The sequence below is a fragment of the Streptomyces sp. NBC_01390 genome, assembly GCF_045040105.1.
Lineage (GTDB): Bacteria > Actinomycetota > Actinomycetes > Streptomycetales > Streptomycetaceae > Streptomyces.
The window spans coordinates 11,076,993-11,192,335 of the sequence record NZ_CP109551.1 but is presented as its reverse complement, the minus strand read 5'-3'; the positions used below and the strand labels follow the sequence as shown (position 1 = coordinate 11,192,335).

The 115,343-nt window shown below is 69.6% G+C and carries 105 protein-coding genes and 2 pseudogenes (2 of these 107 cut by a window edge); 45 read left to right on the top strand and 62 right to left on the bottom strand.

The genetic code is table 11. The features are described from left to right. The 3 genes from OG241_RS49915 to OG241_RS49905 form a co-directional block, all read left to right on the top strand. Positions 1–207 carry the 3' end of an ATP-binding protein gene (locus tag OG241_RS49915; RefSeq protein ID WP_405825870.1) on the top strand. 2,289 nt of this gene lie to the left of the window's left edge, so 207 of the gene's 2,496 nt are visible here — the last part of the coding sequence; its start codon lies beyond the left edge, outside the window; its stop codon occupies positions 205–207. Positions 208–274: 67 nt separating this feature from the next. Then, the gene (locus tag OG241_RS49910; protein WP_405825869.1) at positions 275–547 is read left to right on the top strand and encodes a DUF4242 domain-containing protein; all 273 of its coding nucleotides are present in this window, start codon (positions 275–277) and stop codon (positions 545–547) included. A gap of 58 nt (positions 548–605) precedes the next feature. Then, entirely contained in the window at positions 606–1,142 is a 537-nt protein-coding gene (locus OG241_RS49905; RefSeq protein WP_405825867.1) for an RICIN domain-containing protein, read from the top strand. A 113-nt stretch (positions 1,143–1,255) separates the two neighbouring features. Here the strand turns inward: OG241_RS49905 and OG241_RS49900 are convergent, their stop codons facing one another. Then, positions 1,256–2,107, bottom strand: coding sequence for a helix-turn-helix domain-containing protein (locus OG241_RS49900; protein WP_405825865.1), 852 nt, complete (start codon positions 2,105–2,107; stop codon positions 1,256–1,258). 99 nt (positions 2,108–2,206) lie between these two features. On the opposite strand from OG241_RS49900, the gene OG241_RS49895 reads away from it, so the two are divergent. Beyond that, the gene (locus OG241_RS49895) at positions 2,207–3,223 is read left to right on the top strand and encodes a zinc-dependent alcohol dehydrogenase family protein (protein ID WP_405825863.1); all 1,017 of its coding nucleotides are present in this window, start codon (positions 2,207–2,209) and stop codon (positions 3,221–3,223) included. 389 nt (positions 3,224–3,612) lie between these two features. Here the strand turns inward: OG241_RS49895 and OG241_RS49890 are convergent. The 6 genes and pseudogenes from OG241_RS49890 to OG241_RS49865 all read right to left on the bottom strand — a co-directional run bounded on the left by OG241_RS49890 (position 3,613) and on the right by OG241_RS49865 (position 8,888). Continuing rightward, positions 3,613–4,402: pseudogene (locus OG241_RS49890) on the bottom strand (SMP-30/gluconolactonase/LRE family protein). Between the two features lie 114 nt (positions 4,403–4,516). Then, a complete protein-coding gene (locus tag OG241_RS49885) occupies positions 4,517–5,437 on the bottom strand; it encodes a sugar kinase (RefSeq protein ID WP_405826870.1) in 921 nt (306 codons plus the stop codon). A gap of 50 nt (positions 5,438–5,487) precedes the next feature. Beyond that, positions 5,488–6,108 carry a bifunctional 4-hydroxy-2-oxoglutarate aldolase/2-dehydro-3-deoxy-phosphogluconate aldolase gene (locus tag OG241_RS49880; protein ID WP_405825861.1) on the bottom strand — a complete coding sequence of 207 codons (621 nt, stop codon included), beginning with the start codon at positions 6,106–6,108 and terminating at the stop codon, positions 5,488–5,490. Between the two features lie 68 nt (positions 6,109–6,176). Next, on the bottom strand, positions 6,177–7,322 hold the full coding sequence (gene dgoD / locus OG241_RS49875; protein WP_405825859.1) for a galactonate dehydratase: 1,146 nt from the start codon (positions 7,320–7,322) through the stop codon (positions 6,177–6,179). Next, a complete protein-coding gene (locus tag OG241_RS49870; RefSeq protein ID WP_405825857.1) occupies positions 7,319–8,074 on the bottom strand; it encodes a FadR/GntR family transcriptional regulator in 756 nt (251 codons plus the stop codon). The genes dgoD and OG241_RS49870 overlap by 4 nt, the downstream gene beginning before the upstream one ends. Positions 8,075–8,144: 70 nt before the next feature. After that, positions 8,145–8,888, bottom strand: a complete 744-nt coding sequence (locus OG241_RS49865; RefSeq protein ID WP_405825855.1) for an SDR family NAD(P)-dependent oxidoreductase — start codon at positions 8,886–8,888, stop codon at positions 8,145–8,147. 152 nt (positions 8,889–9,040) lie between these two features. Here OG241_RS49865 and OG241_RS49860 point away from each other — a divergent pair, with 152 nt between their 5' ends. Genes OG241_RS49860 through OG241_RS49850 form a run of 3 tightly spaced genes read left to right on the top strand, consistent with a single transcriptional unit; the run spans position 9,041 to position 12,251 of the window. Further along, positions 9,041–10,393, top strand: a complete 1,353-nt coding sequence (locus OG241_RS49860; protein ID WP_405825853.1) for an ABC transporter substrate-binding protein — start codon at positions 9,041–9,043, stop codon at positions 10,391–10,393. Further along, the gene (locus OG241_RS49855; RefSeq protein WP_405825851.1) at positions 10,390–11,322 is read left to right on the top strand and encodes a carbohydrate ABC transporter permease; all 933 of its coding nucleotides are present in this window, start codon (positions 10,390–10,392) and stop codon (positions 11,320–11,322) included. Before OG241_RS49860 ends, OG241_RS49855 begins: the two co-directional genes overlap by 4 nt. Positions 11,323–11,351: 29 nt before the next feature. Continuing rightward, complete coding sequence (locus tag OG241_RS49850) at positions 11,352–12,251, top strand: carbohydrate ABC transporter permease (protein WP_405826868.1); 900 nt, start codon at positions 11,352–11,354, stop codon at positions 12,249–12,251. Between the two features lie 60 nt (positions 12,252–12,311). On the opposite strand, the gene OG241_RS49845 is transcribed toward OG241_RS49850, so the two are convergent. Beyond that, positions 12,312–14,339: a glycoside hydrolase family 2 protein gene (locus OG241_RS49845; protein WP_405825849.1), complete on the bottom strand. Its 2,028-nt coding sequence runs from the start codon at positions 14,337–14,339 to the stop codon at positions 12,312–12,314. 122 nt (positions 14,340–14,461) lie between these two features. Here OG241_RS49845 and OG241_RS49840 point away from each other — a divergent pair, with 122 nt between their 5' ends. Next, positions 14,462–15,781 (top strand): cellulase-like family protein, encoded by a 1,320-nt coding sequence (locus OG241_RS49840; protein WP_405825847.1) that lies wholly within the window; start codon positions 14,462–14,464, stop codon positions 15,779–15,781. On the opposite strand, the gene OG241_RS49835 is transcribed toward OG241_RS49840, so the two are convergent. Further along, positions 15,735–16,148 carry an alpha-L-rhamnosidase C-terminal domain-containing protein gene (locus tag OG241_RS49835; protein ID WP_405825845.1) on the bottom strand — a complete coding sequence of 138 codons (414 nt, stop codon included), beginning with the start codon at positions 16,146–16,148 and terminating at the stop codon, positions 15,735–15,737. The two genes, OG241_RS49840 and OG241_RS49835, sit on opposite strands and share 47 nt — an antisense overlap. 305 nt (positions 16,149–16,453) lie before the next feature. On the opposite strand from OG241_RS49835, the gene OG241_RS49830 reads away from it, so the two are divergent. Further along, complete coding sequence (locus OG241_RS49830) at positions 16,454–17,593, top strand: ABC transporter substrate-binding protein (RefSeq protein ID WP_405825843.1); 1,140 nt, start codon at positions 16,454–16,456, stop codon at positions 17,591–17,593. Between the two features lie 62 nt (positions 17,594–17,655). Here OG241_RS49830 and OG241_RS49825 read toward each other — a convergent pair whose 3' ends face one another. Beyond that, on the bottom strand, positions 17,656–18,357 hold the full coding sequence (locus OG241_RS49825; protein WP_405825841.1) for an NAD(P)-dependent oxidoreductase: 702 nt from the start codon (positions 18,355–18,357) through the stop codon (positions 17,656–17,658). A 136-nt stretch (positions 18,358–18,493) separates the two neighbouring features. Between OG241_RS49825 and OG241_RS49820 the strand changes: the two genes are divergently transcribed. After that, entirely contained in the window at positions 18,494–19,204 is a 711-nt protein-coding gene (locus OG241_RS49820; RefSeq protein WP_405825839.1) for a TetR/AcrR family transcriptional regulator, read from the top strand. A 285-nt stretch (positions 19,205–19,489) separates the two neighbouring features. On the opposite strand, the gene OG241_RS49815 is transcribed toward OG241_RS49820, so the two are convergent. The 3 genes from OG241_RS49815 to OG241_RS49805 all read right to left on the bottom strand — a co-directional run bounded on the left by OG241_RS49815 (position 19,490) and on the right by OG241_RS49805 (position 22,857). Further along, a complete protein-coding gene (locus tag OG241_RS49815; RefSeq protein ID WP_405825837.1) occupies positions 19,490–20,779 on the bottom strand; it encodes an MFS transporter in 1,290 nt (429 codons plus the stop codon). A 401-nt stretch (positions 20,780–21,180) separates the two neighbouring features. After that, entirely contained in the window at positions 21,181–22,173 is a 993-nt protein-coding gene (locus tag OG241_RS49810) for an aldo/keto reductase (RefSeq protein WP_405825835.1), read from the bottom strand. A 120-nt stretch (positions 22,174–22,293) separates the two neighbouring features. After that, positions 22,294–22,857 carry a GNAT family N-acetyltransferase gene (locus tag OG241_RS49805; RefSeq protein WP_405825833.1) on the bottom strand — a complete coding sequence of 188 codons (564 nt, stop codon included), beginning with the start codon at positions 22,855–22,857 and terminating at the stop codon, positions 22,294–22,296. A 134-nt stretch (positions 22,858–22,991) separates the two neighbouring features. Here OG241_RS49805 and OG241_RS49800 point away from each other — a divergent pair, with 134 nt between their 5' ends. The 5 genes from OG241_RS49800 to OG241_RS49780 all read left to right on the top strand — a co-directional run bounded on the left by OG241_RS49800 (position 22,992) and on the right by OG241_RS49780 (position 27,094). After that, positions 22,992–23,261: a hypothetical protein gene (locus tag OG241_RS49800; protein WP_405826866.1), complete on the top strand. Its 270-nt coding sequence runs from the start codon at positions 22,992–22,994 to the stop codon at positions 23,259–23,261. Between the two features lie 158 nt (positions 23,262–23,419). Beyond that, positions 23,420–24,235 carry a chitosanase gene (locus tag OG241_RS49795; protein ID WP_405825831.1) on the top strand — a complete coding sequence of 272 codons (816 nt, stop codon included), beginning with the start codon at positions 23,420–23,422 and terminating at the stop codon, positions 24,233–24,235. Between the two features lie 267 nt (positions 24,236–24,502). Next, positions 24,503–25,009 (top strand): SigE family RNA polymerase sigma factor, encoded by a 507-nt coding sequence (locus tag OG241_RS49790; protein WP_405825829.1) that lies wholly within the window; start codon positions 24,503–24,505, stop codon positions 25,007–25,009. 10 nt (positions 25,010–25,019) lie between these two features. After that, the gene (locus tag OG241_RS49785; RefSeq protein WP_405825828.1) at positions 25,020–25,397 is read left to right on the top strand and encodes a hypothetical protein; all 378 of its coding nucleotides are present in this window, start codon (positions 25,020–25,022) and stop codon (positions 25,395–25,397) included. 101 nt (positions 25,398–25,498) lie between these two features. After that, complete coding sequence (locus OG241_RS49780; protein ID WP_405826864.1) at positions 25,499–27,094, top strand: dolichyl-phosphate-mannose--protein mannosyltransferase; 1,596 nt, start codon at positions 25,499–25,501, stop codon at positions 27,092–27,094. 24 nt (positions 27,095–27,118) lie between these two features. On the opposite strand, the gene OG241_RS49775 is transcribed toward OG241_RS49780, so the two are convergent. From OG241_RS49775 to OG241_RS49765, 3 genes are all read right to left on the bottom strand, one after another. Next, a complete protein-coding gene (locus tag OG241_RS49775) occupies positions 27,119–28,552 on the bottom strand; it encodes a glycoside hydrolase family 43 protein (RefSeq protein WP_405825827.1) in 1,434 nt (477 codons plus the stop codon). Between the two features lie 556 nt (positions 28,553–29,108). Continuing rightward, entirely contained in the window at positions 29,109–29,609 is a 501-nt protein-coding gene (locus OG241_RS49770; RefSeq protein ID WP_405825826.1) for a peptidylprolyl isomerase, read from the bottom strand. Positions 29,610–29,799: 190 nt separating this feature from the next. Further along, positions 29,800–32,001, bottom strand: a complete 2,202-nt coding sequence (locus tag OG241_RS49765) for a DUF4157 domain-containing protein (RefSeq protein WP_405825824.1) — start codon at positions 31,999–32,001, stop codon at positions 29,800–29,802. 277 nt (positions 32,002–32,278) lie between these two features. Between OG241_RS49765 and OG241_RS49760 the strand changes: the two genes are divergently transcribed. Continuing rightward, positions 32,279–33,403, top strand: coding sequence for a glycoside hydrolase family 5 protein (locus tag OG241_RS49760; protein WP_405825822.1), 1,125 nt, complete (start codon positions 32,279–32,281; stop codon positions 33,401–33,403). Between the two features lie 18 nt (positions 33,404–33,421). On the opposite strand, the gene OG241_RS49755 is transcribed toward OG241_RS49760, so the two are convergent. The 4 genes from OG241_RS49755 to OG241_RS49740 all read right to left on the bottom strand — a co-directional run bounded on the left by OG241_RS49755 (position 33,422) and on the right by OG241_RS49740 (position 36,798). Next, the gene (locus OG241_RS49755; protein ID WP_405825820.1) at positions 33,422–34,381 is read right to left on the bottom strand and encodes a DUF1152 domain-containing protein; all 960 of its coding nucleotides are present in this window, start codon (positions 34,379–34,381) and stop codon (positions 33,422–33,424) included. 128 nt (positions 34,382–34,509) lie between these two features. Beyond that, complete coding sequence (locus tag OG241_RS49750; RefSeq protein ID WP_405825818.1) at positions 34,510–35,352, bottom strand: phosphotransferase family protein; 843 nt, start codon at positions 35,350–35,352, stop codon at positions 34,510–34,512. Between the two features lie 24 nt (positions 35,353–35,376). Continuing rightward, positions 35,377–36,072, bottom strand: a complete 696-nt coding sequence (locus OG241_RS49745; protein WP_405825817.1) for a TetR/AcrR family transcriptional regulator — start codon at positions 36,070–36,072, stop codon at positions 35,377–35,379. Positions 36,073–36,240: 168 nt separating this feature from the next. Then, a complete protein-coding gene (locus OG241_RS49740) occupies positions 36,241–36,798 on the bottom strand; it encodes a hypothetical protein (protein WP_405825815.1) in 558 nt (185 codons plus the stop codon). 333 nt (positions 36,799–37,131) lie between these two features. Between OG241_RS49740 and OG241_RS49735 the strand changes: the two genes are divergently transcribed. After that, positions 37,132–38,904, top strand: a complete 1,773-nt coding sequence (locus OG241_RS49735; protein WP_405825813.1) for a serine/threonine protein kinase — start codon at positions 37,132–37,134, stop codon at positions 38,902–38,904. Positions 38,905–39,070: 166 nt separating this feature from the next. Next, positions 39,071–39,775, top strand: coding sequence for a response regulator (locus OG241_RS49730; protein WP_405825811.1), 705 nt, complete (start codon positions 39,071–39,073; stop codon positions 39,773–39,775). Here the strand turns inward: OG241_RS49730 and OG241_RS49725 are convergent. Together OG241_RS49725 and OG241_RS49720 are read right to left on the bottom strand one after the other, a co-directional pair. After that, on the bottom strand, positions 39,759–41,300 hold the full coding sequence (locus OG241_RS49725; protein ID WP_405825809.1) for an aKG-HExxH-type peptide beta-hydroxylase: 1,542 nt from the start codon (positions 41,298–41,300) through the stop codon (positions 39,759–39,761). The two genes, OG241_RS49730 and OG241_RS49725, sit on opposite strands and share 17 nt — an antisense overlap. A gap of 118 nt (positions 41,301–41,418) precedes the next feature. Continuing rightward, complete coding sequence (locus OG241_RS49720) at positions 41,419–41,553, bottom strand: hypothetical protein (RefSeq protein WP_405825808.1); 135 nt, start codon at positions 41,551–41,553, stop codon at positions 41,419–41,421. A 217-nt stretch (positions 41,554–41,770) separates the two neighbouring features. Between OG241_RS49720 and OG241_RS49715 the strand changes: the two genes are divergently transcribed. From OG241_RS49715 to OG241_RS49705, 3 genes are all read left to right on the top strand, one after another. Next, positions 41,771–43,018: an MFS transporter gene (locus tag OG241_RS49715; protein ID WP_405825806.1), complete on the top strand. Its 1,248-nt coding sequence runs from the start codon at positions 41,771–41,773 to the stop codon at positions 43,016–43,018. A 270-nt stretch (positions 43,019–43,288) separates the two neighbouring features. Beyond that, entirely contained in the window at positions 43,289–44,311 is a 1,023-nt protein-coding gene (locus tag OG241_RS49710; RefSeq protein WP_405825804.1) for a hypothetical protein, read from the top strand. A 3-nt stretch (positions 44,312–44,314) separates the two neighbouring features. Then, a complete protein-coding gene (locus OG241_RS49705) occupies positions 44,315–44,785 on the top strand; it encodes a peptidase inhibitor family I36 protein (RefSeq protein ID WP_405825802.1) in 471 nt (156 codons plus the stop codon). A gap of 108 nt (positions 44,786–44,893) precedes the next feature. Here the strand turns inward: OG241_RS49705 and OG241_RS49700 are convergent, their stop codons facing one another. The 3 genes from OG241_RS49700 to OG241_RS49690 form a co-directional block, all read right to left on the bottom strand. Continuing rightward, on the bottom strand, positions 44,894–45,184 hold the full coding sequence (locus OG241_RS49700) for a hypothetical protein (RefSeq protein WP_405825800.1): 291 nt from the start codon (positions 45,182–45,184) through the stop codon (positions 44,894–44,896). A gap of 186 nt (positions 45,185–45,370) precedes the next feature. Continuing rightward, positions 45,371–45,625 carry a DUF5302 domain-containing protein gene (locus OG241_RS49695; protein WP_405825799.1) on the bottom strand — a complete coding sequence of 85 codons (255 nt, stop codon included), beginning with the start codon at positions 45,623–45,625 and terminating at the stop codon, positions 45,371–45,373. A 104-nt stretch (positions 45,626–45,729) separates the two neighbouring features. Next, positions 45,730–46,425 carry an SDR family NAD(P)-dependent oxidoreductase gene (locus OG241_RS49690; protein ID WP_405825797.1) on the bottom strand — a complete coding sequence of 232 codons (696 nt, stop codon included), beginning with the start codon at positions 46,423–46,425 and terminating at the stop codon, positions 45,730–45,732. A 104-nt stretch (positions 46,426–46,529) separates the two neighbouring features. Here OG241_RS49690 and OG241_RS49685 point away from each other — a divergent pair, with 104 nt between their 5' ends. The 11 genes from OG241_RS49685 (at position 46,530) to OG241_RS49635 (ending at position 67,228) form a co-directional block, all read left to right on the top strand. Continuing rightward, a complete protein-coding gene (locus OG241_RS49685) occupies positions 46,530–47,420 on the top strand; it encodes a helix-turn-helix transcriptional regulator (RefSeq protein ID WP_405825795.1) in 891 nt (296 codons plus the stop codon). A 159-nt stretch (positions 47,421–47,579) separates the two neighbouring features. Further along, on the top strand, positions 47,580–48,371 hold the full coding sequence (locus OG241_RS49680; protein WP_405825793.1) for a DeoR/GlpR family DNA-binding transcription regulator: 792 nt from the start codon (positions 47,580–47,582) through the stop codon (positions 48,369–48,371). Positions 48,372–48,701: 330 nt separating this feature from the next. Then, on the top strand, positions 48,702–51,704 hold the full coding sequence (locus tag OG241_RS49675) for a TIM-barrel domain-containing protein (protein ID WP_405825791.1): 3,003 nt from the start codon (positions 48,702–48,704) through the stop codon (positions 51,702–51,704). Positions 51,705–51,787: 83 nt separating this feature from the next. Then, positions 51,788–53,653, top strand: a complete 1,866-nt coding sequence (locus OG241_RS49670) for a glycoside hydrolase domain-containing protein (RefSeq protein ID WP_405825789.1) — start codon at positions 51,788–51,790, stop codon at positions 53,651–53,653. An 8-nt stretch (positions 53,654–53,661) separates the two neighbouring features. Further along, the gene (locus tag OG241_RS49665; protein ID WP_405825788.1) at positions 53,662–57,318 is read left to right on the top strand and encodes a beta-galactosidase; all 3,657 of its coding nucleotides are present in this window, start codon (positions 53,662–53,664) and stop codon (positions 57,316–57,318) included. Positions 57,319–57,350: 32 nt separating this feature from the next. Next, positions 57,351–58,562 (top strand): SGNH/GDSL hydrolase family protein, encoded by a 1,212-nt coding sequence (locus tag OG241_RS49660; RefSeq protein WP_405825787.1) that lies wholly within the window; start codon positions 57,351–57,353, stop codon positions 58,560–58,562. Between the two features lie 12 nt (positions 58,563–58,574). Then, a complete protein-coding gene (locus OG241_RS49655; RefSeq protein ID WP_405825785.1) occupies positions 58,575–60,716 on the top strand; it encodes a GDSL-type esterase/lipase family protein in 2,142 nt (713 codons plus the stop codon). Between the two features lie 11 nt (positions 60,717–60,727). Beyond that, the gene (locus OG241_RS49650) at positions 60,728–62,161 is read left to right on the top strand and encodes an alpha-L-fucosidase (RefSeq protein WP_405825783.1); all 1,434 of its coding nucleotides are present in this window, start codon (positions 60,728–60,730) and stop codon (positions 62,159–62,161) included. Positions 62,162–62,166: 5 nt separating this feature from the next. Next, a complete protein-coding gene (locus OG241_RS49645; protein WP_405825781.1) occupies positions 62,167–63,108 on the top strand; it encodes a hypothetical protein in 942 nt (313 codons plus the stop codon). Then, positions 63,105–63,998, top strand: coding sequence for a beta-glucosidase (locus OG241_RS49640; RefSeq protein WP_405825780.1), 894 nt, complete (start codon positions 63,105–63,107; stop codon positions 63,996–63,998). The genes OG241_RS49645 and OG241_RS49640 overlap by 4 nt, the downstream gene beginning before the upstream one ends. A gap of 77 nt (positions 63,999–64,075) precedes the next feature. Beyond that, entirely contained in the window at positions 64,076–67,228 is a 3,153-nt protein-coding gene (locus OG241_RS49635) for an alpha-N-acetylglucosaminidase TIM-barrel domain-containing protein (RefSeq protein ID WP_405825778.1), read from the top strand. Positions 67,229–67,293: 65 nt separating this feature from the next. On the opposite strand, the gene OG241_RS49630 is transcribed toward OG241_RS49635, so the two are convergent. From OG241_RS49630 to OG241_RS49600, 7 genes are all read right to left on the bottom strand, one after another. Beyond that, on the bottom strand, positions 67,294–67,968 hold the full coding sequence (locus OG241_RS49630) for a 2-phosphosulfolactate phosphatase (protein ID WP_405825776.1): 675 nt from the start codon (positions 67,966–67,968) through the stop codon (positions 67,294–67,296). 43 nt (positions 67,969–68,011) lie between these two features. Beyond that, the gene (locus tag OG241_RS49625; RefSeq protein ID WP_405825775.1) at positions 68,012–68,401 is read right to left on the bottom strand and encodes a hypothetical protein; all 390 of its coding nucleotides are present in this window, start codon (positions 68,399–68,401) and stop codon (positions 68,012–68,014) included. Between the two features lie 53 nt (positions 68,402–68,454). Then, on the bottom strand, positions 68,455–69,372 hold the full coding sequence (locus OG241_RS49620; RefSeq protein ID WP_405825773.1) for an aminoglycoside phosphotransferase family protein: 918 nt from the start codon (positions 69,370–69,372) through the stop codon (positions 68,455–68,457). 95 nt (positions 69,373–69,467) lie between these two features. Beyond that, positions 69,468–70,280 (bottom strand): acyl carrier protein, encoded by an 813-nt coding sequence (locus OG241_RS49615; RefSeq protein ID WP_405825771.1) that lies wholly within the window; start codon positions 70,278–70,280, stop codon positions 69,468–69,470. 245 nt (positions 70,281–70,525) lie between these two features. Further along, a complete protein-coding gene (locus tag OG241_RS49610; RefSeq protein ID WP_405825769.1) occupies positions 70,526–70,972 on the bottom strand; it encodes an ATP-binding protein in 447 nt (148 codons plus the stop codon). 189 nt (positions 70,973–71,161) lie between these two features. Beyond that, the gene (locus OG241_RS49605; protein ID WP_405825767.1) at positions 71,162–71,839 is read right to left on the bottom strand and encodes a polysaccharide deacetylase family protein; all 678 of its coding nucleotides are present in this window, start codon (positions 71,837–71,839) and stop codon (positions 71,162–71,164) included. Positions 71,840–71,841: 2 nt separating this feature from the next. Next, positions 71,842–72,531, bottom strand: a complete 690-nt coding sequence (locus tag OG241_RS49600; RefSeq protein WP_405825765.1) for a glycoside hydrolase family 11 protein — start codon at positions 72,529–72,531, stop codon at positions 71,842–71,844. A 304-nt stretch (positions 72,532–72,835) separates the two neighbouring features. Here OG241_RS49600 and OG241_RS49595 point away from each other — a divergent pair, with 304 nt between their 5' ends. Next, on the top strand, positions 72,836–73,189 hold the full coding sequence (locus tag OG241_RS49595) for a VOC family protein (RefSeq protein ID WP_405825763.1): 354 nt from the start codon (positions 72,836–72,838) through the stop codon (positions 73,187–73,189). Positions 73,190–73,302: 113 nt separating this feature from the next. Here the strand turns inward: OG241_RS49595 and OG241_RS49590 are convergent, their stop codons facing one another. Then, positions 73,303–73,479 carry a CsbD family protein gene (locus OG241_RS49590; RefSeq protein WP_405826863.1) on the bottom strand — a complete coding sequence of 59 codons (177 nt, stop codon included), beginning with the start codon at positions 73,477–73,479 and terminating at the stop codon, positions 73,303–73,305. Positions 73,480–73,578: 99 nt separating this feature from the next. Beyond that, complete coding sequence (locus OG241_RS49585; protein WP_405825761.1) at positions 73,579–73,749, bottom strand: hypothetical protein; 171 nt, start codon at positions 73,747–73,749, stop codon at positions 73,579–73,581. Positions 73,750–74,030: 281 nt separating this feature from the next. Here OG241_RS49585 and OG241_RS49580 point away from each other — a divergent pair, with 281 nt between their 5' ends. Next, a complete protein-coding gene (locus tag OG241_RS49580) occupies positions 74,031–74,405 on the top strand; it encodes a hypothetical protein (RefSeq protein WP_405825759.1) in 375 nt (124 codons plus the stop codon). Between the two features lie 206 nt (positions 74,406–74,611). Then, the gene (locus OG241_RS49575; protein ID WP_405825757.1) at positions 74,612–74,977 is read left to right on the top strand and encodes an ArsR/SmtB family transcription factor; all 366 of its coding nucleotides are present in this window, start codon (positions 74,612–74,614) and stop codon (positions 74,975–74,977) included. Between the two features lie 69 nt (positions 74,978–75,046). Here the strand turns inward: OG241_RS49575 and OG241_RS49570 are convergent, their stop codons facing one another. The 3 genes from OG241_RS49570 to OG241_RS49560 form a co-directional block, all read right to left on the bottom strand. Further along, positions 75,047–76,681: an alpha/beta hydrolase gene (locus OG241_RS49570; protein ID WP_405825755.1), complete on the bottom strand. Its 1,635-nt coding sequence runs from the start codon at positions 76,679–76,681 to the stop codon at positions 75,047–75,049. A 276-nt stretch (positions 76,682–76,957) separates the two neighbouring features. Further along, positions 76,958–77,920, bottom strand: a complete 963-nt coding sequence (gene ppk2, locus OG241_RS49565; protein WP_405825754.1) for a polyphosphate kinase 2 — start codon at positions 77,918–77,920, stop codon at positions 76,958–76,960. A 16-nt stretch (positions 77,921–77,936) separates the two neighbouring features. Then, positions 77,937–78,179 (bottom strand): DUF6411 family protein, encoded by a 243-nt coding sequence (locus OG241_RS49560; RefSeq protein WP_405825752.1) that lies wholly within the window; start codon positions 78,177–78,179, stop codon positions 77,937–77,939. Positions 78,180–78,339: 160 nt separating this feature from the next. Here OG241_RS49560 and OG241_RS49555 point away from each other — a divergent pair, with 160 nt between their 5' ends. The 3 genes from OG241_RS49555 (at position 78,340) to OG241_RS49545 (ending at position 81,461) form a co-directional block, all read left to right on the top strand. Beyond that, positions 78,340–78,897 carry a hypothetical protein gene (locus tag OG241_RS49555; RefSeq protein WP_405825751.1) on the top strand — a complete coding sequence of 186 codons (558 nt, stop codon included), beginning with the start codon at positions 78,340–78,342 and terminating at the stop codon, positions 78,895–78,897. Positions 78,898–78,960: 63 nt separating this feature from the next. Next, positions 78,961–79,434 carry a hypothetical protein gene (locus OG241_RS49550; protein WP_405825749.1) on the top strand — a complete coding sequence of 158 codons (474 nt, stop codon included), beginning with the start codon at positions 78,961–78,963 and terminating at the stop codon, positions 79,432–79,434. An 89-nt stretch (positions 79,435–79,523) separates the two neighbouring features. After that, positions 79,524–81,461: a glycoside hydrolase family 5 protein gene (locus OG241_RS49545; protein WP_405825747.1), complete on the top strand. Its 1,938-nt coding sequence runs from the start codon at positions 79,524–79,526 to the stop codon at positions 81,459–81,461. Positions 81,462–81,515: 54 nt separating this feature from the next. Here OG241_RS49545 and OG241_RS49540 read toward each other — a convergent pair whose 3' ends face one another. The 7 genes and pseudogenes from OG241_RS49540 to OG241_RS49510 all read right to left on the bottom strand — a co-directional run bounded on the left by OG241_RS49540 (position 81,516) and on the right by OG241_RS49510 (position 88,622). After that, complete coding sequence (locus OG241_RS49540; RefSeq protein ID WP_405826861.1) at positions 81,516–83,081, bottom strand: alpha/beta fold hydrolase; 1,566 nt, start codon at positions 83,079–83,081, stop codon at positions 81,516–81,518. Between the two features lie 66 nt (positions 83,082–83,147). Further along, positions 83,148–83,333 (bottom strand): annotated as a pseudogene (locus OG241_RS49535) (winged helix-turn-helix domain-containing protein); the annotation flags it as partial. A gap of 322 nt (positions 83,334–83,655) precedes the next feature. Continuing rightward, on the bottom strand, positions 83,656–85,068 hold the full coding sequence (locus tag OG241_RS49530; protein WP_405825745.1) for an amidase: 1,413 nt from the start codon (positions 85,066–85,068) through the stop codon (positions 83,656–83,658). A gap of 4 nt (positions 85,069–85,072) precedes the next feature. After that, complete coding sequence (locus OG241_RS49525; RefSeq protein ID WP_405825743.1) at positions 85,073–85,972, bottom strand: HesA/MoeB/ThiF family protein; 900 nt, start codon at positions 85,970–85,972, stop codon at positions 85,073–85,075. Continuing rightward, positions 85,973–86,920, bottom strand: a complete 948-nt coding sequence (locus tag OG241_RS49520; protein WP_405825741.1) for a hypothetical protein — start codon at positions 86,918–86,920, stop codon at positions 85,973–85,975. Continuing rightward, positions 86,917–88,131: an acyl-CoA dehydrogenase family protein gene (locus OG241_RS49515; protein WP_405825739.1), complete on the bottom strand. Its 1,215-nt coding sequence runs from the start codon at positions 88,129–88,131 to the stop codon at positions 86,917–86,919. Before OG241_RS49515 ends, OG241_RS49520 begins: the two co-directional genes overlap by 4 nt. 98 nt (positions 88,132–88,229) lie before the next feature. Next, positions 88,230–88,622, bottom strand: a complete 393-nt coding sequence (locus tag OG241_RS49510) for an SCP2 sterol-binding domain-containing protein (RefSeq protein WP_405825737.1) — start codon at positions 88,620–88,622, stop codon at positions 88,230–88,232. 303 nt (positions 88,623–88,925) lie between these two features. Between OG241_RS49510 and OG241_RS49505 the strand changes: the two genes are divergently transcribed. Further along, positions 88,926–89,318: a BlaI/MecI/CopY family transcriptional regulator gene (locus OG241_RS49505; RefSeq protein ID WP_405825735.1), complete on the top strand. Its 393-nt coding sequence runs from the start codon at positions 88,926–88,928 to the stop codon at positions 89,316–89,318. A 178-nt stretch (positions 89,319–89,496) separates the two neighbouring features. Further along, positions 89,497–91,116, top strand: a complete 1,620-nt coding sequence (locus OG241_RS49500) for an MFS transporter (protein ID WP_405825734.1) — start codon at positions 89,497–89,499, stop codon at positions 91,114–91,116. A 462-nt stretch (positions 91,117–91,578) separates the two neighbouring features. Here OG241_RS49500 and OG241_RS49495 read toward each other — a convergent pair whose 3' ends face one another. From OG241_RS49495 to OG241_RS49475, 5 genes are all read right to left on the bottom strand, one after another. Next, positions 91,579–92,103, bottom strand: coding sequence for a winged helix-turn-helix domain-containing protein (locus tag OG241_RS49495; RefSeq protein WP_405825732.1), 525 nt, complete (start codon positions 92,101–92,103; stop codon positions 91,579–91,581). A 434-nt stretch (positions 92,104–92,537) separates the two neighbouring features. Next, positions 92,538–92,918 (bottom strand): VOC family protein, encoded by a 381-nt coding sequence (locus OG241_RS49490; protein ID WP_405825730.1) that lies wholly within the window; start codon positions 92,916–92,918, stop codon positions 92,538–92,540. Positions 92,919–93,064: 146 nt separating this feature from the next. Further along, positions 93,065–93,835: a class I SAM-dependent methyltransferase gene (locus OG241_RS49485; protein WP_405825728.1), complete on the bottom strand. Its 771-nt coding sequence runs from the start codon at positions 93,833–93,835 to the stop codon at positions 93,065–93,067. A 5-nt stretch (positions 93,836–93,840) separates the two neighbouring features. Further along, positions 93,841–94,701: an LLM class flavin-dependent oxidoreductase gene (locus tag OG241_RS49480; protein ID WP_405825726.1), complete on the bottom strand. Its 861-nt coding sequence runs from the start codon at positions 94,699–94,701 to the stop codon at positions 93,841–93,843. Then, the gene (locus tag OG241_RS49475; RefSeq protein WP_405825725.1) at positions 94,698–95,555 is read right to left on the bottom strand and encodes an alpha/beta fold hydrolase; all 858 of its coding nucleotides are present in this window, start codon (positions 95,553–95,555) and stop codon (positions 94,698–94,700) included. The genes OG241_RS49480 and OG241_RS49475 overlap by 4 nt, the downstream gene beginning before the upstream one ends. A 94-nt stretch (positions 95,556–95,649) precedes the next feature. Here OG241_RS49475 and OG241_RS49470 point away from each other — a divergent pair, with 94 nt between their 5' ends. Continuing rightward, entirely contained in the window at positions 95,650–96,546 is an 897-nt protein-coding gene (locus tag OG241_RS49470; RefSeq protein WP_405825724.1) for a LysR family transcriptional regulator, read from the top strand. Positions 96,547–96,734: 188 nt separating this feature from the next. On the opposite strand, the gene OG241_RS49465 is transcribed toward OG241_RS49470, so the two are convergent. Next, on the bottom strand, positions 96,735–96,905 hold the full coding sequence (locus tag OG241_RS49465; RefSeq protein WP_405825722.1) for a hydrophobic protein: 171 nt from the start codon (positions 96,903–96,905) through the stop codon (positions 96,735–96,737). Between the two features lie 138 nt (positions 96,906–97,043). Here OG241_RS49465 and OG241_RS49460 point away from each other — a divergent pair, with 138 nt between their 5' ends. Then, positions 97,044–97,886, top strand: coding sequence for a YihY/virulence factor BrkB family protein (locus OG241_RS49460; protein ID WP_405825720.1), 843 nt, complete (start codon positions 97,044–97,046; stop codon positions 97,884–97,886). 32 nt (positions 97,887–97,918) lie between these two features. On the opposite strand, the gene OG241_RS49455 is transcribed toward OG241_RS49460, so the two are convergent. The 4 genes from OG241_RS49455 to pgm all read right to left on the bottom strand — a co-directional run bounded on the left by OG241_RS49455 (position 97,919) and on the right by pgm (position 104,122). Further along, positions 97,919–98,761, bottom strand: coding sequence for an RNA polymerase sigma factor SigF (locus tag OG241_RS49455; RefSeq protein WP_405825718.1), 843 nt, complete (start codon positions 98,759–98,761; stop codon positions 97,919–97,921). Positions 98,762–98,888: 127 nt separating this feature from the next. Further along, positions 98,889–100,643 (bottom strand): thiamine pyrophosphate-dependent enzyme, encoded by a 1,755-nt coding sequence (locus tag OG241_RS49450; protein ID WP_405825716.1) that lies wholly within the window; start codon positions 100,641–100,643, stop codon positions 98,889–98,891. A gap of 30 nt (positions 100,644–100,673) precedes the next feature. Further along, a complete protein-coding gene (locus OG241_RS49445) occupies positions 100,674–102,233 on the bottom strand; it encodes an FMN-binding glutamate synthase family protein (protein ID WP_405826859.1) in 1,560 nt (519 codons plus the stop codon). Positions 102,234–102,481: 248 nt separating this feature from the next. Beyond that, entirely contained in the window at positions 102,482–104,122 is a 1,641-nt protein-coding gene (gene pgm, locus OG241_RS49440) for a phosphoglucomutase (alpha-D-glucose-1,6-bisphosphate-dependent) (protein WP_405825714.1), read from the bottom strand. A gap of 113 nt (positions 104,123–104,235) precedes the next feature. On the opposite strand from pgm, the gene OG241_RS49435 reads away from it, so the two are divergent. After that, complete coding sequence (locus OG241_RS49435; protein WP_405825712.1) at positions 104,236–104,910, top strand: class I SAM-dependent methyltransferase; 675 nt, start codon at positions 104,236–104,238, stop codon at positions 104,908–104,910. A 21-nt stretch (positions 104,911–104,931) separates the two neighbouring features. On the opposite strand, the gene OG241_RS49430 is transcribed toward OG241_RS49435, so the two are convergent. The 4 genes from OG241_RS49430 to OG241_RS49415 all read right to left on the bottom strand — a co-directional run bounded on the left by OG241_RS49430 (position 104,932) and on the right by OG241_RS49415 (position 109,050). Further along, positions 104,932–106,074 carry a hypothetical protein gene (locus tag OG241_RS49430; protein WP_405825710.1) on the bottom strand — a complete coding sequence of 381 codons (1,143 nt, stop codon included), beginning with the start codon at positions 106,072–106,074 and terminating at the stop codon, positions 104,932–104,934. 220 nt (positions 106,075–106,294) lie between these two features. Beyond that, on the bottom strand, positions 106,295–106,732 hold the full coding sequence (locus tag OG241_RS49425; protein WP_405825708.1) for a hypothetical protein: 438 nt from the start codon (positions 106,730–106,732) through the stop codon (positions 106,295–106,297). A gap of 132 nt (positions 106,733–106,864) precedes the next feature. Next, positions 106,865–107,701, bottom strand: a complete 837-nt coding sequence (locus OG241_RS49420; protein ID WP_405825706.1) for a DUF1206 domain-containing protein — start codon at positions 107,699–107,701, stop codon at positions 106,865–106,867. A gap of 326 nt (positions 107,702–108,027) precedes the next feature. Further along, a complete protein-coding gene (locus OG241_RS49415) occupies positions 108,028–109,050 on the bottom strand; it encodes a DNA-directed RNA polymerase subunit alpha (protein WP_006373391.1) in 1,023 nt (340 codons plus the stop codon). A 312-nt stretch (positions 109,051–109,362) separates the two neighbouring features. Here OG241_RS49415 and OG241_RS49410 point away from each other — a divergent pair, with 312 nt between their 5' ends. Continuing rightward, entirely contained in the window at positions 109,363–109,932 is a 570-nt protein-coding gene (locus OG241_RS49410) for a TetR/AcrR family transcriptional regulator (protein WP_405825704.1), read from the top strand. Positions 109,933–110,117: 185 nt separating this feature from the next. On the opposite strand, the gene OG241_RS49405 is transcribed toward OG241_RS49410, so the two are convergent. From OG241_RS49405 to OG241_RS49390, 4 genes are all read right to left on the bottom strand, one after another. Continuing rightward, positions 110,118–111,026 (bottom strand): SDR family oxidoreductase, encoded by a 909-nt coding sequence (locus OG241_RS49405; protein WP_405825702.1) that lies wholly within the window; start codon positions 111,024–111,026, stop codon positions 110,118–110,120. Positions 111,027–111,541: 515 nt separating this feature from the next. Next, positions 111,542–112,015, bottom strand: a complete 474-nt coding sequence (locus tag OG241_RS49400) for a MarR family winged helix-turn-helix transcriptional regulator (RefSeq protein ID WP_405825700.1) — start codon at positions 112,013–112,015, stop codon at positions 111,542–111,544. Positions 112,016–112,026: 11 nt separating this feature from the next. Then, the gene (locus OG241_RS49395) at positions 112,027–113,088 is read right to left on the bottom strand and encodes an alkene reductase (protein ID WP_405825698.1); all 1,062 of its coding nucleotides are present in this window, start codon (positions 113,086–113,088) and stop codon (positions 112,027–112,029) included. Between the two features lie 77 nt (positions 113,089–113,165). Continuing rightward, the gene (locus tag OG241_RS49390; RefSeq protein ID WP_405825696.1) at positions 113,166–114,071 is read right to left on the bottom strand and encodes an NADP-dependent oxidoreductase; all 906 of its coding nucleotides are present in this window, start codon (positions 114,069–114,071) and stop codon (positions 113,166–113,168) included. 598 nt (positions 114,072–114,669) lie between these two features. Between OG241_RS49390 and OG241_RS49385 the strand changes: the two genes are divergently transcribed. Next, positions 114,670–115,343, top strand: partial view of a hypothetical protein gene (locus OG241_RS49385; protein WP_405825694.1) — the 5' portion only. The gene runs 4 nt beyond the window's last position; 674 of the gene's 678 nt are visible here — the first part of the coding sequence; the start codon lies at positions 114,670–114,672; its stop codon lies off the right edge, out of view.

Sequence of the window (115,343 nt, the reverse complement as noted above, 5' to 3'; positions counted from 1 at the left end):
ACTCTCGCCCATCCCCACGGGCTCACCGCACGCGAAGCCGATGTCCTGCGCCTGCTCAGAGACGGGCTGCGGAACTCCGAGATCGCCGACCGGCTCCGCATCGCGGAGAAGACGGCCGGGCATCACGTCTCCTCCATCCTGGCCAAGCTCGGCGTGCGGACCCGCCAGGAGGCCGCCAGACATGGGGAGATCGCCGAGCAAACATAGGGAACGGCTCCCGATGTCCGAAGCCCGCTCCCCGTCCGACAGTGGTGGTCGGAAAGGAGCGTGCAACATGCCGCGATATCTCGTGCAACGGACCTTCCCCGAGGGTCTGCACATCCCGGTGAACGACGAGGGCGCCAAGGCCTGTACGAGCGTCATCGAGGGCAACGCCGCGTCGGCGGTCACCTGGGTGCATTCCTACGTGAGCCGTGACAAGAGCGTGACCTACTGCGTCTACGACGGACCGTCTCCGGAGGCCGTGCGTCAGGCCGCACAGACCACGGGCCTGCCCGTCGACCGGATCACCGAGGTCACCGTCCTGGATCCGTACTTCTACCACTGACCCTCGCGGAAATGCCGTCACCGCACAGTCCCAGAAGAAGCGAAGAGGAGACATCAGCATGAAAAGACCTGCTGCCCGGAAGGCCGCTGTCAGGCTCACGGCGATGGCCGCAGCGTCCCTCTCGGTCCTGGCCTTCGCCTCACCGGCGAGCGCGGGCGTCACGACCGTCAAGCCTCGGTCCGTGACCTACTACCAGTTCAAGAACTACTACACCGGCAAGTGCCTGGACGTCGGAGGGCAGGCCAACGGCTCCGTGGTTCAGCAGTACACCTGCAACGGAACCGTCAACCAGCAGTGGGCGCGCAGGACGACAGACAGCGGCTACTTCCAACTGGTCGTCGCAAGCAGTGGCAGATGCATGGAGGTCGTGAATGCGGGCCAGTCAAACAACGCGCTCGTGCAGATAGCCGACTGCAACAGCGGCTACAACCAGCAGTGGACCACGGGGACGACCACCCACACCGGCTGGCCGCAGCTGGTCGCCCGGCACAGCGGCAAGTGCCTGCAGCCCCTCAACGAGAACACCGGCGACCGCATCCAGCAAGCGCAGTTCGACTGCTACACCGCCTGGTCACAGGAGTGGAACCAGTCCTGACCCCGAATCACTAATTCTCCGTACTGGCGGCCCTGGCGGTCCGGGCGAGCTCGCCCGGACCGGCGGGGCGCGTGAGTTGGTGCGGCGTGAGGGACGGCTGCCGTGGGCATCGGTCAGCGGAGAGAGGGAGAGGGCGACATGTTCTGGTCGGCGGCCCAGGAGGCGAGGATGCGCAGCCGTTCATGGGTGGGAGAACCGGGAGCGGCGGTCCACACGGTCAGATGCTGGTCGGGATCGGTGTTGGCGGTGAGGGTGTCCCAGTCGAGGACGAGTTCTCCCACCACCGGATGATTGAGGGCCTTGGTGCCCACGGTGTGGCCGACGACGCGGTGATCGGCCCACCACTGGGCGAACTGCTTGTCCCGTGTGGACAGTTCACCGACCAGTTCGACGAGACGGGGATCCTCGGGATACTTCGCCGCCTCCATCCGCACCTGCGCCACGGCGATCCGCGCCGAGCCCTCCCAGTCGGCGTAGAGGCTGCGCATCGCCGGATCCGTGAAGATGAGCCGGGGGTAGTTGCGGTGCTTCTCCGGGATGCGGGAGAAATCGGTGACCAGGGCCGCCGCGAGCGCGTTCCACGCCAGGATGTCCCCGCGCCGTCCCTGCACGATGGCCGGGGTGGCGGTGAGGTCGTCCAGTACGCGTTGCAGCTGTGCCTGGACCTTCTGCCTGCCGTGGCGCCGGGTGCGGGTGGTGGTCCTGCCCGCGAGCTGGAACAGATAGCCCCGCTCGTCGTCGTCCAGGTGGAGCACACGGGCGACGGAGTCCAGGACGGGAGCGGACGCCTGCATACGGCCCTGCTCCAGCCGGGTGTAGTAGTCGGTGCTGATCGAGGCGAGCTGGGCGACCTCCTCCCGGCGCAGCCCGGCCACCCGTCGGGGCCCGCCCGTCTCCGGCAGCCCGACCGTGCGCGGGCTCAGCTCGGAGCGGCGCTTCTTCGCTCCCCGGATAGATTCCTCCACTTTTCGCTCCCGCCCCCGCGTGCGAGGCTCGATTTCGAGCAGTCGTTCCAGATGATTCCCGGCTGCGGTTCCGGACTTCGTACCGAAGGAAACACCATCATGCGCGGAGCAGTCATTCACGCCCCCGGCGATGTGCGCTTCGAGGAACTCGGAGACCCGAAAATCAGCCGGCCGACCGACGCCGTCATTCGCACCGTCGCGACCTGCGTGTGCGGCTCGGACCTCTGGCCCTACCGCGGCGCGGAGCCGGTGGACGAACCCCACCCCATGGGGCACGAGTACGTCGGCGTCGTCGAGGAGGTGGGCAGCGAGGTCACCAACGTCAAGCCGGGGCAGTTCGTGGTCGGTTCCTTCGCCACCTCGGACAACACCTGCGCGAACTGCCGCAACGGCTACCAGTCCAGTTGTCTGCACCGCGAGTTCATGAGCACCTGTCAGGCCGACTACATCCGCATCCCCAACGCCCACGGCACGCTGGTCGCCACCGACGAGCATCCTGACGGCGCGTTCGTGCCGAGCCTGCTCGCCGTCTCCGACGTGATGGGCACCGGCTGGTACGCGGCCGTCGCCGCCGAGGTCAAGCCCGGGTCCACGGCCGTCGTCGTGGGGGACGGCGCGGTCGGCCTGTGCGGTGTCATCGCCGCCAGGGAGCTGGGCGCCGAGCGCATCATCGCCATGAGCCGGCACGAGTCCCGGCAGCAGCTGGCCCTGGAATTCGGCGCCACCGACATCGTCACCGAACGCGGCGACGAAGGCATCGCCCGCGTCAAGGACCTCACCGGCGGCATCGGCGCCGACTCCGTACTGGAGTGCGTCGGCACCCCCGAGGCCATGCGGCAGGCACTGCACTCCGCCCGGCCCGGCGGCAGCGTGGGCTTCGTCGGCGTCCCGCACGGCGTGGCGATCGACGGCCAGGAGCTGTTCTTCTCCCACGTCGGCCTGCGCGGTGGCCCCGCCCCCGTGCGCCGCTACCTGCCGGACCTGATCGACCGGGTCATGACCGGCCGGATCAACCCGGGCAAGGTCTTCGACCTCACCCTGCCCCTGGACCAGGTCGCCGAGGGCTACCGGGCCATGGACGAACGCCGCGCCATCAAGGCGCTGCTGAAGCCCTGACCCGTACGCCGTTCATCGCGGGCGTCGGGCAGGCCTCCCTGCCCCTCGGACAGCTCCTGGACAAGGACCACCGTGACCACTTTCGCCCTCATCGGAGCCGGACCCGGTCTCGGGCTCGCCACCGCCCGCCGCTTCGGAGACGCCGGCCACAGCGTCGCCCTCATCGCACGGTCATCGCCGTCCTCACCCTGCTCCCGCTCATCGCCCTCGCCGTCCGTGGCATCTCCGGCGGAGGCCGCATCGCGGCTCAGCGCAGGACCCGGGCCCAGCAGTTGGACGACGTACCTGTGCAGACACACTCGCGTCACTGAGTCGGCCTGACCCGTTCCGTCGCCCCGAGGCAGAACGGGCGCCACCAATGCGTCTGGGCGCGCGTGCTCAGGGGCCCCTCAGACCCGGCCCCGCCAGGAGCAGGCCGCCGTCCCCCGGACCCTCACGGGAACCGTGAGCACCGAACCGTCGGCCGGGGTCGGGTTCCTCACCCCGTGCCGGGCCGTGGTGACGAGGAGGTGGTTGTCGGCGGGGTGCAGGCACACCGACGTGGGATGCGGGGCGGGGACGGTCACGGTGCGGAGCAGGTGACCGTCGGGGTGGTAGCGGCGGACCGTGCCGGCGCCCCACAGCGCGACCCACAGGCAGTCCTCCTCGTCGACGGTCATGCCGTCGGGGCTGCCCTCGTCGTCGCGAAGTAGGGCGAAGGTGTCGGGGACGCCGGAGAGGTCGCCCGAGACGGGGTCGACCCGGCAGCGCAGGATGGTGCCGGCGGCTGTGTCGGCGACGTACATGGTCGCGCCGTCGGCGGTGAATGCCGGGCCGTTGGCGATGGTCAGGCCGTCGAGGACGCGGACAACCGTGCCGTCGGGGTCGGTTCGGTAGAGCGAGCCCGCGCCGTGGGTGCCCGTCGTAGGCCATGCTGCCCGCCCAGAAGCGGCCACCGGGGTCGGCGACGCCGTCGTTCATGCGGCTGGGGACCGGCGTACGGTCCTCCGGGCGCTCCAGCCATTCCAGTGCGCCGTCGGCGGTGAGCAGTGCGATGCCGGTGCCGGCGGCGGCGATCCACGCGTCGGGCCTGTCCTGAACCGGTGCGACGGCGCCCAACGGCACGTCGAGTGCGGCCAGTTGACGCGGCGCCACGCTTCCGGTGCCGGCACGCAGCTCGAAGAGCCGGCCGCTGAGGATGTCGACGTACACATACCGGCCGTCGACCCAGCGGCCGCCCTCGGCGAGTTCGTACCCTCCGTCCACGAGGACCGCCGCGGACACTGGCGTTGCTGTCATGTCAGGTCTCCCACGTCAGCGGATGGTCGTTCCGTCGGGCTCGTCGAGCAGCCCGAGTTCGTCCCGCGTCGGAAGGCCTTCCCAGTCGCCCCGGGTGGCGACGGCGAAGGCGGCGGTGGTGACCGCCCGGTGGAGGCGGCCCGTGACGTCGGCGCCGTCGAGGACGCCGGACAGGTATCCGGCGACGAAGGCGTCTCCCGCGCCTACCAGATCGACCGCGTCGACCTGTCGTGCCGCGCGGTCGGTCGCCCCGTCGGCGGTGAAGCTGGTCGCGCCGCGCGCACCGCGCTTGACGACCACCTCGTCGACGCCGGCGGCCAGGATGCCGCGTACAACCTCGGATTCGCGCGCGCCGGATTCTTCCAGCATCAGCGGCAGCTCGTCCTCCGATGCGATGAGCAGGTCGGTACGGTCCAGGAGCGGCCGGAGGGCCGTGCGGGCCTGGTCGGTGGTCCACAGCCGGGAGCGGTGGTTGACGTCGAGGCATACGGTGATGCCGGCGTCGCGAGCTGCCCCGGCGGCGGCCAGCGCGGCCTCCGCCGCCGACGCGCTGAGCGCCGGGGTGATGCCCGTCAGGTGCAGGATGCGGGCCCCGGCGGCCAGCGCGGACAGGGCGTCGGCCGGTGAGACCGCCGAACCCGCCGATCCCGCGCGGTAGTAGCTGACGCGCGTGAGTGTGCCCAGGCGGGGTTCGGTCAGCAGCAGGCCTGTGGGGCGGCCGGCGTCGTCTGTGACGGCGTGGTCGATGTCGACGCCCTCGGCGCGCAGGGTACGCAGGACCAGCGCGCCCAGTTCGTCCGCACCGACCCGGCCGGCCCAGCGCACCCGGTGGCCGAGCCGGGCGAGGCCGATCGCGACATTGGACTCGGCTCCCGCCACGGACAGGCCGAGGCTGCCGCCGAGCCGCAACGCCCCGTGGGCCCGCAGGGCCGCCATCGTCTCGCCGAAGGTCACCACTTCGGGCACGCCCTGGCCGACCGTCGTCGTCACGGCGTCCTCCCTGCGGCCATCTCACGGAACTCGGCGGCCCTGGCGCGGAGTTGGTCGAGGTCGCCGCCGTCGGCAGCGTCCCCGACCAGCGGGGAGCCGACGCCGACGGCGATGGCACCCCGGTCCAGGTAGGCGCGGGCGGCCGTCGCGTCCACTCCGCCGACGGGCACGAAGGGCACCTCGGGGAACGGGTCGCGCAGGGCCTTCAGATAGCCGGGGCCACCGAAGGAACCGGGGAAGAGCTTCACCGCGTCGGCACCCCGGGCGAGAGCCGCTTCGACCTCGCTCGGCGTCAGGGCGCCCATCAGCACGGGCACGCCGAACGACGCCAGACCGTCGACCAGCGCCGGGGTCACGAGGTACGACGCACCCGCGTCCAGAGCACGGGCGGCGTCAGCGGCCGACCGCACCGTGCCGGCGCCGAGGAGCGCGTCGGGGCCCAGTTCGGCGCGCGCCCGCCGGATGACAGCCGGCGCGTCCGTGGTGGTCAGTGACACCTCGACGGCCTCGATCCCCGACTCGGCCAGGACACATACCGTGCGCAGCGCCGCCTCGGGATCCTTGCCCCGGACGATCGCCAGCAGGCGGTGGGCACAAAGCGATTCCACCAGGTTCATGGGATCGGGCTCTCCTCGGTCATGACTAGGTTGCGGGGATCGGGGGCCGGGTCCGGGGCGGGCAAGGGTCACCACTCGGTGAACGCCCCGTCGGGGCCGCGCCATACGGGGTTGCGCCAGCGGTGGCCGCTCTCGGCAGCGTGACGTACCGCCTTTTCGTCGATCTCGACGCCAAGACCCGGGCGGGTGGAGGCGACGGCGTAGCCGTCCCGGAAGCGGAAGGGTTCGGGGTCCATCACGTATTCCAGCAGGTCGGACCCCTGGTTGTAGTGGATGCCCATGCTCTGTTCCTGGATGAGGAAGTTCGGTACGGAGAAGGCGATCTGGAGGCTTGCGGCCAGGGCGATCGGGCCGAGCGGGCAGTGGGGGGCCATGGTGACGTCGTACGTCTCGGCCATGGCGGCGATACGGCGGACCTCGGAGATGCCGCCGGCGTGCGAGAGGTCGGGCTGGGCGACGGCGATGCCGCTGGCGAGGACGTCGCGGAAGTCCCAGCGGGAGTAGAGGCGTTCGCCGGTGGCGAGCGGGATGCTGGTGGACTCCACCAGGCTGCGCAGGTTGGCCGAGTGTTCCGGCGCGACGGGTTCCTCGACGAACAGCGGGTGCAGCGGCTCCAGTTGGGGTAGCAGGCGGCGCGACATGGCGGTGGAGGCGCGGCCGTGGAAGTCGACGGCGATGTCCCGCTCCTCGCCCAGCACCGCACGGACGGCGGCGACGCGTTCGACGACTTCGGCGGTGCGGGCCGGGGTGTCGATCGGGGCGAGCTCGGCCGAGCCGTTCATCTTCACGGCGGTGAAGCCGGCCTTCATCTGTTCCTCGGCCAGTTCCGCGACATCGGCCGGGCGGTCGCCGCCGATCCAGGCGTACATGCGGACGCGGTCGCGTACCGGGCCGCCGAGGAGGCGGTGCACGGGCACGCCGTAGGTCTTGCCGGCGATGTCCCACAGTGCCTGGTCGATGCCGGCGACGGCGCTGGAGAGGATGGGGCCGCCCCGGTAGAAGCCGCCCTTGGTGAGCACCTGCCAGTGGTCCTCGATGCGCAGCGGATCCCTGCCGACGAGGTAGTCGGCGAGTTCGTGGACCGCTGCGCGTACGGTCTCGGCGCGGCCCTCGATGACGGGTTCGCCCCAGCCGGTGACGCCCTCGTCGGTGGCGACGCGCAGGAACAGCCAGCGCGGAGCCACCAGGAACGTCTCAAGTCCGGTTATCTTCAAGGAACTTCCTTCGGCGGCGTGTCGGTCGCGACGTCGGCGGCGCGGTTTTCCCTGTCTTTTCCGGCCTGTACGGCGGCCAGGTCGTCGGAGGCCTGGGCCAGGAGTGAGGCGACGGCCGCCGCGGCGGCGTCCGGGTCGCCCGCTTCCACGGCGTCGACCAGTTCCTGGTGCACGGGGATGGAGTCGGAGAAGTGCTGGGCGCCGTGCACGATCCGGTCGCGGACGCGCAGGCCGGCCTCGATGACGACCTCCATCCGGCTGAGCAGTTCGTTGTGGGCGGAGTCCAGCAGGGCCCGGTGGAAGGCCAGGTCCGCCTCGACCATCGCCGCCGCGTCCGTACCCGCCGCCGCCATCGCGACCAGTGCCTGCCGCATCGCGTCCAGGTCGGCGGCGGTGCGGCGGGTCGCGGCGAGCCGGGCTCCGGCGGGCTCGACGATGGCGCGGACCTCGGCGAGGTCCTCCAGGAAGGCGTCGGTCGGAGCGCTGCTGCCCTGCCAGCGCAGGAGGTCGCTGTCGAGCAGGTTCCAGTCGGCGCGGGGCCGGATGGTCGTACCGCGTTTCTGCCGTGACTCCAGCAGGCCCTTGGAGGCGAGCACGCGCATCGCCTCGCGGACCACGGTCTTGCTGACGCCCAGCTCTGTCTCGAAGTTGGCCGGGTCCACCACGGAGCCCGGAGGGTAGTCGCCGCGGATGATGCGTCGGCCCAGCTCCTCAACCGCCTGGCCGTGCAGCCCCCTACCGGGATGGATCACCGTGTTCTCCGTTTCCGTTCCGGTCCTGTTCGCCCGGGCCGCACACGTCCCACCGCGGGGTGCGCGTCCTTCACGAGGACTCCTTCATGACGCTCCATCCTCCATCAACCACCAGGCTCGCTCCGGTCACGTACGAGGCGTCCGCCGATGCCAGGAAGGCGACGGCGGCGGCCACCTCCTCCGGCTGTCCGAACCGCTTCGCCGCCGTGGCGGCCACGCTGCGTGCCCGGTCGGCCTCCGGGATGCCGTCCCAGGCGGCGGTGAGGATGGGGCCGGGCAGTACGGTGTTGACCCGGATGCCGGGCCCGTACTCGACGGCCAACTGGCGTCCCAGCGAGCAGAGGGCGCCCTTCGCGGCAGCGTAGGCGGCGTGGCCCGGCAGGCCGATGACCGCGTGCACCGAGGAGGTGAGGACGACGGAGCCCGAGGCCTCGCGCAGCATGACCGCGAAGGTCTTCATGGCCCGCCAGGCCGGCTTGAGCAGTACGGCCATCTGACCGTCCCACTCGGCCTCGCTCAGCTCGTGTGCGGGCTTGTTGACCTGCGCGAAGGCGTTGCTGTGCAGTATGTCGAGGCGCCCGTGGCGCTCCTCGACGTGGCGCGCCAGGTGCTCCCAGTCGGCGGCCGAGGTGACGTCGCAGCGTACGTACTCCGCGCGTCCCGCACCGTCCTCGATGTCCGCGGCGAGTGTCCTGCCCGCCGCGTCGTCCACGTCCGTGATCACGACGGTCGCGCCCTCGGCCGCGAGCCTTCGTGCCGTGGCCGCGCCGATGCCGTGCGCGCCGCCGGTGATCACGGCCACGAGTCCGGCCATCCTGTGGCACTCCGTCATCGTTCGCCTCTTCCCTTCGGCTTTCCGCACCCACCATAGCTGTTTCAATTAATTATGAATATATCTTGACTGGGTGGCGGTGCCGTCCCAAGCTGACTGATCGAGCCGCAGACACAGGGATGTAAGGGGCGTACATGAACAGCTCACCACCCTCACGGAGGGCGCTGCTCCGGTGGGGTGCGGGTGCGGCCGGAGCACTGGTCGCCCTTCCGGCGCTCACCGCCTGCGGGCAGACCGTCGGAGCTGCCCGCACGACCCGGCAGGCGGCCACCCGCCCGGGTCAGCAGGTGAATCTCGTCTTCTGGACCTGGGTGCCGATGCAGAAGACCGTCGATCTGTGGAACAGGACGCACCCCGACATCCATGTCGAGTTGCAGGCCGTCCCGGCGAGCACCCAGGGCGGCTATCAGAAGATGTACGCCGCCCTGTCGGCCGGCAACGCGCCGGACCTGGCGCAGGTCGAGTACCAGGAGCTGCCCGCCTTCATGCTCGTCAACGGGCTGACGGACCTGAGCAGTTACGGGGCCGACGAACTGCGTGACAGCTATGTGCCGTGGCAGTGGAACCAGGGCGTCTTCGGCGGGCGGGTGCACACCATTCCGCAGGCGTCCGGCCCGATGGGGCTCTTCTACCGCGAGGACCTCCTCGCGAAGTGGGACATCAAGGCACCGGCCACCTGGGCCGACTTCGAGCAGGCCGCCCGGGTGGTCAAGGCCCGCGGCGACGGCGCCAGGCTGTCCGCGTTCAACCCCAACTCGCCGGCCTGGTTCGCCGCGATGTGCTGGCAGCGCGGGGCCCGCTGGACGGACACCGAGGGCGACACCTGGGTCGTCGGCATGAACGACGACCGCTCCCGCGAGGTCGCCGAGTACTGGCAGAGGCTGGTCCGGGACGACCTCGTCTTCGCCGAACCCGATCTGTCCAGCGGCTGGTACCGGCAGTTGCAGACCGGACAGGTGGTCACCTGGATCGGCCCCCAGTGGGGCGATGCCCTGCTGCGCGGCAACGCGCCCGGCACCAAGGGCAAGTGGCGGGTCGCCCCGCTCCCCCAGTGGAAGGCGGGACAGAACGCCTCCGCCAACTGGGGCGGAGCCTCCACCGCGGTCCTTCAGGGCAGCCGCCACCCGCGTGAGGCGCTGCGGTTCACGCACTGGATCAACTCCGACCCCCAGGCGATCGACCTCAACATCGCCGTCGGCTACGGCTGGCCCGCGGCGACCGGCGTGTTCCAGGGGTCGGCGCTCGACAAGCCCGACCCGTTCTTCGGCGGACAGCGGTACAACGACGTCTTCACCGCCTCCGACCGGGCCATCGACACCTCCTGGAAGTGGTCCCCCACCACGGACGCCGACTTCGCCCACCTGGGTGACGCCTTCGGCGCCGTCATGGCGGGCGAGGGCACCTTCGCCTCGGCTCTGGCCGACGCGCAGAAACGCACCGTGGACGACCTGCTGGCCAAGGGCCTGAAGGCGAGGAGCCGGTCATGAGCAGCACCACCAACCTCGCGGAGGCCGTCCGCCGGCGCGGCGCGCGCCCGGACCGCGCGGCCTGGGGATTCCTCCTCCCCTTCGTCACCCTCTTCCTGTTCGTGTTCGTCCTTCCGCTCGGCTACGCGGTCTACGAGAGTCTGCTGAAGCCGATCCGTTCCGGACCTCTGGGCCTGGGTCCGGCCACCATCGGATTCGCCGGCCTCGACAACTACACCCTCGCGCTGCGGCAGTCGGACTTCCTGGGCAGCTTCGGGCGGGTGCTGCTCTTCGGCATCGTGCAGGTCCCCGTGATGCTGCTGCTCGCCACCGGGCTGGCGCTGGTCCTCGACACGCTCTCCCAGCGCTGGGCGGGCATCCTGCGAGCCGCCTACTTCCTGCCGTACGGCGTCCCCGGCGTCATCGCCTCCATCCTGTGGGGCTTTCTCTACGTACCAGGCGTCAGCCCACTGGTCGACCTGCTCGGGAGGGCCGGTCTCGCGCCCGACTTCCTCGGCTATCACAGCGTGCTGTGGTCCATCGCCAACATCGTGATCTGGGAGTTCACCGGCTACAACATGCTGGTGATCGTCGCCCAACTCAAGTCGATCCCCCAGGAGTTGTACGAGGCCGCGCGCATCGACGGCGCGAGCGCCTGGCAGACGGCGGTGCGGATCAAGCTGCCGCTGGCCCGGCCCGCGCTGGTCCTCACCGGGGTGTTCTCCATCATCGGCACCCTGCAACTGTTCGCCGAACCGCTGGTCATCAAGCCGCTGACCTCGACCGTCACCAGTTCGTACACACCCAACCTGGCCGCCTACAACGAGGCGTTCGCCAACAACAACATCTACCTCGCCGCTGCCGAGTCGGTGATCCTCGCCCTGGTCGCGAGTGTGCTGTCCTTCGGCTTCCTCAGCCTGGTGAACCGCAAGGAAAGGGGTGCACGGTGAGCGTGTCCACACCACAGACGACGAAGTCGGTGGACGTTCCCACTGGCGCCTCGCGGTCCGTCACGGCCGGCCGTGACCGTCGGCCGCGCCGGGGGCCGGAGCCCTCGCGGATCCTGGTGGTCGCCCTTCTCACGGTCGCGGCCCTCTACTTCCTGCTGCCCGTCTACTGGCTGGTGGTGGCCTCCACCAAAAGCAGTGCGGACCTCTTCGGCAGTTTCGGGCTGTGGTTCTCCGACCCGCAGTGGCTGCACAACCTGTCGCGGGTCTTCTCCTACGGTGACGGCGTCTTCTGGAACTGGACGTGGAACAGCTTCCTGTACGCGGGGGTCGGCGGCGCGCTGGCTACCCTGCTGGCGTGCGCCGCCGGGTACGCCCTCGCCGTGTACCGCTTCCGCGGCCGCGAGGCGGTCTTCAAGGTCGTGCTCGCCGGGGTCCTGCTGCCGAGCACCGCCCTCGCACTCCCCCTGTACCTGCTGTTCAGCAAGCTGGGACTGGCCAACACCTACTGGGCGGTCCTGGTCCCCAGCATGGTCAGCCCGTTCGGGGTGTACCTGTGCCGCATCTACGCCGAGGCGGCGATACCCGCGGAGATGCTGGAGGCGGCACGGGTCGACGGCGCCGGCGAGTGGCGGATCTTCAGCACCCTCGTCCTGCGCACGATGACACCGGCGCTGGTGACCGTGTTCCTCTTCCAGTTCGTCGGTATCTGGAACAACTACTTCCTGCCGCTGGTCATGCTCTCCGACGACCACAAGTACCCCCTGACGCTGGGTCTCACCACCTGGCAGTCGCAGGCGCAGCGGTATCCCGAGCTCTACCAGCTCACGGTGGGCGGCGCGTTCCTGTCGATCCTGCCGCTGGCCGCCGCGATGATCGTCCTTCAGCGCTTCTGGCGTTCCGGCCTGACCGAGGGCGCCGTCAAGGGGTGACTGCGTAAAGGGGAGGGGCAGGCCGCCCCTCCCCCGCTCACGGGCCGCCGGCCCCGAGGGTCAGCTGCCCCGCGGACCGGCGGCCTTCCGGTACGCGTCGTAGACGAGCTTGGGCCGCTCCTCGGCGAAGGTGAGCAGGCCCATGACGGAAATGCCGTTGTAGGCCTGGTTGTAGCCGGCCCGCTCCTTGTAGTCCTTGAGGACCCAGTAGGTGAAACCGGCGACGAAATCGCTGCGCGCGGTCACCTGCGCCCAGTGGGCGGTGAAGCTCGCCGCCTGCCACTCCTCCGTGCCCTGGGTGATGGCGGGTCCGTGGGTGCCCGCCACGGACCAGGTGCCGTTCTCGGTGATCAGGATCGGCTTGTCGGGGTACTTCGCGTGCACGGCGTCCAGCGTGGTGCCGAGGTCGGCGTCCTGGCCGTAGAAGTAGCCGAAGTACTCGTTGAACCCGATCACGTCCGCGAGGTCGAAGGCGGGGTCGTTGCTGGTGCTGGAGGCCCAGGTCACCGGTCGGCGGGTGAGGTCGACGGCTTTCACCGCCGCCTTGAGATCGGCGAGCCAGGCCCGGTAGACCGGGGCGCCGGCGGCGTCGATCTCCGACTCGTTCTGGAGTCCCCAGAGGATCACCGAGGGGTGGTTGTGCTGGTTCCACGCCATCGTCAGGGCCAGGGCGCGGGCGAGGCCGTAGCGCTCGGTCTGCAGCTTCTCCTGGGCCGTGTTGAGCCACATGGTGTCGATGTCGTCCATCACCATGACGCCGTGCTCGTCCGCCCAGTCGTAGACGTAGGGGTGGCGGTTGTAGACGCAGTTGCGGATGAAGTCGGCGCCCAGTGCCGTGATGTGGCCCAGTTCCCGGTCGTACTCGGCCGGTGTCATCGCCCTGCCGTGCGCGGCCGTCTCCTCGTGCCAGTTGAGGCCCTTGAGGAAGACAGGCCTGCCGTTCAGCTTCAACTGCGCCTCGCCGACGGCCAGTTCACGCATGCCGTACACGGTGGACAGCGTGTCCACCGGCGGGCCCGAGTGTCTCCCGGCGGCGAGGGTGGCGCGGGCGGTGAGCGTACGCGGCGAGGCCGGACTCCAGTGCGGGGCTCCGGGTATGCGGAGCACGACGCGTACGACGTCCGCCGACCGGGCGGCGATCCGGGCCGCGACCACGGTGGGCCGGCCACCGCTCCCCCGTCCGGGGTCCAGGGTGAGCCGGCCGTCGAAGTCCGAGTCACCGTGGTTCTCGACGACCGCGTGCGCCTCCAGGCGGCCGTCGGCGGCGGCCACGAGCAGTTTGGCGACGGTGACCTGCGGGACCGCCTCGATCCAGGCCGACCGGGTCAGCCCCGCGTAGGGCCAGTGGTCGACGGGCTTGTACGGCAGCTCGTGGTCGTCCGTGACCGGCTGGGGAGCCGAGGCCGTGTAGTCGGTGTAGCTCGCCCGGCGGAAGACCCTTACGGCGATCGTCTGGCGCGTTCCGGGCCGCAGTGCCCCGTCCACCGGGAGCGCGAAGGGCGAGTTGGCGCCTTCGTGCTTGCCCAGGTGCGTGCCGTCGAGCCAGACCTCGGCGCTGTATCCGGCGGCCAGGAAGGCGATGCGCACGTGCCGGGCACGCCAAGACGCTGGTACGTCGACGGTGGTGCGGTACCAGGCGTAGCCGTCGTTGAAAGCCGTGCCCTTGCCGAAGGGTGCGGCCTCCGAGCCGAAGCCGGGGGTGTTCAGCAGGTCCCAGGCCGCCGGGACGTCGATGAGGCCCCAGCCCCGGTCGTCGAGGCGCGGGGACTGCCAGGCCTCACCGAGTCCCCGGTCGGCGGGGTCGAAGCGGAACCGCCACCGCCTGTCCAGGGACAGGTAGTCGCGGGTGGGCTCATGGGTGCGCCAGCCGTCGAAGGCCGGGAGCACCGCGCCGTACTGGAAGACGACGTTGGTGCCGCCGACATCACGCACATGGGTGCCGGAGGGCTCGTTGGCCGGGTGGCTGTCGAGCACCGGGCCGTCCGCCGCTCGTGCCGTCTGTGGCCAGGCCGGCAGGGTGACGAAGCCGGCTGCCACGCCCATTGCCGTGAGGACGGTACGCCGGGACGGGTGGATGAATTCGGTCATGCCCCACAGCGTGGACAACCTCACTACCCCCGTCAAGGATTATTCATAAATAATGAATTGAGCTAGGGTGCTGCCGTCCAGCCGCCGACGGCCCCCTCCGCACACGAACGACGGGTGACCCCATGACCGCACCGCAGCAAGCCACCACGCCCGGGACCACGGGCCAACTGGCCATCACCCTTTGGGACTTCAGCTGGTACACACAGGCAGGCCCCGGTGAGCCGTTCGCCGATCTCGACCGCGCCTTCGCCGAGACGGTGGACCGGGGCTTCAACACCGTGCGCGTCTGCGCCATGCCCTTCCTGCTGTTCTCCGGACGCGTCCCTGCCCCGGAGTCCGTCCAGGTCCGCGGCCTGGGCGAGGAGTTCGGACAGCGCACCCGCTGGTACGACGTCCGCGGCGGCTACCCGCTGGACGGCCGCCGACGGCTCGTCGAGCTGTTCGAAGCGGCGGCCCGGCACGACTGCAAGGTGATCGTGTCCTCCTGGGAGTACCAGCAGTCCCCCAGCTTCGCCGACACCGAAACCTGGCACCGCGCCCTGGCCGACGTGCCCGGCCCTGACCGCGCGGAGGCGGTGGCCGAAGCCCTCGCCGAACTCCTCGACTTCCTCACCGAGCACGGCCTCGCCGACCACGTCGCCTACGTCGAGGTGCACAACGAGGTCGACAACTGCTCCCTGGTACCGCGCGACGGCGCCACCCACTACGCCTATCTGCGCGGCCCCCTCGACCGCGCCGTGAAGCTGCTGCAGGCACGCCACCCCGGCATCCCCGTCACCTACTCACTGGGCGAGCCCTGGCCGAGCGAGATCGACGACCTGCCTCAGGGGGCGCAGATCGCGCACTTCCACTTCTACGTCTACGGCGTGCTCGGCGCGCTCTACGAGACGGTGGGACTCGGCCACGGCACCGAGGCGGCGCCCGAGACGGCCACCTGGCCCACCCCCGAACTGGCCGCCATGCTGCGCCCCGACGCCCCCGCCTTCGCCGACTACCAGCCGGACGAACCGTGGCGACTGGCCGCCACGGGCATCCCGCGCGAACTGTTCTACGCACACGACTGGGTGGACCCCGACCGCTGGGACCTGTGGCTCTACGAGAACTATCCGGCGCACCGGCAGGCCATGCGGGAGACGCTGGCCGGGTGGGTCGACTCCGTCGCCGAGTTCGCCCGCGTGCGCGGCATCCCCGCGGTCCTCGGTGAGGGCGTCGTGGGCTACACCCCGCTCCTGACCCGCTTCGAGGAGGACGCCGTCGGCAAGGACATCGCCGAGTTCGTCGTCGACCGCTGCCTCGCGGCGGGCTTCCAGGGCGTCGTCCTGACCTCCAACGCCGCCCCGCACCACCCCATGTGGCACACCGACGCTGACTGGATGCGCCGGGTCAACGCCCGTATCACCTCCCGGCTTCCCGGGAGCCGGTCAGGGGATCGCGCGCGGTGAACGTGTGCCTCCCCGAGCCGACGGAGTGAGGGGTGCGGTCGTCCGCGGGGAGCAGTACCTGCGCGCTGGTGTTCGCGGGCAGCTCCACGTCGAGCCGGAACGTGCCGTTCCTTCGCGTCCACCGCGCGGACACCACACCGTACGGCGTGCGGTAGCTGCCCTCGGCGCGGGTGAGACCGCCGACCGGGCGGGGGTCGATCACCAGCTCGCGGAAACCGGCCTTCCCGCGCGCCTGCCGGATGCCCACCAGGCCGCTGTGGAACCACTCCTCGATCTGGAGCAGGATCATGTGGTTCTTGGAGTTGCCCATGCCCCACTCCTCGGGAACGGTCGTCAGACCCTGGGGATTGGCGGTGGTGGGCGCCATGAAGAAGCCGTAACTCGGCCGGGTGTCCTCCCGGACACAAACCCCACCGAGCGGGTCATCCTCTCCCCCACCCTCGTGCCGTGCCGGACCACGGGCCGCCCACCGGCGTAGCCCGCCCAAGCCCCCGAACGAGCCGCGAGGAAACGTTCAACCGTTCGGTTGAATGTGAGATTCCACCCGTGGGAAACGTTGCCCAGACGTGGACAGCGGGCAACTATGGAGGCCGCCCGGCGCCCCGTACCAACTCACTCCCGGAGCGACGGACGACTTCGTACACCACCCCCCACCAGAGAGGCTTCCTCAGCATGTCCAGCTTCCTCAGCAGACGACGCGTCCTCACCACCGGAGCGGGCGCCGCCCTCGGCATCGGCGCGGTCGCCGCGAACACCGCCCCGGCCACTGCCGCCCCCGCCGCCTCCCGCGGCACCACCCCGGGCGAGGAGAGAAGGACCCTCGACGAGCTCTACCGAGCCGCGCTCGCCGAGGGCGGCAAACTCGTCGTCTACGCCGGCGGTGACACCCCCACCCAACAGGACGGCACCAAGGCGGCCTTCAAGGCCCGCTTCCCCGACCTCGACCTGACACTGATCGTCGACTACAGCAAGTACCACGACGTCCGCGTCGACAACCAGTTCGCCACCGACACCCTGGTCCCGGACGTCGTACAGTTCCAGACCCTGCAGGACTTCGACCGCTGGAAGCAGCAGGGCCGCCTCCTGCGCTACAAGCCCGCCGGCTTCGCCAAGGTCCACGACAAGTTCAAGGACCCCGAGGGCGCCTGGGTCGCCACCGGAGCCATCGCCTTCAGCTTCCTGTACGACACGGCGGCGGTCGGCACGACCACACCACTCACCCCGCGCGACCTGGTCGACCCGAAGTGGAAGGGCAAGATCGCCTCCGCCTACCCGCACGACGACGACGCCGTCCTCTACCTCTACACCCTGTACGCGCAGAAGTACGGCTGGGACTGGGTCGCCAAGCTCGCCGCCCAGGACGTGCGGTTCTCCCGTGGCAGCAACACGCCCGGCGAAGCCGTCTTCGGCGGGCAGAAGACCATCGGTGTCGGCACCGCCGGGTCCGCGGTCAGCACCACTCCCGTGACGTTCGCCATCGGCGCCGGACACCCCTTCATGGCCTGGGGCCAGCGCACAGCCGTACTCAAGCAGGCGAAGAACACCACCGCCGCCAAGCTCTACCTCAACTGGCAGCTGTCGACGGAGATGCAGAACGGCTCCTTCAACGGCTGGTCCGTCCGCACCGACATCACACCCCCGGCAGGCCTCAAGCCCATCTGGGAGTACCCCAACGCCCACGTCGACGGCTTCCCCCGTTTCATGTCCGACCGTGCCGCCGTCGAACGCTGGAAGCAGACCTTCGCCCTCTACTTCGGCGAGGTCAAGGGCGACCCCACCCCCGGCTCGCTCGGCCTGCACCCAGGGGCCTGACACGCTCCTTGCCCTGAAGGGACGGGAAGCCACGGCTGCGCCGTTGGTCCGCAGCCGTCGGTTCAGTAGCCGATGGTGAAGCGGCGCTGGACGAAACGGGGCAGTTCCGCCTCATCGACGAGGGCGACGGCGGCGTCCTCCACCGAGATGCGGCTGCGCCCGTCCGCGTCGAGTACGGGCTGATCGCCGCCGATCCGGAACCGGCCCGTACGCTCGCCGGGCGCTATGTCCTCCGCGGGGCTGAAGTAGGTCCACAACCGGTTGGAGGTACGCAGGACGTCCAAGGCGTCCCGGTGGCCGCGCACCGCGGCGGTGTACTCCCTCGGCAGGCCGATCGCGTCGAGGGTTTCGTGCAACAGCTCGTCGGAGTCGGCCCGTACGAGTCCGGGCTCGATCTCCAGACTGCCGGCGCCGCCGATGACGATGAGCCGGGTCCGGGGATGGCTCTCCAGCGCCTTCAGGAGTGCTCGCGCGGCTGTGGCGTACACCGTCGGATCGGCGATCGAGCGGGCCACCGTGTCGGCGATGTCCTTGGTGGCATTTCCGGGCTGGAACCCGCTGATCAGGACGTCGAGGCCGGGTATGACGGCGGCGATGGCGTCGGCGTCGAGGACGTCGACGCTCTGCCAGACGACGTTCTTCCGGTCCTCGTCGATCCGCGTGGCGTCGCGGCTGAATGCCCTGACCTGGTGCCCCCGGCCGAGTGCTTCGGCGACGACGCGACTGCCGATGCCGCCCGTCGCCCCGATCACTCCGATGTGCATGACTCTCCCCTGGTTGCTCATGCGTCAGTTGCCCATGCCGTCATCTTCTTTTCACGGCATGCAGAAACTATACGGCGTGAAGTATTGATACGGCACTCGGTATTGTGACGCTGTAGAGTGACTGATCGTGGGAAGCGTGGGAAGCATCAAAGGACGCCGCGAGCGGTTGCGGGCCGAGACGACCGCCGAGATCAAGAAGGTCGCGCTGGAGCTGATGGCCTCGGGAGGACCCGACGCGATCACGCTGCGGGCCATCGCTCGCGAGATGGGGATGACGGCCAACGCCATCTACGGCTACTTCGCCACCCGTGACGACTTGGTCACCACGCTGATCAACAACGTCTACACCGCGCTGGCCGACACGGTGGACGATGCCTGGGACGCCGCCCCCGCCGAGAACCCGGCCGCCCGGATCCAGGCATGGGCCTGTGCCTTCAGGAACTGGGCGCTGGCCAACCCCGAGGGCTTCCGCCTCATCTACGGTGACCCCGTGCCCGGCTACCGGCCCCCCGAGGGCGGCGCCGCCCCGGATGCCGCCCACCGTGTCTGTACCGGCATCACCGCGCTGGCGGCCGCCGCCTGGCCGCACGCCGAACACCGCTACGCGGACAGCGACTTCGAGTGGTCCGACTTCGACGCCGGTCTCCTCGACAAGGTCCGCCCGGCCTTCCCCGACCTGCCCCCGGCCGCCGTGGCCCTCGCCCTGCGCATCTGGAGCCACCTGCACGGCCTGGTGTCACTTGAGATCTACGGCCACCTACAGACCCAGGCTCTCAGCCCGGAAAAGCTCTTTCGTGAAGAACTGGCCCAGCTCATCCGGTCCTTGAGCATCACCTCGCAGGGGTAACGGCCCCACACAAGGGGGGCGCCTGCGAGCTGAGCAGGCTGTGGGGCCGCCGCCTTGTCGCCCGCAGGCACCCAACCAGCGCCGGGGCAGCGATCCCACCAACTTGCGCACCAGGCGGATGGACGTCTCCTGGGAAAGCGCGCGGTGCTCAAGCGCCGATCCCTGAGCGCGCAGCGTTCAGTCGGTGCAGAGAAGCGCCTTCGCCTCCTGCGGCCAGGAGGCGTACATGGAGGGCCACGTCCACGGTCGCCCGGGTACTGGGCCCCAAATGCCACCGCGAGCCGATCAGTCCTTGCTCTCCCCTGCTTGGACTTCTGCGTCGTGCTGTGTCAGGTCAGCTGTCGGGGAATCGAGTCCGTCGGCGGTACAGGCCCTCCGAGTGGGAGAAAACATCAGCACGAGTGCCTGGGCGACTGCTCCGGACAGTCCGATCCACAGGGCGAAGCGATAGCTGACCTGGTCGGCGAGCACTCCGCCAAGTGGTGCACCCACCGCCACCATTCCCCAGTTCATCGAGCGGATCGTCGCGTTCATCCGCCCGCGCAGCCGACCGGGCGTCACCGCCTGGCGGTAGCTCATCTCCACCGGGCTTTCGGCGCCGATGGCCAGGGACACGAGGAAGAAGCCGAGCGACACGGAGGCAAGCGCCCACGGTCCGCGCTCGGCCAGGACCAGGGGCAGCCAGCCGACGGCGGCGAGCAGGCGGAAGGCGATCAGAGTGGCACCGACGTCCAGTCTTCTGGCCACGCGCCCCGAGAGCGCACCGCCGAGTATCACGCCGGCACTCGCGCATGCGTAGGTGACCCCAAGACCGAATTCCCCGATCTTGAGGCTGTGCAGCGCGAAGACCACGAAGACCGTGCTCACCATGCTGTTGAAGAGGAGCATCGCGTGCGAGGTCAGGGCGATGGACGCCAGCGTGCGATGCCGGTAGACCCATGCCACCCCCTCGCGCAGCTCGCTGCCCAGGCTGCGCCGTCCGCCTCGATCAGGGACGGGGTCGGGTGCCTTCACCGAGGCGAGCAGCAGGCCGGACATCAGATAGGTGAGGGAGTCCACCAGCACGGCAAGCGGCGCTCCCATGACTTTGATCAGTACCCCGGCGATCAGAGGGCCGGTCGAGCCGGCCACCGCGCCGGCCTGTTGCACACGGGCGTATCCCGCGTTGAGCAGCTCCTTCGGAACCAGTTGTGGCACATACGACTGGTTCGCCGCCTCGAACAGCAAAGACAGCACCCCGAACACGAAGACGAACATGCACAGCGCGGGGATGCTGAGCCGGTCCAGCGCATACAGCACCGGTATGGCACCGAGCAGGAGTGCCCTTCCGAAGTCCGTGGCGACCATCATCGGCTTGCGCCGCCAACGGTCCACCACGACCCCGGCTATGAGCCCGAAGAGCAGATACGGCACCCAGCGGGCGGCATTGACGATGCCGACCTCCGTGGCGGACGCGCTCAGCGCCACAGCGGTAAGGATCTGCAACGCCAGCCCCGTGACCTGAGACCCGAACGCGGACACAGCCGAGGCGGTCAAGAAACGTACATACCCAGGGACTTCCACCAGGCGCGGCATGACCGGACCGTATCAGCGAAGATCACCGGCCGACTACGGCAGCCATGCGTAGTCGGAAAATCTCAACCCCCTTATCCAATAAGAGACTTGACACCTTTTCGGCTCTCTGGATCCACACTCCTTCCCTCACCTCCCCATCATCTTTCCATGTTCATGACAGAGAAATGGGAAACGTTGCCCACGCAGATCGGTCGTCGCACCGTGCTCATCGCCACGGGTGCCACCGCCTCTGGCCGTGACCGCAGCCCCCCGCATACACAACCCCCACACCCGCCCAGGCCGGTGACACCGCCCCCGTCGCCGCCACAGCCGTCTGCACCCTTACGAGGGAGATGACGGAAGGGCCCTTGGTGGCGGCCGTACCGGGGCCGGGCCCGCTTCGCGGGCCGCGATCGCGACCACTACCAGGCGAAGGCCTCCGGAGACGGTCCCGGTCCCGGGAAGATCTCGTCCAGCCCGGCCAGCAGTTCCTCGCTCAGCTCCAACTCTATTGCGCGCAGGGCGGATTCGAGCTGCTCCGCCGTGCGCGGGCCGACGATCGGGCCGGTCACGCCGGGGCGGGTGAGCAGCCAGGCCAGGGCGGCCTCGCCGGGCTCCAGACCGTGCTTCTCGAGCAGGTCCTCGTACGCCTGGATCTTCGCGTGTACCTCAGGGCCGGACATGCCGCCCGCGGCTCGCCCCTCGCTGCGCCGACCACCCTCGACCTGCTTCTTCAGCACGCCGCCGAGCGCACCGCCGTGCAGCGGCGACCACGGGATGACCCCGAGGCCGTACTCCTGCGCGGCCGGGATGACCTCCATCTCGGCGCGGCGCTCGTAGAGGTTGTAGAGGCACTGCTCACTCACGAGGCCGATGGTGCCGCCGCGACGGGCGGCGATCTCGTTGGCCTGGGCGATCTTGTATCCCGGGAAGTTGCTCGACCCCGCGTAAAGAATCTTCCCCTGCTGGACCAGTACGTCGACGGCCTGCCAGATCTCCTCGAACGGGGTGTCCCGGTCGACATGGTGGAACTGGTAGACGTCGATGTAGTCGGTCTGGAGCCGCTTCAGCGACGCGTCTACGGCGCGCCGGATGTTCACCGCCGACAGCTTGTCGTGGTTGGGCCACGCCTCGCCGTCCGCGCCCATGCTGGCGTACACCTTGGTGGCGAGGACCACCTTGTCGCGCCGCTCGGCGCCCTTCGCGAACCAGTTGCCGATGATGCTCTCGGTATGGCCCTTGTTCTCGCCCCGGCCGTACACGTTGGCCGTGTCGAAGAAGTTGATGCCCGCGTCCAGCGCCGCGTCCATGATCGCGTGGCTGTCGACCTCGCTGGTCTGCGGACCGAAGTTCATGGTGCCGAGGACGAGTCGGCTGACCTTGAGTCCCGTGCGTCCGAGCTGCGTGTACTTCATGGACTGCACGCTAGTAGCGTGGAGTGCGCTCCAGGCAAGAGATCCCGGTCCGGAAGGCCGTCATCAGCCGGGACGGCAGGAACAACCGGACGCGAAGCGCGGCCGCTGATCGCCCAGTTGCTACTGCTGCCGCCACTGCTCCTTGGTGATCTCGTACCGTACGCCTCCATGCTCGGAGCCCTCGACCGTCTCCATGTCGGAAGGAGTGGGGGCGGTGTCCACGAGTGTCATTTCGAGCTTCTCCATGATGTTGCGCGAACCACGGTTCACAGCCATCGTCTCGGCCCAGACCGTGTGCACACCGAGCTCCGTGAACGCCTTGCCCAGCAAGGCCCGCGAGCCCTCCGTGGCGTAGCCCTTGCCCCAAGCCGACTGCCACAGCCGGTAGCCGAGTTCGACTGCGTCCAGCGGCCCCTCCGGTTCGGGACGCAGGATGAACCAGCCGATGAACGTGCCACCGTCCTTCTCCTGCGCGGCGAACAGTCCGAGGTCGCCGCCCCACTTCTCGTAGCCGGCGAGGATGTTCGGGAGGTAGCGATCACGGATGAGCTCCGGCGGGGTCGGACGGCCGCCGGTCAGGTAGCGCATCACCGCGGGGTCGCTGTCCAGCTCGATCAGCAGGTCCGCGTCATCGGCGGTGAAGCGGCGCAGGGCCAGGCGCTCGGTCTCCAGGTAAGTGTCCACAAGTCGATCGTGCCTGAGGCGAGTCGGGCAGCCCAACGGTTTTCCTCGTGGTTGGCGAGTCCACAATGGTGGCCGCAGCAGCGCACGCCGGGGACCTTGTCCCGGACCTTGGAGGAGCCTTGGACTTGCTTGAGGTGCTTGATGAGGCAGTGGCCGCCCTCAAGGCGCCTCTGGGCGAAGTCGACCGGAGCCAGGGCTGGACCGATGATCTCCGACGGGAGATCCAGGAAGAGATCTCGGTCAGTCGTTCGGTGCTGCGTCGCCACGGACCCGGCACTGTGCGGCATCTGCGTCCGCGCCTGGACGAGTGGATGGAGAGTGAGATGGTGCGGCCGGGACGGCTTCGACAGCTGGTGTCGGATGTGCAGCGGCTACTCGTGGACGCTCGCAGCACTGCGCGGTGACACCCCTGCTGACCCCTTCGCCAGGCTGACACTGCCCAACTCCCCCTTCCTTGATGGGTGTACGCCGTTCGGAAAGTCTGGTAGGAAACCTTCCTAACAGTCTGCTCGAACGACCGGGCACCCGACTGAGCGCACGACTCAACCCCTGGAGGGACCCCGTGCACACCCCCCACATACGCACCTCACGCCGCACGCTGCTCACCCTGATCGGAGCCTCCCTGGTGGCGGGCCCCCTCGTCGCGAGTCAGTCCGCGACCGCCGCGGCCGTCGGCCTGGACGATCCGGCGAAGAAGGAGATCGCCATGAAGCTGGTGTCCAGCGCGGAGAACTCGTCGCTGGACTGGAAGGCCCAGTACAAGTACATCGAGGACATCGGCGACGGTCGCGGCTACACCGCCGGGATCATCGGCTTCTGCTCCGGCACCGGCGACATGCTCGACCTCGTGGAGCTCTACACCCGGCGCAAGCCGGGCAACGTCCTGGCCAAGTACCTGCCTGCCCTGCGCGACGTCGACGGCAGCGACTCGCACCAGGGCCTGGACCCCGGCTACCCCGCCGACTGGCGCCGCGCGGCCCAGGACTCGGCGTTCCAACAGGCGCAGAACGACGAGCGCGACCGGGTCTACTTCAACCCGTCGGTCAAGCAGGGCAAGGCCGACGGCATCGGCGTACTCGGGCAGTTCGCGTACTACGACGCGATCGTCATGCACGGCAACGGCGGCGACAGCACCAGCTTCGGCAACATTCGCAAGCGGGCGCTGGCCAAGGCCAAGCCGCCGGCGCAGGGCGGCAACGAGGTGACGTATCTGAACGCCTTCCTCGACGCCCGGGTCTGGGCGATGAAGCAGGAGGAGGCCCACTCGGACACCAGCCGGGTCGACACCGCGCAGCGGGTCTTCCTCCGCAAGGGGAACCTGAACCTGGATCCGCCGCTGGACTGGAAGGTCTACGGGGACAGTTTCCACATCGGCTGACACCGGCTCCCCGATCTCGGGCCCATCCTGTCAATCGGGGTGGGCCCGAGGCACGTCCGGGCCGGACAGGAGCACCGGCAACGCGGCGTGTGAGCCATGCCACATGGTCGGGGTGCATAGCCAGGTGTGGCCCAGTGTCTTAGTGAAGGGTGTAGGAGGTCCGCGGTCGCGCGGCGGCGTATGCGGTCGACGGATGGGTCCGCCGCTCCGCGCCGCACAGACGAGGTAAGGGCCGGCGAGTCCGGCAGGGGGCAAGGGGCGACACCGATGGGGCAGTTGCGGGCCGATGAGTTCGACCGCTTCGTGGCGGCTCGGTGGTCGGTGTTGCTTCACCTGGCGCGGCTGCTGACCGGCGGAGACCGGCACCGCGCCGAGGATCTGCTGCAAGAGGCGCTGGTCAAGCTCTGGTTCGCCTGGCCGAAGGTGGCCGAGCAGGCGCCCGAGGCGTACGTGCGCAAGGTTCTGGCCCGTGCCGCGGCCCGCTCGGCACGGCGCCGCTGGTGGGGCGAACGCCCTGTGGACCAGTTGCCCGATCCGCCCGAGGTGTCCGACGCGACCGCCGCCGTGGACGAACGGACCCGGTTGGAGGCCATGTTGGCGTTGCTGCCGGCGCGGCAGCGCACCGCGGTCGTGTTGCGTTACTACCAGGATCTGCCCGAGCAGCAGGTCGCTGAGGCGCTGGGGTGTCCGGTGGGCACCGCCCGTTCTCTGACGGCACGCGGTGTCGCGCGGTTGCGGCGGCTCATGTCCGACGCGGTCGAACCGGTGGAGTGAAGAAGGAGCCATGGATCACTTCGAGCAGGACCTGGCGCGGATGCTGCGTGACAGCCGGCAGGACACGCCGTACGAAGACCGGCATCGGCTCCGGCTGCGAGTTGCCGTGCGCGCCCGGCAGCGGTTCCGGACGGCATGGATGGCCACCGGTGCCGCGCTGACGATCGCCGGGTGTGGAGTCGGGCTGATGGCTCTGTCGGACACTGTCGCCCACGGCGGTACCACTCCCCGGCCCCGCCCCGTCACCTCCGCCGAGTCGGTCCCAGGGCCGCCGGTGGTCCGCCCCGCGTCGACCGCCGAAGTGCGCTCGAATCCGGCCTCCACGCCGACCGCTCGGCCCCAGTCGTCGCCGTACCGACTCATGACGAGCGGAAAACCCACCACGTGATCCAGAAGAACGCGCCCGTGACCGTCCCCGTGACCGTCCCCGTGACCGTCCCCGTGACCGGGAACGCGGCAGATCCTCCGTCGGTCTCCTGGCAACGGCGAATGCGCGGTTTCGGGTACGTCGGGCACGCGCAGGCGTCCGTGCAGAACCGCCTCATCGCGCCGTTTCCCGCACCACAGCCACGGCGCCGGGCCGGGTGGGGCTGGCCGCTGCTGGTGGCGTTGTTCGCCGGGCTGCCACGTTTCTGGCAGCTGGGCAGCCCCCGGGCGGTGGTGTTCGACGAGACGTACTACGCCAAGGACGGCTGGTCGCTGCTGCGGCTCGGTTACGAGGGCACCTGGCCGGACCGCAAGATCGCCGACCCGCAGATCCTTGCCGACCCGCAGGTGATCCCGCTCTCCGACACCGGCTCCTTCGTCGCGCACCCGCCCACAGGCAAGTGGGTGATAGCCGTGGGCGAGTGGATGTTCGGTCTCACCCCGTTCGGCTGGCGCTTCATGACAGCGGTACTCGGCACACTGTCGGTGTTGATGCTGTGCCGGGCAGGGCGCCGTCTGTTCCGTTCGACACTGCTGGGCTGCCTCGCCGGAGTACTGATGGCGCTGGACGGCCTGCACTACGTGATGAGCCGCACCGCCCTGCTCGACCTCGTCGTCATGTTCTTCGTACTGGCGGCGTTCGCGAGCCTGCTCATCGACCGCGACCACGCGCGCGCCCGGCTCGCGGCGGCGCTGCCGGTCGACGAGGACGGCCGGGTACGCCCCGACGCGCACACCGGCGATCACGCCGGAACGGGAGCGCGGCCCTGGCGGGCTGCAGCGGGCCTCTTCCTGGGGCTGGCGGCATCGACCAAGTGGAACGGTCTGTACTTCCTCGTCTCCTTCGTGGTCCTCACCCTGCTGTGGGATGTCGGCTCACGCCGCGTGGCGGGAGCGCGTCACCCCTACCGTGCGGTGCTGCGCAGGGACCTCGGCAGATCGGTGCTGACCGTAGTTCCGGTCGCCATGCTGACGTATCTGGCGACATGGACCGGCTGGTTCCTGTCCGACGACGGATACGGACGCCACTGGGCGGACGGCCGCGGCGGCGCCTGGTCGTGGATTCCGGCGCCGTTGCGCAGCCTGTGGCACTACGAGTCAGGGGTGTACCGGTTCAACATCGGTCTGCACATCCCGCACAAGTACGAGTCGAATCCCTGGAGTTGGCTGATCCAGAGCCGGCCCGTGCTGTTCCACTACCAGTCACCGAAACCCGGCACCGACGGGTGTCGCACGACGACCGACTGCTCACAGGCGGTCCTCGCCCTGGGCACCCCGCTGCTGTGGTGGGCGGCGTGCTGCGCGCTCGTGTATCTGCTCTACCGGTGGGCGCTGCGCCGCGACTGGCGTGCCGGCGCCATCCTGTGTGCGGTGGGTGCCGGATATCTGCCGTGGTTCCTGTACCAGGACCGCACGATCTTCTCCTTCTACGCGATCGTCTTCGTGCCGTACCTGTGCCTGGCCGTCACCATGATGCTGGCAGCCCTGCTGGGCCCGCCGGGCGCAACCGAAGGGCGCCGGGCGCGTGGCGCGGTGGCCGCAGGTGTACTCGTCCTGCTCATCGCCTGGAACTTCGTCTACTTCTTCCCGATCTACTCCGGGCAGACGATGCCGTACGCCGACTGGCACGCCAGAATGTGGCTCGACACCTGGATCTGAGCCCGGATCAGGACCGCTGGCGGGTCAGCTCGTCACTCGGAAGGTGGCGTCGGCGCGTCCCGTCGCGGTGGTGATCGGGTCGAGCCGCAGCTGGTAGGCGTAGTGGCGGATGTAGTGGTCGGGGTGGTTGTAGGACTGGAACGACGACCAGGTCGGGTCGGCGAGCCCGGCGACCTGGTTGAAGGTGGCGTCCTGGGCGAACTGGCTGGTGCCGTCGTTGTACGCGAGCTGGAAGTCGAAGTCCGAGTGCCGCAGGAAGTACCCGGGGAAGTTCACCGACTCGAAGGAGACGGTCCCGGAGCCCGCGAGGCCCGTCCGCAGCCGGAACCCGGAATCCTCGGCGGGGCTGACGTTCGGGTCGATACGCACGTCGAAGTTGGTGTGCCGGACGTACCGGTCCTGGAAGTTGTACGACTGGAGCCGGTTGACCGCGGTGTTGGGCCAGCGGGCGAGGACACGGTTCTCCTCGGCGGCCGTCAGGTTCAGGATCCAGCCGTGGCGCTTCTTGGTGACACCCATGTTGTAGCTGCTCGACGCCTGCTTCTGGTAGGCGGCGGGATTGGACGGGTCGGTCGTCAGGACCGGCATGTACCCGCCGCTGGAGGCGTACTGGTCGAGGTAGAGGCCCCACTTGTTGGTGCCGTTGAACTTCATCCACATCGGGCCTTCGACCATCGCGCCGGTGAGACCGATGCCGGAGAGGTTGCCGAGGTTGGTCCACGTTCCGAGGATCGAGTTGCTGCCTTCGAGGGTGATCTGGCCGTCGCCGGAGGCCCGTACGTAGCGGTAGTTGCCGACGCCGGACGGCACCTCGATGACCTGGGTGTCGATGATCTCCTGGGCGCCGGGGCGTTCGATGTAGCTCTGCGGGGTGCTGATGGTGCGGAAGTCGCTGGTGTGGGCGTAGAAGATGCGGTGCTTCGTCGCGCCGTTGAAGGGCACGTTCGTCGCCCAGTACAGGATGTAGTCGTTGCTCGCCGGGTCCCAGATCGCCTCCGGCGCCCACGCGTTGCGCCCGTCGGGGATGGCACCGGCGACGTTCAGCAATCGCGGCTGCGACCAGGTGACGAGGTCCGTCGACTCCCACACCACGAGGTTGCGGCTGCCGTCGTTGATGGACTGACTCCAGGTCTGCCCGCAGGAGATGCACAGGTCGGTCGCGACGATCCAGTACTTGCTGCCGTCGGGAGAGCGCACCAGCGCGGGGTCACGCACGCCCTTCGTGCCGACCGTGGAGCGCAGGACCATCCCTCCCCCGTTGAGGTCGTTCCAGTGCACGCCGTCCGTGCTGTGCGAGAGATACATCTGCTGGTTGGTCGACCCCTCGCCCGTGAAGTGCACCATCAGGTAGCCCGGGTCGGCGGCGGCGGCCCGCTGGGGCGTTGTCAGGACCTGGGAGGTGAGGAGCAGGGCGGCGGCGACCAATATCGTCGCCAGCCGGGAGAGAACCGCACGCATGTACATCTCCTGTCGTTCTGGGGATGCCTCGACCCGACGGCACTTCCAAATCCCACAACTTTGGTCGATATATCGAACGACGCACGTTCCGTCGAACCACCCGGCGCCGAAGCTAGGGCCCACCCCATACAGAAGTCAACGCGTCGGTCGTATTCGATTTCCGCGGGTCCCGGTGTAGTGGAACCGGTCGCGAACGATCAGACGACCCGCGCGGCACCGAACACCAGCCGGGTCGCGGCATGTGACGTTCCGTCAACCTGCCTGTATACGCGGGATGTGATGCCGTATGCGGCCGGCCGAGCTCTCGTCGGCTGTCGGCCCCGACCGCCGGCGCCGGCACTCGTGAACGGGCTGGGTGTTCTCCGCGGGATGGACACGCAGGAGACCTCGGCTGTCACGTGGGCGACCCGGGCTGGTGGTGGAAGTCCGAGTCGACGCCACCCGGGACAGGGCCGGGCGCCGACGGCACCCAGCCCGTCCCCCGTCGGTGTCGCGCCCTCCGGCAGCACTGGACACTCGCCGTGTCCAGTGGCCGCAGGCGCATCACAGACGATGATCAGGAGGGGGAAACGACGCCGCTCTCCTCGATGACGAGCTTCTTCTTGGTGGCGCCGGAGCTGTTGCCGAGCCCCTCGATCGTCTTGACGATGTCCGCACCCTCGACGACCTCACCGAAGACGACGTGCTTGCCGTCGAGCCACGGGGTCACCACGGTGGTGATGAAGAACTGCGAGCCGTTGGTGTTCGGACCCGCGTTGGCCATGCTCAGCAGGAACGGCCGGTCGTGCTTGAGCTGGAAGTTCTCGTCGGCGAACTTCTCACCGTAGATGCTCTTGCCGCCCGTGCCGTTGCCGTTGGTGAAGTCACCGCCCTGCAGCATGAAATCGGGGATGACGCGGTGGAAGGGGGCACCCTTGTAGCCGTAACCGTTCTGGCCGGTGGCCAGCTCGCGGAAGTTGCGGGCGGTCTTCGGCACGACATCGTCGAACAGCCGGAAGACGATGCGCCCGAGGTCCTCACCGTTCGCGGAAACCTGGAAGTAGACGTTCTCACTCATGGCACCGATTCTCCACCATGGGCGCGGGCCCGGGGGACCCGGCCCCGCATCCGACACTCCCTGTCACAGGATCGTCACCCAACGGGGCGGGCCCGCCCGCACGTGCGGCGACCCCGGCCGACGTTCACCGCGCCCTGCGGCCATATGCCTGCCCCGCGGCCGGCCCCGCCCGGCCGCAGGGCCGCTGTCGTCAGGACCTCGGCGGCGTCCTGGGTCCGACCAGGCCTTCGTACAGGGCCCGCCGTTGCTTCGAGCCGTCCTCGGTCTCCGCCAGCGCGGCGTCCCACTGCTTCTTGATCTCGTCCAGAAAGGTCCGCCAGTCGCCGCTGGCATGGGCCTTGCCCAGCTCCGCCAGTTCGACCAGGCGTTCGTTCTTGCCCAGCCCGCCCGAGCCGACCTTGTCACCCTTGTGGCCGTGCATGACCGACTCCGGGTTGGCGGTGGCCTCGGTGGAGCGGAAGTCGTGCTCGTAGCCCACCGGACTGGCGGAGTGCGGCGCCAGGGTCTCGATGCCGATCTGCAGTGAACCGTCCTTCTTCGTGGTCGGCCGGTGGTGGACCAGCAGCATGTGGCCGTACGACCCGTTCGGCAGCACCACATCGCCGTTCCAGTCCTTGGAGCCGAGACCGCCTCCGGAGATGTCCTGTCCCCACAGGTCCGGACGATCAGCACCGATGGACACCGCGTTGGTGGCCGACGCCAGGATGCCCCCCTTCTCCTTGAACGCGCCGGGCCTGCCCTCCTTGTTGGCTCCGATGGAGGTCCGGTGCGTGGCGAAGCCGCGATCGACGACGTCCCCTGCGCGAGTGTCCGAGCTGTCGTCCTGGGTCACGCCCAGGAACTCGGGCAGCGAGTAGGCGGGGGCGGCGGCGGAACTCAGCGCGGGGATACGAATGTTCACCCGGCCGCCGTGGGCGAGGGCGCGGATGACGTCCTTCTCGTAGTCGGCCACGTGCGCCCCGGCCTCCGGGTCGTACAGCTTCAGCCCGTGCTGCAGGATGAGCAGCACCTTGGTGAGCATCTCGCGGGCGCGTGCGTCCTTCGCCTCGTGGGGTGACGTCGCGCTCGTGGCTTTGCCCTTGCCCTTGACTGTCGCCGGACTCGCGTCGGGGAGGCCGTCCGGGTGCCGGCGCTCGGGTGCGATCCCGGCCGGGTGCAGGGTGTCGATGGCCGTCTCCCGGATCTGCTGGTCGCGCTCCCGCTCCAGGCTCTCCTTCTCCTTCGGCTCGACACCGGGCGCCTTGGTGAGCATGAAGCGGCCGAGTGTGTAGTCCGGCGAGATGGGGGTGTCCTGGCCCGCCTCGCGCACGGCCGGGTGGTTGGCACGGACGGCGAGGGTGGCCGTGAGGACGCGCTTGCCCGCGGGAAGCGTCAGCCAGTCCTTGAACCCGCCCTCACTGTATTTCTCCGCCTGCTCGTAGGTGCCGATGCCCACCTTCTGGAGCCACTCGGCATTCACCGAGGAGAGGTGCTTGATGTCGTCCAGGTCCTGGTCGTTGAAGGCCTCGCCGCGCATCACCCGCCGGTCGAGGGTCTTCCTGAGCCTGGCCGGCCCTTCGCGCATCCACTGTTCGGGCCACCAGGTGCCCGGCGCGAAAACGTTCTTCTTCATCTTCTTCTGGACCGTGTGCAGTTCGATCGACTGGCTCAGGCGGGCGATGACTTCCGCCCCGTCGGCCTGCTTCCCTGCCCCTTCGGCCGCCGCACTCTGCTCGGCCTGCCCGGGTTCGGCGGGACCCCCGGTCGCGGTGCTCTGCCCCACCCGCTGGACGGACGCCGGACCGGCGTGCGGCTGCGCGTGGCCGTGCTCCGCGTGGTCTGACGGGTGCCCGTGCTCGGCGGGCAGCCGCTGGACGGGGGCGGGGGCGCCCATCACCTGGTCGGCCGTCGCGACCGCCCGGCGTTCGCCTTCGTCGCCCTCGCTCGAGATGCTCAGGCCCGCGCCGTTGTCGGTGCCCGGTACAGGTCCCGCCGCCTGGTCGAGGGTGTGCGCCAGCTCGTGCGCCCAGTCCTTCTTCGACATCCCGCCACCATCGACGATGTGCGCGCCAGTGGTGAACGCCCTGGCCTCGACCGCGGCGGCTGCCCGCTGCGCCGCCGGCCCGTCATGCACCCGCACACCGCTGAAGTCGGCGCCCCCGAACCGCTCCTCCATCTCGCCGAGCAGCGCCGTATCGAGAGGCCGCGACGACGACCGCAGTCCCTCGTCCACCGCGGCCCGCTGCACCTGGGGCAGGCCGGAGGCCTCCGTCGCCCGGCCGGCGCCGCCCGCGGCCACGCGCTGCAGATGACGTATCCACGCACTGCTCATCGCCGTCGGCGCCTTGGTCCGGCGCGTCGCGTCCGATGCCCGCCCGCCGGCCTCGCGGTGCTCCCGATCAATGGAGTGCACAGGTGATCCTCCTTGGTAACTGAGCTGCCCTGTCAACCCGTTGTAGACGAATTCCTCCCCACGACGGAAGGACCTAAGGGGCAACGTCCGGGGTCCCCGGTGCCCGGCGGCGTCGGCCCTCCCCCGCGCCGTCGTGCGGTCACTCCACCCGGGAGGTGGACCGCCTGGAACAATGACCCCGCCAACACCACCCGCTCAGCAACCTCGCACCGCGATTTCCCCGGCGTGCGGCGCATACCGGACGCGCCCCACGCAACACCCCCCATCGGGAGACACGATGAGAGTTCGTCACTTCACTGCTGGAATCCGCTGGACGGCAGGCGTTCTCGCCATGCTGCTCGGCCTGATCGGAGTGCTGCTCGCGCCCGGGCCGGTGTCCGCCGCACAGGCTGCGGGCAGTACGTCCGTCACCGGGCAGGCCGCCTCCGCCTCAGCCCCGGCGTTGCCCACCAGGCTGCGCGGAGTCAACCGTTCCGGCACCGAGTTCATGTGCGTGCAGAACCGGGGCATCTTCGACGGCCCCGCAGACAGCACGTCGATCCAGGCGATCAAGAACTGGCAGGCCAACGTCGTCCGCGTTCCGCTCAACGAGGACTGCTGGCTCGGCATCAACGGCGTCAACTCCGCGTACAGCGGCGCCAATTACCGTAACGCCGTCTCCGACTACGTCTCCCGGCTCCGCCAGGCCGGCTTGTACGTCATTCTCGAACTGCACTGGAGCAGCGGTGTCCACATAGGCTTCGGCTCCAGTTGCTGGACGTACGCCTCGCAGTGCCAGAAGCCCATGCCCAACAGCGACCACACCCCGGACTTCTGGAGGTCTGTGGCCGACACCTTCAAGAGCGACCAGGCCGTCGTCTTCGACCTGTTCAACGAGCCCTTCCCGAACCTGGTGATGTTCGACCACAACGCCTCGTGGAAGTGCTGGCGCGACGGCGGTTCGGCCTGCGTCGGCTTCCTGTACTCCGTGGCCGGTATGCAGACTCTCGTCAATACCGTGCGGTCCACCGGCGCGACCAACTACATCATGGTCGGCGGCATCAACTACTCCAACGATCTGACGGGGTGGCTGACCTACGCGCCCTCCGACCCGGCCGGGAAACTCGTGGCGTCCTGGCACTCGTACAACTTCAACAGCTGCAACACCCAGAGCTGCTGGGACTCCCAGATCGCGCCCGTTGCCGCCCGCTATCCGCTGGTGGTCGGCGAGATCGGCCAGGACGACTGCGCCCACGGTTACGTCGACACCCTCATGAACTGGCTGGACAGCCGAGATCTCGGCTACCTGGGCTGGACCTGGAACACGTGGGACTGCAAGTCCGGCCCGTCGCTCATCACCGACTACAACGGGACCCCGACCGCCTACGGACAAGGACTCAAGAACCGCCTCGCCTCCGGCTGACCGGAGTGCGGGTCACATTCAGTGTGGGAAGCGACGGGGTGGGCGAGTCACTCTGGACTCGCGGAACTCGGCTATCCGCGACTGGACTTGACGCATCAGGTGGGTGTCCTCGATCTGATCCAGGTAGAGGCAGCGGGCGGCCAGGCCCGGGAGGTCGAAGGCGAAGTACAGGGACATCAGTGGGTTCACGAACAACTCGCTCCCCCGGGTTCGCTCAGTGAACCGGACGTCACCGAAGGAGCCGCGTACGGCTGCGGCGATCGATCCGTTCACGATGCTGGGGTGCTCCGGGGTGTGCTGCTGAGCGTGGGCCACCGCGTCGAGGTAGAGAGCACCCTCACGGGTGGCGCGCGGTATCGAGAACGCTCCGAGGTACGCACCGTCGCGCTCCAGCGCGGCGATGTTCTCCAGTACGTGCACGTGGTTGACGCCGTGGTAAGCGTCCACGCCGAAGCCCACTGACACGACGAGCCGGGTCGGTATGCCGTCCAGCGCGGCCAGCGCCGCCACGCTGGCGAGGTCCTCCTCGGGAGTGCCGAGCCCGGCTTCGTCACCGCGCAGCAGAATGTCCGTTCCGCCGTCGACCAGCACCACCGCGTCGATGTCGTGCAGCTCGACCAGTGCCTGGTAGGCGGCACGCAGCGGACGTACCCCGGTCTGGGGGAAGGCGTAGACGGTGGACGGGTAGCCGTGTGCGCGCAGCCACTGGGCGAGGGTCCGCTCCGGGAAGTAGGTCTGGTGCGGGGCGGAGTCGGGAGTGACGGCGGCGAGGTCGGGGGCGGCCCAGTCGTCGAGCGGGAGACCGGCGAGTGCGCTGAAGGACAGGTTGGCGAGATGGACCTGCTTGCCCTGATGCAGGAGGGAGAGGGCCAACGGCAGACCGGAGTAGATGTCGAAACCGCCACCCGCGCCCGCGACGAGGATCCGTTCGGCATCGGCGAGGCGGGTGAAGAGGGGGTTGGCGTGGAGAGACGTCATGACGTCATTGTCCGGGGACCGGCGCCTTCTCCGGACGCCGAAGCGTTCGTAGCGGGCCCGGTTGACTGACCCCACCACAACGGGGCCCACCGCAACGAACGGGAGGGCGTCGGCCCTCTGTCTGCGGCTCAGACCGGTCCGCAGCGGTCGAGCGCGGCACGAACCCGGTCGAGTCCCTCGGCTCGACGGCGGTCCCGGTCGGGCATTTGATCGCTCTGGCGCCAGCGCCAGGCCGAGAACATCGCCCAGTTCAGAGCACGGCACCGGTGAACCAGGTCCTGGTCGGCCCCGGCGTAGTGCTGTCCCACTTCTTCGGGCGCATGGGCGAGGTCGAACTCGATCGGCCCACGGCAGCAGGTGGCGAGATCTACGAAGAGCGGCCCGCTCCTCGTGTTGAGGAGGTTCCCCGGATGCGGCTCTCCGTGCAACAGCTGGTCGTCGGCTTTCGAGCCGCTGATCGCTGCGCTCAGTCCGCTGAGCGTGTCGCTGAGGAACTGCCGGTCGGCGTCGGGCAGTTCGGGGGACCGCTCCCGGTCGTTCACCTCTCTCAGCGCTCCGGCGACTCGCTCGGTGAAGTGCGGCGCATCCAGGTCGACCTTCCGCAGGGCGGCGTGGTGGCGCGTGAAGGCGTCCGCGTAGTCGGCCGGTGCGATCTCTGGTGCCACAGGTTCGTAGTAGGTCCAGAGGGAGATGGCGAAGGCGTCACGCACATGGACACGGGGTTCGACCCGAGGGTCCAGCTCAGCCACCGGGGCGTCCACGTCGGCGAGACGGCGAGCAACCTCCACTTCGAACTCGGAGTCGGCCAGCTGCCCCGCAGGAGCGACCCGGGCCAGCACCCCACAGGGGATCAGGTGCAGCGCGACGCGGTCCGAGTTGTGGATGACGACCACATCGTCGACCTGGAGGCCAAGCGCCGAAGCTGTCGCCCGCCCTGCTTCAACAGCTCGACGAAGTTCATCTGGCTGCATACCGTCTCCTTCTGGTTCCCCGGGTCAGCCGCTCTTGCCCGGCGCCGGCGCGGAGGTGGCCCGGCCGGCTCGGAGCATGGCCTTGTAGAGGGGTTCGTGCCCGGGTGAGTCGGGCAGGGGGCCGCGCGCCGGGGTCTCAAGAGACTGGACGAACAGGGCGACGACGCGTCGCCAGGCGTCCGGGGCCTCGTCGCCGGTGGCGTTGACGACGCCGGCGTTGGCCATGTGGATCAGTACCAGGTCCGAGGGGTCGAAGTCCTCGCGCAGGCGGCCGGTGGCCTTCGCGCGGTCGATGAGGCGCAGCATGGCTTCGTACGCCTGGTTTCGGCGTTGCTCCAGGACCTTGGCGGTGGGGAAAGTCATGGTCAGGACGTCGGCGAAGCCGCTGTCTGCGGCCTGCATGGCGCAGGCGGCCTCGATGTAACCGACAAAGCCGTTCCAGGGGTCGGGGTCGTCCAGGGCGACGGTGACCGCGTCGGCGTAGGCGCCCATGCGGTCGGAGAATACGGCGTCGACCAGCTCCTCCTTGGTGGGGAACCGGCGGAACATGGTGGCGATCCCCACGCCTGCCTCGCGGGCCACGGAGGCCATGGAGGCGTTCAGACCTTCCCGCGCGAACACTGTGCGCGCGGCGACGATGATCCGCTCCCGGTTACGCTCGGCGTCACTGCGCAGCGGCTGTGCGGCGGGGGCGTCGGGGTGCTGGGCGCCAGGGTTCATACCCGCCAGCCTATCTATCGGCATGGCCTATCCCTTTTCGGAGCCGCGTCGGTCGTCTCGGTCGTCTCTCTCGGACGCGGGTCTCCTACGGGCTGACGGAAGCGGTCACGCAGTCCCTGCCGTGGCCGCTTGTCGGGTCAGCGTCGACGCCGGGTAGCCGGGACGCGGCTACCAGGTGTGCGCCACGTCCACCACCAGCCGTCCGGGCAGTACCAGTACCCGGAACGGCAGTTTGGCCCGGACACCGAGTCCGATGTGGGTGGCCGAGTAGTAGTAGTCGCCGAACTTGGCGTCCCTGAAGGTCTGGTAGCCGGTGAAGTCCAGCCCCGGCAGTGGATCACCCAGTTCGACCGGATACTGCGACTGGTTGACCGGTGCGGTGAACTCGATCTCGATGATCGCCCCGCCCTTGACGGGGATCCCGGTCTGGGACGGGACGTGGTTGAAGCCGGGCACGTACTGCACCCAGTACAGGGCCGGATCGGCGGTGGTCATGCCCGGGATGTCGAAGACGATCCGGTCGTAGCAGGTGTGACGGCCGGTCCGGACGTTCGCCAGGGCACCGGTCATCGCGAGCGATCCCGGTTCCGACTTGTTCTGACTCCCCCAGCCCGTCTCGCAGGCGGCAGCGGTCTGCGGTGTGGCAGCGGTGGCGGCGGCCGGAATGGCGCCTCCCCCCGCTAATACCAGCGCCAGCGTTGCCAGCACCGTTGTCAAGCGTTTCATCGGCGAGCAGCCCCCTTCGGCCACCGCGCGGTTCGGTTACCGTGCGGTTTGGTTCCCGTGTGGTGCGATGCCCTGTCAGACAATCGGGACAGTCGGATGGTTGGATGCTTCTATCGTCAGGTTTCGGAAATTCTGCTCCGAACCTCTGAGCGACACCGACGGGCGTGGCCGATGCGAAGGCGTGTCCGAACAGACGTATGCTCACCCTCTTGGCTGATAAGCGCTCCGTGCAACAGCCAGCAGCCAAGGGGCCGTTGAGCGGCTCCCCGGCCGGACAGGTCCCGTGGTGACCGCCGACCGGATCGGCCCCGCAGCAGCCGAAAGGAACCCACGGTGTCCGACGAAGGACGGCTGATCGGCGGCCGATACCGTCTCCTCGACCGGATCGGCCGGGGAGGCATGGGCACGGTCTGGCGCGCCCACGACGATCTCCTCGCGCGCCAGGTCGCCGTCAAGAAACTCCATCCCCAGCCGCAGCTCGACGACCACGACCTGGCCGTCCTCTTCGAGCGCACCCGGCGCGAGGCCCGCAGTGCGGCGCGGATCAGTCACCCCAATGTCATCGTCGTCCATGACGTCGTGGTCGACGAGGGCCTGCCCGCCATCGTCATGGAGTACGTCCCTTCCACCACTCTCGCCGATCTGACCGAAGAGCACGGCCCGGTCCCGCCCGAGGAGGCCGCCAGGATCGGCCGCGAGGTGCTCGCGGCGCTGCGGGCGGCGCACCGGGCCGGGATCATGCACCGGGACGTGAAGCCGGCGAACGTGCTGCTGGCCGAGGACGGCCGGGTGATTCTCACCGACTTCGGCATCGCCCAGGCCGCCGAGACGCCGGCTCTCACCCGTACCGGGCAACTGGTCGGGTCGGTCGACTTCATCGCCCCCGAGCGCCTCGTCGGCGCCCCTCCGGGTCCCGAGGCCGATCTGTGGGGGCTGGGGGCCACCCTCTTCCAGGCGGTGGACGGCCGATCACCGTTCCTGCGGGCCTCGGTGACGGAGACCATGTACGCCATCGCCATGGAGCCGGTCCCCCAGGTCCGGTCCGCCGGGCCGCTGACCCCCTTGATCCAGGGCCTGCTGGCCAGTAAGCCGTCGGAGCGGTTGTCGGCCGAGGACGCCGAGCGCCTGCTGCGCGTGCCGGGAGGAGTCCGTGCGGCGGCCGACGACGCCGCCAATCCGATTCCCCTTCCCATGCCGATTCCGATTCCAGCTCTTGCTTCCGCTTCGGGTCCGGAGCGGAAGGCGGAGCCGGACCCCGGGCTTGGGATGCGCGAGCCGTCCGCTGCCGAAGGGGCCGCCGAACGCCCGGCCGCCGGTACGCCCGATCCGCGCGGGAACGGGTCGGCGGGCCGATGGAAGAAGCCGGTCGTGCTCGCCGCGGCTGCCGCCGTCATGGCGTTGCTGGTGACCTCCGCGTGGTTGGTCCTGGCGACGCCGGAGCAGAACAGCAAGGGCAGCGGCGCCTCGGCGTCGGACGGCCCGTCGGCGGTCGGCGACGCCAACGCGCCGGACACGTCCGTGGCGTCCTCCCCCGTCTCCTCGCCGTCGGGTTCGGCCGGTTCGCCGAGTTCCGGGAGTACCTCGACCACCGCCGGTAGCGCGGGTTCGGGCGGCGCGTCGCCTACGGTGACCGCTCCGTCCGAGCCCACGTCCCAGTCCTCCCAGGAGACCGTCGGCCAGGAGTCCGGCGACGACGCCTCGGCCCCGGCGAGTGGATCCGGCAGCTCGGACGCCCAGTCCGGCCGCCCCTTGGTGGTCGCCGCCTCGGGCAAGTGCCTGAGCGGCGGCACCGGGACCGCGGGCGTCCAGTTGTTCCAGGCCACGTGCGACGGGTCCGCGGCGCAGCGGTGGCGGATCGCTTCGGACGGCACCGTCCGGTCGTCGGGGAAGTGCATGACCGCGGCCGGTGGGGCGACGGCCAGCCGGACCGAGGTCCAGTTGGCCGGCTGCGACGGCCGCGCGAGCCAGGAGTTCCAGCTCGACGGTACGGAACTGAGGGCCGCCCAGGCGCAGCTGTGCGTCGACATCTTCGGCGGCGCGAGCGGTACGGGGGCGGTCCTGTTCGAATGCAACGGAAGGGACAACCAGACCTGGACGCTGGGGTAACCGCCCCGAGAGGTGCCCTGATGTCGCCACGGGGTCCGACCGACACCCAACTTCCTCACCCGTCACGGCCGTTGGCGGACTCGCCGACGAATGCATCGGGGTGCGGCCGGGTAGCGGATAGGCTGCGGCAACGACTCTGGACCGGCTCGGGTACTCAGGTGTGAGGATGGACTCAGGAATGGCCGATGCGGTCCGCGACGCCGGTGCGCGCGTGGTGTTGATCGAGAGCATTCCCCTGGTGCTGCATGGATTACGGGCCGCGCTGGAGGGCGACGGATTCACCGTCCCCGGCGCGACCGGCGATCCGCACACGGGAGTGCGGGCGGTGCTCGAGCAGCGGCCCGACGTGGTCTTCGTCGATCTCGATCTGCCCGGTAGTACAGGAGTCGGGCTGCTCCGGCGGCTGCACCGGCAGAGCCCGACGACACGGATGATCGCCGCGGTGTCCCCGCAGCACGACGACGACAGCCTCCTGCTGGCCGCGCTGACGGCCGGCGCGACGGGCTATCTCCTCAAGGACACGGAGACCGCTGACCTCCTGCGCATCGTGCGGGCCGTGCAACGTGGTTGCGTCACCCTCGGCCCCCGGATCGGCGACAGTCTCTCCGCCCTCCTCATGCGCCTGGCGGGAACCGACGAGATCCCTCGGTTCCCGGCGCTCACCAACCGGGAGCAGGAAGTGCTGCGGCTGGTCTCCCTCGGCTACGGAAACCGCCGGATAGCACGGGAGTTGTTCATCTCGGAGAAGACCGTGCGCAACTACGTCTCGGCCATCCTGCCGAAGATCCACGCCTCCAGCCGTTCGGAGGCCATTCTTTCCGTACGGCTGTCCGGGTCCCCGGCGGACGGAAGCGTCAGCCGAGCCGGGTGACGAGGCCCGCGGCCACGAGTTGCCGCACACTGTCTCCCACATGCCGGTCGACCTCGGCTGAGCCGGGCGTCAGTCGGGCCGCGTCGGCGTACGCGGCGCGCAGCGAGTCGAGGTCCCGCCCGTCGCACAGCGAATAGACCGTCCACGAGCGTGAGTTGAGCCAGTGCATCCGGGCCGAAGCGGCGTCACCGACGAGGAGCTGGCCCAGGCCGGGCAGGGCGCACGCGTCCACTGGCGTGACCCGCTGGTAGGCGCCCGTGAGCGGCGCGGCGGCGGACGGACGGTCCGCCGTTGTCCCGGCACGGTCCTGGGGTGTCGGCGCGTCCTCGTCCACCAGTCGGAGCACGGCGAGGAGCCAGCGCGCGAACCGGTGCCCGTTCTCGGTCAACGCCTCTTCGGGCAGCGCCAGGACACGTTCGGCGAGGTAGCGGGCCCGTTCCGCGCTGGTCCGGTGACTTCCGTGCAGCGCGGCGGGGGTGCCGGGGCTGGGTTCATCGATGACCTCGGCCGCCGGGGGTGGGCCGAACCGCTTGCGGACCGCCTCGTCGGCGGCGGTGGCCGCGGCCTGGAAGACCAGCAGGTGCACGTAGAAGTGGAGGGCGACGAACACCCGGATGACCGTCCAGGACCCGATGCGCCACGGGATCGGAACCCGCTCCGTGGCGTTCCTGACCACGGAGCCGGTCCGCAGCGCGTCGAAGAGCTTGAGATGGGAGCCCTCGTGCAACAGGCTCTCGGCGGCGAGCCACGGGCTCGTGCAGCGTTCGGGGGACAGCAGCACCGACGACGGGAGCGGGTCGCCACCGGACATCGACTGGAGGGGGCCTTCCTGGGTCTCCCGGCGGGTGAAGCCGACCATGGTGATGTGTCCGAGAACGCTCGCTCCCGTCGCCGGCATAAGTGACGCGAGGAGTTCCGCGCCCTCCCGCAGGGTGGCCTGGTCGGCGCTCGTCGGACTGACCGGGGCCTGCGCCCGGGCGGGGCCGTCACCTAGCGCGTCGCGGTACAGCTCCATGAGACGGTCGCCGAGCATCTCGTCCACCGGGTCGCGCGGCTTCAACTCGGTGAGGAGCCAGGCGTTTCCGAGGCCGGGCCAGGCGCGCCGGCGCGGCTGGGTGAGGCCTTCGCAGGGGCCCACCGATGGCGGGTCGGCCACCGGCCGTTCGCCTATGTACCGAGCCAGGTACCGCCCGAGCGCGCTGTGTTCGAGGGTGCCGTTCTCCAGGCGCAGGATGTCGTCCTCGAAGCACTGCCGCAGCACCGGGTCGAACAACAGCGGCCGAAGCCGTTCCTCCGGTTCCGCAGCCGTCGTACGCAGCGTCTGCGCGCAACTGTCGTCCCGGTGGGCCAGCATGGTCAGCCCGAGCCGGAACCGGGCGTAGTTGCGCTCACCGACGGCCGCGGAGTCGCCGAACTGCCGGTCGGCGCAGAGCAGGGAGTCGGCCCGGGCGACCGCGTCGGAGGCACCGAGGTCGGTGGAGGGGAGACCGGTGGACGGAAGTTCGGTGGCGGGAAGCTCGGACAACAACGACGAACCGTCCTTCGATGTCGGGCGGCAGAAGGCAGGGGAGACGGACAGGGGAGCCGGGCAGGGGCGGGCCCACCGGCTGGGAACGCCGCCCCTGCCGGGTGCGCGCCGTGCGTCAGACGGTCAGGGCAGCCTGGTAGGAGGGCAGCCAGGCCCGTTCCGCGGGCGAGTCGGTGGCCACGTCCGGGGCCTCCTCCTCGAGATACGTCCCAGGGGCCAGCTCGGGTACGTCGATGTGGTCGATCAGCATGTCCTGTCCCTTTCGGTCGGTGACGGAGCAGGTGAGGCAGGCGGATCGGCACCGAGGGGCCGGCGCGGGAACGTGACTGCCGGGCCGAAGGCGCCTGTATGCTGCACCATTCTCCGGCATCACACGTCCCAGGATGATGGGGCCACTGTCCCGGATCCTGTCCCGCCCCGGGGCACAACGGTGGACCGGACCACGGCGCCCCCGGCACGCTGTCCCCGTGACGATCACCCCTGATTCGGAGCGGCACGCCACCTACCGGGAAGTGCTGGCCGACCCGCGGTTCCGGCTGCTGTTCGTGACCAGAACCCTGACGGTCACCGCCGACTCACTACGGATCATGACCCTGTCGGTCCTGGTCTTCACGACGACCGGCTCACCGCTCCTGGGCGCCCTGACCTTCGGCGTCGGCTTCCTGCCACAGCTCGCGGGCTCGCTCTTCCTCGGTTCGCTCGCCGACCGGGTCCGCCCGCGCCCGCTCGTCGTCGCGGGCCACGTCCTGTCCTGCGCGACGGCCGCCGCCGCAGGGCTGGTTGTCCTGCCTGTGCCGGTGCTCCTCCTCCTGTTCGCCGCCGTGGCCTGTCTGACCCCGGTCTTCAGCGGCGTCTCCGTACGGCTCGTCGCCGAGACGCTCACCGGCGACGCGTACGTCCTCGGGCGTTCACTGTCCAACATGTCCGCGTCCGGTGCCCAGTTGCTCGGTCTGGCCGGTGGCGGGGTCGCGATCGTGTCGCTGGGGCCACGGAACTCACTGCTGCTCAGCTCGGCCGCGTATCTGATCGCCGCGGTCGCCGTTCGCGTACGACTGCCCGACCTGCCCGCGCCCGGCAAGGCGGCGCGGCCCGGCCCGGGCGCGTCGGTGCTCCGCCACAGCTGGTCGGAGAGCGGCGCGCTGCTCACCGACCGGACCGTACGGACGCTGCTGCTCGCCCAGTGGCTGCCTGCCGCGTTCGTCGCCGGCGCGGAGAGCCTGGTCGTTCCGTTCACGGGCGGTCGGAGCATGTCCCCCGGCTCGACGGGAACCCTGCTCGCCTGTCTGCCGGTCGGCATGCTCGCCGGGGACCTGGTCGTCGGCCGTTTCCTCTCCCCCGCCGCACGGGAACGTCTGGTCCCCGCACTGGTGGTGGTCCTCGGCGCGCCGTTGCTCGTCTTCGCCGTCGATCCGCCGTGGCTGGTCTGCGCGGTGCTCCTGCTGATCACCGGGGCCGGTTTCGCCTACGGACTCGGCCTTCAGCGCCCCTTCCTGGACGCGGTCCCGGAAACAGCACGCGGTCAGGCGTTCGGCCTGCTCTCCGCCGGAATGATGTCGTCGCAGGGTCTGGGCCCCGTCGCGTTCGGGACCATCGCGGAGTTCACCGACGCGGGAACGGCCATGGCTCTGTCCGGCCTGGCGACGCTGGGCATCGCGGTCCAACTGACCCGACGACGACGCCAGGCGTCCGACGTCCGAGGAGCCGGTCCGGGGTGACGCGCGGTCCCCACTGTTGCGGGGGTTGACCATCCCGGCGCGCGCGGCCTCGGGCCTACGGCCTCGACCTGGATCGCGGCGATCCGCACTTCGCCGTCCTCCCCCCATGTCACCGCCTGTACGGCGGCGTCGCGTTTTTCAGAACTTGTTTGTTCGGCACCGGTCGCCCGACAGCGAACAACGCCGGGACCAGTACACCTGGATCGGACGTTCCAGCCAGCGGCTCCGGCGCGATCGGAGCAGCCATGTGCCGTACATCCAGGGGGAGTTGTGCGCTGCTACCGGTTCCACCGACGCACCACACTGATCGCGGTCGCCATCACGGCCACCCTCGCGACGGTCGTCTCCTGCGACGCACCGGCGCCATCGGACGACCAGGACACCAAGGTCACGTCGACAGTCACTGCGCCAGTCGCGTCGACGCGGCTCCTCACCGAACGAGAACAGGATCTGCTGCACGACGCGGAGCAGCGGCTCACGCAGTCCTGCATGGCCGCACGCGGCTTCCGGACCTGGCCGGTACCCCGCCGGCCACTCCCCGAGGACCTCGACTTCCCGTACGTGATCGACGACATCCGCTGGGCCGCACGCCACGGCTACGGCAGCGACCTCGAGGCTCGACGCCTGCAGTTGCGCGCGAACGATCCCAACCAGCGCTACTTCAGGAAGCTGCCCGCAGCCGACCGGCAGCGCGCCGTCGCCGCCTACAACGGCGACCGGTCCGCCGAACGGCTGGAGGTGCGTTCCCCGAACGGTCTGACCGTCGGGCGCGTCAAGGACGGCTGCACCGCTCAGGCGCAGGAGGAGCTCTACGGCGACCTCGCCGCCTGGTTCCGTGCCGATGTCGTCACCGGGGCCCTGCCCGCCCTGCGCCGGCAACAGGTCACCTCGAACGCCGAGTTCAAGCCCGCTGTGCGGAAATGGTCCGCCTGTATGCGGGAGCGGGGCCTGCACTACCCGGACCCGGACCACACGCGGGCGGCGTTCCTCGCCCCCGAAGGGACTGCGCCGACGCCGGCACGCAGGCGACTGGAGAGACGGACAGCGGTGGCCGAGGCCGAGTGCGCCCACACCAGCGGTCTCACCTCCACCACCGGGCGACTCGACCGGCGCTACGACGCCCAGCTGCGGGCCCGGTACCGGAACGAGATACGCGACAGGTCGCGGATGGAACACGCCGCCCTGCCACGAGCCCGCGCCCTTCTGACCACCGACCGAACCAGCACCACCACCCACACCAACACCCACACCCACACCCACACCCACACCCACACCCACACCAACAAGGAGTGATCAGTGATCAGGACCAAATTCACCACCGCTCTCGCCACCGTGGGGCTCGCCGCCCTGGCCCTGTCAGCCCTTCCGGGCGTTGCGCAGGCCTCCGAACCGGGCCCGTCGTCCCGGGATACCGTCGCGGCGGGCCCGGCCGGAGCGACGGCGGACGGGTACTTCTACGCGTACGAACACGCGTACCAGGGCGGCAAATACTGCAGGTGGGTCGGCAACGACGGTGACTGGAGCAGCTGCTCCCCCGGCGGAAACCTCCGCAACCAGGCGAGCTCCCTCTGGAACAACGGGTACGCGGGCGTGTCCGAGGACGTCAACGTCTACTGGGGCCTCAGCTACACCGGAGCCTGGGCCTGCATCGCGAACGGCTACTACTACGCCAACCTCGCCGACTGGTACTTCCCGAACAACGGATCGGGTGGCGGCGAGAACATGAACGACAACATCTCCTCCCACAAGTGGTCCGACGCCTGCTGAGAGACCTTCAGCGCCTCAAGGATCAGCGTGAGCCCGCCGAGCACCTCGCCCGGCGGGCTCACGCACAGGGAAGTTCGACGCTTGACCGGTTGCCACCCTCCCGCACGCTCAGGCGTTGGCCTGACCATGCCACGGAGTCCGCCGCGGAGCGGCGTGGTGCACGGGGCCGCCCCGTGAAGCCTGCCGACGCCACAGCCACACGGACGTCGCCGACAGCAGACCGGTGAAGACCAGCAGGAGGACCACCGACACCCACATCTGCCGGCTTCCGGGGTCGTCCCATCCTCCCAACGCGGCCGAGACCGCCCACAAGACGGCACCGCCGGCATAGAACAGGCGGATTCGGCGCAGTTGGCGCAGGGCTCGTACGGATGCGGAGTGATCAGTTTCCGGTGCCATGCCGACCCAGGTACCCCGATACGCACCATCTACAAGCCGACCGACGAGGCCGTCGCGGTTCAACCAGCGATACGAACGCACACGAGCGGACACGAACAGACCACCCCCACCTTGGGGGCGGTCTGTCACAGCGGGTCACATCGCGGAGTCCGGCCTGGAGGCCGTCCGGAAAGGGTTCGTTCGGGCTCAGCCGCCGCTCTTCCGACGGAACGAACGCTGGCTCGCGGCCGGCCCGTGCGCGCCGTGGATCTTCGACCTGTCGCTGTTCGCAGCGCCGTCGACGGCGTCAGCCTGCTGGCCACGCTTGCGCGCAAGCGCCTCCCGGAACTTTCGCTTCAGGTCGTCCTGACCGTCGTCCTGGCCCTCGTCGTCGGGCGCGAGGGCAGCGCTCTCGCCGTCAACCGGCTCCGAACCTTCGGGTGATGGAGACTCTGCAGCCATGGTGACCTCCTGGGACCGAGCAGTGGAAAGCACAGCTTGTCATGCCGGGGACCGCTCCAAGCCCCCGCGCCCCGCATGACCAGCCGTCATCGCGGGCCCGTGGATCACCAGGCCAGGTCACCATGACGGTCACGGAGGGTTCCGGACGGTCCGTCCGCCCCGATGGTGGCGAGTTCGACGATCGCGTCGGTCCCCTCGGTCACCGTCTGCGGGCCGCTGTGCCCGTTGAAGTCGGTCGCGGTGTAGCCCGGGTCGGCCGCGTTGACCTTCACGTCCGGCCAGGATTTCGCGTACTGGGTGGTGAGCATGGTCACGGCGGCCTTCGACGCCGTGTAGAGCGGAGCGAGGGCTCGGCCCTCGACGCGCTCCACGTCGTGGGTGGCCGCGAACGACCCCATACCGCTCGACACATTGACGATGACCGGGTTCGACGACTTGCGCAGCAGGGGCAGGAACGCGTGCGTCACCCGGACGATCCCCACGACGTTGACCTCGAACACCGCACTGGCGTCGGCGGCCGTCAGCTGGTCGGCGGACTTGTGCGTCCCGAACACACCCGCGTTGTTGATCAGGACGTCGATGCCGCCCTCGCGAGCCCCGATGTCGACGGCGGCCGCGGTCACCGACGCGTCGTCGGTCACATCGATCTGGACGAACCGCGCACCGAGCGCGTCGGCGGCGGCCTGGCCGCGCTCCGGATCACGGGCGCCGACGACGACTGTGTGGCCGGCCTCGATCAGTCGGCGGGCGGTCTCGTACCCGAGGGACTTGTTGGCTCCGGTGATGAACGTTGTTGTCATGCGTTCAATGTCGGCGCCCGTGCCGTGAGGACAACCAGTGCCCGCTGCGACGGTAGGACTGCCAGTACCAGGCACACCGGCTGTCCGGCGGACACAATGGTCGAGTGGACGAGACCCTTGGCACGGCACTGCGCCGCTGGCGCGACCGGCTTTCTCCCCTCGACGTCGGGCGGCCTTCGCGGCCCGGACGGCGTGCCGTGGGGTTGCGACGCGAGGAACTCGCCGACCTCGCAGGGCTGTCGGTCGACTACGTGGTGCGGCTGGAGCAGGGGCGTGCGACGAGCCCTTCGGCGCAGGTCGTGGCGAGCCTGGCCAGGGCGCTGCAGCTGCAACCCGTGGAGCGCGACCACGCCTACCGGCTGGCCGGCCTCCTCCCACCGCAGGAGGGGACGATCTCCACCCATGTGCCGGCGGGGGTCCAGCGGATGCTGGCACGCCTCGGGGAGTTCCCGGTGGGCGTGTTCAGTGCGGACTGGACCCTGCTGTCGTGGACTCCCGGATGGACGGTCCTGATGGGCGACCCCAGCGCACTGAACCACGTCGAGCGGAACCTGGTGCGGACGGTCTTCGCCCCGGGATCCAGACGGCTCGCGGCCTGGCCGGTGATCCATGACGGCGAGGCTCTGAACGCCGCTCTCGTCGCCGATCTGCGTACGGCTCTCGTCAACTACCCTCGCGACCACGGGCTGATCGGCCTTGTCGCGGAACTGCGCTCCGCCAGCGCGGAGTTCACCCGGCTGTGGGACGAGGGCGCCGTCGGTCCGCACGTCTCGGCCCGCAAGACCGTCGTACACCCCCAGGTCGGCGAGGTGATGTGCGACTGTGACGTGCTCACCGTCCCGGGCTGCGACGTCCGTCTCGTCGTGTACACGGTGGCCGCCGGTTCCGTGGACGCCGAGAAACTGGACTTCCTGCGGGTCACGAACGGCGTCCCCGCCGACGGATCCTCCGACATGGCAGGGCCTCCCCGGTCAGGCAGAAGCACGACGGCATGACCCCATTACGCCATAACGCATGACGGAAAACGTGGAAGCTGCTGCAGGACATTGCTGTTTTGGAGACGATAAATTGCTGAAAAACGCGACGGATGTCAGAAAGGTGCTGCCCAGCCGTGGTTTCATGAGCGTCTACCCCACCGACAGGGAGCGACTGAGATGGCGGCACCGCAGGCCAGGTGGAGCGCGCTGCTGGACTTGCTGACGCGCGACGGGCGTATCGAGGTCGAGGCAGCCGCGGCCGAACTCGCGGTGTCCGCCGCGACGATCCGGCGCGATCTCGACGAACTGGCTCGCCAGCAGATGGTCACTCGCACCCACGGTGGCGCGGTGATCAACGCGATCGCGTACGACCTGCCCCTGCGGTACAAGGCGGCACGCCACGCCCCCGAGAAGGAGCGCATCGCGCATGCGGCGGCCGGCCTGGTCAAGGCCGGAGCGGTGGTGGGCCTGAACGGCGGCACGACGACCACCGAGGTCGCGCGGGCGCTGGCGACCAGGAGCGACCTGGGCCCCGAGGGCGGTGCCGAGCCGTCGCTGACGATTGTCACCAACGCCCTGAACATCGCCAACGAGCTGGTCGTACGCCGCCATGTGAAGCTCGTCGTCACCGGCGGAGTGGCCCGCCCGGCCTCGTACGAACTGATCGGGCCGCTGGCCACCGAACTGCTCGCCGAGATCACGCTGGATCACGTCTTCATCGGTGTCGACGCGATCGACTCCGTGCACGGCGCGACCGCGCATCACGAGGGTGAGGCCAGCATCAACCGGGCGTTGGCGCGGCGCGCCCAGCAGGTCGTCGTGGTCGCCGACTCCTCGAAGCTGGGAAAGCGGGCGTTCGCGCGGATCTGCCCGTTGGAGGACGTCCATGTGCTGGTGACCGACAAGGACGCTCCCGCCGGGCTGATCGAGCCGTTCGCCGCCGCCGGAGTGGAGATCATCCGCGCCTGAACAACCGCGCCACGCAAGGGCGTTCGCGACGCCCGTCACCGGCGGACCGTTACCCGGACAACCCTCGCCATCCCACCCGTTCGGTGATTCTCACCCGACGCCGTTCACCCGAATGCAACGGACCTCCGAAGCCGGGCCCGCTGCCCGCGGCTCATGCCGTGAGCAGCGGGCCCGGCTGTCGTCAGCGGCAACTCCGGCCGGCAGGGCCCCGCAGGAATCAGGGAACGCATCGTTGACAGATGAATTTTTCTGCAAGAGTATGTGCGCAAAACTACAAGATCTTGCACAGCTCGTCAGAGACTCCATGCCTCTCCCCGCTGGAGGACACCAGTGCGTGCACAGCCCCGTAGAGTCGGCGCCTCACTCGCCGTCGCCCTGACCCTGACCATCGCCTCGCCGGGCACGGAGGTCCTCGCCCAGTCCGTGCGGGCCGATGTGGCCCCGCGGCCGAGGGTGACCGAAACCGCAAACGGCCTGACACTGGCCGTACCGGCCGCCGGGAAGACCTCCGGCTACACCGTCGACATATCCACCGACGGCAATCTCGCCCTTACCACCGAGCGCGGCGGCACCCCCGTCCTCGCCACCGCGGGCGGTGACACGGGTGCCTTACGGTTCCGCTCGGGCGACGCCTGGCAGCACGCCACCGACGTCACCGCCTGGAGCTGGAAGAACGGCGTCCTGACCCTGACCGCCGACACCACCCTCGACGGGGCCGGCATCGAAGCGCGGGTCACGCCGGCCGCCGACCGCTACCAACTCGACTGGAACGTGGAGGGAGTCGAGCCGGACCGGCTGGGACTCGCCTACGACCTGGCCTCCGCCGGGCACTGGTACGGGCACGGTGAGGCCGAGACCCCGCAGGGCGGTCCCGGCACCGACCAGCCCTGGCCACTGGACAGCGGCGAGGTCGAGCACCCGGGGTTCTCCCCCGCCTCGTACAACATGATCGACCCGTTCTGGTACGCCTCCAGCTCGACCGGGCTCCGCGTCGACACCGGGAATGTCATGGACGTGGCGATCAACGAGGGCAAGGACGGGCTCGGACGCTTCGACGTACGGTCAGCCGACACCTACCGGGCCACCGTCTTCGTCGAGTCGACACCGCTGGAGGTCTACCGCGACTACGTGGGCATCGTCGGGAAACCGGCGAAGAGCGACGCCACGTACGAGCAGTACGCCAAGCCCGTCTGGAACTCCTGGGCGCAGTTCTACACGAACATCGACCAGGAGAAACTCCTCGACTACGCCACCGACCTCAAGGCCGCCGGGCTCGACGGGCACGCCCTGCAGCTCGACGACAAGTGGGAGTCGAACTACGGCAATCTGACCTTCGACGCCAAGGCCTACCCCGACCCGAAGACCATGTCGAAGAAGATCCACGACCTCGGCTTCGACTTCGGCCTCTGGACGACCCTGTGGATCAACCTCGACTCCGACAACTACCGGTTCGCCGTCGACAAGGGCTACCTGCTGGGGGACGCCGCCGACCCCGCCAAGCCGTGCACGGTGACCTGGTGGAACGGCACGGCGGGGATCATCGACCTCGCCAACCCGGACGCCAGGGCCTGGTACACCGGCCGCGTCAAGTCCCTGATGAGCGACTACGACATCGACGGCCTGAAGTTCGACACCCGCTTCTTCGACGACAGGTGCGCCCCGCGCGACGGATACAAGCCGACCGACTACCAGCGGCTCGGCACCGAACTCGCCGACGAGTTCGACCTGCAGGGCGTCGGCATCCGCGTGCACTGGGACTCCACGGCCCACCGGGCGGGGTTCGTCACCCGGCAGGTCGACAAGGGCACCGGCTGGGAATCGGTCCGCGCCGCGGTCACCCAGAACCTCGCGATCTCCACCATCGGCTACCCCTTCGTCACCACCGACATGATCGGCGGATCCGGCGGCCAACCGGCCCCGGACAAGGAGGTGTTGATCCGCTCGGCGCAGGTGGCGTCGCTGATGCCGCTGATGTACTCGTCCACTTCACCCGTCGACACCATCGACGTGACGACCGGCCGGAAGGTCGTCTACGACCAGGAGACCATCGACCTCTACCGGGCGGCGATCAAACGGCACGAACGTCTCGCGCCCTACATCTGGGACCAGGTCCAGCAGACTCTCAGGACCGGTGACCCGATCGTCCGGCCGCTGTTCTTCGACTTCCCGAAGGACAGGGCGAGTTACACCGTCCCGGACGAGTGGATGCTCGGCCCCGCCGTCCTCGCCGCGCCGCAGGTGACCGACAGGGCCACCCGGACCGTGCACCTGCCGCCGGGCACCTGGTACGACGTCAACCAGGGCACCGTGATCCGCGGCCCGAAGGACCTGAAGGGTTACGGCGCTCCCCTCGGAGTCACCCCGGCCTTCGTGAACCTCAAGGCGAAGGGCGCGGACAAGGCGCTGCGTGCTCTCAGGGGCGTCCACGCCCCCGCCGCCTCCGTGCTGCTCGCCCCCGACGCGCCGGAGACCACCAACGGCGAGGCCTTCGAGGTCACCACCACGGCCACCAACTGGGGCTCCCCGCCGCTGACGCGGGTCACGGCCGCGCTGGAGGTGCCGGCCGGCTGGCACACCGAGGCCACCACGGCCGCGACCACCAGGTCGCTCGCCGCCGGCGCCACGCTCACCACCCGGTGGACCGTCACCCCGCCCACCGACGCCGACTGGGGCAGCCACACCCTCACCGGGACGGTGACCTACGACGGCGGTACGAAGGTCTCCGACCACATCCCCGTGAAGGTGAAACCGGAGCCGGGCACGGTGTCGGCTCCGTACCGCACCGCCGACACCACCGGCGGCGCCCAATTCGCCCAGGCAGGCGGCCAGTTCGCCATCTGGGCGGGCGGCCAGGACCTGTCCGGCTGGAAGGACGAGAAAGCCGCCGTCTACGAGAGCGGGGTGGTCGGTGAAAAAGCCACCGTGCGGGCCCGGCTCGTCTCGCAGGAGTCCGCCAGCCCCGTCGGCAAGGCCGGGATCGCCGTCGCCAACGACCTGACCGCGCCCGGGAAGGGCGGCTACGCGATCCTCGTCATGACGGACAAGTACGGCCTGGAGTTCATGACCGACAGCGACGGTGACGGAAGGCTCGACACCTGGGCGGGCGGTGGCCCGACCTACCACCCGGCCTATCTCAGGCTGGTGCGCGACGGTACGGCCTACACCGCGTACGCGAGCAAGGACGGCACCTCCTGGTCCACCGTCGGCTCGGCCACGGTCGCCTCGGCGTCCGGCACCGGGGACGCGGGACTGGTCGCCTCGGCGGCCAACGTCAACTACCCCGGCGAACGCATCCAGGCCGTCTTCGACGGCTTCTCGGTCACCGCGTCCTGACGCCAGCTCCCGGTCAGCGCGGCCCGGAAGCACCCGACAGCCTCGGCAGCACCCGACAACCCTTTGCCGAAAGGGGTTCACCCATGCCCTCCATGCCACGGCCCGCACGCACCCCCGCCCTCGCCGCCGCCTTCCTCGCGGGCGCCCTCGTCGCGACCACCACGACCGTCATCGCGGCCACCGACGACGACCGGCAGAAAGCCACCACCACCTGGCTGACCGTGAAGGTCGCCGACGCGATGGGCACCAGGGACACCCTCACCTGGGTGCCCACGGGATCCTTCGCCAGTTCCGCCGAGGTCCGCGTGCCGCGCTATCCGATGACCGCCATCGAAGGCAAGGACACCAAGGAACTCGCCCTGGACGCCGTACGCGGCGAGCAGGTCTCCGCGCAGCTCGCGATCGCCTCCGGAAAGAGCCTCCACGACGTGAAGGCGAGGGTCGGCGACCTGACCGGGCCGGGCGGCGCGAAGCTCGACGGTGACAGTACGCAGGTGCGGTTCGTGAAGTACGTGCCCGTGCAGCGCTCCAAGAGCGAGGTCGACTGGTCGGCCACCATCGACCAGGTCAGCTCCACGAAGGAGGTTTCCGGCGACCGTAACCCGGACGTCGTGGGCGACCCCCTTGAGGAGCGGGACTCGGTGGACGTACCCGCGTACGCGGCCCAGCCGCTCTGGTTCACCTTCCACATCCCGAAGAACGCCAAGCCCGGCAGGTACAAGGGCACGGTCCGCGTCGAGGTCGACGACGGCACCCAGGCCACGTACCCGCTCACCATCGACGTCGCCGACACCACCGTGCCGCCGCCCGCCGACTACAAGTTCTTTCTCGACGTGTGGGCGCAGCCGGAGACCATCGCCCAGGCGCACAAGGTCGAACTGTGGTCTAAGGAGCACTGGAAGCTCATCGAGGCGTACGACCGTGATCTGGCGTCGCGCGGCCAGAAGGTCATCAACACGACGATCGTCGACAACCCCTGGCACCACCAGTGGTCGCTCGGCACCCGGGAGTCGCAGACCGCGACGCCGTACACCAGCATGGTCGGCTGGAAGTGGAACGGGACCAGGTTCGCCTTCGACTTCGCCCGCTGGGACAAGTACGTCGAGACCGCCAGGAAGGCCGGCCTCGGCCCCGGCATCGGCGCCTTCTCGATGCTGGCCTTCCAGGACCAGGAGCACCTCACCTACACCGACACCCGCACCGGGAAGACCGTCTACGAGAACGTCGATCTGGGCGGGAACCGCTGGCGGCAGGCCTGGGGCGCCTATCTGCCCGCCTTCGAGGCCCATCTGAAGCAGAAGGGATGGCTCCAGGACACCTGGCTGTCCTTCGACGAGCGGCCGATCAGCACCATGACGGTGGTCAAGGACTTCGTGCACGAGGTGGCGCCGGTCTTCGACGACCGTATCTCCGTCGCCGGATCGATCACCACGGAGGGCGTCGCGTCGAACCTGTCGGTGGACTGGGGCAGCATCGACGCGATGACGAAGGAGAAGGCGGCGGAGCGGCGCGCGGCCGGCAGGACCACCACGTTCTACGTGTACGGCGCGCCCGCCCACCCCAACACGCTGTCCTACTCCCCCGCCGTCGAGTCGCGGATGCTGCCGTGGATCTCCGCGCAGCGCGAGCTCGACGGGTTCCTGCGCTGGTCGTACAACAGCTGGACCAGCGACCCCTTCAAACAGCCCGTGCACATCTTCACCCAGGGCGACGAGTACCTCGTCTATCCCGGGAAGAACGGGCCGATGTCCAGCATCCGCTGGGAGCAACTCAAGGAAGGCATCGAGGACTTCGAGCTGATCACGCGGCTCCGCGAGAAGGACGGCGGTGACAGCACCGCTCTCACGGAGGCCCTGACGAAGGCAACTCGGGACCTGGACGGCCGTACGAAGAACGTCACCGACATCGAGACCGCGCGGGCGGCCGTGGTGAAGGGACTGACCTCATGAGAGGGCACATGAGAGGGCGCCTGAGATCGCTGCTGCTCGCCTCGGTGCTGGCCGCCACGTCCCTGGGCGCTCCAGCCGCCACCGCGGCCGCTCCCCCGCCCCAGGCGCAGGCGGCGCCCACGGCGGGGAGACAGCACACGGTCACCTACGACCAGTACGCGGTGCAGGTCGACGGCAAACCCCTGTACATCTGGGGCGCCGAGTTCCACTACTTCCGGCTGCCCAGCCCGGACGCCTGGCGCGACGTGCTCCAGAAGATCAAGGCGGGCGGGTTCAACGCCGTCTCGCTCTACTTCGACTGGGGCTACCACTCCGCCGAGCCGGGCTCGTACGACTTCACCGGCATCCGTGACGTGGAGCGACTGCTCGACGAGGCCGAGCGCGCCGGTCTGTACGTCATCGCGCGGCCCGGCCCCTACATCAACGCCGAGGTCTCCGGCGGTGGCTTCCCGGCGTGGCGCAAGACCCACACGGGCGTGAACCGTACCTCCGAGGAGGGGTATCTGAAGGACGCCCGGGAGTGGATGAGCCGGATCAATCCGATCATCGCGCGTCACCAACTCACGCGCGGCACAGGCTCGGTGATCCTGTATCAGGTCGAGAACGAGTACCAGGGCGGACGCCACGACGCCGACTACATGCAGACGCTCATCGACTGGGCGAAGGAGGACGGCATCGATGTGCCGACCTTCGTCAACGACGGTGGCGCCAACCGGAACTGGGTGAGCGGCAAGGGCGCCCCCGACATCTACGGTTTCGACGCCTACCCGCAGGGCTTCGACTGCAAGGACCCCGACGTCTGGAAGAACCTGCCGGACTATTCCTACGTCAACGACTGGAAGCCCGAGTCGCCGCTGCTCATCCCGGAGGCACAGGGCGGCGCCTTCGACCCGTGGGGCGGCACCGGTTACCAGGACTGTGCGAAGCTCACCGGCACCGACTTCACCCGGGTGTTCAGCAAGATGAACATCGCCGCCGGGGTCTCCGGTCAGTCCTTCTACATGACGTACGGCGGCACCAACTGGGGCTGGCTCGCCGACCCCAACGCCGTCTACACCTCGTACGACTACGGGGCCCCGATCAACGAGTCCCGCCAACTCACCGACAAATACCAGGAGTTCAAGCGCCTGGGGTATTTCGTGAACTCGGTCGGCTCGCTGGCGCGGACCGACAAGGCCGAGGCGCCCACGCCGTCCGACGAGGCGTTGCGCATCGACCGGCGCGTCAACCCCGACGACGGCACCCAGTTCTTCACCGTCCGGCACGCCGACACCCGGGTCAAGGACAGAGACGAGACCACCCTGTCCCTGACCGGCTCGGACGGCGACTATCCGCGCGTGCCGCAGCGGGGCGCGATCACCGTCGACGGCCGGGACGCCAAACTCCTCGTCGCCGGCTACGACCTGGGCGACCAGCGGCTCGTCTACTCCACCTCGGAGATCATGACGCACGCGACGATCGGTGACCGTGAGGTGGCCCTGCTGTACGGGCGTGCGGGCGAAACCGGCGAGACCGTACTGCGGTACGCGAAGCGGCCCCAGGTGAAGGTGCTCGCCGGTGATGTCACCACCACCTGGGACGCCGAACGCGGCGACCTGCGGCTGGACTACACCCACAAGGGGCTGGCCCGGGTGCGGGTGAACGGCATGGAACTGCTGATCGCCGATGTCGCCGAGACCGCCCACTGGTGGCGGCAGGACACCTCCGCCGGCCCGGTCCTGGTACGCGGCCCGTCCCTGGTCCGTACGGCGGAGGTCAAGGGTGGCACCCTGCGGCTGACCGGTGACTCGACCGCCGTCGCCAGGATCGAGGTCATCGCCAACACGCGGAAGGCGACCTGGAACGGCCGCAGGACCAACGTCACCGAGGCACCGCGCCCGGTACGGCTGCCCGCGCAGACGACCTGGAAGTACAAGGAGGAGGCCCCCGAGACCGCCCCGGACTTCGACGACTCCGCCTGGCCCACCGCCGCCCGCCTCACCGCCGCCAACGCCGACCTGAACGGCTCGCTGCCGGTGCTCGCGATGGACGAGTACGGCTTCCACCACGGCGATGTCTGGTACCGGGGCCGGTTCAGGACCACCGGCGCTGCGACCGCACTCGCCCTGAACGCCGACACCGGCCCCACCGGCCAGTACGCGGTCTGGCTCAACGGCCGCTACCTGGGAAGTTCGGGCGACGGCGCACACACCTTCGACATCCCGGCGGGCGCACTCAAGGACGCCGGCGACAACGTGCTCGCCGTCCTCGTCGAGAACGCGGGCCACAACGAGGAATGGGGCCACGACTACTCCAAGGAGCCACGCGGCCTGCTCGGCGCCGAGGTGATCGGCGGTGCCTCCACCCTCACCTGGAAGATCCAGGGCAGCAGGGGCGGCGAGAACCCCGTCGACACCGCACGCGGCCCGTACAACAACGGCGGCCTGTACGGAGAACGGGCCGGCTGGTCGCTGCCCGGCTACCCGGACGGCGACTGGAAGCGCACCTCGCTGTCCGCCCGGTCCGGGGTCACGGAACCTGGTGTGCGCTGGTACCGCACCGGCGCGAAACTCGATCTGCCCAAGGGCCAGGACAACGCGATCGCCCTGGACCTGGCGCAGCCCGAGGGCGGCAGCACGGCGTACCGCGCCCAGATCTTCGTCAACGGCTGGCTGATCGGCCGCTATCTGCCCGACACCGGGCCCCAGACCCGCTTCGTCATCCCCAAGGGCATCCTGCACGAGCAGGGCGACAACACCATCGCCCTGGCCGTGTGGTCCACCGGCGAGGCGGCGGGCCCCGGTTCGGCGAAGCTCGTCGACCTCGGCGCGAGTGCCGGCGGCATCAAGGTGAACACGGTGACCGCACCCTCGTACGACGCGAGGACCTACGCCATGCCCGCCCCGGGTGCGCGGGTCACGGTGGACGCCGAGCCGTTCCTGAGCACCGGCACTGCCGTCAAGGTCCCCGTCACGCTCACCGTGCCGAAGAACGCCCCCACCGCCCGCGACGTCGAGCTGTCACTGACCGTCCCGGACGGCTGGACGGCGACCGCCGACGGAGTCACCGGCTTCGACCGGGTCGGGCCCGGCACGTCGGTGACCGCGCTCTACACCGTGACCCCGCCCGCCGACCCGGTTCTCTACGCCGTGCTGTCCGCGACCGCCGGACTGAAACAGAGCGGCCGGCCGAAGAGCGTCACCGGCGAACGGGCCGTACAGGTGCCGCCGCCGGGGCTCTCCGAGGACACGTACGTCAGCGATCTGACCCTCGTCAAGGCGGTCAACGGCTGGGGCCCGGTCGAGAAGGACCTGTCCAACGGCGAGGCCTCGGCGGGTGACGGACGGACCCTCACCATCGCCGGCGTCCCCTACTACAAGGGCCTCGGCGTCCACGCCGACAGCCGGGTCAGGGTCTATCTCGGCGGCGGCTGCACCCGGTTCACCGCCGTCGCCGGAGTCGACGACGAGGTCGGTGACGGCGGCAGCGTCTCCTTCTCCGTGATCGCCGACGGCCGCACCCTCACCACCACCCCGGTCGTCTCCGGCGCCGACGGCGGAACCACCGTCGACGTGGACGTGTCCGGCGCCCGCTGGCTGGACCTCGGAGTCGACGGCAACGGCGACGTCTCCAGCGACCACGCCGACTGGGCGAACGCCGAACTGACCTGCGCGGGCGGCTCCTGATGCGCGCCGGGGTTCGTTCGACACGCGGCGGGTTGGCCGCCCTGTTGCTGGCGCTCGTCGCCGTCGTGACCGGTCCGGCGACGCCCGCAGGAGCCGGTCAGCAGGCAGGGCCGCGGGTGGGTCGAAGTGGCTGGACCGGGACCTGGGCGACGGCGCCGAGCGAGCACTACGAGGTCTCGGGAATGTCCGAGGTGTCGGTACGGATGCCGGTGCGCACCAGCGTCGGCGGCTCCCGGGTGCGTATCCGGCTGTCCAACGCCTACGCCACCGGGCCCGTGACCATCGGGCACGCGACCGTGGGGCTGCGCGACGGCGGCTCCGCCGTCACCAAGCCCCACGAGCTCCGGTTCGGCGGGAAGCGTCAGGTCACGGTCCCGGCGGGCGGTGAAGCGGCGAGCGACCCGGTCGGTTTCGCCCTGCCCGCCCGGGCCGACCTGGTGGTCAGCCTCTATCTGTCCGGCCAGGTCACGCACATCACCGACCACTGGTGGGCACAGCAGACCGTGTACTGGACGGACTACGGGGCGGGTGACCATACCGCCGACACCGGTGGTGACGCCTTCACCTGGACGACGACGAGCTGGCCGTTCCTCTCCGGCGTCGACGTGACAGCGCCGAGGGCCGGAGCGGTGGTGGCGCTGGGCGACTCGATCACCGACGGGTCCTACTCGACGGCGGACACCAACCAGCGCTGGCCCGACCTGCTCTCCGCGCGGCTGAACGCCTGCCGGCCCGGTGCCGGAGTGCTCAACGCGGGCATCACCAGCAACCGGATCACCGCGGGAACCGAGACCAACCCCTCCGCCCTGGACCGCCTCGACCGGGATGTGCTGTCCCAGCCGGGCGCGAGGTCGCTGATCCTCTTCGAGGGCATCAACGACCTCGGCGGGGCGAGTGCCGAGCAGATCATCGCCGGGATGACGGAGATCGCCGCCCGGGCGCACCAGCGCCGGATGCGGGTCGTCGGCGCCACGATCACGCCGTACAAGGACTTCACCTGGGGTGGCTGGACCGAGGAGACGGAAGCCCGGCGGCAACAGGTCAACGCGTTCGTCCGGCATTCCGGCGGGGTCTTCGACGACTACGCCGACTTCGACCGGGCGGTACGTGACCCGGCGGACCCGCGGCGGCTCGGTCAGGCATACGACTCCGGTGACCATCTGCATCCCGACGACGCCGGCATGAAGGCGTTCGCCGACTCCATCGACCTCAACTCGCTCGGCCTCGGCCGCGGCTGTTCCTGAGGAGGACCCGTAGTGCTCGGACACCGACGACTGGCGGTTCTGGCCGCGGCCATGGGGGCCCTGGTGGCAGGGCTGCTGCTCCCGGCCGCCCCCACCGCCGTGGCGGCACAACAGACACAGAAGTGGACCGGAACCTGGGCGACCGCCCAGCACGCCGCGTACGACCCGGGCACCTCGGAGGTGACCGTACGGATTCCCGTGCGCGTGAGCGCGGGCGGGTCGAGTGTGCGCATCCGGCTGACCAACGGCTTCACCACCGAGCCGGTGACCATCGGACACGCGACCGTCGGACTCGGTGACAGCGGCAACGGCGGCGCGGTCACGAAGCCGCGAAGGCTCGACTTCGGCGGGAAGAGCGAGGTGACGGTTCCGGCCGGCGGGGAGGCGGCGAGCGACCAGGTCCGGCTCTCCGTGCCCGCCCGGAGCAGCGTGGTGGTCAGCCTGTACTTCCCGGGCCGGCTCACCCACATCAGCCAGCACTGGATGGGCCTGCAGACCGTCTACTGGACGCCCGACGGCGGCGGTGACCACGCCGGGGACACCGCCGGAGCCGCCTTCACCCGTACGGACTCCACGTTCCCGTTCCTGACCGGTGTCGATGTACGGGGCGGCAGCGCGGCCGGGGCCGTGGTCACGCTCGGCGACTCGATCACGGACGGGGCGTCCTCCACGTCGAACGCCGACCGGCGTTGGCCCGACTATCTGGCGGCGCGGCTGTCCGCCTGCTCGACCACCGCCGGCGTACTGAACGAGGGCATCAGCGGCAATCGGATCACGGCCGGTACGGACGGCAACCCGTCGGCGCTCGAACGGCTGGAGCGCGATGTGCTGGCCCAGCCGAACGCCCGCACGGTGGTCCTGTTCGAGGGCGTCAACGACCTCAGCTGGGGCGGCGCCACCGGAGACCAGGTGATCGACGGCATGAAGGAGATCGCCCGGCGGGTGCACGAGCGCGGTCTGCGGTTGATCGGCGCGACCGTCGTCCCGTACCGGGGCTGGGGCGACTGGTGGACGGAGGCCAAGGAGGCCGACCGACAGAAGGTCAACTCGTTCGTCCGGGACTCCGGCGGCGTCCTCGACGGGTACGCCGACTTCGACCGGGCGGTACGCGACCCGGACGAACCCACCCGCTACGCCGCCGCGTTCGACTCCGGTGACCACCTGCATCCCAACGACACCGGGATGAAGGCGTTCGCCGACGCCATCGACCTGCCCGGGCTGCGCGTGGCGCGCGACTGTCCCTCGACCCGGGTCCGCCTCACCCCGTACCGGCCGAGTCTGCAGGCGGGCGGGCAGGGCACGAGGATCACGGCGACCCTGACCAACGACGGCCGTACGGCGGCCACCGACGTCCGTACCCGACTGGATCTCCCGGCGGGCTGGTCAGCCGAACCGGCGGGCGGCGCACAGCTGCGTGTCCTCGGCCCCGGGGAAAGCACCACCGTCACCTGGACGGTCACTCCCGGATCCGACACTGCCTGGGGCACCCACTCGTTGGGGGTGCGCAGCTCCTACCGCCAGAGCGGCAAGCGGCGTCTGGACACCGACGAGGTGGACGCCACGGTCGCCCCCGCCCCCTCCGGCGTACAGGCGCCGTACCTGACGACCGCCACCACCGACGACGCCCGGTACGCGCAGAACGGCGGCCAGTTCGCCATCTGGGCGGGCGGCCAGGACCTGTCCGGCTGGAAGGACGAGAAGGCCGCCGTCTATCTTCCCGGCGCCGCACCCTCCTCCGGTTCCGTGACGGCACGGGTCGTCGCGCAGACCGGCAGCGGGCCCTCCGCCAAGGCCGGGATCGCCGTCGCCAACGACCTGACCGCGCCCGACAAGGGCGGCTACGCCGTACTGACCATGTCCGCGCAGTTCGGCCTGGAGTTCATGACCGACAGCGACGGTGACGGGCGCCTGGACACCTGGGCGGGCGGCGGCTCCTCCTACCACCCCGCCTGGCTGAGGCTCGCCCGCGAGGGTGCCGCGTACACGGCCTACGCCAGTGCCGACGGCATCGTCTGGCAGCAGATCGCCGCCGCCACGGTGCCGTCCGCGAGCGGCGGCGAGGGCGACGCGGGGATGGTCGCGAGCGCCGTCAACCTCAACTACCCCGGCCAGACGACCACCGCTGTCTTCGACTCCTTCTCCTCCACCAAGTGAGAGGCACCTCCATGGCAGTCAACCGCAGGCATTTCATGACCACGGCCGCTGCCGTCGGCGGCGCCGTACTCCTCGCCCCGCCCGGCACCGCCCAGGCACTCACCAACGGCACCGGTGTCCCCGACTACCGGCCCACCAAGTCGTCCCTCGACACCCACCCGGTGCCGCGCTGGTACAAGGACGCCAAGTTCGGCATCTTCGTCCACTGGGGCGTCTACTCGGCGATCGGCGGCGCGACGCCGAGGAGCGCCTCCGAGTGGTACCTGTGGTACCAGAGCTTCAAGGACAGCGCCGAGTGGAAGTACCACCGCGACACCTACGGCGAGGACGTCACCTACGACGACTTCATCCCGCAGTTCAAGGCCGAGAAGTACGACCCCGACGCCTGGGTGCGGCTGTTCGAGCAGGCGGGCGCCGAGTACTTCGCGCTGACCAGCAAACACCACGACGGATTCGCCCTCTACCCAAGCAAGTTGACGGACCGTCACTCGGTGGCGTACGGCCCGAAACGGGACCTCGTCGGCGAGTTGATGGCCGCGGCCCGCAGACGCGGCACGGTTCGGCCCGGCCTCTACTACTCGCTCGGCGAGTTCTTCAACCCGTCGATCGGCCGGCCGATGCGCAACTTCTACACCGACCAGGAGATCCCGCTGACCGGCTACAAGCCGGTCGCGGACTACGTCGGCGACTACGAACTCAAGCAGCTCTACGAGATCATCGACCGTTATGACCCGGAACTGCTGTGGGCGGACGGACAGTGGTTCAGGCCCACCGACAACCCGCCGTGGCGCAGCGAAGAACCCATGGCCCACTACTACAACCGGGCCAAGAACCGCAGGCACCCCAAGGGTGTGGTGATCAACGACCGGTTCGACACCCACTTCGACTTCGCGACGTACGAGCAGCGCACCAACCCCACGATGGACCCGCAGAAGTGGGAGTGCTGCATGACCATCGGCTACTCCTGGGGCTACAACAGGCACGAGCCGGACGAGGACTACAAGACGTCCGAGTTCCTGATCCAGCTGCTCGCCGACGTGGTCAGCAAGAACGGCAACCTGCTGCTGAACATCGGCCCCAGGCCGGACGGCACGATCCCCGACGTCATGCAGGAGCGGCTGCGGGACATCGGCGCCTGGCTGAAGACCAACGGCCCCGCGATCTACGGGTCGACGCCCTGGGTACGGGCGGAGGAGGAGGGCAGCCCGCTCGGCATCCGCTACACCGTCTCCCCCGGCAAGTTCAACATCATCGTGCTGGGCGCCCCCAGCGGCACGCTCTCGGTGCCCGGCGACATCCCCGTCAGCGCCACGTCCCGGATCAGGCTGCTGGGCAGGAACGGCAACCTGCGGTGGACCCGCCGTGACGGCAGGATCCACATCACCGTCCCCTCGTCGCTGCCCAGCGACGTCGCCAACGTCTTCACCGTCGACTGGGACCGGTGAGCCGCATGGGAACCCGTACCGGAACCGAGTTCGACACCCAGGGGCCATCGCTCACCGTCACCACGGAACCGGCCGAGCCGGCCAGTGGGGACACAGTGACCGCCACGGCGGTCCTCACCAACGACTGCCCCTTCCCGCTCCGCAACACCGTGCTCCATCTGATCGACCCCGGCGCCCTCACCGCGGCGAAGACCATCGCGCTCGGCGACCTGCGGCGCGGCGCGCGGATCACCCGGCGCTGGCAGACGTCGATGCCGGCCGACGTGGCCGGGAACGTGTCGTTCACCGCTCACCTGGTCTTCGACGTCGACGGGCGCAGCAGCGACTGCGCCCGGTCCTCGAAGACGGTCACTGTGCCCTACGAGCCCAACGGGGTACGGGACCCGTACCGGACGTTCGCCACCACCGACGACGCCCAGTTCGGCCAGTACGGCAGCCAGTTGGTGATCTGGGCGGGCGGCCGGGACCTGTCGGGCGGCACCGACGAGAAGGGGGGCATCCAACTCCCCGGCTCCGCCGCCGAGTCGAGCGTGGTGCAGGTGAAGGCGGTCGGCCTCACCGGCACCGACAACCCCAGCGCGAAGTACGGCATCGCCGTCGCCAACGACCTGACCGCGCCCGACAAGGGCGGTTACGCGGTGCTGACCATGTCGCTGCAGTTCGGCCTGGAGTTCATGACCGACAGCGACGGCGACGGGCACCTCGACACCTGGGCCGGCGGCGGTGGTTCGACGCACCCGTCCTGGCTGCGGCTGGTCCGCTCCGGCACCACGTACACGGCGTACAGCACCACCAACGAGCTGTCCTGGAGCGAGATCGCGCGCGTGACCGTGCCCTCGGCGAGCGGGGCCATGGACGCCGGCGTGGTCGCCAGCGCGGTCAACACCAACTATCCCGGTACGACCGTCCGCGCGGTCTTCGACCGGTTCTCCGTGGAGGAAGCGTGAGCCCCTACCGCCCCGAGGAGGACTTCCTCGCCCCGCCCGTGTCGCTCACCTTGGAGCCGACCGCCCCGGAGCCCGGTCAGACGGTGACGCTGACGGCCCAACTCACCAACACCACACGGATCCTGCTGCACGGCACGGTGCTGTACCTCTCGGTGGCCGGCGGCGGCCAGGCGTCCTCCATCGGCAGGTTGGCACCCGGCGCGTCGGTGACCCGTACCTGGCGGACCCGGCTCTCCGACGACGCCGAGGGCGTGCTCCCGTTCATCGCGCACGCGATCTTCGACGTGCACGAGAACGGCTCCGACTGCACCCGCACGACCTCGTCACTGAGACTGCCGTACCAGTCGTTGGCCGGCGCTTTCGACAACGCCGGCATCGCCTCTGACAACGACGTCACCGCCGCCGACATCGACGGCTCGGGCTCCAGCCTGTCCGCCGAGGCGCTCGCGTCGGCCGGGCTGACCCCTGGGGCCCCGGTCACCTATGACGGGACCACCTTCACCTGGCCGGACACCGAACCGGGAGACCCGGACAACGTGGTGTCCGCCGGCCAGACCGTACGGCTGGCCGGCACGGGCGGGCGGCTGGCCTTCCTCGGCACCTCCACCTGGGGCGCGGGCAAGGGCCCCGGGAAGGTCGTGTACGCGGACGGCACGGAGCAGGACTTCTCCGTCGAGGTGCCCGACTGGTACGGGGCGTACGCCTCCGCCGCGGTGGTGCTGCCGTATCGCAACACTCCTTCCGGGCGGGACGACAACCCCGTCAGCCTCTTCACCTTCGGCGTCGATCTGGCGGACAAGGAGCTGCGCTCCGTCGTGCTGCCGAAGGTCGGCGACGGCCTCGGCAGCGGCGGCCCCGCCCTGCACATCTTCGCGATGACCGTCGCCTGATGTCGCACCTCTGATGCCGAACGCCTCATGTCGAACGCCTGATGTCGGAAGATCCGGAAAGTCCTGGGAGGACGTCCATGACAGGCAATCAACCGCTCAGCCGCAGAGGTCTGTTGACGGGAGCCGCCGCGTTCGGCGGTGTGGTGCTGCTGTCCCCGCCGCAGGGCGCCCACGCGGCCGAAGGGACCGCCGGCCGACCCACGAACCCGTTCGACACGGCCCCCGCGTCGGCCGCGCTGCGACGGCTGCTCCCCGATCACCACCGGCAGCTCACGCTGCGCGCGCTGACCGGCGGCACCAGCGACCGCTTCCGGGTCACCGGTCGGGCTGGGGCGATCACCGTGGAGGGCACCAGCCCGGCCGTCCTGCTCACCGGGCTCAACACCTATCTCGCGCGGGCGGCGAAGGCCGACATCTCCTGGAACGGCGAACAGCTGAACCTGCCCAGGCTGCTGCCCGCCCCCGCCGGTGAGATCACCGGATCGGCGAACGTGCCGCACCGGTTCGCCCTCAACGACACCAACGACGGCTACACCGGCCCCTACCGCGACTGGGACGCGTGGGAACGGGAACTGGACGTCCTCGTGCTGCACGGCATCAACGAGGTCCTCGTCTACACCGGCGCCGACGCCGTCTACTACGACACCTTCCGCCGATTCGGCTACTCCGACGTGGAGTTGAGAGCGTGGATCCCGGCGCCCGCCCATCAGCCGTGGTGGCTGCTGCAGAACATGTCGGGGTTCGGCGGCCCGGTGTCCCGGCGGCTCATCGAGAAGCGCGCCGACCTCGCCGCGAAGATCACCGCCCGGGTGCGCGAGCTGGGCATGACTCCCGTACTGCCGGGCTACTTCGGTACCGTGCCCGACGAGTTCGTCGCGAAGAACGGCGGTGACGCGGCGGTCGTACCGCAGGGTGACTGGGGCGCCTTCAAGCGACCCGACTGGCTCGACCCGCGTACGACCGCGTTCGGCGAGGTCGCCGCCGCCTTCTACCGGGCCCAGTCGGAACGCTTCGGCGACAGCACGATGTACAAGATGGATCTGCTGCACGAGGGCGGCAACCCCGGTGACGTACCCGTGGGACAGGCCGCGAAGGCCGTGGCAGCGGCGCTGCGCAAAGCCCACCCGGGCGCCGTCTGGGCGATCCTCGGCTGGCAGAACAACCCCAGCAAGGACATCCTCGACGCCGTCGACAGGTCCGGGATGTTCGTCGTCGACGGCCTGTCGGACCGCTATACGACGGTCACCGACCGGGAGAGCGACTGGGGCGGCACCCCGTACGCCTTCGGCAGCATCTGGAACTTCGGCGGACACACCCCGATGGGGGCCAACGCCCCGGACTGGGTGGAGCAGTACCCGAAGTGGCGGGACAAGGACGACAGCGCCCTGGCCGGTATCGCCGCCATGCCGGAGGCCGCCGACAACAACCACGCCGCGCTGGCCCTGCTCACCGACCTGGCCTGGACGCCCGGCACGATCGACCTCGACGACTGGTTCGCCTCGTACGCCGTGTCCCGGTACGGCGCCGAGGACCCGCACGCCCTCGCGGCCTGGAGGACCATCGGCAGCACGGCGTACGGCATGACCCGCCGCGACTCCTGGAGCGAGGCGCCCGACGGGCTGTTCGGGGCCCGTCCGAGCCTGGGTGCGAACAAGGCGGCGGCCTGGGGGCCGGAGGCGGACCGCTACGACACCACCGCCTTCGACCTGGCGCTGACCGAACTGCTCCAGGTGGCGCCCGCGTCGCGCGACAGCTCGGCGTACCGCTACGACCTGGCCGATGTGGCCCGGCAGGTACTGTCCAACCGGAGCCGGCTGCTTCTGCCGCAGATCAAGGCTGCCTACGACACGGCCGACCGGGCCCGCTTCGACGAGCTCACCGGCGTCTGGCTCGACTGGATGAAGCTCATGGACAAGGTGCTGGCCACCAGCGGGCAGCACCTGCTCGGGAGGTGGCTGGCCGACGCCCGTTCCTGGGGCGGCACAAGGGCCGAGAAGGACCAACTGGAGTACGACGCCCGGTCGATCATCACCACCTGGGGCGGCCGGCCCAGCAGCGACGAGGGGCTGCACGACTACGCCAACCGGGAGTGGTCGGGCCTGGTCGGCGGCCTCTATCTCACGCGCTGGACGCTGTACTTCCGGGAGCTGTCCCGCGCCCTGCGGCAGAACCGGCCGCCGAAGTCGGTCGACTGGTTCGCGCTGGAGGACGACTGGGCGCACCGGCACGACAGTTACCCGACGAAGACCAGCGGCGACATCCACCGGCTGGCTCGACGGGTGCACGACACCCTGGCCGCCGACACCCACCAGGTCACGCTGACGGCGTCCTCCCCCAGGGGCGCGGTGGTGGAGGGCAGCGCGGTGACGGTCACCGTGGAGTTCACCAACCGCAACGGGTTCGCCCCGGCGACCGGCGTCACGCTGGCCGTCGAGGCGCCGGAGGGGCTGACCGCCCGGCCGGTCGGCGCGGTGACCGCCGCCTCGGTCGCACCGGGCGAGAGGTTCTCGGCGGCCTTCGAGATCACTCTCACCGGTTCCGTCGACGCTCTGGTCACCCGTGTCCGCGCCACCGCCTCGTACCGCGGTGGCGCCTCGAAGGGCTCGGCGGGTTCGGCGGGTACGCCCCGGGGTTCGGCCTCCGCGTCGGTGCGGCTCATGGCCGGTACGGGGGTGCGCGACCCGTACCGGACCGCGAACTTCAACGACGCCGTCTTCGGTCAGTCGGGCGCCGCGCTGGCCATCGAGGGCGGGGGCGCCGACCTGTGGGGCGGCACCAACCAGTTCGGCGCCGTCCATCGCGCGGGCGCGTTCGGATCCGCCTCGACCGCCACGGTGCGGGTCGCCTCGCAGGACAGCACCGGCGGGTGGGCCCGGGCCGGGCTCATCGTCCGCAACGACCTGTCCGCCGACGGCTCCCCCGGGTACGTCAACCTGGCCGTGACGCCGTCCAACGGATGCGTGCTGTCCTGGGACTCCGGCCAGGACGGGACGTTCGACTCGATCGCACTGGCCGGCTCGTTCGCCGCACCGGTGTTCCTGCGCCTGACCCGCGCCGGCTCCGCCTACATGGGCGAGGCCAGCACCGACGGCACGACCTGGACCACCGTCGGTACGGCCACACCCGGTGGCGCCGCCGCCACCCAGGACGTGGGGGTCTTCATGACGGCGGCGAACGGCTGGACCAGCACCCGTGGGATCGCCGAGTTCCAGGACTTCACGGTCACCTGACCCCCGGCCCGGGATCTGCATCTGGATCTGGGCACGGTTTGTTCGGTAGCCGGCCGCTTCGGGTGTCAGTTCGCGTGTGGACGCAGGACCATGAGCGAGTCTTCCGAGGTCGCCACCATGGCAAAGGGGAAGCGGTCGATCTCGAGACAGAGTGCGACGTCGTCAGGGTGGGCTCCTTGACGCAACCCCGCCGCCAGTTCGGCGGCGGCACGCGACTCGGCGGCGCGGCGGAGGAAGTCGGCAGCGTCCGTCTCGGCCTGGGTGGTCCGCCGGGCGATGTACTGGGCGCACGCCAGGTCTTCCTCGGCCTGCCCGTCTTCGCCGGTGACCACGAACGTGACGGCGTCACTGCCGCGGGCCCGCAGGAGCTGAGCCGTCGCCTCCGCCACCACGAAGCCGGCGCACAGCACCAGCGGCGCGTCCTTCACCGCCAGGGCGCCGACCGTACCCGCGGTGGTCTTCTGTACGACGGTCCGTCCGCCCAGGTCCACAGAGCGCAGCAGACCGGGCGAGTTGACCATGTCGAACCCCGGCGCGGGCGCACCGTCCTTGAGCGCCACCCAGTCCGGGTGGCGAGCCTTGAGCGCCAGGGCCTCGTCCAGCGACCCGGCGAGAACGATCTTCTGCGCACCTTGGGCGAAGGCCCAGGCAGCCACGGTGAACGCGCGCATGACGTCGACCACGACCGCCACAGACGGAGTTTCGACCAGATCGGTGATGCCAAGGAAACGAGCGTCCATTCCGCACATGATCGCGCACGCCCGCCCCGAAGCCCATGGGTTTTTACGGCTTCGGGGCCGCCGCACGGAACAGGGCCAGGAGAGTTCGGGCCGGCGGCGCGTCCGCGTCGAAGAACTGCGTGGACAGCTCGGCCGGCACCACCGTGCCGTGCATCCGGACCTCGTGGCACCTGAAGCAGAACGCCGCCTCGAACAACACCAGGTCGAGGCTGTCCTCGTACGCCCGGATGCCCCAGCCCGGCGAGAAGCCGCAGCGGTGCTGTTCACTGCCGGGCAGGGTTTCGATCAAGGCGAGTGCCTCGGCAGCCTCGTTCCCGGCCCAGTGGGCGACGACCTCGCCGACGTACGGGGTGCCTGGTCTGATCGGGATGCCGGACATCCTTACGACCTCGATCAGCGCGGTGGCCGCGACCGCCCGGGTGGGAAGTCGCATGGTCGCAGTCTGCCCTCCGGGTCGAGCGAGGCCCACGGCGTGTCCGGAGCCCATCAGTGGGAGGCCGTCGCGAGGAGGCGTCGCAGCGAGGCCTGGGCGGGCGGGCCCCAGGTGGGCTTGCCCCCGGGTTGGCCGCGGACGCCGGCATCCGCGATGAGGAGGCCGCTGAGGGCGCGCAGCACCGCCCAGCCCCGGGCACGTCGCAAGATCGCGGCGTCCGGGGTCGGCCGGTACGCCCCGTAGAAGCGGTCGACGGCACCGTCCGGCAGGAGTATCCAAGGGGCGGCGAGGTCGCAGGCCGGATCCCCCGCGCAGAGGTCGCCGAAGTCGATCACGCCACAGAAGGTGCCGTCCGTGGTGAGCACGTTGGCCGGATGCAGGTCGCCGTGGAGCCACAGCGCCGGGCCCGTCCACTGGGGCGCGGCGACGGCGTCCTCCCAGACCGCGCGGACGGCGTCCGGGTCGGGGATCAGCCCCAGCTCGGTGGCCGAGGCGAGCTGCCCGGCGAACCCCTCGGCATGGTCGGTCAGCGGCCCCCCGCGGTCACGACCGGCGGGCGCCCCGGTGGGAGCCGGCCGGTGAAGAGCCGTCAGAAAGACGGCCAACGTGTCCGCCGCCTCCGCCGCGCGGGTCACCGGGGTGCGGTCGGCGGGCTCGCCCGGCACCCAGGTGGTGACGATCCAGGGCCGCGGAAACCGCTCGGAGGGCTCACCGAGGCGCTGCGGAACAGGGATTCTCAGCGGAAGGTGTGGGGCGAGGGCGGGCACCCAGGTGTGTTCCTTGCGCAGCAACATGTCCGCGGACCCCGTCGCCCAGGGCAGCCGGACGGCGAGGTCGTCGCCGAGCCGCCACAGTTGGTTGTCCCAGCCGCGCGCGCCGAGCCGTACAGGGTGATCGGCGAGGTCGGGGTGCTGGTCGCGCAGCAGATCGTGGACCAGTTCCGCGGTGATCTCTATGTCGGTGTGGGCCATGCGGAGCAACGGTAGTAGAGCGCAGCCCCAAGGGTCACTCTCCGCTGGTTCGAGAGTGACCCGTCTCCGGGGCCGACGGGCCCCTTTTTGGAGGGTTACCTGCGCGGGAGCGAGGTGTTGGTGATCGGGAGCTTCTGCACCGTGCCCGCCACGTAGAGATCCCTCGGAGCCGTGCGCAGCTTGAACGTGTCGTCGTAGCCCCGCACGCGCACGGACATCACGAAGAAGCCGTCGTCCTCAGTGGTCGTCTGCACACGGGACTCGTTCTCCCAGTAGGTCTGCAGGAAGACCTCTGTGCCCCCGCGCTCGATCCCCTTGGGAAGGGCGACCTTGCCCTGGATGGTGAGGATGGTGCCCTTCTTCACCTTCTTCTTGTTGACCGTGTAGGTGACCGAGCTGGCCTTGGCCTTGGTGGTCACGATGGTGCGCGCGAAGGTGTCGTCCTGCGGGGTGCTGGGGTTGCCGTCCGCGTCGTAGGAGGCCGTGATCTCCACCTTGCGCTGAACGTCGAGCAGGCTGCTGCTGGTCTCGTGGTCGATTTCGACGCGGGGGATGGTGAACTTGCCCTTGGCGTCGGTGACCGGTGTGCCCAGGTCGCGCGGCTCGTAGTCGGTGGGGTCGATCGGGTCGCCCCAGGGGTTCCAGCTGGTGAAGCGGACGACCTCCTGGACGGCGACGGGGATGTTGGGCACCGGGGTGCCGTCGGCCTTGGTGAGGGTACCGGTGACGTCGACGCGGCGGTGGGTGTAGTCGGTGGTGGTCGGATTGGTGCTCACCGTCAGCACATAGGTGCTGACGGGAGCGTCGTCGGACGGCTTCGCCGACGCGGTGGACGTGGACAGGGCGCCTGCGGTGAGCAGGAGCGCGGCCGTGACGACAAGCCGCGTGGACAGGGACTTCCTGGGCACAGTTCAACTCCGAGTTCGGTCGTGACTAGAGGAGTCGCGCCGGGCGGCACCGGTTCCGCCGCGGCGCAGTTGTGCGACACACCGGGTTCGACCGGCGGGGCGGGACGGTAGTTGTACCTGTGCGGCCACTGTTACACGGCTGTGGCAGAGACGGTTTCGACCGGGCGCCGGGGTGCACCTCTGAGGTCAGCTGCGGGCCGCCCTTGCCCTCGGCGGGCCGGAGTTGGGGACGTCGGAGGGGGCGGCTACTCGGCGGGGCCGCGCAGGCGCAGGTGAGCGACGATCTGTTTGCCGGTGCCCAGGGCGGTGGTGTGCAGTTGGTCGCACAGGCTGGTGACCAGCTGCAGGCCGTGCCCACCGACGCTGCGGACGTCGTATGCGCGCAACTCGGGTGGGCGTGGGGAGTTGTCACGCACTGTGATACGCAGCAGGGCGGCGTCGGGCGTCACCTCCAGGGCCAGGCCGCCCGGACCTGGGGCGTGGCGCAGCGCGTTGGTGACCAGCTCACTCACGACCAGCTGGGCGTCCTGGCTGGGCCGGTGGTCAGGGGGGTGGCCGGCATCGGCCAGCAGCGCGCGCACGGCCGCTCGGGCGTCGGCGATCGATGCGTCTGCCGTGTCCCAGGCAGCGCTGTATCGCAGGGCTGCGGGTTCCCGTTCATCCGATGCCCGGTTTTTGATCGGGGTGACCATAGGACTCTTCCCGTGGATCGGTTCTTCGTCGTCTCAGCTTGTTGTCTGTTTCCGTCGCGTGATTTCGCCTACCCACTGTCGTCTCGTTCATGGTTTACGAGACAGACGGTGGCGCGACGGCTGGGGGCCGTCGCGCCACTGGTGGGGAACTGCCGCCTGTCCCTGGTCGGAGGGGTCGGAGGGGGTCGGCTAAGGAGCCACGGCTCGTCCGGTCGCCGGGGAGATCCTTCCCGCGCACAGACCACGGCCGGTCAAGCCCTGCGCGATGCGTGGAACCGCCGCGAGCGTGTTGGCGGACCAGTCGTGCATGAGGATGACCTGCCCGTTGGTGAGCCGGGCGGCGGCCTGCACGATCGCGTCGGTACTGGCCCCGTTCCAGTCCTGCGAGTCGACGTCCCAGATGATCTGGGTCAGACCGTACTTGGCCGCGACCGCCTTCACCGTCGCGTTGGTCTCGCCGTACGGCGGACGGAAGAGCACCGGAGTGCCGCCCCCCGCGTTGGCGACGGCCTGCTGGGTCCGGGCGATCTCCGAGTCGATCTGCGACTGACCGAGCTGGGTCAGATGCGGGTGCGTGTAGCTGTGGTTGCCGACCCACATACCGGCGTTGACCTGGGCACGGACCAGGGCCGGGTTGGCCGCGGCGTACTGGCCCTCGTTGAACATGGTGGCCCGCAGCCCGTTGCGGGTGAGGGCGCCCAGCAGGGCGGTCGTGTTGGTGGACGGGCCGTCGTCGTAGGTGAGCCCGACGTACCCGTTGCAGGTGGCTGCCTGCGCCGGGGCGGCGACGTGGCCGGTGAGGGCGGTGGCGGCCGCCAGAGCGGCGGCGACCAGTAACGGCAGACGCTTTGCTGTCACGAGGGTCATGGCTAGCCCACCGTGATGTTGGAGTTGCCGCTGCTCCGGTAACCCTCGGTGGCGAGGATCATGTAGTAGTTGAAGCTGCCCATCGGCATCCCGGCGCGGGCCCAGGCGTCGAAGTGGTTGCCCGTGGTGATGGTGCCGCCGGTCCGCTTGGACTGTCGGACGCTCCAGTACTGGTTGAAGGTGCGGGTGCCTTCCACGGACGGCGCGTTGTATCGGGTCGTCTGGTAGATGTCGTACGTGCCGCCGTCGCTGTTGACGGTGCCCTTGTAGGTTCCCGTGGGCCGGTAGGTGCCCCAGTTGTCGACGATGTAGTACTCGACCAGCGGGTTGGACGTCCATCCGTACAGCGCCAGGTAGGCGTTGCCGGACGGGTTGAAGCTGCCCGAGTAACTCACGGTCCTGCGTGAGCCGTTGCTCCAGCCTTTGCCGGCCACGAAGTTCCCGGTGTTGCTCCACGAGGTGCTGTAGTTGCCGCCGGAGTTCAGGGTCATGGAGACGGTGCCCGGCGCGTCGGTCCAGAAGGAGTAGTAGTAGCCGTTGTTGGTGCCGGTCTGGTTGGTGGTGACGACCGTGGCGGCCTGAGCGGTGGTCGGCAGGGTCAGTGCGGCCACGGCGACCAGCAGCATGGTGCAGACGCCACTGATGAGCAGCCTGAGCCGTGATGCGGATGCGGATGCGGATGCGTGTTTCATGTGCGTGTTTCCTCCTCGTCCTCGGGGGACCGATGGGGGCTGCGGAACACGCGACAGTGTTGGCCGGGCCACATCAACTGTCAATGGTTCGGTATTTTCTTCGAAACATTCGAAGTGAGTGACGGTTAACCGGGAGTGTTATTCCTGCTGTTCAGCAGCACATTACGTTCCACCGACGGGGTTGGCGATTAGTCACACCCGTACGTCTCTGGATACCAACGTAAATGCTCCAGGACCATTTTCTCGAATGTTTCGAAGCCTTTGGCCGCATTGCGGGACGGAGTCGGCCTGACAGGATGACGGCATGGAACGTGTGCTGGGAATCGGTGGTTACTTCATGCGGGCGGCGGACCCGGCGACCCTGAGCGCGTGGTATCGCGACTGCCTGGGCGTGGATGCCGACGAGCACGGCCTGTGGCATCCGCAGGCCGGGCCGACGGTGTTGGCGACCTTCGAGGCCGAGACCGACTACTTCGGGTCCCGCACCCAGCAGGCCATGCTCAACTTCCGGGTCCGCGACCTGGACGCGATGCTCGCTCAACTGCGCGCCAAGGGAGCTGACGTGGCCGAGCAAACGCAGGACATGGAGGGTGTCGGCCGATTCGGCTGGGTCACTGATCCTGAGGGAAACCGAGTCGAGCTGTGGCAACCCGTCTGACCGTCTGACCCCGTCTTCACCCAGCCGACGGCATCCGGCCTGTGGCATGCCGATCCCGGCAGCCCGTGGAAACGGCTGCCGGGATCAGTGGACGTGAATCAGTGGACCTGCGCCTACTTGGGCTTACCCGCGTCCTTGGCCTTCTCCTTGGCCGCACGCAGGTCTCCCTTGGTCTCCTCGGCCTGGCCCTTCGCCTTCAGGGACTCGTTGCCCACCGCGCCGCCGACCACCTTCTTGACCTTGCCCTTGGCCTGCTCGCCCTTGGCCTTGGCCTTCTCGTCCGCAGCCACAGTCACCCACTCCTGTCTCGCTCGGAAGAACCTTCTTCCCCCCGGGTCGCCTCGGATTCCCCTCTCAAACACGGCCGTTGGTCCCGACGGTTCACCCCGTCAGCGTCTGCGGCCGGACCAGCCGGTTCCGATTCCCGCCACGTGCAGGGCCAGCAGCATCAGGCCGAGCAGCATGACGTTCGTGGACGTGAAGGCGTCGTTCGTCGAGATGTCGGCGGCGTTGATCAGGAACGCGATGAAGAACAGTACTGCCGCGCCTATACCAAGCATGGAGTGTCTCCTCTCGAAGGGTGAGACCCGTGTGCCCCCGTATCCCCCCGATAGGCCTCGGCTGTCATGGGTGACTCGCGGTGAACGACGGCGCCAGTTGTCCGTACCGGTGGTCATTCAGCAGGCATGAGCGGTCATATACGTAGCATCATCCGCCTTTTCTGACGCTCCCTCGGCCAGTACAGAAACAGCAAGGTCAGCGGCCGGCTGCCCTTCATAGGGTCCGTGCAATGGCGAGGAGGCGACGCCCGCCCCTCGCAGGACGCGGAGGAGACGTCGGTATGAGCAATGTGGAGATTTGCCTCAAGGAGATCATGGCCTCGATCGAGGGCTCGCTCGGGACCGCTCTGGTCGACTACACCAGCGGTATGGCGCTGGGCACGCTCGGGGGCAGTAAGGACCTGGACCTGACGGTTGCGGCGGCGGGCAACACCGACGTGATCCGCGCCAAGACCCGCACCATGGAACACCTCGGCCTCAAGGGCGAGATCGAGGACATCCTGATCACACTCGGCACCCAGTACCACATCCTCCGGCCGCTCAAGGGCCGTGGCGGCAACGGCTTGTTCCTCTACCTCGTGCTCGACGCGAAGAAGTCGAACCTCGCGATGGCCCGCCACCAGCTCAAGAGCGTCGAAGGGCAACTGGACGTGTAGCAAGCCGCGTTCTGAGTAGCCTCGCACGCCCACGACTTGAAGATTTCTTCAACTGGGCACATCGGGATCAGATCAATCCGATGGGCGTGCGGGGCCGGATGCACGAGAATCGGTCCGCAGGACCGCCCGTGGTGACACGAACCGGGCCACCGGGCCACCGGGTCGGATGCGGCCCGTCGAATGCGGCAGGGAGCGAGCGATTCACCATGCAGGTGCCCCTCTACCAGGCCAAGGCCGAGTTCTTCCGGATGCTCGGCCACCCGGTACGCATCCGGGTCCTGGAACTGCTTCAGAACGGCCCCGTCCCCGTACGTGACCTGCTCAGCGAGATCGAGATCGAGCCGTCCAACCTCTCCCAGCAACTGGCCGTACTGCGCCGCTCGGGGATCGTGGTGTCCATCCGGGAGGGCTCCACCGTCAGTTATGCCCTGGCCGGCGGCGATGTGGCCGAACTTCTGCGCGCGGCCCGTCGGATCCTGACCGAACTGATCACCGGCCAGAGTGAGTTGCTCGCCGAACTCCAGCAGGCGGACCCTCGGCCGGCCCTCACCCCGGGCGGCCGGCACTCCTGACTCCTGGGTGCGCGATGCCCGGGGCGCCGGTCGTGGCGGACCGGCGCCTCGGGGTCGGAACGGGGAACGTCAGCTCACGGAGCCGATGCGCTCGACGCGCTCGTTGACGCCGTTACGGAGTTCGCTGAGCGTCGTGCCGGGAGGAGCCGTCGTCGGTGTGGACGACGGAGGCTGCGTCTCGTCCGCGCAGGTCGTGCCGGCGGCCGGGACCTTGCGGTTCACCAGGTAGTCGATGACCGCATCCGTCGCACAGGCACTGCGGCCGAACGCCGTGTGGCCCTCGGCCCGGAAGGTGAGGAGCGAGGCGTTGTCGAGCTGCCGGGACAGCGCCACCGCGTCCTGGTACGGGGTGTCAGGGTCGCCGGTGGTGCCGAGGACGAGAATCGGCGCCGAACCCTTCGCCCGGTAGGAGCCGTCGTAGCGGCTGACGTGGCCGCCGGTCCACTGGACGCAGGCGGTGGCGTGCTGGTGGTCGTACGTGGGAGGGCCGTACGCCATCGCCGGGCCGAGCAGCGGCGCGGCCTTCGCGAAGGAGGTGACCTTGCGCTTCAGGAGGCCCAGGTCGCTCGGATAGTCCCGGTCGACGCACTCGACCGCCACGTTCGGGCCCAGGAAGTCGAAGCTGGCCGGGGACGGCGGCCTCAGCAGGAAGGACGTGTTGTCCCGCAGCTGGGCCTTGCGCAGTGCCGCGCCGAACTCGGGCCAGATGACCTTGCCCTCGTTGATGTTGAACATCAGCCGGTAGACCAGCGTGTAGCCGCCTGCCTGGCCGCCGTTGGCGGTCGGCACGGGGTTGGCGTCCAGGTCGGCCTTCAGCTTCTCGAACGCCGCGCGCGGGTCGCCGTCGCCGAACCCGCAGGTGGCCTGGTCCGCGGCGCACCAGTCGAGGAAGCGGCCCATCGCGCCGTCCAGCGCCAGGTACTGCGGCCTGTCGTACGCGTACGGACGGTCGCGGTAGTGGACGGGGTCGTACGCGCCGTCGAGCGCCAGGGCCCGCACCCGCTTGGGGAACATGGCCGCGTAGACGGTTCCGATGTACGACCCGAACGACCGCCCGTAGTAAGTGAGTTGCTGCTCCCCGAGTGCCTCCCGCAGCAGGTCGATGTCCCGGGCGACGTATTCGGTGCCGATGTACGGCAGCAGCTCGCCCGTGTTGTCCACACAGGCCTGGTCGAATTCGGCGGCCTGGCGCAGCGCCGGCTCGAAGGCGTCCGGGCCGGGCACGCCCTTCGCCTCGGTGACGGCTCGCGTGTACCTCGCGTCGTCGAAGCAGGTCAGCGGTGAACTGCGGCCGACGCCACGGACGTCGTAGCCGAAGACGTCGAACGAGTCGCGCAGTGCGGCCGGCAGATCCGCGTAGTTGTTGCGTACGAAGTCGACACCGGAGTTGCCGGGCCCGCCGGGCTGCAGGAACAGGGTGCCTTTGCGCTTCGTCTGGTCCGCGGCCTTCTTCCGCACCACCGCGAGGGTGATGGTCTTGCCGTGCGGCTTGCGGTAGTCGAGCGGAACGTCGGCGTTCGCGCACTCGAAGCCGCCCTGGCAGTCGGTCCAGGCGAGCGACGGTACGGGCGGCTTCTCCGGCGTCTTCGAGGATGCGGCGACCTGGGTGGCCGTCCCCGTCACGGCGGTCATGAGGGCTGTCAGCGCGACTCCGACGGCCGTGATCCGTCCGAAGCGTCTTGGTTTGCTGCGTGGAGCGGTCATTTCTTCCTTCCCCCTGGGTCAAGGTGTGGCCAAGCGCTCACTGTGCACAGTGAGTTCGGCTATCTGAACAGAGGGAAATGAAGCGAGAACGGTGCCACGCCGACCGGCATTCTTCGATCGATCTCGTTGCGCAGACGCGGGGACCCGCTCCACGGACGCGCGCACCCGCCCCACCGGACACCTCTCCCGCCGGTCAACGCCGGTCTGCTGTCACCTCGGGACCGCGCGAGGCCGCGCTGATCACCGCCGCCCACGACGAGAACTGCGACGCCTGCGTCAGGTGGAACCGGAACCGGGGTGCCTGCCGGGACCGCTGGTGCGGTGGGACAGAGGCGTGGGCGAGAGGACGGTGTCCTCCTCGCCGGGCTCCAGGAGGGTGTTGGCGGCGCCGACGATGAGGGGGTCGGGGGTGCCGACAGCCTCAGGGTCCTTGCTGGTGTAGTCGACGCGCGCCAGCAGACTGCGCATGGCCTCCAGCCGGGCACGACGTTTGTCGTTGCTCTTCACGACGGTCCAGGGGGCGCGTTCGGTGTCGGTGGCACGGAACATGTCGACCTTGGCCTCGGTGTAGTCGTCCCACCGGTCCAGCGAGGCCAGGTCGGTGGGCGACAGTTTCCACTGGCGCACCGGGTCGACCTGCCGGATGGCGAAACGGGTGCGCTGCTCGGCGCGGGACACGGAGAACCAGAACTTGACCAGCAGGATGCCGCCGTCGACGAGCATCTGCTCGAAGGCCGGGCACTGCTGGAGGAACAGTTCGTACTGGTCCTTCGAGCAGTAGCCCATCACGCGCTCCACACCGGCCCGGTTGTACCAGGAGCGGTCGAAGAAGACGATCTCTCCCGCCGTCGGCAGATGCGGGACGTACCGCTGGAAGTACCACTGGCCCGCCTCCCGATCGGTGGGCTTGTCCAGAGCCACCACTCGCGCGCCCCGGGGATTGAGCCGCTCGGTCAGACGCTGGATCGTGCCGCCCTTGCCCGCCGCGTCACGCCCCTCGCACACGACGACCACGCGTGCACCGGTGTCCTTCACCCACCGCTGGAGTTTGAGCAGCTCGATCTGCAGGACGCGCTTGGTCCGCTCGTACTCCTTACGGCTGACCTTGTGGTCGTAGGGGTGGTTCTCGCGCCAGGTCCTGAGCGGTCGGCCGGTCCCGTCCAGCAGGATCGGTCGCTCCTGTCGGCTGGTGTCCACGGTCAGCCCGTCCAGCAGCCCGTCGGCCTGGTCAGCCCTCATCCCACCACTCCCGAGGTCAGAACGGCATACGGCCACGGGTACGTCGGCCCGCCGCGCCACTACGGCCCACGGCACGGGAACTCGTGTGGAACGGCTTGCTGAAGATCCTGCCCAGGACGCCGGGCGCCTTGCTGCCGGCCCGCGCACCGGCGCCGAGCGAACGCTGCGTGCCGCGTTCGGGGCGGCGCGACAGGCGCGGAACGAAGAAGGCCAGCACGGCCAGCAGCACACACAGTCCGATGACTCCGGCAATGATCACGAGTCGGCTCCCTCTTGTCCCTCTTGCTCGATCGGTCGGGAGAACCCAAGTGCCCCGTCGCGTCACCTCTATGTTTCGTTCCCGTATCTCCGTTTCAATGACAGAACAACGGTAACTCCAATAAATATGGATAAATAAGGCGCGCCTGAGGAGGTTACCGATGTCAACAGGAACACTCCTGGCGATCATCATTCCCATCGTCGTGGTGATCGCTCTGGCGACTGTGGCGGCCTGGCTGCTCATGCGTCGCCAGATGCTGCGCGAGCGCTTCGGCCCGGAGTACGGACGAACGGTGGAGGACGCCGACAGCCGTATGGCCGCGGAGCGCGAGCTCAGGGCACGTGAGAAGCGGCACGACTCGCTGGACATCAAGCCGCTGGACGGCAGGGTCAGGGACCGTTACGCCCAGGACTGGACCGGCGTGCAGGACGAGTTCGTGGACCGTCCGGAGGACGCCGTGCACGACGCGGACCGCCTGGTGACTTCCTTGATGCACGAGCGCGGCTACCCGACCGAGGACTTCGAGCAACAGCTCAAGGACCTGTCCGTCGAGCACGGTCGTACGCTCGAGCACTACCAGGCCGCCCACGACGTCAACGTACTGAGCACTCGCCACGAGGCGACCACCGAACAGTTGCGGGGCGCCATGGTGCACTACCGGACCCTGTTCGACGAGCTGCTCTCCGACGGCGGCGAACCCCGCCACGCCCGGGCCTGAACGGCTCGGTGACCAGCCCGTCGCCCGATCCGGAAGTCCCTGACGTCCGGGAACGGAGAAGACATGCAACGCGAAGACATGCCGGACAACACCAACACGAGCGGCCTGTCCACCGACGACCTCGCCCACCCCCGTGACACGTACACCGGGGACGGGACGGCGGACACGTCCGCCGAGGTACCGACCTTCCCCGGCGAGAGCACGGCCACGCCGAGCGACCGCGCCGACGACGAGCCCGAGACGGCCGACTCCGGCACACAGGACGAGGCACCCCAACTCCTCACCCCGGAGGACGAGCAAGGGTTCCGTGCGCGCTGGCAGGAGGTGCAGAACGAGTTCGTGGACGACCCGCGCGACGCCGTGCACACCGCCGACGCCCTCGTCGCCGAGGTGATGCAGACACTTGCCGCCACGTTCGCCGACCACAAACAGGAACTGGAAGGACAGTGGAACCGGGGCGAACAGGCGGACACCGAGGACCTGCGGCTGGCACTGCGCCACTACCGCTCGTTCTTCAACCGCCTGTTGGTCACCTGACACCTGACACGTCGCGCCAGGACTGGACCAATCCCGCACAGCCCCCCATGATGACGATGCCATGACAACGTCGTCTCGGGAGGCCGACCGTGCCGGGAACCTTCGCCAGGGCCAGGGCCGCGCTGGCCGCCGTACTCCTCCTGGTGGCCCTGGCGCCCACGGCCGAGGCGGCGGCCGGACAGGAAGCCGCCTCCGTGGCCGCCGCCCGGCCCGAAGTCGCCGCACCGGCGGCGGCCTGGACGCCGCCACTCAGCACCCGGGGGCGTTGGATCGTCGACGCGAACGGCGACCGCTTCAAGCTGCGGTCCGGCAACTGGCACGGCGCCAGTGGCACCTGGAACGGCTCGGGGAGCCCGGACAACGACGCCGACCACCATGCCGGGGAGAACTCCGGCAGGATGCCGCTCGGCCTTGACCGGGCCCCCATGGCCGAGATCATCGCCGGCTTCCGGGAGATCGGCATCAACAGCATCCGGCTGCCCTTCTCCAACGAGATGATCCACGACAGCCGTCCCGTCACCGACGACTCCGTGGCCGCCAATCCCGCCCTGCGCGGCAGGACCCCGCTTCAGGTGTACGACGTGGTGGTACGGGAACTCACCGCCGCCGGGCTCGCGGTGATCCTCAACAACCACACCAACACCACCCGCTGGTGCTGCGGAGTCGACGGCAACGAACGCTGGAACGCGAGCCAGTCCACCGAAACCTGGGAGAACGACTGGCTCTTCATGGCCCGCCGCTACCGGGACAACAAGCGCGTCGTCGGCGCCGACCTCTACAACGAGGTGCGCCGCAACGTCCTGGACGACCCCAACTGGGGGTCCGGCGACGACCACGACTGGTTCGCCGCCTCGCAGCGCGTCGGTGACCGCATCCTCACGGAGGCCGACCCCGACCTCCTGATCATCGTCGAGGGCATCAACTGGACCGGCGTCCCCGTCGACGGTCTCCCCCACGAGCGCCCCACCCTGGAACCCGTACGCCGCCTCTCGCACACCCTCGTCGACTCCGGCAAGCTCGTGTACTCCGCCCACTTCTACGACTACACCGGCCCGAACCACAGCGGCGCCACCGGCACCGGCGAGACCAGCGATCCCCGCTACCGCGACCTGAGCCCGGCCGAACTGATCAGGGTTCTGGACCGCCAGGCCTTCTTCGTGACCGCGGAGACGGACCAGCACTTCACCGCGCCCCTGTGGATCAGCGAGTTCGGTGTCGGCGGCCGGGACGAGACCGGGAGCAAGCCGCGAGCGTGGTTCGAGAACTTCGTCGACCAACTGATCCGCACCGACGCCGACTTCGCGTACTGGCCGCTCGTGGGCTGGCACGAGAACCGCAAGGGCAACGGCTGGGCCCTCCTGCACTGGGACAGCGAAGGCCACCGTATGGGCGTCTACGACGGCGACGACTGGCGGGCCGCCGCCTGGACCCGGCTCATCGAGGCCCCGGGTCGCACCGGCCCGGTGGGCCGGGTGACGGACTGGTCGATGCTCAGCCCCGATCACGGAGACTTCGTCCAGTCGCGGCGGATGCGGGCACTGCCCGACTGGGACTCCGGCGCCCGCAAGGCGGCGTGCCCCGACGGACAGCGGCTGCTCGGCCTCAGCCACACCGGCAACCGGGGCCTGTGCTCGGACGTGTCCACCGGCCCCCTGTGGGATCCGGCCGGCGGACACGAGGTGGTCGTCGACGAACGCCATGTCCGGCCGGGCGGCGACTGGGCGTCCGGATACACCAAACTCCAGTGCGCCGACGGCCACTTCCTGACCGGCTACAGCGTCCGAGGCTCCGCCGTCTCCGCAGCCCTGTGCGCGGCCGCTCCGGTCGGGAGGCTCGGCGCCGGCGGCCGTACCGTCTGGTTCGACCGGGGCGACAACCGGGGCCCGGCCGCCAAGGGCGGCGACTTCGCCCAGGGCCACTACAAGGGCCAGTGCGCGGACGACGAGTACGCGGCCGGGATCGCGTACACGGCCCGGCTGGGCTCGGCACGGACCCCGGACGCGCTGTACTGCCGGAAACTGACCTGACCGGCGGCGCCGGCCCCGGCGTGTCATTCGAGCGAGCACCCCGGGTCCGGCACGTCAGGACACCGCCGCGGACCGTTCGACGTGCGTCGTCTCGCGGGGTACCAGACAGCTCTCCAGGAACGCCAGAGCTCGCAGGTGGTACGAACGGGCGGCCCAGCCCAGGCTGATGTTGTGACCGGCGTCCGGCTGGCGGTCGACGGTGACGCGAGGGGCGGCGACGAACTGTGCGGCCAGGTCGGCCAGGGTGTCGCCGTCCTGGCGCCACCACGCCTCGTGCTCGGCGAACGTCAGCCGCACCGGGACCCGGACGCGCGGCGCGACGGAGCGGAACAGACCGGGCCGGGCGGCGAGTTCGGCACGTTCCCGTGCGGGCATGTCCTCGGCCCTGCAGCGTGCGCCACTGAACGTGCCGGGCGGGTAGAGGCTCAGGGGGCCCCAGTTCTTCGCCGACCGGCCCCGGTCGAGCAGGACCGACACCTCGTGCGGGTCGACGGCGTATTCGTGACCGCAGCCGGAGATGTCGAGGCCGAGCAGCCCGGGCGGGGTGTGGTCGGCGGCCGCCGCCAACGCCACGTTGCCGCCGTAGGAATGCGCCAGCAGGAAGAGGCCGCCGCCCGTGGCGAAGCGGGAGGAGAAGTCGTCCAGAGCTGCGCGCAGGGCGGCGGCCTGGCCCAACAGGCCCAGCCCGTAGGGCAGTTGGTCGGCCGAGAGTCGGTAGCCCGGGCGGTCCACGGCGATGACGGTGTAGCCGAGGGACGCCCCCAGCGTCAGCAGGGACAGTTGGGGGCGGGCCCGGCCGTCGAAGTAGTCGGCGTTCGTACCGCTGTCGTGGACGGCGACCACGGCGGCCCGGGCGGGTGCCCCGACGGGTTCGCTGATCAGCGCGGACAGGGGAATGCCCGCGGCGTCCAGTGTGATCCGGCGTACGCCCGTGGAGGGCGACGCCTGGGACGGCGGCAGGATCGTCTTCGTCGCCCTCGGCCTCCAGCGGGCCGGGGAAGAGGAAAGCCGGAGGTGGCTCCCGGACGGGATACGGGCCGGGGCCGGCCCCCCTCCCCCATTGCCCTCGTCGTCCGAGACGGCCCGGCGTATCTCCTCGGAGGTCGCCACGGCCGACAGCACCGGGGCGGAGTTCAGGATGGCGGACTGCAGGTCGCGCAAGTGCGCGGAGGGCTCTATCCCCACCTGCTCCATCACCTGCACGTAGAAGGACCGGTAGCCGGCCAGCGCCTCGGCCACCTGGCCCGACCGGTACAGGGCGACCATCCGCTGGTACTGCAGCGTCTCGTTCAGGGGGTGCAGCCCGGCCAGCGCGTTGAGTTCGGGGATCAGGTGCAGATCGCCGCCCTGTCCGAGACAGGCGTCCAGGCGCAGGATCTGCGCGGAGAGACGCACCTCCTCGAGCTTGACCGCGTAGGCGTCCAGGACCGAACCGCGCCGGACGTCGACGAGAACGTCACCGCGCCACAGCGCGAGCGCCTCGCCGAACAGTTCGGCCGCCTCCGCGTTCCTGCCGTTCCGCATGTACTGGTGCCCGGTCTCGACGGACCGGGTGAATTCCTCGAAGTCCTTTCGCATGGACTGCGGAGCACTGAAGAGATATCCGCGGTCGTAGGTCACGATGAATCCTTCGGCACCATCGCGTTCCCGCACGGGACCGGCGGCCCCCGACCGCGCCTCCCTGAGTGATTTCCGAAGCTGCAGAATATAAGTCTGCAGCGTAGTGGAAAGGCTTTTCGGAGGCTCTCCCGCCCAGACTTCCTCGACGATCTCGGAGACCGACACCACAGTGTTCGCACGCATGGCCAGTAGCGTGAATATCTGCCGGAGTTTCGGCGCGGAGGGAACCACTGATTTCCCACCGACACACATTTCGAGCGCACCGAGAACATTTAATTCCACCAGCATCCCCCATCCTCCCCAGGATCGCCACCTCTCCCCCATGGCGACGGGATTACTATACCGAGCCGCACACCCCGGAAAGGCGAAGGAACACAAGGTATACAGGGGGTACCCGTTGGGTACCCCCTGCCACAGAACCAGCAAGAACCGGACAAAATGAGGATTGACTGCCCCTCGATTTTTACTCCGACTTGACCAGTCAATCCGAATGCGAACACTGCCATTGCAAACAGGGTCGAATACGCGCCAGACAGTGACCGAAAGAAATGGATCTTTTTGGCCCCCGGGTGCGTCAGTACGTCGTCGCGGACTGCTGCAACTGGGCCGCCAGCGACACGAGCAGCGCCTCGTCCGCGTACCGCGCGCCCAGCAGTACGCCGATCGGCAGACGCCCGGCGTTGCGGGTGAGCGGGACGGTGATCGAGGGCATACCGGTGAGGTTGTGGACCGCGGTGTACGGCATGAACGCGGTCATTCTGGCGAACTCGGCGGCCGGATCGGTGTCGTCGCGCAACTCCCCGATCCGCACCGGCGGTTCGGCCAGCGCCGGGGAGAGGATCACGTCGTACGCGGCGAACAGCAGGTCCGTGAGCATCTGCCCCAGGCCCCGGAAGGTCGTGAGCGCCGTGTGGTAGTCCCGCGCGGACACCCCGGCGGCCCTCTGCCTGAGCCAGGCAGTGAAGGGCATCAGCTCCCCCTCGCGCTCCGGCTCCACCTCGTACGACGCCGCCTCCACCGACCAGACCCGGGTGAACGCCTCCAGGACGCCCCCGTCGGGAGGCATCTCCAGCTCCTCCACCTCGTGTCCCAGCGCGGCCAGGGCAGCCGCCGTGCTGTCGAGGGCGTCCTCGCAGTCGGGGTGCAGTACCGCGTCCGGCACCATGGGCTGCCGCAGCACCGCCACGCGCACCGCACGGGGCTCCCGGCGTGCGTGCTCCACCAGGGACAGGCCCCCGGCGTGCGCGGGCGCGGTGTACACGTCGCCGGGCATCGGCCCCGCCATCACGTCGACCAGCGCCGCCGCGTCGGCCACCGTACGGGCCAGCGCACCGTGCACCGACAGCCCCGTGACGTCCGGGCGCCAGGGCCCGTTGCTGATCCGGCCCCGGCTCGGTTTCAGTCCGACCAGGCCGCAGACGGAGGCCGGGATGCGTACGGAGCCACCGGCGTCGGTGCCGTGCGCGAGGGGTGCGAGGCCCGCCGCGACGGCCGCCGCCGCCCCGCCGCTGGATCCGCCGGGCGAGCGCCCCGGACTCAGTGGGTGCCGGGTCGGCGGGCCGAGCCTGTTCTCCGTGTAGCAGGGCAGCCCGAACTCGGCGGTGTTGGTCTTGCCCAGCATGACCGTGCCGGCCTCCCGGAGCCGGGCGGCGACATGGTCGTCGGTGTCGCTGACATGGTCGGCGAAGACCGCCGAACCCCAGGTGCACCGCACCCCGTCGACCTGGACGAGGTCCTTGATCGGTACGGGAACCCCGTGCAGCGCTCCCAGTCGCGTGCCGTCCCGACGCGCCGCCACTGCCTCCCGCTCGGCACGTTCCGCCTGGGAGCGGGCGAGTTCCGCGGTGACCGTGAGGTACGCGCCCAGTTCCTTGTCCGCTTCCTCGATACGACCGAGGTAGTGGTCGGTCAGTTCGACGGGGGACAGCTCGCCCTGGGCGATCGCGGCGGCCTGTTCGAGCGCCGTCAGCTCGTGGAGATCGGACATCGGGTCAGCTCCCCTTGCGGCCGCGGGCCAGTCTCAGCAGCCCCGGAGCCAGGGCGGCGAGCGCCGCCGTCCGGCGCAGCCGGGTCGCCATCCGGCGCCGCGTGGAGCGGATCTGCTGGTGCACATCGATGTACACCTCGGGGCGCACGGTCGCCCCGGAGAGCAGCTTCACCACCATGTGGGAGGTGATGGCGCCGAACACCATGGCGACATAGGTGACCTGCGGGAAGCTGTAGTCGGGCCGCCCCAGGTTCGCCCGCACCTCGACGAGCATCTCCACCGGCACGTACCGCAGCGGCACGGCCCGCAGCAGCAGCTGCCAGGAGGTCAGCCGGTCCAGATCGGCCTCGGCTATCGCTCCGTCGAACGGTTCCTTGATGTACCGGTAGTCGTAGCAGCGCACGTACTGGGCGCCCGCGATGTCCCACCCGGTGACCAGCGGCAGCCGCCGCTCGACGGCGACGCGGTGGAGCAGGTGCTTGGCCCGCCAGCCGTCCATGGTCGTCACGTCCACGCCGTCCACGATGACGTCGCAGTCCTCGACCAGCGCCTTCACCGTCTCCTCGCTGACCCCTTCCGGGAAGACCCTGACGTCGGCGTGCGGGTTGATGGCCGCCACCCGCTCACCGGCGACCGTGGCCTTGTTGCGGTCGACGTCGGTGGCCGCCGCGCTCTGCCGGTTGAGGTTGTTCACCTCGTACGTGCCCGGGTCGGCCAGTACGAAGGAGCGCACCCCGAGCCGGGCGAGCGGCTCGACGGCGGCTCCGCCGATGGACCCGCAGCCGGCGACGAGCACGGTCGCGCCCCGCAGTACTGCCTGCTCCCCGGTGCTGACCACGCCCTTGTTGCGGGTGGTCAGTTCCCCGTAGAAGACCTTCTCCTGTGCCTCGGCTCCACTGCTCATCTACGACGCCTCCTTCATGCGGTACGCGCCCGTCCTGCGGGCGGTCATGGCGGCGACCAGTTCCACGAGCGTCATCGCGTCGGGGCCGCCGCTGAGGTAGTCCTCGATGAGGTCCATGTAGTCGCCGAGGTCGGCGTGGACCGGCGCGACGAAGGGAACGGCGATGACGTCCTGGTCGTAGATGGGAGCCATGAGGTCTGTCTCGGGCAGCCGGGGCGAGGTGCCGCGGTCGATCTGGAGGTCGAAGCCGGTGAGCCGGAAGTGCCGTATCGCCACCTTCTCCTTGGCGTCGCCCAGCATGAGGCGCATCCGGTCCCCGGCTCCCGAGATGACCCTGCCCAGGCCCAGCAGCAGATGCCAGGGCACCCGTTCGGTGCTGGGGCCGGGCGGCAGTTCGAGGTCGCGGACGAACCGCTTGATCTCGAAGGCCTGGTGCGTGCCCACGCCGTCGGCCGCGAACCGGCCCAGCAGGTCGATGTCGTGGGCCGCCTCGGTGGAGAACCGGCCGCGGCCCGGATGGTCGAGCGGCATGGAGACCGGGTCCTGGGAGCAGCCGAGGCTGATGTAGCCGCGGATGCGGCCCGTGCGGGTGCACAGGCTGACGGTGTGGACGTTCTGCACACCCGGCGGGTGGCGGACCGTCTCCCGGAAGACCGCCCGCTCGTACACGAGTTGGGGTGACATCCAGCCGAGCCGCAGATACTGCACGAGCCGGAAACCCATGATGCCGTTGAGGTAGCGCAGCGGGAGCTGGTCGTCCTCGACGGTGAGGGTGATCAGCTCGTCCCTCGGGTCGTACACGGAGTAGAGCGGGTCGCCGAGGACATGGTCGGGCAGGGAGCGGAAGTCGAGGGTGGAGTGGAGCCGGATGATGTCCGAGACGTACCGTTCCCGCTCCCGTGCCGGTAACTCCTGCGTCGAATCGACCCCGTTGTCCCGGCCCGTCATATCGGCTCTCCGGCGGCGTAGAGGCTCTCGGTGATCGCGAGGGCGAGTACCTCGGGCGTGCCCTCGTAGATCCGGGCGCCGTAGGCGTCGCGCAGCCGCTTCTCCATGCCGAAGGACTTCACGTAGCCGCGCGCTCCGGTGAGGGACATGGCCATGTCGGCGACGTCGATGGCGACGCGGTCCGCGAAGAGCTTCGCCGCCGCCGGTTCGTACTGGGGGGCGGGGAGTTCGTTGTCGACCTTGTGGGCGGCCTTGAGGTAGAGCAGCCGCGCCGCGTCGACCTTCGCGGACATCTCGGCGAGCTTGGCCGCGGTGAACTGGTGCTCGCGCAGCGGGAGTCCGCCCTGGACGCGGGTGTCGCACCACTCCAGGGCCTGTTCGAGGGCGCCGCGGGCCACGCCGACGGAGATTCCGGCGACGGAGGCGCGAGCCATGTTGCTCTGCGCGATGTTGATGGCCATGCCGTCGCCCTCCTCGCCGATCATGTTCTCGGCGGGGATGCGGACGTCGTGGAACTCCAGTTCGCTGCCGAGGCAGAGCCGGTAGCCCATCTTGTCGGCCACCGGTCCGCGGACCACGCCGGGGAGGTCGAGCGGCACCATGAAGGAGGTGAGGCCGGTGGCGCCGGGCGCGCCCTCCATGTTGGCGAACACGGAGGCGAACGCGGCGACCTGGGCGTTGGTGATGAACCTCTTCTTGCCGTTCAGGACGTAGTGGTCGCCGTCGCGGCGTGCGGTCATCACGTCGCGGGCGTGGACGGCGTTGGCCGGGATGATCAGGTCGCAGCCGGCCTCCTCCTCGGTGACCGCGTTGCACGCCAGAACCGGGGCGTCGCCCGAGAACATGGGCAGGAACCGGGCCTGGAGCCGCGGGTCGCCGGAGAGTAGCACCGGGGTCTGGCCGAGCATGGCGGCACCGAAGATGAGGGCGGTGCCGGCGCAGACGGACGCCACCTCCTCCAGTGCGACCGAGCAGCCGATCATGCCGAGGCCGAGGCCGCCGTACTCCTTCGGCACGGCGACGCGGGTGAGGCCCAGGGCGTGCCCCTGGGCGACCATGTCCCAGTCGAAGTCGTCGGCGGGCGCCGTGTCGAGGGCCGTCACCCGGGGTGCGACGACCTCGCGGGCGAATTCCCTCACCTGGCGGCGGAGTTTCTCCACCTCGCCGGGGAGGACGTCAAAATTGAGCTCGATTTCGTGGTTGTTCGTCATGTCGGTCTCGAAACTCCGTAACTCGGATCCGATTGAGGCAGGAGAATTGCCGAGGTGCCGTGTCGTGGGGTCCGTCGGGCACCGGCGGGCGCGTGCCCTCAGACGGGAAGCCCTTCCTGCGCCGCCAGTTCGGGATAGCGGTCGAAGGCGGGCCGCAGGATGGGGACAAGTTCCAGTACCCGGGCGACCTTTCCCCGGATCCGTACCTTTCCGGTGGCGATGGCGGTCGGCATCATGAGTTTGCCGAGCCAGAGCTGGTGCGCGGTGTCGGACGTCATCCTGATCCTGATCGTCGCGTCTTCGGGTGCGTCGGCCCCGACCTTCAGCGCGTCCGCGGACACGTGCAGCACGCAGTCCGGGTTGGTCTGGGTCAGCCGGATGGACAGGTTGCTCGCACGCAACTGCGAAGTGAACTGCTCGTCCTTCAACAGGATTTCGAAGAGGGTGCCGAAGACCCGCTCGGCCACTTCGGTCGACTCGAAGACAGTCATGGTTCATTCTCCCGTCACACATTCCCAAGAGCGAATCTTCGCTCCGGCGTTGACCGCATCTTAGGAATCACCCACGGCAGGTACGGGAGTATCGACAGGGCGGGAAAAGGAAGGGGACGGAGTATTGAAAGAGAACGCGTTCCTTTATCACCACAGCGCAGTCGAAGCCATGCGGCGCGACGAGCGGACCGAACCGATTCCTGCTCAACGGCCCCTCCGCGCGGGCTCCGCGGGGCGCGGTCCCGGCCCGTCCGATCCGGGCACCACTGGGCGTTCGGGCCCCGGGCACCGTAGATTGAAGAGGTGACAGCCGACCGATCCCGCACCGCCCAGGAATGCCTCGTCTTCGGCCCGCTGGAGAACGAGATCATGGAGGTCCTGTGGCAGGCACCCGACCCGATGACCGTCCGGGAGGTCCTCGGCGCGCTCAACGCCGGCCGTGAGACCCCGTTGGCGTACACCACCGTCATGACCGTGCTGAGCCGCCTCGCCGAGAAGGGCGCGGCCAACCGCACCAAGGCGGGCCGGGGTTACGCGTACACCCCCTGCGTCACGGACGAGGCGGCGATGGCCGTGCGCGAGGTCATCCGCGACTTCGGGGTGAGCGCGGTCGGTCACTTCCTCGACGAGATCCGTAACGTCCCCGACCTGCGCGAACGCTTCGAGAAGCTGCTGCACGAAGGCCCCGGGCACTGACCCGGGGAGGCCAACACGCCGAGCGGGCCGCCGTCTTCCCGGACTGTCCTCCCGGGTTGTCTTTCTGGATTACTTCACCATCACCGCCCACCCTCGCACCCACGACCTACTATGCTCCCGTAGTAGATGCGTGGGGCGCGGCATCCGGTGCGGACGCCCCTCTTACTGGAGGTGCGTAGTGAACGGGGCATTATCGGCGGGCGCGCCCGTACGCGGACGCGGACTGATCATGACGGTCCTCGGCTGCTGTTTCCTGATGGTGATGATGGACAACACCATCCTCAACGTCGCCCTGCAGACGATCCAGCAGGACGTCGGCGCGACCAACGCGGAACTCCAATGGGCCCTGGACTCCTACATCCTGTTCTACGCGGCCCTGATGTTCTCCTCCGGAATCCTCGCCGACGCCTTCGGCCGCCGTCGCGTCCTGGTGATCGGGCTGGTCGCCTTCGGCGCGGCCTCCACCTTCGCAGGCTTCGCCGACACCCCCCAGCAACTCATCTTCTGGCGCGGGGTCATGGGTGTGGCCGGGTCGGTCGTGCCGCCCGCCACGCTCGCGGTGATCAATGACATCTTCGCCCCGGAGGAACGCGGCAAGGCGATCGGCATCTGGTCGGCGCTGGGCGGTCTGTCCATCGCCCTGGGCCCGATCGCCGGCGGCTTCCTGCTCGAACACTTCTGGTGGGGCTCCGTCTTCCTCATCAACGTGCCCATCGCCGCCGTCTGCGCCGTCCTCCTCCTGGTGGTCCTCGCCGAGTCCCGCTCGGCGACCAGGCCACGCATCGACGTCGCCGGCGTACTGCTGTCCATCGCGGGCATCGGCGCACTGGTCTACGGGGTGATCCGCGGCGGCGAGACCAACGACTGGACCAGTGTCGAGGTCCTGGGCACGATCGTCGCCGGAGTGGTCCTGCTGGCCGTACTCGTCCTGTTCGAGAGCCGCACGGCGCAACCGGCCCTGGACGTCAAGCTGTTCCGCAACAAGTCCTTCGCCGCCGGTACGGCGAGCCTCGCGCTCTCCTTCTTCGCGCTCACCGGCGGCACCTTTCTGATGGTCTTCTACGTCCAGGCCATCCGCGGTCACACCCCCCTCGAACTCGGCCTCATCCTGCTCCCGGTGGCCGTGGGCGCTGTGGCCTCGGCCATCCTCAGCAACCCGCTGGCCATGCGCTTCGGCCCCAAGGCCGTCGTCACAGGCGGACTGCTGCTGCTCGCCCTGGCGTTCACCGGGCAGGCCGGCATCGCCGCCGACACCGCGCTGTGGTGGTACGAGATCCTGCTCGGCGTCTCCGGCTTCGGCCTCGGCCTGGTCATGGGCACCACCACGACGACCACGATGGCCGTGGTGGCACCCGAGCAGGCTGCCATCGGCGCGGGCGTCAACAACACGCTGCGGCAGATCGGCGCCGCGCTCGGCGTCGCGGTGCTCGGCTCGATCCTGTCCGTCTGGTACCGCGACGAACTGGGCGGCGCTGTGAACGTACTCCCGGAAGGCGTACGGGAGACGGCCTCGGAGTCCCTGGGCGGCACGGTGGTCGCGGTCCGCGAACTCCAGGAGGCGGGCGCTCTGCCGGCCGGGGCCCGCGAACAGCTCCCCGGACTGCTGGCCACGGCCCAGGACGCGTATCTGTCGGCCATGCATGTGAGCTTCGGTGTGGCCGCCGGGGCTCTCGCGCTGGCCGCGGTCGTGGCCGCGGTGTGGCTGCCGGGCCGGATCGACGTCCCCAAGGGCACCGGCACCGCCGCGCGGTCAAGTGCCGCCGAGTCTCCCGACTCCGCCACCCAACCGGCGCGATAGGCGGCGTCCCGCCGGCTGGTGCGGCGGACCAACGCGCCGCGATCCGCGGGTCGTCACCGCAGTGGCGCGGCTCGGGGCCGCGCATGGCGCTGACGGCAGGTCAGCCACCGCGTGGCACAGGAGCCGTGTCCCGTACGGTGGCCGACGCTCGGCATCCCGGAACGCGTCGAGCAAGGTCGCTCGCACCACGAGGCGGTACAGAAGTCGGTACACGAGGCGGGGGACGACCGTGCGACAGCCGGGTCGTCGCGCTTCGTCCGGCCCGGTACCACCGGGTGCCCGGCCGTACGAGGCGCGAGCGCGCCCCCGTACACGCCGGGCACCCGGCCGAAACAGGCACAGCCTGAGAGTTGCCGGTACGCCTCCGCCCGTCCGGACCGCTCCCAGCCGCCTGCGCCACTCGGCCGACCCTGGCTCGTCACCCGTCCCAGGGTCCGTTCTCTTCTCTCCCTTTCCGGAACGTCAACCGCTCGGATCAGCGAGGGACCGGGTCTTCAGGAGGAACCCGCGCCCCCGCACGGTCTCTATGGCCAGCCCGACGGACACGACCTTCCGCCGTAGCCTCATCATGTGCAGGTCGAGTGCGTTCTGGCTGGCGGAGCGGTTGGCGGACAGGAGCCGCTCCGCCAGTTCCGCCCGGCTCGCCATTCCCGGGCGCCGCTGTACGAGCCCGCGCAACACCGCGGCCTCCGACACGGTGAGGGGCAGGACAGCGCCGGCGTAGCGAAGCAGCCCGTCCTCGTCCACGACAGGAGGGGCGCTCTGGGATGTGGCCTTGAGATGCAGTGACGCGATTCTGGTCTTCAACTCCCAGGCCTCCACCGGCTGTCGCACCCAGTCCTCGTGCGCGCCCGCCAACTCGGGCACCCGTGCACCTCTGGCCACCACGATGAGGCAGGGCAGCCCCTGCATCCGGAAGCCCTCCAGTTTGCCCGACTCGGCCGGCCAGCGGACGATCTTCACATCCGGCGTCATGATGTCTTCCACCCATGCCTTCCTCTCGTACTCTCCCGCTCTGTGGAACCCCGGCGAGCCTGGCGGAGCGGCCCTCCGGAGACAAAGGGGCACGCGGTACGCAACCCCGGCGAAATATTGACGGACACGTATCAATAGATGGTTTTCGGCCTGATGGTGGTCTGGGGGCGCCGCGGCTCGGTGGATGTGCTCCGTCGCTGTCATGCCCGCACCTTCTGTCGAACAGAGTTGGCGTAGCACATACTTCTGGACCGCCCCTCGTGAACCGCTTGAGAGCGTCCGGGAACGGCCGGTCGGGCTTCGAGAGGGGGCCCGGGCGATCGATGAGTCCACGCCGACGGCCACCGAGGGCATGACTACGAGGTCTCCGGTGTCCGGTTTCTTCTCAGTCGAAGAATCCGTTACCCGAGACCTCGCTCACCGCGCGGTCCTACGTATCAGACGTATCAGAGAGGGTTGAGGCGGGCCTTGAGCAGGCAGAACTCGTTGCCTTCGGGGTCGGCCAGGACATACCACTGCTCCTGCCCCGTCTGGCCGATGTCGGCCTTGCGCGCACCGAGCTTCAGCAGGCGTTCGAGCTCGGCGTCCTGGTCGCGGTCGGTGGCGTTGACGTCGATGTGCAGCCGGGACTTGCCCTTCTCCGGCTCGTCCCTGCGACTGAGGATGATCGTCGGCTGTGAACCGCCGAACCCGTCGCGCGCCCCGATCTCGAACATCTCATCGCCCTCGCGGTCGAGCACGACGAAGTCCAGGACCTCGCACCAGAACCGTGCCAGCAGTTCGGGGTCGCGACAGCCCAGCACGAGTTCACTGATACGACATGCCATAACCGAACCTGCTCTCAACCTGGGAACCGCCGGGGTGGCCCCACACGAAACTCATGGACTCCCGGCGGAGAAAACGACCCCGCGACCGTACCGGACGAGGTGAGGACGGGCGAAACGATTTCCGGGCCCCCCTCCCCCGACGGCGGTCAGGGACAGCGGCGAGCGGTGACGATCCAGGCACGCGAGTCGAAGTGGACGCCACCGGCGGTGGTGTGGGCGTCGAGGACGGCGCGCAGCCGCGCACGCGCCTCGTCGGCCGCGGCGGCGTCGAGGGCGGCGAGCAGGTCCCTGACCTCCCACAGGCGGAGCACGGCGTCGAAGGCGGTGGCGCTGTCCGGGCCGTAGTGGACGGGCTCATGTACGTCGGTGAATCCGATCTCCGCGAAACCGGCCGCCGTCAGGATGCCCGTCGTGACGGTCGGGTCGGCGAGTGAGAACGGGTCCGGACCGTCGGGCGGGGCGGAGGCGGCGGTGAGGCTCCGGCGGATCGCGGTGGCCCACTCGTTGCGGTCACGCTCCTGCCAGACCAGCAGCACCAGGCGCCCCTCGGGGCGCAGGGCACGCCCGATGTTGGTGAACGCGGCGACCGGGTCGGCAAAGAACATCGTGCCGAACCTGCTGATGCACAGGTCGAAACGAGCCGGCGGAAAGCGGTGGGTCTGGGCGTCCGCCTGCTGATAGGTGACGTTGCGCAGCCCCTGGTCGTCGCTGAGCCAGCGAGCCCGTTCCAGCATGGGCGCGGAGAGATCGACCCCGACCGCGATTCCCTTGCCGGCGGCGCGGGCGGCCTCGCGCGTGGACTGGCCTGTGCCACAGCCGATGTCGAGCACATGGTCGCGCAGGCCGACATCGGCCGCGGCTCGGAAGAGTTCGTTGTGCCGGCGCAGTTCCGCGTCGTAGTCGAACAGGTCGGACATCACCGTCACCGATTCCTTTCGATGTCTGTGTTTGTGTCTCCGGCTGTGTCTGTGTCGGCCGGGCCGTCGCGCAGTACGCCTCGCACCTGGTCCAGTGACACTGTTTCCGGTGCGAACTCCGCCAGCCACCACGTGGCACCCGCATGGACGTAGGGGGCGGGATCGGTGCCGGGTGGGAGGGGGACGGCGATGTCGTACGAGGCTGTCGTTCGCCGGCGGAGACCGGTGAGGGTGGTGACGATGTCGGCGAGCTGGTCGGGATGTTCGAGGTTGACCGGGACGAACCCGTCGTGCCGGGCGGCGCGGCGCAGCGGTCCGACGTTTCCGGGGAGTCCCGCGGCCCACACCGGCACGCCGGGGCGCTGAACCGGTTCGGGCAGGAAGGAGATCCCGTCGACGGTGTGGTGGCGGCCGTGATGGTGCACCGGTCTGCCGGACCACGCGGCGGTGAGGATCTCCAGTGACTCGTCGAGCATCTCGCCCCGCCGCCGGTCGTCGAGTTCCTCGCCGGTCGCACTCAGTTCGCCGGCGAAGCGATCGCTGCCCAGACCGACGCCCAGCGTGAGGCGGCCGGCGCCGAGCCGGTCCAGCGTGGCGGTCTCCCTGGCGACCTTGGACGGCCGGCGGCGGGCAAGGGGGGTGACCATGGGGCCGAACCGGAGGCGTTCGGTGGCGGTGGCGAGCGCGGCCAGCGTGATCCACGGGTCGGCCACCCGGCGGACCGGCGCCCGCCAGCTCAGGTGGTCCCATACGAACACGCCGTGCCAGCCGGCCTCCTCCGCCTCGGCGGCCAGCCGGGCGATCGCCGCCGGGTCGGCGAGATCGTCGAAGAGCGGCAGCCAGAGCGCCGACCGCAGCCGGGTCATGGCCGGCTGCCCGCGGTGTGCTGGAGCAGAGCGGGGACGAACACGTCCCACAGCGGCTTCGGCAGATCGTGTCCGGCGCCTTCCAGGGTCAGCAGCGTCGCGCCGGGAATCGCGTCGCGCAGCGCGTGTCCGTGCGGGAGTGGGAGAACGGGGTCGTGGTCGCCGTGCACCACCAGGGTCGGGGCGTTGACGGACGTGAAGTCGCGGGACGATCCGTCGAAGGTCATCGCGTAGTGGTTGACGAGGGTGGAGGCGATGTCGCGCGTGCGGGCCACGTCCTGTTCGACCAGCGTGCGGGTGGCGCTCTCGTCGAAGTAGGGCGAGCCGCCCGAGCACGCCTTCGCCGATGCGACGACGAAGTCCACCACCGCACCGGCGTCGGTGGGGTCCGGGTCGGCGGGGATGCCGTCGGCGAGTCCGGCCGACGACGGCGGGAGTCCTTCCTCGCCCGTGGAGGTGGAGACGAACGTCAGTGAGTCCACCCGGTCGGGGTGGTCCACCCCGGCGATGAGCCCGATGCCGCCGGCCATGGACCGGCAGACGATGTGTGCGCGCCGCACGTTCAGGGCGTCCAGGATGCCGAGCGCGTCCCCGGCCAGGTCGGTGAACGTGTAGCCGGGTCGGCCCGGCGGGTAACTGGTGGATCTGCCGGTGTCCCGGCTGTCGTAGCGGATCACGAACCGGTCGCCGCGCGCGATCCGTTCGCACAGCTCGGTCTCCCACCACAGCATCGAGGCGCTCGCGCCGTCGATGAACAGGATCGCCGGGTCCGCGGGGTTGCCGAAGGTCTCGAAGCACAGCTCGGCACCGTTGATCTCCACGAACTGCTCGCCATGCGAAAGGTTGTCGGTCATGAACGTCACGCTAGACTCGGCTTTCCATCGTGAAAAGCGATAGTTTCCGATCAAGTCAATCGTGAATACCGATGTTATTGACCAGGGTGGGCTCATGTCCGATGTGGAACTGCGGCATCTCGCCACGATGGCAGCGGTGGCCGACGAGGGCTCGTTCGGTCGGGCTGCCGTGCGACTCGGGTACACCCAGTCGACGGTGAGTCAGCAGATCGCGGCTCTGGAGAGAGCCGTCGGCGGCGCCGTGTTCGACCGGCCGGGCGGTCCCAAACGGGTGCGGATCACCCCGCTCGGTGCGGTCGTGCTGACCCACGGACGCGAGCTGCTCGCGAAATCCCAGGCGATGGCGGCAGCCGTGGACCGGTTCAAGGCCGGCGACGGCCGGGTCGACATCGGCACCTTCCAGAGCGTGTCCAACGTGATCCTTCCCCTGCTCGTACGCGGGCTTCGGGACGAGCACCCCGACTGCGACATCAGGCTGTTCGAGGAGGAGACGGACCGGCCCCAGGTCCATGAACTCGACCTGACGTTCTTCGACGGCCGTGTCGACGGCGACGTCGAACACCGCAAACTGCTCGACGATCCCTACCTGTTGGTGGCCCGCCGCGGCGCCTTCCCCGGCGGCCCCGTCCGTCTGGCCCGACTCGACGGCGCGCCCATGGTGGCTCACCCGCCGATCTGCGACCAGGCCCGGATGGAGCAGGCGCTCGCCCGGCGCGGCGTACGGCCGCACATCGTGTGCCGCACCGCGGGCAACGAGACCGTGCTGTCGATGGTGCGCGCCGGCATGGGTTCGGCGATCCTGCCTCGACTCGCCGTCCACAGTGCCGATGTCGGCTCCGACGCCTCGCTGTCCGTCCACGAACTCGAGCCGGCACCGCCGCCGCGCGAGATCTTCCTGCTGTGGCAGGCGCATCGCACCCACTCCCCACTCGCGGCACGGGCGATCGAGATGGCCGTGGAAATCGCGGGCAGGATCGCCGAGCGTGGTTGACCCTGCGCCGACCCACGCCATCCGTCGCCTTCTGTGAACTTTCGCGATACGCACAGGCAATACGACCGTCTCCAGGTCTCCACCGCGCCTCCTCCGAAATACGACGGAGCAATTGGACGGGTCAATACGCCGGGGCCCGGCCGTCGTGACGGCCGGGCCCCGGGACGAACGTGTGCGTGCGGGTCGGATCACCAGCGGTACCAGCGGCCTCGGCTGCCGCCGGTGGAGGTGGAACGCATCACGAAGCCGAGCAGCCACACCACCAGAACGATGACGGCGACCCACCAGAGAATCTTGACGGCGAAGCCGGCACCGAAGAGCAGCAGGGCGAGAAGCAGAACAATCAGCAGGGGAACCATTTTATCAACCTCCTACATTGCCGAGTGCCCTGCAATTCCGCCGCCATTCACCGAATACACCCTGTTTATGAAGGGAAAGTGGGGGCACCAGCACGAGCACGGGTGATGCTCTTGAAAAAGGACTTGAAAAAGGAACAGGTGAAACACAGCTGCGAACGATGGCGGGCGGCGCTGCGCCGGACGCCGGTGACCATCTGGAACGACGACGTCACGGACTGGGCCGCCGCGCTGACCTACTACGCGGTTCTGGCGCTGTTCCCCCTGCTGCTGGTGATCCTCTCGATCCTCGGTCTGACCATGCCCACGGCCAAACCCGAGGTCATCGACCGTATGACTCAGGCCGCCCCGGCCGCGTCACGCGAACTGCTGCGCGGCACCCTGCGACAGATGGCCGAACAGTCGTCGACGGCATGGACGCTGATCTTCGTCGCGGGAACGGGAGCACTGTGGTCGGGCTGCAGCTATCTGAGCGTCTTCCGCCGGGCGATGTACTCCATGCATCGCATCGACGCCGACCGCCCGGTCTGGCGTACCGCTCCGCGCATCATCGCCACGGCCCTGGTCCTGGTCACCCTGTTCCTCACATCGACCCTCGCCCTGCTGCTCACCGGCAACCTCACCCGGCGTCTGGGCAGAGCGCTGGATCTCGGCACCGGCACCCAGCTCGCCTGGAACGCCGTGCGGTGGCCGGTCATCGCCGTGGTCGCCGTCGCCCTGGTGCTCGTCCTGTACCGTTCGGGCCCGGCACGCACCCGCCCGGTCCGCCGGATGGCGCCCGGCGGCGCACTGGCGGTCGTACTCCTGCTGGCCGTGTCGGTCGGCTTCGCCGTCTACACCGCACACGTGAGCACCTACGACCGTCTGTACGGGTCGCTGGCCGGCATCGTGGTCTTCCTGGTCTGGCTGTGGCTGTCCAACCTGGCACTTCTGGTCGGCGCCCAGTTCAACGCGGAGCTGGTGAAGCCTGTGCGGGGGGAGTGATCCGCCACTACCCCCGCACAGGCCGCCGGATGTCACTGGGTGGTGAGCATGCCTGCGCGCAGCCGGGCCAGGAGGCGGGTGATCAGCCGCGAGACGTGCATCTGGGAGACGCCGAGGCGTTCGCCGATCTGGGCCTGGGTGAGTTCGTCGACGAAGCGCCAGTGAATGATCTGCCGCTCACGCACGTCCAGTTCGGCGATCATGGGGGCGAGGGCGTGGAAGTCCTCGATCAGTTCGAGGGTCGCGTCCTCGTCGCCGATGAAGTCCGCCAGCGCGGCCTCGCCGTCCTCGCTGCCGCTGATCGCCGCGTCGAGGGAAGCCGACTTGTAGCCGTTGGAGGCCAGTTGGGCCTCGACGACCTCGTCCTCGGGAAGGCTCATCAGCTCGGACAGCTCACTGATCGTCGGCGTCCGTCCCAGCCTGCCGTGCAGTTCCTCGTTGGCGCGCGCCAGTTGGACCCGAGCCTCCTGCAGACGCCGGGGCACGTGCACGGCCCAGGTCGTGTCGCGGAAGAACCGCTTGATCTCGCCGACGATGTACGGGACGGCGAAGGAGGCGAACTCCACCTCACGGGTCAGTTCGAACCGGTCGATCGCCTTGATCAGGCCGATCATGCCGACCTGGACGACGTCCTCCATCTCCTCCGGACCACGGCTGCGGAACCGGCCGGCCGCGTAGCGGACGAGGGACATGTTCATCTCGATCAGCGTGTTGCGCGCGTACTGGTACTCGGGCGTGCCCTCCTCCACCACCGTGAGCCGGTCGAAGAACAGCTTCGACAACTCCCGCGCGTCCTTGGGCGCGACCTTGGAAGGGTCCGCGATCTCCGGTACGCCCACCCTCTGCTCGGCGGTCCGCACGGTGGTCGTCGTCATGATGTGCCCCTCCCGGTCGATCGGTCTCGTCGTCGCCGGTTAAGCGTCCGGCACGCACGCGTCTACCCCGACCGCCGACATACATTCCTCGGATGTTCCCCCGAACTTGCTCGGCCTTCGCAGTCGATCAGTGTTCACTCGTGTCCCCGTGGCTCCGTACGACTTCCTTCACCTTGGCCACCGCGAAACCCCAGCCCTGCTCCACCGTCGGCTTGGCGGGTACGGCGATCTCGTCGGGGTTGGTGAGGACGTCGAGCAGGACGGGACCCTCGGTGCGGAACGCCCGCCGCACGGCGTCTTCGAGGTCGGCGGGGTCCGTCACCCGGATACCGGTGATGCCCATGGCTTCGGCCACGGCGGCGAAGTCGGGATTGTCGAGGACGGTGCCGAACTCCGGCAGCCCGACCTGCTCCTGTTCGAGTTTGACCATGCCCAGTCGCCGGTTGTCGAAGACGACGAGCTTGACGGGAAGGCGGTAGGTCTTCAGGGTCATGAGATCACCGAGCAGCATGCTCAGCCCGCCGTCCCCGCAGAAGGCCACGACCTGGCGGTCCCGGTCGAGGCACTGGGCACCCAGTGCCTGAGGCATCGCGTTGGCCATCGAGCCGAGGTTGAAGGAACCGAGGAGGCGCCGCTCCCCGCGCATCTCGACGAAGCGCGAGAGCCACACCGTGGCCATTCCCGTGTCGGAGGTGAAGACGGCGTCGTCGGCCGCGACCCGGTCCACGGTGGCGGCCAGCGCCTCGGGCCGGATGTCGTGGTCGCGGTTGTCCAGCGCGGAACGGAGGCGGCCCACGATCCCCTTGTCGTGCGCGGGATCGGCGAGCCGGGCCTGGCCGTCGCGCCACCGGTCGTAGTGTGCGCGGGCCTTGTCGAGGTGCGAGCGGTCACGGGTCCCCTCGGGCTGGGCGGCGAGGTGGCCGAGAAGGTCGCGTACGGTGGCGCCGGCGTCGCCCACCAGCCCGACGTCCACCGGTACCCGGCGCCCGACATGGGTGGCCTCGGTGTCCACCTGGATGACCGTACGGCCCTCCGGATACCAGTCCCGGTAAGGGAAGTCGGTACCGAGCAGCAGAAGGGTGTCGGCGTCCTTGAGGGCCGCCGCGGCGGCCGGGTTGCCGATCAGGCCCGTCTGGCCGACCTGGAAGACATTGGCCGGGCCCTCGAAGCCCGCCTTGGCCTTCAGGGTGAGCACCATCGGTGCCGCCAGCCGGTCGGCGAGCGTGAGGACGTCCTGGCGGGCCGCCCGGGCGCCTTCCCCGACGAGCAGGGTGACGCTTTCGGAGCGGTCGAGGAGTTCTGCCGCGTGACGGACGGCGGAGTCGTCCGGTCGGCTGACCGGAGGGTTCAGGGAGAACCGGGCCGGCCGGTCGGCGGTCAGTTTCTGATCGCCCAGGTCTCCCGGCACGGTGAGGACGGCGACGCCCTTGCGGCCCAGCGCGGTGCGCACGGCCGTCTCCAGCAGCCGCGGCAGCTGGTCGGGTGAGGTGATGGTCGCGCGGAAGACGGCCACGTCGCTGAAGAGCGCGTCGTTGTCGACCTCCTGGAAGTAGTCGCTGCCGAGCTCGGCGAGCGGCACCTGACCGGCGATCGCCAGCACCGGGGCGTGGCTCTTGGCCGCGTCGTACAGCCCGTTGAGGAGGTGGACGGAACCGGGTCCGACCGTGCCCATGCACACGCCGAGGGTTCCGGTGAGCTGTGACTGGGCACTCGCGGCGAACGCCGCTGCCTCCTCGTGCCGGCATCCCACCCATTCGAGGCCCTCCGTGGTGCGGAGGGCGTCCGTCAGTGGATTGAGCGCGTCTCCCACGACACCGAAGACTTGGCGCACACCGAGTTCGCTCAGTGCGTCGACGATGAGGCGGGCAACAGTACGGGCCACGTGGATCCTCCAGGTCACAAGGTCACAAGGTCAGACGGTGAAACGGTCGGGGTCGGCGGCCTGCCAGTCGGCCGCCCAGGAGGCAGGCGGCTCGGCGAGCAGCCGGCCCGGCGCGAGCCACTCGTACAGCTCCTCGTAGGAACGCTCGGTGCAGTTGTCGATGCGCCGGTGGAGCATGTGCGGGCGCAACTCGGAGGGGTCGGTGACGCCCATGGACGCCATGAGCTGGAGCGCGCCGGCCACGGTCGCCTCCTGGAAGCGCTGGACGCGCGGCGTCTTGTCCCGGACGTCGAGGGCGCGGGCCCGGTGGGGGTCCTGGGTCGTGACACCCGTGGGGCAGGTGTTGGTGTGGCACCGCTGCGCCTGGATGCAGCCGACGGCGAACATCATCGCCCGTGCGGCGTTGCCGTAGTCGGCGCCCTGCACCATGCGTTTGACCAGCTCGGCACCGGTGGCGATCTTGCCGCTCGCACCGATCCTGACCCGGTCGCGCAGACCGGCGCCGACGAGCGCGTTGTGCACCGTGAGCAGCCCCTCGGTGAGGGGGGTACCCACATGGTCGGCGAACTCCAGCGGCGCGGCACCGGTCCCGCCCTCGGCTCCGTCCACCACGATGAAGTCGGGTGCCGTTCCCTCGTCCAGCATGGCCTTGCACACGGCGAGGAACTGCTGACGCGAGCCGACGCAGAGCTTGAAGCCGGTGGGCTTCCCGCCGGACAGCTCCCGCATCCGGGCGATGAAGCGGACGAGTTCTCGCGGGGTGGAGAACACCCGGTGGTACGGCGGTGAGACGACCGTCTGTCCTTGCGGCACGTCCCGGACCCGGGCGATCTCCGCGTTGACCTTGGCTCCGGGCAGCACTCCACCGATACCGGGCTTGGCTCCCTGGGAGAGTTTCAGGGACACGCACTTGACGTGCTCGTGCGCGGCCTTGTCCGCGAACTCCGCCGGGTCGAAGTCACCGTCGTCGGTGCGGCAGCCGAAGTAACCGGTACCGATCTCCCAGACGAGGTCGCCGCCGGGACGCAGGTGGTACTCCGACAGGCCGCCCTCGCCGGTGTCGTGGGCGAAGCCGCCGGCCGCGGCTCCCCCGTTGAGCGCGAGGATCGCGTTGGCCGACAGCGAACCGAAACTCATCGCCGACACGTTCAGCAGCGCCATGTCGTACGGGCGGGTGCAGTCGGGACCGCCGATGCGCACCCGCGGTGGTGTCTTCGGCACCGCGCGGGGTGCCATGGAGGGGACGAGGAACTCGTAGCCGGGCAGGTACACGTCCCGTTCGGTACCGAACGGCTCCTCCGCGTCGGTGCCCTTGGCGCGCTCGTAGACGATGCTGCGCACGTCCCGGTCGAAGGGCCGCCCGTCGTAGTTCCGCTCGATGAAATACTGCTGGAGTTCGGGACGAATCCGCTCCAGCAGGAAGCGGGCGTGCCCCAGGACGGGATAGTTGCGCAGCACGGAGTGCCGGCGCTGCAGCAGGTCCCAGGTACCCAGCAGGGCGACGAGCGCGAGCGGCAGAGCGGCGAACAGCCAGAAGGGCGTGACCCGGAGCGAGGCCACGACCGCCGCGATGGCTGCGGCCCAGGTCAGGACGATGATTCCCACACGTGTCACCCCTCGCACCTTGCCCGATGACCGGACTCCATGCACTTCGGCCGTCCCAAGAGACGTCAAAGTGCCGTGCCGCGTGTGGGGGCAAGGCGTCGTCCGACGGGGTGAGCTCACACGCGGCAGGCGGTACATCGAGTCCGGTTCGGTCCGGGCCGGAGTTCACCGGCCGGGCCGTGCACGGAGGCGGCCCGGGCGGCGCTCAGTGCCGTAGCCGGGTCAGGTCCGTGTCAGGTGCCGAGGGCGGTGAGGACGACTGACCGCGCCTCCTCCTGGATCCGGTGCAGATGGTCTGCGCCGAGGAAGGACTCCGCGTAGATCTTGTAGACGTCCTCGGTGCCGGAGGGACGGGCCGCGAACCAGGCGTTCTCGGTGGCGACCTTGATGCCGCCGAGGGCTGCGCCGTTGCCGGGGGCCTCGGTGAGCACCGTGGTGACCGGCTCGCCGGCGAGGGTGTCGGCGGTGACCTGGCCCGGGGACAGTTTGGCGAGCAGGGCCTTCTCCTCGCGGGAGGCCGGGGCGTCGATGCGCGCGTAGGCGGGGGCGCCGAAGCGGTCGGTGAGCTGCGCGTAGTGCTGCGACGGGGTCTTACCCGTGACCGCGGTGATCTCGGAGGCGAGCAGGGCCAGGGTGATGCCGTCCTTGTCGGTGGTCCATACCGAGCCGTCGCGGCGCAGGAAGGAGGCGCCGGCCGACTCCTCGCCGCCGAAGCCGAGCGTGCCGTCGGACAGGCCGTCCACGAACCACTTGAATCCGACCGGGACCTCGACCAGCTTCCTGCCGACGTCCGCCGCGACCCGGTCGATCATGCTGGAGGACACCAGTGTCTTGCCGATCCCGGCTCCGGCCGGCCACTGCTCCCGGTGCGAGAACAGGTAGGAGATCGCCACGGCCAGATAGTGGTTGGGGTTCATCAGGCCCCCGTCGGGCGTGACGATGCCGTGCCGGTCGGCGTCGGCGTCGTTGCCGGTGGCGATGTCGAACCGGTCGCGCTGCTCGATGAGCGAGGCCATGGCGTACGGCGAGGAGCAGTCCATACGGATCTTGCCGTCCCAGTCCAGCGTCATGAAACGCCAGGTGGGGTCGGCGAGCGGGTTGACCACCGTCAGGTCGAGCCGGTGCTGTTCGGCGATCCGCCCCCAGTAGGCGACGGAGGCGCCGCCCAGCGGATCGGCGCCGATGCGCACACCGGCGGACCGGATCGCCTCCAGGTCCAGCACGTTCGGCAGGTCGGCGACATATGCGCCGAGGAAGTCGTGCCGCCCGGTGCCGGGCGCGGCGAGGGCGCGGGTGTAGGGGATGCGGCGTACGTCCTTCAGGCCGCCGGTGATGATCTCGTTGGCGCGGTCCTGGATCCAGGAGGTCGCCTCGGAACCGGCGGGGCCGCCGCTCGGCGGGTTGTACTTGAAGCCGCCGTCGGCGGGCGGGTTGTGCGAGGGGGTGACCACCACGCCGTCGGCGAGGCCGGACGTGCGACCGCGGTTGTGGGCGAGGATGGCGTGCGAGACCGCCGGGGTGGGTGTGTAGCCGTCGGTCTGGTCGATGAGGACGGTCACGTCGTTGGCGGCGAACACCTCCAGTGCCGTGATCCGCGCGGGCTCGGACAGGGCGTGTGTGTCGGCGCCGAGGAAGAGGGGGCCGTCGGTGCCCTGGGCGGCGCGGTACTCGCAGATGGCCTGGCTGGTGGCCGCGATGTGGTCCTCGTTGAACGCCGTCGCGAGGGCCGAGCCCCGGTGTCCCGAGGTGCCGAAGGCCACCCGCTGGCCGGGTTCGGCCGGGTCGGGGTGCAGCGCGTAGTACGCCGTGACCAGGCGGGCCACATCGATGAGGTCCTGGGGTTCGGCGACCTGTCCCGCTCGCGCGTCCTGCATTTCCCGCTCCTCCGCAAGGGTCCGACCGTGGGTACGGCCCCCATTCTTCCCTGCCCGGCCCGCCCGGACGCCCACCGGGCGACCGTTGTGGCCCGCGGGCGACGGGTGCGACGATGCAGACCGGCGAGCGAAGGGACACCGATGTGAGGCACGAGGACCAACGGCCGCCCGCTGCCGTGCTGTTCGACGCGCTGGGCGCCGACTACGAGAAGGCGTTCGCCCATGCCCCAGCGCACTTGGCCGCGCTGGACTGGCTGATCGAGCGGCTGCCTCCTGGCGCGCGGACGCTGGACGTGGGCAGCGGCACCGGGCAGCCCACCGCGGCGGCGCTCGTCGCGGCAGGGCACACGGTGCTCGGGGTCGACGTCTCCCCCGTCATGGTCGAACTCGCCGTCCGTCAGGTGCCCGGGGCCGAGTTCCACTGCGGCGACATCCGGGAGCTACCGCTCGAGGCCGACTCGTTGGACGGCGTGTGCGTCTTCTTCTCACTGCTGCAGATGACCCGCGCCGAGCAGGCTGCCCTGACCCGGCGGCTGGCCCTGGCGCTGCGGCCCGGCGGCCATCTGGTGGTGGCCACCGTGCCCGCGGACGTGGAGGACATGGAGTTCGTGTTCATGGGCGAGCCGGTCCGTGCGACGAGCTTCTCCGAGGAGGACTTCGTCGGCATGGTGAGCGCGGCGGGGCTGACGGTGCTGTCCCGCCACAGCACCGTCTTCGCCCCCGATCACCCCGCCGCCGGGCCCGAGCCCCATCTCTTCCTGCACTGCCGCCGCGACGAGACGGCGTGAGGACCCCCTGCGAGAGGACCCCTACTTGGTGAGGATGGCGCCGCTCTTGAAGGTGTCGCCGTTGCCGCTGGACCGGTAGTGCCAGCCGCCGACGGTCAGGCGGTTTCCGTTGGCCACCACCGAGCTGACGCCGAGGGGCAGTTGGGGATCGTTCGCCGGCAGGCCGAGCGACCGCCAGCCCCCGGCGGCCGTCCAGGACAGGCCGACGGCCGCGTCGTCGTTACCGCCGACGACGGCGAGCCCGCCGTTCGGCCGCAGGGTCACCGCCTGCAGTGAGAACGTGCCCGCGGGCAGCTTCACCTGGGTCCACGAGACGCCGTCCCAGTGCAGGGCCATCCCCGCCGGACGCTGCTTGTCGGTGTCGCGGGACCAGCCCACGGCCCAGATGTCCGTCGAGGTACGGGCGGCGATGTCGAAGAGGACCGCCGAGTCGGGGAACGCGGGGGTGGGCGTCCGCGTCCACCGGCGGCCGTCCCAGTGCACGGCGACGGACTGGCCGGTGTCGTAGTCCACTCCGACCGTCCACACGTCGTTCGGCGCCAGCTCCACGACCTGGTTCAGGCCCCAGTTCGCCGACCCCGGAATCTTCACGGACCGCCACCGCCGGCCGTCCCAGTGCTGGACGACCGGGATCTGGGTGAAGGTGTCCTCCGTGTAGCCCTGGCCCACCGCCCAGGCGTCCTTGCCGGAGACCGAACTCACCGACAGCAGGCTGGCTTCCACCGTCCCGGAAGGCAGGGTGCCGGGGGTCAGCTGCCAGGCGCCCCCCACGTAGCGCCCGACCAGGACGCCCTGGCCGTCCTGTCCCTGGTCACCGACGAAGAACGCCGAGCCGTCGGCCGCGGTGCTGATGTCGTTGATTCTGCTGTCCCACGCGTCGGCGCCCCGGAGCGCTGTCCGCTGCCACGCCCCGCCTCGGGCAAGGTCACGCTCGTACATGGCGGGCGTGAACCGGATGGAGCCGCTCTCCGGGTCCCCCACGACCTCGGCTCCGGCGGCCCATGTCTTCGTCGGGCTCGGCTGGGCCACGGTCATCACCGAGACCTGGTCCGTGGACGTCTCCGTCCAGGCCCCTCCCCCTGCCGGCTCTGCGGTCGCGGTTCCGCTGATCACCATCGTGATCGCCCCGACCCCCGCCAGCTGTCCTGCGATCCTGCGTCCCACGGTCACTGTGTGCTCTCCCCTCACGGAGGAACTTGCTCCCCCGTATACATCGATGCGGTGGGGGGCTCGTTTTGTTGCACACACGCTCGTACGGGGTTCTCGGGGGCCGGTGGGGCCGGGATCCGCACATGAGACAACCCCCGATCGTGCGCGGTCGGGGGTGCTGCGCTGAGAAGCGGAGAAGGTGTGCGGCAGGTCGCCGGGCGGCTGACCCGGATCGTCAGTGAGCGGCCCGATGGTGGAACCAGTGGCTTCTCTGGCGGGGGCGTTCGGCCGGTCCGCCGGGTTCTTCGTCCTCTCGCTCCAGCCGCGCCGAGCGCTCGTGGGAGGAGCGGGAGGAGTCGCGATCCTCCATCAGGGCCTCCTGATCGTCCTCGGGTACGGCTGCGGCACGCCGGGACCGTCTGATGCCGTGCCGTCCGGTGCCGCCGCGCCGGGATCCCCGGCTCGCACCGGCAAGGAGCAGGCTCAGCCCGAGCAGAGCCGCCGCCCCTACGACGATCCCGCAGAGGAAGAGGGTGCCGGTGGAACCGGTGATGTCGACTCCGAAGACGGAGAATCCGCCGGTGAGATGGTGGGCATCGCCGCTGTTGGACACAACACCGGCGACACCGATGACCACCGCGGCGACGAGAATGACGAGTCCGAGGATGATCATGACGCGCTCCTGGGATCTGTTTTCTGCTTTCACGGTAGATCCCTTGCGCTCGACCTGCCACCGCCAGAGGTTGCGTCCACTCGGGATCTCGGGTAGGAGCGCAGCGCGAGCCATTCGAGTCTGAGCGCCGCCCTACAGACGACGCCACCGCGCCGAGGCGAAGGAGAAGACACCGAAGAGAACCAGCCCGATCGCCACGGCGACCAGCAGCCACGGCCCCGCCGGTGTCTGGGTGAAGCTGCGCAGCGTCGCGTCCATCCCCTTCGCCTCGTGCGGGTCGAAGCGGACTGCCGCCACCAGGACGAAGAGCCCGGCCGCGGCGAACACCGCACCACGTGCCACACCTCCGCCCACCCCCAGAGCGGTGACGACCTGCTTCGTACGGTGACTCATGGCGCCCGTGTCGAGCTGCCGCAGGAAGCGCCGCATGGCCGCCCGGACGGCCAGTGTCACGCCGACTCCGATCAGAACGCAGCCCGCGGCACCGACCAGAACCCGGCCGTGGGGCAGCTCGAGCGCCGATGCCGTCCAGTCCTGGGACTGGGCGTTCCCGCTGGAGCCCTGGCCGCCCCCGGCCGCGTACACGGCGGTGGCCCAGCAGACGGTGGCATAGAAGAGCGCCCGCCCTCCGTCGAGGATCCGCGAGCCCGCCTTGCGCCGAGCCCCCCGGCCGAGAACCGCGCCGGCACCCCGCCACAACGCCATGGAGCCGAACCCGACGACCAGCGCCCAGAGCATCACCTTCCCGAAGGGCTGCGCCGCGATCCGGGCCAGCGCGCCCTGGCGGTCCGCCGACTCGCCGCCGCTGCCGAAGGCGATCCGGACGGCCAGTACCCCGATAAGGACGTACACCACACCGCGCGCGGTGAAGCCCGCCCGTCCGGCGGCGGTCAGGGTCTGCTTCTCCGCGGAACGGCGGGAATCGGGCCTGGCGGCCCGGAGCCGTCCGGGCAACCGGGATGTTGTCACGTGCCCTCCTTGGAGCGTGGGACCTCGGCACGCGAGGGAGCAGCGACAGCTGCTCCCACAGGCGTCCCTCCGGTCCGAAGCGCGTCGCACAAGTTCCGAGGCAACCCGGTTTCCCGGGCAACGCGCTTTCAATCAGCCGCGGTGCCGCCCGCCGCCGACCGGAGACACCGAGGACAAACGGCAGTCCCCGACGAGACCGTGCTCGTCGGGGACTGCCGTTTGTGGGGAGGGGCACCCCGGTCCGGCCGGGGTGCCCCTCATGAAAGATCCGCGCCGATCCGTGCGCCCGGGTCGGAACCAGGGGGCCGGTTGTCGGAGCGCAGCCTTCAGTACTGCTCGGTCTCGACGAATCCGCCGTCCGCGTCGTTGTCCGCACCGAAGGCGTCAACAGCTGCGGTCGGGTTGAATCCGGGAGGGCTGTCCTTCAGCGCCAGGCCCATGTCGGCCAGCTTCGCCTTGACCTCGTCGATGGACTTCGCACCGAAGTTGCGGATGTCCAGCAGGTCGGCCTCGGAGCGGGCGACGAGTTCGCCCACGGAGTGGACGCCCTCACGCTTCAGGCAGTTGTACGAGCGGACGGTGAGGTCGAGCTCCTCGATCGGCAGCACCAGATCGGCGGCGAGGGCGGCGTCCGTCGGGGACGGACCCATGTCGATGCCCTCGGCGTCGATGTTGAGCTCACGGGCGAGCCCGAACAGCTCGACCAGCGTCTTACCGGCCGACGCCATGGCGTCACGGGGACGCATGGCCTGCTTGGTCTCGATGTCGACGATCAGCTTGTCGAAGTCGGTGCGCTGCTCGACACGCGTGGCCTCGACCTTGTACGTGACCTTGAGAACCGGCGAGTAGATCGAGTCGACCGGGATGCGCCCGATCTCCTGACCGATCTGCTTGTTCTGGACGGCGGAGACGTAGCCGCGACCGCGCTCGACGGTCAGCTCCATCTCCAGCTTGCCCTTGCCGTTGAGCGTGGCGAGGACGAGGTCGGGGTTGTGCACCTCGACACCGGCCGGGGGCGCGATGTCGGCGGCGGTGACGAGACCCGGGCCCTGCTTGCGCAGGTACATCACGACCGGCTCGTCCTGCTCCGAGGAGACGACGAGCTGCTTGATGTTGAGGATCAGGTCGGTGACGTCCTCCTTGACGCCCGGCACGGTGGTGAACTCGTGCAGAACGCCGTCGACGCGGATGGACGTGACCGCCGCACCCGGGATCGAGGAGAGGAGCGTACGGCGCAGAGAGTTGCCGAGGGTGTAGCCGAAGCCCGGCTCCAGCGGCTCGATGACGAACCGGGAGCGGAACTCGTCGACGACTTCTTCGGTCAGGGACGGACGCTGAGCAATCAGCACGGGGTGTTGCCTCCAGTGGTTTGGCGCCCGCTATGTGACGCCGTAGACACTAATGAAGGGTACGGGCGGTTCGGGCGATACGGTCTCCGTACAGCCGAACGGCCTGTCTCCCAACTAAACGAGCAGCCTACGGGCTTCTCTCCCCTGCTCCGCGCACGAGGCGTTCCGGGCCCCGGCCGAACAGCAGTCCGGGCGCGGCCGACGGCAACGAATTCCCTTCCGGTTCCTTCGTCGCCGCAGGCCGGACCGGGCGCCGTCACACGGCAGACACCGATCGGTTTCTATGTCGTCGGCATCGGTTAACCTCGCCGTATGACCACCGAAGTGAAGGCAAGTACGAGAGAGCGGCTGCTGGAGGCGGCGGCCACGCTCACCTATCGGGAGGGCGTCGGCATCGGCGTCGAGGCGCTGTGCAAGGCGGCGGGTGTGTCGAAGCGCTCCTTGTACCAGTTGTTCGAGAGCAAGGACGAACTACTGGCGGCAACCCTCAAGGAGCGCTCCGCCGCCTATGTGGCGACGCTCGTCCCTGCGGCGGACGACGGCCGTTCACCTCGCGAACGGATCCTGCACGTCTTTGAGCAGGTGGAGTCGCAGGCGGGGGCACCAGAGTTCCACGGCTGCCGGTATCTGGCCGTCCAGATCGAGCTCAAGGACCGGAGTCACCCCGCGAGCCGGGTGGCCCACGGGATCAAGGCGAACCTGACGGCGTTCTTCCGCGCCGAGGCCGAACAGGGCGGGGCGAACGACCCCGACCTGCTGGCCCGGCAGCTCAGCCTGGTCTTCGACGGCGCCAGCGCCCGCGCGGGAATCGGCGCCGACGAACTCACCGGGCTCATCATCCCCACGGCGACCGCCCTGCTCGATGCGGCAGGCGTGAGCTGACCCGCTAACAGGTGCAACAGGTGCAACAGTTGTCGGGGTATCGCCGGTTCAGGTGAAGCTCGGCTGCAGCCGGGCCGGACAGGTCCCAATCCGGGAGGCGATGGGAGGTGTGGTGATCTGTCACAGCGATTCCTGCGCTCATCGCTTGGCCCCCGCCCGGGCGGGGGCACCGGGATGCGGGCCCGTCACCGGTGCTGCGCCGTGCCCAGTTCGTCGGTGTACCGGGCGAGGGCGTCCTCCGCTGTGGGAACGGGGCCGAACAGCTGCTGCTGGCGGCGGGGGTCGGCGACGTAGCGGCCGCTGTCGAACCAGCTGAACATCGCGGCCATGTCCTTGACCAGGGGCATGAAGCGTCCGGCGACGGCTCCTGCGGCGCGGGCGACGAGGGAGGGGACGGCCCGTACCTTGATCTTCTTTCCGGCCCGGTTGCCCATCATTTCGGCCATCTCGCGCATGCTGACCGGACGGTCCCAGCCGATGTCGATGCGCTCACCGTTGTCGGCCTCGGCGTCGACGGCGGCCGCCAGGTACGCCGCGAGGTCGGAGGTGTGGACGAAGGTCAGCGGGACGGTGGTCTTTCCGATCCACGTCAGGCGGCCCTTGTCGATCGGGTTGCCCGCCATGGTCGCGATCTGGTCGAGGAAGGCCCCAGGGCGCAGTGCGACGAACGGGACGCCGAGCTGTTCGAGCTTGTCCTCGGCGAGCTTCTTGTGCCAGAAGTGCGGGACCTGGGGCGTCTGGTCGCTGGTGAGGATGCTGGTCAGGACGAACCGGCGGATGCCGGTGCGGTGGGCGGCCTCGGCGAGGTTGGCGTTGCCGACGGTGTCGATGTCGTGCGCGTTCTTGCCGCCGCGGGTGTAACCGGCAGCGGTGGTGATGACGGCATCTGCGCCGTTCATGGCGGCGACGAGCGAGTCGAGGTCGAGCATGTCGCCGCGGGCGATCTCGACACCCCGGCTCTCGAGCCTGCTCGCGTCGGTGGTCGGCCGGACCAGGGCGCGGACGTTCTTACCGCGCCCCAGCAGCTCGTCGACGACCTTGCCGCCCAGGGAGCCGGTCGCGCCGACGACGAGGACGGGGCGGGTGGTGGTCATGGGGGTCTCACTTTCCATCAGGTCAGGTGTGGGGGATCAGGTGGCCGTGGACGTGGGCACCGTCGGCCCGGGTTGCTCAAGGGGCGGTCCTGTGATGGGTGGATCCGCGGCGCGGGTCATCGCCGGCCTGCAGGAGCTTGCGGCAGTCGACGGTGACCCGGACGCGGGTGATGCGGCCGTCCTCGATGTGCGGCCGACCGGCCACAGGGAAGGGATCGGCATTTCCGTGGGAGGGGTGTTGCCCTTTCCCCCGGACGAGTCCCGCCTGCCTGCGCCGGATGGCTCGTTCCCCTGCCGCTCAGGCCCCGCTCAGCCCGTTCTGCCTGACGTACGGGGGGTGAGCGGGGGCCCGGCACATCCGCCGGCTGACCCACCGGGCTTCCGACAGTTGAGGGAGCCTGGCTCCGCTCAGCACGGGCCTTCGTGAGCCAACTACGCTGCGGCAACTGTCCACTTCGCAGGAACGCCGGAAGCGATTCGCACTCCGGGCCGAAGCCGGCGTGCTAACCGGTTACTCAGACTGTTCCTGCGGAAGAGCGGCTGTTGATCGCATCGGCGATGGCGTAGGCGGTGCGGACGAAGGATTCCGCCTGCTGCGCCGAGAGGTCCCGCGCGGAGGTCTCCTCCAGGGCCCGCCACATGGCTGCCAGGGGCTCGCGCATGGCACGGCCCTTGTCGGTGAGGTGGACGACCATGACACGCCGGTCGTGTTCGGCCGGCTCGCGGACGAGCAGGCCGGCGTCCTGCATACGGCGCAGGGACTTCGAGACCGTGGAGTGGTCCAGGCCGACGCTTTCGAGCAGTTCCGACTGGGTCTGGCCGTCCCGGTCCAGGAGCTGCATCAGCAGCAGTTCCTGTCCGGGATGCAGGTCCATCTCGCGGAGCATGGCGGCGGCGCGGGCGCGGTGGGCGCGGGCGAGCTGGAAGATCGCGTAGCTCATCGGCCCCTCGCTGGCCGTGGAGGGGATGCGGTGGGTGGAGGCGGGCATGATGCGGTTCCTCAGACGGTGTGGGTGGGGTAGTCGGTGTAGCCGGCCACTCCGCCGCCGTAGAAGGTCGCCGGGTCGGGGGTGTTCAGCGGCGCGTCAGAGCGTAGCCGCTCGACCAGGTCCGGGTTGGCGAGCGCGAGGGCGCCGACGGAAACGAGGTCGGCCGTGCCGTGGTCGACGTCCTTGGCGCGGGTGGGCAGGTCGGTGCCGGCCCGGTTGAGGATCAGCGTGGTCGGCCACAGCGCGCGCAGGCTGCCCAGCAGCTCCTCGTCGCCCGCGTGCATCACGTGGAGGTAGGCCAGACCGAGCGGGCTCAGGGCGCGCAGGAGCGCCGGATACAGCTCGGCGGTGTCGGACTCGGCGATGTCGTTGTAGGGGTTGCCGGGGGAGATACGGATACCGGTGCGCTCGGCGCCGATCTCGTCGGCCACGGCAGCGGCCACCTCGACGGCGAAGCGGATGCGGCCCTCGATCGAGCCGCCGTAGCCGTCGGTGCGCTGGTTGGTGTTGTCGGACAGGAACTGGTGCACCAGATAGCCGTTGGCGCCGTGGATCTCCACGCCGTCGGCTCCTGCCGCGACGGCAGCCGCTGCGGCGCGGCGGAAGTCGTCGACGGTCGCCGCGACCTCCTGCGTCGACAGAGCCCGGGGCGTCGGCATCTCCTGGGGTCCGGACGCGGTGAACATCACGCCCTGCGGCCGGATCGCCGACGGGGCGACCGGCTGGCGCCCGTGGGGGGTGTTGTCGGGGTGGGCGATGCGTCCGGTGTGCATCAGCTGGATGACGATCCGTCCGTCCGCCGCGTGCACGGCGTCGGTGACCTTGCGCCACCCGGCGATCTGCTCGCCATTGTGGATGCCGGGAGTGAGGAGGTAGCCCTGGCCATCGGTGGAGGGCTGGGTTCCCTCGGTGATGATGAGCGCGTGCGAGGCCCGCTGGGCGTAGTACTCGGCGTTCAGCTCGGTGGGGACGCCTTCAGGTGTGGAGCGGTCACGGGTCATGGGGGCCATGACCAGGCGGTGCGGGAGGGAGATGTCACCGACGGTGGTCGGTGTCCACAGGGCGTTCAGCATGAGGGATCCTTCGACAGGGCGGTGACCGGCCGGTCACCGAAAAGGCTGCGGGTGGTCGTGTGGAGGCGGGGGCGTGCTCAGTCGACGGTCAGGACGAGCTTGCCCCGCACGTGCCCGGCGTCGCTGACCTGCTGGGCCTTGGCCGCCTGATCGAGCGGGTAGGCGGTGACGGTGGTGACGAGCTTGCCGGCCGCGGCGTCCTGGGCCAGGGCGGCGAGGCGGGCGGTCGAGCGTTCCGGGGACCCCTGGGAGAAGGTGATGCCCAGCTGCCGTGCACCGAAGTCGGCGATGGTGACGATGCGCTCGGTGCCGCCCCGCAGGGTGATGGAGTCCTCCAGGGCGCCCTTCCCGGCCAGGTCGAACACCGCGTCCACGCCTTCGGGGGCCAGCGCCCGCACCCGCTCGACCAGGCCCTCGCCGTACACGGTCGCGGTGGCGCCGAGGGAGGTGAGGTAGTCCTGGTTGGAAGGGCCTGCGGTGGCAATCACGCGCGCTCCGCGGGCCGTGGCGAGCTGGATCGCCAGGGTTCCGACCGCTCCGGACGCGCCGTGCATCAGCACGGTCTCCCCGGCGGCGACACCGAGCAGGTTCAGGACCCGCTCGGCCGTCTCGCCCGCCACCGGCAGCGCGACCGCGTGCTGCCAGTCGAGTCCGGCGGGCTTGGGGGCCACGGTGGTGGCCAGCGCGTACTGGGCGTACGAGCCGGTGTCCGACCAGCCCAGCACCTCGTCACCCACCTGCACGTCCTGCACGCCCTCACCCAGGGCGTCCACCACGCCGGCGAGCTCGGCACCGGGGACCGCGGGGAGGGTCGTCGGGCGGACGGCCTCCATCATCCCGGAGCGGATCTTGCCGTCCAGCGCGTTCAGGCCGACCGCCTTGACGCGGACGCGAACCTGGCCGGGGCCGGGCTGCGGGACCTCGATGTCCGCCTCGTGCAGCACTTCCGCGCCTCCGAAACGGTCGAACAGGATGGCTTTCATGACGACTCCTCTCGTACCTCCACCCATTTAGGTGGCTGACCACATAATTACCGTAACAGCAAACATGTGGCTAGCCAAGTATTTCCGTCACTCGGACTGCACAAGATCGACAGCGGCCGCGCCGGCCTCCTGGTCGGCCGTGGGGAAGGGTTCGCGGACGCGCTGCTGCGGCGAGGATGGTCACGGCGGCCTCAGGTCCGGTCGGTGACTGACCGCGTTCACACGTACACGCATAAACGGGTGCAAACAGCGGGATAGGCACTCAGAGGTGCTTCACAGCGGTCACGCCCCGGATGCATCTGCGCAGGAGCGTCACACAGGCTGCACATACTTCGCCGAAAGCATCGCTACCTTGACTCACGGCTCGCCCACCCGTGCGAAAGTGAATACAGGAAGACCGTAGATGGACTACTGCTCCACGTGTCGTCGGCATCTGAACGGCGCCCTTGTGTGTCCCGGATGCGGCGCCTACGCCCCGGACATCGCTCCTCTCGCCGACGGAACGCCCGCACCGTCTTCCGTAACGGCCTCACCAACCCCGCAAGCCCCGGCTCACCTGTGGAGCGAAGCGGATTCCGTCACCGAGGATCTCGTACAGGTGCCCCAGGAGCACCTGTACGACGGTCCGGACGCTCCCTCCCCCGCGCCTGCGGGCCGGGCGGCGCGGCGCCGGCAACGGGAACGCTGGAAGAAGACACAGCGCAGGGCCCTGGTCGCCACCGCGGTCGCGCTCGTCGGCGGAGGCATGACGGTCGCCTCGCTGAACCGTCAGTCCCCGGACCGGACCCAGGCGGCGTCCGCGCCGGACAGGGAGGTCATGGGGGCCGCCGAGGAGCAGGTCACGGACCCCACTCCGGATTCCTCGACGCCCACCGACTCGCCCCGGGGGAGGCACGCCGCCTCCCCCGCCGCCGAGCGGTTCGCCACGACCGACACGCCGCGCGAACAGGCCGCCGCCGCGCCCCACGCCAGCCCCAACACCCAGACGGTTCAGCGGAAGAGCGTCACGAGCCCCCTGACGGCGCTGAACTCGGACGTGTCAGCGGTCGCCTCCACCGTGTCCAAAACCACGGACACGGCAACAGGGACGACGCCCTCCCCCACACCCCCGGCCTCCGACAACACCAGCACCAGCACCAGCACATCGGGTACAGACACGGCCACGGACACATCGTCGGCGACTCCATCGCCGTCCGATCCCGCGACGTCCTCTTCTTCTTCGGCCTCGTCGTCGCCCACAGGGATCTGTCTGCTCGGGCTGGTGTGCATCAC

Coding starts and splice junctions, on each gene's coding strand:
- OG241_RS49910 (WP_405825869.1), top strand. CDS start 275: ATGCCGCGATATCTCGTGCAACGGACCTTCCCCGAGGGTCTGCACATC.
- OG241_RS49905 (WP_405825867.1), top strand. CDS start 606: ATGAAAAGACCTGCTGCCCGGAAGGCCGCTGTCAGGCTCACGGCGATG.
- OG241_RS49895 (WP_405825863.1), top strand. CDS start 2,207: ATGCGCGGAGCAGTCATTCACGCCCCCGGCGATGTGCGCTTCGAGGAA.
- OG241_RS49885 (WP_405826870.1), bottom strand. CDS start 5,437: ATGGCGGCCCTGCGGGCCCACGGGGCGTTGCGGCTCGGCGGCAGCCTC.
- OG241_RS49880 (WP_405825861.1), bottom strand. CDS start 6,108: ATGAACCTGGTGGAATCGCTTTGTGCCCACCGCCTGCTGGCGATCGTC.
- OG241_RS49865 (WP_405825855.1), bottom strand. CDS start 8,888: ATGGCCGGACTCGTGGCCGTGATCACCGGCGGCGCGCACGGCATCGGC.
- OG241_RS49860 (WP_405825853.1), top strand. CDS start 9,041: ATGAACAGCTCACCACCCTCACGGAGGGCGCTGCTCCGGTGGGGTGCG.
- OG241_RS49855 (WP_405825851.1), top strand. CDS start 10,390: ATGAGCAGCACCACCAACCTCGCGGAGGCCGTCCGCCGGCGCGGCGCG.
- OG241_RS49845 (WP_405825849.1), bottom strand. CDS start 14,339: ATGACCGAATTCATCCACCCGTCCCGGCGTACCGTCCTCACGGCAATG.
- OG241_RS49840 (WP_405825847.1), top strand. CDS start 14,462: ATGACCGCACCGCAGCAAGCCACCACGCCCGGGACCACGGGCCAACTG.
- OG241_RS49835 (WP_405825845.1), bottom strand. CDS start 16,148: ATGGCGCCCACCACCGCCAATCCCCAGGGTCTGACGACCGTTCCCGAG.
- OG241_RS49830 (WP_405825843.1), top strand. CDS start 16,454: ATGTCCAGCTTCCTCAGCAGACGACGCGTCCTCACCACCGGAGCGGGC.
- OG241_RS49825 (WP_405825841.1), bottom strand. CDS start 18,357: ATGCACATCGGAGTGATCGGGGCGACGGGCGGCATCGGCAGTCGCGTC.
- OG241_RS49815 (WP_405825837.1), bottom strand. CDS start 20,779: ATGCCGCGCCTGGTGGAAGTCCCTGGGTATGTACGTTTCTTGACCGCC.
- OG241_RS49810 (WP_405825835.1), bottom strand. CDS start 22,173: ATGAAGTACACGCAGCTCGGACGCACGGGACTCAAGGTCAGCCGACTC.
- OG241_RS49790 (WP_405825829.1), top strand. CDS start 24,503: ATGGGGCAGTTGCGGGCCGATGAGTTCGACCGCTTCGTGGCGGCTCGG.
- OG241_RS49785 (WP_405825828.1), top strand. CDS start 25,020: ATGGATCACTTCGAGCAGGACCTGGCGCGGATGCTGCGTGACAGCCGG.
- OG241_RS49780 (WP_405826864.1), top strand. CDS start 25,499: ATGCGCGGTTTCGGGTACGTCGGGCACGCGCAGGCGTCCGTGCAGAAC.
- OG241_RS49775 (WP_405825827.1), bottom strand. CDS start 28,552: ATGCGTGCGGTTCTCTCCCGGCTGGCGACGATATTGGTCGCCGCCGCC.
- OG241_RS49770 (WP_405825826.1), bottom strand. CDS start 29,609: ATGAGTGAGAACGTCTACTTCCAGGTTTCCGCGAACGGTGAGGACCTC.
- OG241_RS49760 (WP_405825822.1), top strand. CDS start 32,279: ATGAGAGTTCGTCACTTCACTGCTGGAATCCGCTGGACGGCAGGCGTT.
- OG241_RS49755 (WP_405825820.1), bottom strand. CDS start 34,381: ATGACGTCTCTCCACGCCAACCCCCTCTTCACCCGCCTCGCCGATGCC.
- OG241_RS49750 (WP_405825818.1), bottom strand. CDS start 35,352: ATGCAGCCAGATGAACTTCGTCGAGCTGTTGAAGCAGGGCGGGCGACA.
- OG241_RS49745 (WP_405825817.1), bottom strand. CDS start 36,072: ATGAACCCTGGCGCCCAGCACCCCGACGCCCCCGCCGCACAGCCGCTG.
- OG241_RS49740 (WP_405825815.1), bottom strand. CDS start 36,798: ATGAAACGCTTGACAACGGTGCTGGCAACGCTGGCGCTGGTATTAGCG.
- OG241_RS49730 (WP_405825811.1), top strand. CDS start 39,071: ATGGACTCAGGAATGGCCGATGCGGTCCGCGACGCCGGTGCGCGCGTG.
- OG241_RS49720 (WP_405825808.1), bottom strand. CDS start 41,553: ATGCTGATCGACCACATCGACGTACCCGAGCTGGCCCCTGGGACGTAT.
- OG241_RS49700 (WP_405825800.1), bottom strand. CDS start 45,184: ATGGCACCGGAAACTGATCACTCCGCATCCGTACGAGCCCTGCGCCAA.
- OG241_RS49695 (WP_405825799.1), bottom strand. CDS start 45,625: ATGGCTGCAGAGTCTCCATCACCCGAAGGTTCGGAGCCGGTTGACGGC.
- OG241_RS49690 (WP_405825797.1), bottom strand. CDS start 46,425: ATGACAACAACGTTCATCACCGGAGCCAACAAGTCCCTCGGGTACGAG.
- OG241_RS49680 (WP_405825793.1), top strand. CDS start 47,580: ATGGCGGCACCGCAGGCCAGGTGGAGCGCGCTGCTGGACTTGCTGACG.
- OG241_RS49670 (WP_405825789.1), top strand. CDS start 51,788: ATGCCCTCCATGCCACGGCCCGCACGCACCCCCGCCCTCGCCGCCGCC.
- OG241_RS49665 (WP_405825788.1), top strand. CDS start 53,662: ATGAGAGGGCGCCTGAGATCGCTGCTGCTCGCCTCGGTGCTGGCCGCC.
- OG241_RS49650 (WP_405825783.1), top strand. CDS start 60,728: ATGGCAGTCAACCGCAGGCATTTCATGACCACGGCCGCTGCCGTCGGC.
- OG241_RS49645 (WP_405825781.1), top strand. CDS start 62,167: ATGGGAACCCGTACCGGAACCGAGTTCGACACCCAGGGGCCATCGCTC.
- OG241_RS49635 (WP_405825778.1), top strand. CDS start 64,076: ATGACAGGCAATCAACCGCTCAGCCGCAGAGGTCTGTTGACGGGAGCC.
- OG241_RS49630 (WP_405825776.1), bottom strand. CDS start 67,968: ATGGACGCTCGTTTCCTTGGCATCACCGATCTGGTCGAAACTCCGTCT.
- OG241_RS49625 (WP_405825775.1), bottom strand. CDS start 68,401: ATGCGACTTCCCACCCGGGCGGTCGCGGCCACCGCGCTGATCGAGGTC.
- OG241_RS49620 (WP_405825773.1), bottom strand. CDS start 69,372: ATGGCCCACACCGACATAGAGATCACCGCGGAACTGGTCCACGATCTG.
- OG241_RS49610 (WP_405825769.1), bottom strand. CDS start 70,972: ATGGTCACCCCGATCAAAAACCGGGCATCGGATGAACGGGAACCCGCA.
- OG241_RS49605 (WP_405825767.1), bottom strand. CDS start 71,839: ATGACCCTCGTGACAGCAAAGCGTCTGCCGTTACTGGTCGCCGCCGCT.
- OG241_RS49600 (WP_405825765.1), bottom strand. CDS start 72,531: ATGAAACACGCATCCGCATCCGCATCCGCATCACGGCTCAGGCTGCTC.
- OG241_RS49595 (WP_405825763.1), top strand. CDS start 72,836: ATGGAACGTGTGCTGGGAATCGGTGGTTACTTCATGCGGGCGGCGGAC.
- OG241_RS49585 (WP_405825761.1), bottom strand. CDS start 73,749: ATGCTTGGTATAGGCGCGGCAGTACTGTTCTTCATCGCGTTCCTGATC.
- OG241_RS49580 (WP_405825759.1), top strand. CDS start 74,031: ATGAGCAATGTGGAGATTTGCCTCAAGGAGATCATGGCCTCGATCGAG.
- OG241_RS49575 (WP_405825757.1), top strand. CDS start 74,612: ATGCAGGTGCCCCTCTACCAGGCCAAGGCCGAGTTCTTCCGGATGCTC.
- OG241_RS49570 (WP_405825755.1), bottom strand. CDS start 76,681: ATGACCGCTCCACGCAGCAAACCAAGACGCTTCGGACGGATCACGGCC.
- ppk2 (WP_405825754.1), bottom strand. CDS start 77,920: ATGAGGGCTGACCAGGCCGACGGGCTGCTGGACGGGCTGACCGTGGAC.
- OG241_RS49555 (WP_405825751.1), top strand. CDS start 78,340: ATGTCAACAGGAACACTCCTGGCGATCATCATTCCCATCGTCGTGGTG.
- OG241_RS49550 (WP_405825749.1), top strand. CDS start 78,961: ATGCAACGCGAAGACATGCCGGACAACACCAACACGAGCGGCCTGTCC.
- OG241_RS49530 (WP_405825745.1), bottom strand. CDS start 85,068: ATGTCCGATCTCCACGAGCTGACGGCGCTCGAACAGGCCGCCGCGATC.
- OG241_RS49525 (WP_405825743.1), bottom strand. CDS start 85,972: ATGAGCAGTGGAGCCGAGGCACAGGAGAAGGTCTTCTACGGGGAACTG.
- OG241_RS49520 (WP_405825741.1), bottom strand. CDS start 86,920: ATGACGGGCCGGGACAACGGGGTCGATTCGACGCAGGAGTTACCGGCA.
- OG241_RS49515 (WP_405825739.1), bottom strand. CDS start 88,131: ATGACGAACAACCACGAAATCGAGCTCAATTTTGACGTCCTCCCCGGC.
- OG241_RS49510 (WP_405825737.1), bottom strand. CDS start 88,622: ATGACTGTCTTCGAGTCGACCGAAGTGGCCGAGCGGGTCTTCGGCACC.
- OG241_RS49490 (WP_405825730.1), bottom strand. CDS start 92,918: ATGGCATGTCGTATCAGTGAACTCGTGCTGGGCTGTCGCGACCCCGAA.
- OG241_RS49485 (WP_405825728.1), bottom strand. CDS start 93,835: ATGTCCGACCTGTTCGACTACGACGCGGAACTGCGCCGGCACAACGAA.
- OG241_RS49480 (WP_405825726.1), bottom strand. CDS start 94,701: ATGACCCGGCTGCGGTCGGCGCTCTGGCTGCCGCTCTTCGACGATCTC.
- OG241_RS49475 (WP_405825725.1), bottom strand. CDS start 95,555: ATGACCGACAACCTTTCGCATGGCGAGCAGTTCGTGGAGATCAACGGT.
- OG241_RS49470 (WP_405825724.1), top strand. CDS start 95,650: ATGTCCGATGTGGAACTGCGGCATCTCGCCACGATGGCAGCGGTGGCC.
- OG241_RS49465 (WP_405825722.1), bottom strand. CDS start 96,905: ATGGTTCCCCTGCTGATTGTTCTGCTTCTCGCCCTGCTGCTCTTCGGT.
- OG241_RS49455 (WP_405825718.1), bottom strand. CDS start 98,761: ATGACGACGACCACCGTGCGGACCGCCGAGCAGAGGGTGGGCGTACCG.
- pgm (WP_405825714.1), bottom strand. CDS start 104,122: ATGCAGGACGCGCGAGCGGGACAGGTCGCCGAACCCCAGGACCTCATC.
- OG241_RS49435 (WP_405825712.1), top strand. CDS start 104,236: ATGCAGACCGGCGAGCGAAGGGACACCGATGTGAGGCACGAGGACCAA.
- OG241_RS49425 (WP_405825708.1), bottom strand. CDS start 106,732: ATGATCATCCTCGGACTCGTCATTCTCGTCGCCGCGGTGGTCATCGGT.
- OG241_RS49410 (WP_405825704.1), top strand. CDS start 109,363: ATGACCACCGAAGTGAAGGCAAGTACGAGAGAGCGGCTGCTGGAGGCG.
- OG241_RS49405 (WP_405825702.1), bottom strand. CDS start 111,026: ATGACCACCACCCGCCCCGTCCTCGTCGTCGGCGCGACCGGCTCCCTG.
- OG241_RS49400 (WP_405825700.1), bottom strand. CDS start 112,015: ATGCCCGCCTCCACCCACCGCATCCCCTCCACGGCCAGCGAGGGGCCG.
- OG241_RS49395 (WP_405825698.1), bottom strand. CDS start 113,088: ATGCTGAACGCCCTGTGGACACCGACCACCGTCGGTGACATCTCCCTC.
- OG241_RS49390 (WP_405825696.1), bottom strand. CDS start 114,071: ATGAAAGCCATCCTGTTCGACCGTTTCGGAGGCGCGGAAGTGCTGCAC.